Origin of the sequence: Leuconostoc citreum (assembly GCF_004354555.1) — a bacterium.
GTDB classification, from domain to species: Bacteria; Bacillota; Bacilli; order Lactobacillales; family Lactobacillaceae; genus Leuconostoc; species Leuconostoc citreum.
Window position 1 is genome coordinate 115,344 of the sequence record NZ_PUFH01000002.1, and the last position, 114,657, is coordinate 230,000.

Below are 114,657 nucleotides of genomic sequence, written 5' to 3' on the forward strand. Positions count from 1 at the left end.
GGAACATCTCAACTCGCACAGAACGCACCGAAACTTGCAGCAGGCAGCCAACAATTAGCTAGTGGCGCGCAAGAATTAGCTCGCAAATTACAAGAAGTAAGCGACGGGATTACGACAGGTCAGACTAATGGGGCGGCACAAATTAAGCAATTAGAGGCTGGTTTAGCAACTTTAACGCAACAAGTCAATAACATCCAATTGCCGGAGAATGCAATTGATAGTAACGGGCTGACACAGGCTGGTACTGCGTTGCAAGACGGACTGACAGGCGCTGGCGTTGATGCACAGAAAATAGCTAAATTAATGAAAGAGCCCAGTTTTCAAACTTTCTTAAAACAACAACCAAAGATTGCGCAAGATTTTGGTGTTACGGTACAAAGTTTACAAGGCAATCTTGCCAAAAGTGGTCAAGCAGCACAAGCATTGCAGACTAATTTAACTCAGTTGCAAGCATTAATACCGCAGTTAGACGCGTTTAAAAAACAATTACCACAGCTTAAAGCTGGCATGTCAGCTGCTCAAGCTGGTAATCAGCAAGCCATTACCAAGTTAAATGGGAGCTTAACGCAAGTGAGCCAGTTGCTTTCTCAGCAATTTGTACCCGCAGCTAACCAATTGGCCAGTGGCGCCGAACAATTAAACAACGGGCAACAGCAGGTTAGCTCAGCTTCAGCGCAACTCAATAATGGCGCAAACAAGCTAGCTGATGGAAATGCACAGTTGGCAAACGGTGTGAATCAACTTAATGGTGGCTTAGGTCAGTTAGTAGCTAAAAATGGCGAATTAAATGCTGGTGCAGGTCAGCTTAATCAGGGCGCACAGCAACTCACAACAGGGACTCAACAAGCTGTGTCAGCACTCGGACAGGCGCAAAATGGAACACAAACATTGGCGCAAAAACTTGCTGATGGTGCCATTAAATTAGACAAAGTGCATAACGATAAGGCTAATGTTAGTGCACTGACACAGCCAGTTAAAAGTAACCAAACGAACCTTTCTGAAGTAGACAATAATGGTACAGGTATGACGCCATATATGATGTCTGTTGGTCTGTTCGTTGGCATGATTACATTCAGTGCAATTTATGATTTCGTGACGGTTGCTAAACGACCAAAAAATGGTTTTGCTTGGTGGGCAGATAAGCAAACTGTGAATATGCCGGTATGGATTGCGCAAGCCATTATTATTACAACCCTATTGTTACTCGTTGACGGGTTACAACCTAAAAATGTTGGGATGCTATATCTCACAGCCTTGATTGTAGCCTTTGCCTTCAATCAACTTGTCTTACTATTTAGTATTATGTTTGGTAAGTTAGGATCTGGCCTAATGATTATTGCGTTAGTACTGCAGCTCAGTGCAAGTGCTGGTTCTTATCCAATAGAACTATCAAATAATTTTTTCCAAACGATTCATCCTTGGGTACCGATGACGTATTCAGTGCATGCATTCCGTGAAGTGATTTCTATTGGTGGTAGTGTCACAAATGACTTGATTATCCTACTTATTGTTGGTATTGTATCTATGGTATTGACTTGGGGCGTTTACCAGTGGAAGTTAAAGCATAACCCACTATTTTGGGGTGGTGAGGAATTAGTAACTGACTAGAGTTGGAGAAAATTATGAAAATGTCAAATGCTGTTGAGCAAAGTTTAGTTGTATTGGTCATGCTGGCATTACAAAAAGATGAATTACCTATTAAAAGTTACTTATTAAGTAACCGTTTAGAGGTATCAGAGTCTTATTTAAAAAAAACAATGCGTAAGTTAGTGGTTGCAGGTATTGTACAGGCCATTGCTAGTAAAGAAGGCGGTTTTAAACTAGCCCGTTCGATTGCTGATATTACGTTACTAGATGTGTATGAGGCTATTGAAGGTGATGGCAGTTTTATACATTCCACACAACTTGCAGACCGTATTTTTTTGAATCAAGCTTCTAATAAGCCAGTTGAAGATGTACAACAAGCGTTGGAAGTCGCAGTTGATGATGTGTTAACAGTTTTTAATGATGCGGAAGCTGACTTTAAGAAACGACTACAAAATTATACAATCGCTAAATTGTTACAGCATATTAATGTTGATGAATTTGGTAAAATTGACTGGCGACAAGACATGGTGAAATAACGGCGTATGCGCCGTTATTTTTTTTGAGTTTCAATGTAACTGGTTAGTTGGAAGACGGTGTAACCGCTTTCAAAATGTGTTATGATAGGCCATATGTTAGTTTGGAGGTCATTATAATATGTCATACATGCCAGGAAATCTTACGAGTGACGCTTTTAAACACGAAATTGTCCAGCATGAGTCCTTACATTTGCCAGTACAATGGCTTATTCATGAAAGTGATCGCCTACAACAAGACGTACCAAAGCATTGGCATGAAGAGCTAGAGTTAAGTTTGACTGTCAATGGTCATATTGATCAGTTTACAGTCGATGGACGACCTTATCACACCAAAACGGGAGATGTGTTGGTCATTAACTCAGGCAGTGTGCATAGCGTCCCGATACAAAAACCAGGAACAGAAGCTTTTACTTTATTTTTTAATCCTGATTTTTTACGCGCGGCTTTACCTCAGGCTTCTGAGATTGTTTTTGCTACGCACCCAAATGATGTCAGTGCTGTTGAGAGTACCGAGTTAGTCGATTATTTATATGCAATGCATTATACTGTCCGCCATGATCCGATGAATTATTTGAGAATTACGCGGTTAGCATACGATATTTTAGATGAGCTGGTGATGCATTTTTCCAATCGTGAATTTGGGATTAACCCACATCTTATTCAGACTGTTGATGAACGACTGTATAAAATCTTATTTTATATCAAGGCACACATTTATAATGGGTTAACGGTAGCAGCGGTAGCCGAACATTTCGATATTTCGACAAGTTATTTATCTCGCTACTTTAAAATCAAGTTGCAAATGTCACCATTGGCTTATTTGCAGGCTGTGCGTTTAAATAAAGCTTACCAATATTTGATGAACACGAATAAATCAATGAGTTGGATTTCTGATACCACTGGTTTTGGTGATGTTAAATCTTTTGAACGACTTTTTAAGAAAAAGTATGGCACCTCACCTAAGAGTTATCGTCAGCAGTTCAGAAAGTGACTTAAAAACAGTAATAATTGTGCTATAAATTTAAAAGAAAGCGCTTACAATAATTGTGTTGAAGCGTTTTTTTAATTTAATTATGGAGGAATAGCACATGAGTTCATCTGTTCAGAATTCGTTTTTATTCAAAATATCGATTTTATCGATATCTTTGGTTTTGACGGTCACAACCGCTGTATCAACTGCTTTACCAGCTATGATTGCAACTTTCAAGCAATATCCATCAACTCAGGTAGAGATGTTAACGACACTACCGACCATTTCTTTATTGCTGACAGTTTTAGCCAGTTCGTGGATTATTAAGCGACTTGGTGCGAGACGGACTACGTTAATCGGGTTGATAATTGCGCTATTAGCAGGTTTAGTCCCCGTATTCATTAACGATTACGTGATTGTCTTTATTTCCCGTCTACTACTAGGTGTTGGTGTTGGCTTATTTAACAACTTGGCTTATAGTCTAATCATGGCTGTCTATGAAGGCGAAGAAAGACAAACGATGTTGGGCTTTCAGTCCGCTGTGGGGACAGTTGGCAATGCGTTAGCATCTTTTGTAGTTGGCCTACTAATTAGTAGTGGCTGGCAAGTTGCCTTTAATGTCAATTGGTTGTTTGTGATTCCGCTTGTCTTATTTGGCTTGTTTGCTACAAAAATTGACCAATTTACGAATCCGGTGGTGACTGAGACAGGTGATACGGCACCAATTAAAGCAAAAGAAACCACAAATATGGCAGTTGTTGGTTATGTGCTACTTATTGCAACTTTCTTTGCTTTTTACTTTGGACTATTACTGAAATTAGCAGGTTTTCTAGTGGAACAGCACTTGGGAACGGCTGCAGTTGCAGCAACGCAATTAAGCGTCATGTCTTTAATTGGTCTATTACCCAGTCTATTATATGGGCAAATCTATAAACATCTACGCCGCTTGACTATTCCAATTGGTTTAATCATAACAGGACTCGGTATCGGTATCATCGCTACTGCGGGTACACTTACTATGACCTGGATAGGCATTGTTATATCTGGTTTTGGCTTACCAATTGTGATGCCAGCTATTTTTGGTAAAGTCGCTGAAGTACAACCAGAAGGTTCTTCTAATCTATCGTCTGCTTTGATGCTGGTTGGCATAAATGTGGCAGTTTTTCTGTCACCGCAGGTGTTGGCAGTGACGACACAGATAATTGGCCAGACGAGCAATAAAGCGACTATGTTAGTATCAACCGTCATGTTGTTTGTCTTGGGCGCAATCCAATTGGTAATGGCTACAACTAAGAAACAGCCAATAAAGAATAGGAGCGAAATGAAATCATGATAACGTTTAAAGCAATTAAAGATAATGGTAGTGGGAATATTATCAAGCTGGTCCCTAATGAAAAACATGGTGGTGTTTTAGATCCGCGTGCGCGGGAGGAATTATTAGCTTCGCAACATGGTAATTCAACATCGGAAGAGACTAGCGATATACCAGATATTGCAACCCTACGTGATATGATGGGATGGCCGAATGCAAAAGATATTGCGACGCATGATCTAACGATAACTAATACAGCAACGGATTACGGCGTTCAATTACGCACGTACGTTAAGACAGCCTTGCTAGACAAACAATTACCAGTTATTTTCTTTTATCATGGTGGTGGTTTCTTTGGGGGTTCATTAGACAATGTTGATATGCCGGCGCGTGCACTAGCTGATTTAGCTGATGTTTTGGTTGTGTCGGTTGATTGGGCTTTGGCACCCGAACATCCCTATCCGGAAGGATTTATTGAGGCTTATCAAACGATAATTTGGGTCTTAAATCAAAGTGGCTGGTCAATTGATAAACATAAAGTTACGGTATTGGGTGATTCAGCAGGGGGCGGGTTTGTCTACGGTTTGGGCTTGCTAGACCGCGCATTTGGTGTTAATGCGATTACTAAATTGGTCGCTTTTTATCCAGTAACCTATCAGGCACACGATACGCATTTTGAAAAATGGTTTAGTGACACAACACGTTATCCTGTAGCAGATGATGACCGTGAATTATTATTACCTTATCTGACTGGATTTTTTGGTGGTGAGGGGTTGATTGATCAGCTATATATTCAAGAAAACGATGCGAATAGTATCTATCTTTCACCTTTCCTAGCCAACGATAGGCAACTAGCAGAACTACCTGAATCGTTAACAATTATTGGCGAGTATGATCCATTACGTTTTCAAGGAGAAGCTTTTGTTGAAAAGGTACGTTTAAGTGGTGGACAGGCAAATTATGTACGCTACAATGGCATGACCCATGCCTTTATGGATAAAGTTGGTGATTTTCCGCAAGCCGATGATGCGTTGCGTGAAGCAGCTAGCTTTGCTGCTAAATAAGGAGGCGCAAAATGAATCGTAATTATCTAGCAATTGACATAGGCGGTACAAATTTAAAATATGGCATAATCGATCGGGCAGGTCGTTTAATTGAAAAGCATAGTGTTACGACAGAAGCAACGGACCGTGAGGTTTTTTTAGCACAACTGAGTGCCATTGTTACGCAGTATAGGGATCAAATCAAGGGTGTTGGCATTAGTGTACCAGGGACAGTCAAACATCCGGATGATACGATTTATGGTGGTGGGGCACTCCGCTTTTTAGACCAAGTGAATTTAGCAACAGTATTAAATTTACCTGTGCCAGTGAGTGTTGAAAATGATGGGAAAGCTGCCGCTTTAGCGGAACTGTGGTTAGGGCATTTAAAAGGTGTTGAAAATGGCGCAGCGGTTGTTTTAGGAACAGGTGTTGGTGGGGGATTAATTTTCAATCGGCAACTCTATTCGGGAACACATTTTCAAGCAGGAGAATTGAGCTTTTTGTTTGATACGCGTAATCTTGGTGATATTCATCATTCGATTGGTTGGCGTGGTAGCGCTGTGCACATGATTGAGCGCGTAGCCTCGGCACTTAACTTGGCAGATCAGCACGATGGATATGCTGTTTTTGAAGCAATTAACAAGCGAGATAAAATTGCTTGGCTGCTATTTGAAAATTATGCTAAAGAGATAGCGCACTTGATTTATAATTTGCAGACTATTATTGACGTTGATCGCATTGTTATTGGTGGCGGGATAAGTGCCCAAAAAATAGTCACGGAGACAATACAAAGCGCTTATGATGAAATGTTTCATAGTAATGAGATGGTCGCAGCTGTTCTAACACCAGCAGAGATAAGGGCAAGCAAGTTTGCCAATGATGCCAATTTATATGGTGCGATTTATCATCTATTGTTGAAGATCAATGCAGAAGTATAGGTTCATGAAATGACCAAAGATATGATAAAAACTGACCTTTTTTACTAAAGAAAACGCTTACAATTGTATTATTAAATAAAGGAGTCGATATGATGACGAAAAAAGGTTTACAATTACCGTCAGATTTTTTGTGGGGTGGCGCTATTGCTGCACATCAGGCAGAAGGCTATTGGGATGCTGATGGTAAAGGTGTTTCGATTGCTGACGTATTAACGGCAGGATCACATGAAAAGCCTCGTGAGATTACTGATGGCGTCTTACCAGACAAAAACTATCCAAATCATCATGGTATCTATTTCTATAAAACATATAAGGAAGACTTGGCTTTGATGGCGGAAATGGGCTTCAAAGCATTTAGAACTTCTATTGCTTGGACACGTATTTTTCCAAACGGTGATGATGCTGAACCTAATGAGGCAGGTTTAAAATTTTATGATGATATGTTTGATACCATGCATGAATTAGGTATCGAGCCAGTTATCACGCTAAATCATTTTGAAATGCCTTATCATCTAGTTACCGCATATGGTGGTTGGCAAAATCGACAGGTGATTGACTTTTTTGAAAAGTATGCGCGTGTGGTGTTTGAACGTTATCGCAACAAAGTAACTTATTGGATTACGCATAACGAAATTTCGAACCAAGCGAATCAAGCAGAAATAAATGGCTTTTCTGATTTTCTGGTTTGGACCAATTCTGGTTTGAAATTTGATGCAGAGACAACAGTCTCAGAACGTCAAGCAGCGATGTACCAGGCCGCACATAATGAGTTGGTGGCTAGCGCACGTGCTGTTCGCATAGGTCATGAGATTAATCCTGATTTTCAGATTGGGGCGATGCTGAATGTTGGCAGCTTGTATCCAGCTTCCACAAAGCCGGCTGATCAGCTGGCAGTGCAAAAAGCGCGGCAACAGCGTGACTGGTTCAGTGATGTTCACATCCGTGGCGCTTATCCAAACGAAATGGAAAAGCTTTTTGAACGTACGGGTTGGCGATCAGATGTTACGGATCAAGATTTTATTGATTTGGCCTCTGGTACGGTAGATTATTTGAGTATTTCATATTATGCTTCTTCTGTGATTCGTGCCAAGCAGGATGATGACTCGGAATTGGACGAGGCAGCGAACTGGGAAACGGTGCCAAATACCAATATTAAAGCCAGTGATTGGGGTTGGTCAATTGATCCACAGGGGTTACGCTATACCTTAAATGAATTGAATGATTTGTATCCCGACCTTCCCATCATGATTGTTGAAAATGGATTTGGTGCCTACGATGAACTGGTTGAGGCAAATGGTCAGCCTACGGTTAATGATGATTATCGTATCGCTTACTTGGCAGCCCATATTGCCGAGGTTGAAAAGGCAATTGTTCATGATGGTATTCCAGTTATTGGCTATCTGTCATGGGGACCGATTGACATTGTGTCGGCTGGTACTGGTGAAATGAAGAAGCGCTATGGTTACGTATATGTTGACTTAGATGATTTTGGTGAAGGTAGCGCTAAGCGATACAAAAAAGCGAGTTTCAAGTGGTATCAAGAGTTGATTGCCAGCGGTGGAACGAGACTGTAGATGAATAGGTTATCAACTATATAAATATATTGCAAGCGCTTACATTATTGTGTATAATGAAGACACAGAAATGGATTGTTACCGTAAAAACGGGCAAAACCAGATAATGTTGCTATCATCTTTGTGAGGTGATTGTGTCGTTATTTGGTTTTTTGTTTGAGTTGAGGCAGAGTGACTATGCTAGTTAAGAAAATTTTTAATAATAATGTTTTGCTGGCAGAAGATGGTGATCAGGAAATTGTTGTCATTGGTCGGGGTGTCGGTTTTCAGCAGAAAATTGGCCAAGTGGTTGCGCAACAGAAAATTGAAAAATGTTATTACCCAAAAGACCAAAGGTGGACCACATTATTTAATGAGTTAACATCAGCGATAGCATTTGAATATATTGAGATTGCTTCACATATTATCGCTACTGCTGAAGCACGGCTAGATACTGATTTTGATGATTATCTGTTAATCGGATTGGCCGATCATATCCAATTCGCTGTTGCGCGTCAACTGAAAGCATTGCCCATCAAAAATGAACTCTTATGGGAAACAAAACATTTTTATCCAGAAGAATATATGATTGGTGAAGAAGCTGTTGCATACATTGCGGCACAACTAAATGTGACTTTAGCCGATGATGAAGTTGGTTTTATTGCCTTAAAGTTCATTGAAAAACGTGCTGGACCGGAAATCAGTGAGCGTGCAACTAGCTTGACAAAGTTAATTGAAGGGGTGTTAACCATTGTGCGGCATGAACTATCGCCAAAAATTGATTACTCCGCACTCAATTATCAACGCTTAGTGGTGCATCTCAGGTTCTTGCTGGATCGCTTACTATCAGATGAGTATGAGAATAATGCCGATAACCCTTTTGATCAGGTCATGATGCAGCATTTTGAACAGCGTTACACGAAAGCATATCGCTGTGCCGAAGATATTATTCGTTATATTGAACATGAGACCCATCGTGGGGCACAGACCAGTGAACGTATTTATCTCACCATGCACTTGCAACGATTATTGGAACATATGAATTAATTATGGGATTGTTACTATAAATTTAGGCAAAACCCAAAAGTTAGTCACTGAGGTGATAACTTTTGGGTTTTTATTTTTTGAAAAGAGGTCGAACCATGAATTACGAAACATTGGCAAAAGATATTTTAGGTCTTGTTGGTGGGAAAGCAAATATTAACGAGGCCTGGCATTGCGCTACACGCTTACGGTTTAAGTTAAAAGATGAGAACAAAGCACAAACAGCAGAGATTGAAGCGCTACCTGGTGTGGTGACCGTTGTGAAATCTGCTGGACAATATCAAGTGGTTATTGGCAATTCGGTAGCGAAAGTGTTTGAACCATTGGCAGCCGCAGCGGGACTAGAACACTTAGATAACCAAACTCATGCTCCTAGTGACAAGCCTAAAGAAAATATCGTTAATCGCTTTATCAGCTTTATTTCAAGCGTTTTCACGCCTTTCTTAGGTGCAATGGCTGGTACCGGTGTATTGAAAGGGCTATTAGCACTACTAGTGGCTATAGGTTGGCTAGATAAAACAAGTGGTACTTATCAAATTTGGTATGCTGCAGGCGATGCCTTCTTCTTTTTCTTACCTATTTGGTTGGCATTTACAGCTGCCAAGCAACTGAAAGTGAATCAATACGTTGCTGGTGCCCTGGCTGGTGCGTTACTTTATCCTAGTCTAGCAACAGTACTAACTGGGACAAAACCACTAGACTTTTTAGGTATTCGTGTCATTGGCACAACGTACAGTTCAAGTGTTATTCCAATTTTATTAGCTGTGTGGCTATTGTCGTATTTGCAACCAGCACTGGATCGGGCATTTCATGAATCGATTCGTAATATTCTAACACCATTGGTCAGTTTGCTAATCATGGTACCCTTAACACTATTGGTGGTTGGGCCATTAGGCACAAGTGTCGGCACAGTGTTATCATCAGGAGTTGAAAGTATTTACAATGTTGCGCCTTATGTAGCTGGTGCTGTGATGGGAGCCATGTGGCAAGTTTTTGTTATCTTTGGTGTGCATTGGACGTTTGTACCTGTGATGACAAATAATATTGGTCAATTAGGTCATGACTACATGCTACCAATGTTAAGTGTCGCTGTGTTATCACAAGCTGGTGCAACGCTTGGTGTTTTCTTAAAGACAAAAGATAAGAAAATGAAGGCATTAGCCGGGTCTGCGGTTCTAACTGGTATTTTAGGTATTACTGAGCCAGCTATTTACGGTGTGACATTGAAGCTTAAAAAGCCGTTCATTTTTGCTACAATCGCTGGCGGTATTGGTGGCGCTATTGCTGGCGGTGGTGGTGCACAGGCCAGTGCCTTTACACTCCCAAGCCTGTTAGCTTTACCAACATATTTAGGAAAAGGATTCATGAGTGTTGTAGTTGGTATCATCGTTGCCTTTGTACTGGCGGCAGTGCTAACGTATTGGTTTGGTGTACCCAGTGCATCATTAGAAAAAACAACACAAAAAGTTTCATCAGTCGAAGAAGAAGTTATGGCACCAGTAAGTGGCACAATTGTACCACTATCAACTGTGAAAGATGAAGTATTTGCTAGTGGTGCGATGGGCAGAGGTATTGCCATCGTGCCAGAAGCTGACACACTGGTATCACCAATTAAGGGTAAGGTTGTAGCAGTTTATCCAAGTAAACACGCGATTGGCTTAATTTCAGATGATGGCTTAGAAATCTTATTGCACGTCGGTATTGACACGGTTCAACTCAATGGTGAGCACTTTGAACAATTTGTGAAACAAGACCAACAAGTTGACGTGGGCGATAAGTTATTAGTGTTTGATCGTGAAGCCATTCAATCGGCTGGTTATGATATCACCGTTATGATGATTATTACGAATGCTGAAAATTATAATATACGGGAAACCGAGGACACAGCAACAAATGGTAACTGGTTACTTGCTGTGGCGCCACAATAAAAATAAGTTTGAGATAAAAAATGATGTGATATCATTTTTTTATTAGTTGTAAATTATATCGTATGCGATATAATTATAAACAACACATTAAAAAAGGAAATAGTATGGCAAAAGAGCAACATCTGTATGACGAATTATGTTTATCATTTTATAATACGAATCGTTATTTTCACCGTTTGTATGATCGCATATTGGATAAATATGATTTATCTTACCTACAATATATGAGTTTATTATTGATTCATCAGCAAGGGCAATTAAAATTGATGGATATCGGCCTCGCACTAGATTTATCGAGCAATACACTGACGCCAGTCATTGAAAAGTTAGTTCGTAAAGATTGGTTGGTTAAGCAATCCAATGTTGCAGATAAGCGTATCAAAATGCTGGCTATGACGGAACATAAAGTAGCTTTGTTTAACAAGATATTGAGCGACGTCGAAATCATGCGACATGAATTGTTGTCACTTAGCGGCCGACCGTTGGCAGAAGTACTTCATGAAAATCAACAATTAAATGATATGTTAAAGCGTATGTTAGCTGAAAAGGAAGAGAAATGATGTATGATATTATTTTTATTGGTAGTGGCCACGCTGCTTGGCATGGCGCACAAACTTTAGCACGCGCTGGTAAAAAAGTTGCGCTGATTGAGGAAAATAAGGTTGCTGGCACATGCACAAATTTTGGTTGTAACGCTAAAATATTGTTAGATGGCCCAGCTGAAATGATTCATCATTTGCATCACTATCATGGTGTTGGTATTAATGAGACACCAGATATTATTTGGCCAGAACTGATGGCTTACAAGCATCAAGTGATCGACCCCTTGTCAGACGGCTTAGCGCGCATGTTATCTGTCGATGGTATTGATATCATTGCTGGCCATGCGCAGTTTGTTGACACACAGACGATTTCAGTGGGCCAGACGACCTACACGGCAGCTCAGTTTGTTATTGCAACCGGCCAAAAACCAGCCAAACTACCGATTCCGGGTGCTGAATTAACGCACGATAGTACGGATTTCTTGGATTTGCCTGACATGCCCAAGTCGATGGTATTCATTGGTGCTGGTTATATTGCAATGGAATTTGCATCAATTGCACATGCTGCAGGAAGTCAAGTGACGTTAATTGAATATGGGGGTAGTGCACTCAATGGTTTTGATAAGCTATATGCTGAGACAGTTGTCGCAGATATGCGAGCCAAAGGCATCACATTTGCTTTTAATCAGGCCGTTTCTGAAGTCAAAGCACTGGATGATGGGCAATATGTTATCGAAACAAGTCAGGGAACGCGTTTCCAAGCAGACTATGTCATGGATACAACTGGCCGCACAGCCAATATTGATCAGCTAGGCTTAGACAGCATTGGTGTCGCATATGACCGTCAAGGCGTCTTGGTTAATGACCATTTGCAAACAACTGTACCTAACATCTATGCTAGTGGGGATGTGATTTCTAAGTCAATTGCGCGTCTAACGCCAACAGCAACTTTTGAATCACATTACATTGCTAAAGTGCTCCTAGGGGAAAAAGCGCCTATTCGATACCCTGTTGTGCCAACGATTGCCTTTACGTTACCTCGTGTTGCCCAAGTTGGTGTGACATCTCAAGAGGCTACAATGCGTGATGATTTGCAAGTCATCGAAATTCCTTATGGGCAAATGATGCGTTTCCAAACGTTAAACGATAGTCAAGCAGCGCTGAAGATTGTTGTCAATACTGAGAAAAAACTCGTTGGTGCCGCAATGATTGGGGATTTTTCCCCAGAAATTGTGAATGCTTTAGTACCAGTTATTAACAAGCAATATACACGTGATGATATTCAATCACAAATTTTTGCTTTTCCAGCACATACTGGTGTTGTGTTACCAATGATTGCAAACTATTTAGATTAAATGGAGAATAATGATGAAAGCAGCTATTATTAATGCTTACGGTGGCAGTGAACAACTTGTTGTCGCTGAGCAAGCAATACCTCATATTCAGCAAGACGAAGTGCTGGTTGAAAATATGGCTACCAGTATTAACCCCATTGACTATAAAGCGCGCCAAGGTTTGATGCAGGGGATGTTTCAATGGCAGTTCCCTGTGACTTTAGGATGGGATATTGCTGGCAGAATTGTGGCCGTTGGCCAGGATGTGACGAATTTTAAGGTTGGCGATGCTGTTTTTGCTCGACCAGATATTGATCCGACTGGTCGAAATGGGTCATACGCGGAATACACCGTGGTGAAAGCCGACAAATTAGCCTTTAAACCAGAAAATATTACTTTTAAGCAAGCCGCTGCAGTACCATTAGCAGCCCTAACAGCGCTACAAATGTTGGAAAAACTACAAGTTAAAGCAGGGCACAAGGTGTTAATACAAGCTGGCGCTGGTGGCGTTGGTATTTATGCCATTCAACTCGCCAAGTTAATGGGAGCTTATGTAGCAACAACAGCGAGTCAAGCTAATCACGATTTTGTTGCGTCACTGGGGGCAGATCAAGTGATTGATTACCACGCATACCAAATACAGGATGTTTTGTCTGATTACGATGCTGTATTTGATATGGTTGGGGACATCGATAATGGTATTCATATTTTAAAAGATGGCGGCCATTTGGTGACAATTTCTGCGCAGTTAACGGCTCAACAACAGCAGACACCTAACAAAACAATTACAACCGGTTGGTTGGATACTAATGGTAAAGATTTAACCACACTCGCTGATTATATTACAAAAAATCAATTACAAATTGTGGTCGATAGTATTTATCCGCTAACAACAGAAGGTATGCGTGCAGCTCATCAGCGTAGCGAAACACATCATGCGCGTGGTAAGATTGTGGTAGAAATAAAGAAAGAGACAGTATAAAATGATCGTACAAATTATTACCGGGTTAGTTGCTATTGAAGCAATCATTATCATGATGATAGAAATGTTTGGCTCAGTTGCACAGCAAGCTAAGTCGTTTGAATTAGAACCAGCTGTTTTAAAAATGCCAGAAGTGAAGGTGTTATTAGCTAATCAGGGAATATACAATGGTTTATTCGGAGCACTCATATTGGTGACCATGTTTTTCATTCATGGTCCGCAACAAGTGCTGATGTTACAATTTGAAATGCTCTATATCTTAATTGCAGCGATATATGGCAGCATAACATCAGCTCGGAAAATTCTTGTGGTACAAGGATTACCGGCGTTGGTTGCTTTAATTGCCTTATACTTCTTAAATTAAAAAAGCCCACTCTTAATTGAGTAGGCTTTTTTAGTTAAGCGACTGAGACAAAGTAACCTTGGTCATCGAAAATGTATGTTCGATTATTAACGATGATATGAGCTGATTTAGTTTGTACGCCTGTTATTTCATCAAAATGTTGTAGCTTATTATTAACAACTTTAAATCCTTTGACGAGTTGATAATTACTATCCGTTAAATACCATTGGCCTTGATAGGCAAAGTAGTCATTAAATACTGCCGAACCATCAGTGGCATTCATATAATAACTCACGTTCGTGATAGGATCAGTCACAAATTGACCTTTCACTTGCCGACCATTAGCTTGGAAATATTTCAAATTACCATTAATGTTTACCAAACCAGTGTCTGCTGGACCTTGAGTACTTAAATGTAACCATTGGCCATCTAGTGTTTGATAGTATTGATTGGTCAACATGTTGCCCGTATTGTCAAAGACAAAAATCTTGTCACCAATTTGTTGCATACCTGTCGTTATAGCGCCAGTTAGTGGGTTAGTATATAATACGTGATTTTGTATCGTAATAAAATCACCCTTACTTTGATGACCATCGGCGTAGAAATAATTTTGAACACCATTGATTGTTTGCAAACCAGTCAAGGCAATGCCATCATTACCCAAATAGAACCACTGACCTTGACTATTTTGTGCAAATCTTTGTGTCGCCACGTTGCCGTTACCAGCTTCTAAGTAGAAAACGTTACCATCAGTGTCTGATACAAATTGCCCTTTGACCTGTGTGCCGTTCTTGTAGAAGTATTGCTTATGACCATCGATTTCAGTGAAGCCAGAAGTGACCATTGTGCCATCATTCTGGAAGTAATAGGCGGTGCCGGTTTGGTCAGTAATGTATTGATTAAATACTTGACGCCCTTTTTGGTCAAAATAAATCGTTGAACCGTCAGCATTCTGCAAGAAAGATTGAACGAGTTCAATACCGTTTGGTAGGAAGAAATAGTGATGGTTATTAATATTCTGGAAGCCAGTAACGAGATGGCCGGTGCTATCAAAGTAATAATAATTGCCATTATCATCTTGTATAAAGGTGTTTCGAGCTAGATAGCCACTCAATGTGTAGTAGACCATACCAATGTTATCGCGGACAAATCCTGTTTCAGATAAGTCATCTGTTAATTGTTTTGGCAAGAAGTCACGATTATTATTGTTTGATGTAACCTTATAGTATTGATCGGTACCACTGTCTTTTAAGACATAGCCAGCCCCTTTGCCTTGAATATTTGAGCCATTAAAGTATTTACCAGACCATTCTGTTATTTTCTGACTAGGATCCATAGGTAGCCCTGTAGAAATTTGTTTTGTTTCGAAAAGTGCTGGATATTTTTTCTGGATATCAGATAAGAAGGCACCGCCATACTGTGCTTGGTATTTACCACCACCACGACTTTGTATGACATATAACGACTGATCAATATCTGAGTTAGTGTCTTTATCACCATAAGAGTTTGTTCGTGTGACAGTCGCTAATTCTTGACCCGGTAAATTATAAATTTGATCGGGTACCCAGTCAGCGATTGCTTGGATGCCATTTGCGTGCAGAGCCTTGATGGCATCGCGTAACTGGTCAACTGTGCCATATTTTGTTGGTGTACCGTAGCCCAAATCATAACGATCTGTAAAGGCATAACCATTTTGGATAATTGAATCTAAGAAACTGGTATCGGTGCTTGAACGATATTGTGGTGCCAACTGGAAACTTGTGATACCCCAATCTTTGAATAACTGACCATTTTTTGCAATGACAGCATTTGTATAGTCTTCAGTGTTTGTGGCAAAAGCTTGGAAATTTGAAAAACCTTCGTAAATAACCTGAGAATCTAAAGCAGCATTTGAGTGGAAGGTTTTGCCATCATGATGGGCTGTGTCGTCAGACAAAGTACGCGCGTCTTGATGGCTGTCAGCCCCAACAGGCACCCAAACAGCTAAGAAGCCAGAGACTTGCGGGTTACGGACACCATAGATTTCAGTATTATCAAAGATTAAATCGCCCTGATCATTGGTGTACTTTACTGGGGCGTTGTCATTATCATAATAAGACAAATTGTCAGCAGTTGTCCCTAATAATAATCTGAATGCTTGATTTTTGTGAGCGGCACCCATGTGTAATGTCACCGTGTCGCCTGATTTTAAGGCCAGATTTTCTTTATTACTGACAATCACACCAATACCTTGTGTTCGTGTGTCTGCATTACCGCTATCTGTCACACTCATGGCACCTTTACCATAACGAACATTTGTCAGGATATCGTTTTGATCAACAGCTATTGACTGACCACCAGCAACATATTTGATACGTGACTTTAGCAAGCCGTTGATGGCATCAAAATAAGGGGACTTATTTGCCATATATTGACCATCATCGGTGTATAAATCACCATAATAAACGCGCGGTACTGTATCTTTATTAGTTAACAGCATCGCATAGGCGCTAGGCATGTTGTATTGTGTATATTTCTTATCCGCCTGTTTTTCATCGTTATTATAAACTTTAAAGGCTTCGGCTAGCTGGTCTGCTGTTGGTGCCAAACTATTTTTTACGTCGGGATGTAACTCAGAAATAATTTGAGCAATGACTGTTTGTACTTCACTATCGTGTGCGCGAACAAAGCTGTAATTTGGAATGGCAGTGTTTTCGGTACTATCGTGATTGCGATTGACGAGGTAATAGTCCATGAAGCGTTGCATGGTACCACGCATACGCATATCTTTAGTCAACGACCAGATTAACTGGGTATGCATGTAATCATCCATTGTGAGTTGATTATTACCAAAATCCTTCACGTATTCAGGGTCGTTATGGCTCCAATCTTCAAGAATTGAAAGATGTTGATTTGCTGTTGCGTCATTTTTATCAACACCATAAGCAGCTTTGAAATAATCTGCTGCAATCTGTAGTAAATCAGCGTCAACATTATCGACAGCATCGACACGTATCCCATCAAAATTAGCAGCAGAATCGTTTGCTGTGATGCTACCAAAATTCATCAAATAGTGTAACCAATTTAACTGCTCAGCTTGCACAACAGGATTAGAGTTGTCTACATCATTAGCGAGTAAGAGTTCAAAACCACCCTTAGATTGATCAATTGTATATTTTGGCACACCTGTCTGGTTTGTTGGTGTGCGATTTAATAGTCTGAAATTAGAGTTAGTATCTGGTGTCAATGGACTGTTGACGAAAGTCAAAGCGCCGTTTTGTAAATGATCATTTTTGGGATCTTCACTCGACATGTTCCATTGTGGCTGTGTACGAATGAAATCATCAATGGCTGTTTTAAGCCATGCTGTACTATTAGCCACACCGATTTTTGTTTCAATTGCTTGTTGGACTGTTGTACAAGCAATATTCAACATGGCTTGACTGTCTTTTAGCGAGAACATCTGACGATTGTCAATGAGTCCCATTTGAGACATGTAGTTTAGGTAATTTACTTGTGTTTGCTTGCTAGGCCACCAAACTGACACAATGGGCCGGAAGTCATTAGCTGTTGTTGCTTCCCAGTGTTGACCATTTCTTAAAACATCTTTAGGGCGATACCATGAAGAAGCAGTCAAATAACCATTAAAATTGTCGAAATCAGCGCTATCGGTGCTGTGAACGGCATTATGTGCTGTATAGTCTGTTGTTTGAGAAGTTAAACCTTCTTTGATTTGTGAGTCGGTTGTTGATACCTCTTGTCCTGATTCTTGATCAAAATAGCGTACTTGACCGTCAATGACACCGGTAAATCCTTTTTTTAGTTGTCCCAAACTATCGAAGTAATAATTGTGCCCATTAATGGCCTTTAGACCAATAGTTGCTTGTCCTTTATCGTCAAAATAATAAGTTTTGCCATCTGGCGCTGTATAGAAATCAGCAAAAACTTGTTCACCGTTGTCATTGAAGGCTAATGTTTGTGAGCCAATTTGTTGTATCCCGGTTACTGCGTTACCGGAGTTAGAATCGAGATAGTATGTTTTACTGTTATCAGTAACGAATTGGCCTTTTGCCTGCACGCCATTGTTGTCAAAATACTGCTTGTGGTTGTCAACAGTAGTCAACCCCTTAGCAAGTGTGTTATCACTGGTTACATAGTACCATTTACCATCTTTTTCCAGATAACCAGTTTTTTGATTAGCTGTTGGCGTAACAGTCGGCAACTGCTTGGTGAGATTATCTATCGAATCCTTGTTAGTGTTGTTTGCCGTTTCAGCTTGCTTTTGCGTATCAGTCGTTGTGTCTGATGCTTTTACTTTTTCTGCTTGGTTGGCATTTGCGGCGATTTGTTGTGTTGTTTGGTTATTTTTGACAGGTGTCGTTTGTTGGTCAACGACAGTATCGTGTTGATTGGTTGTATTCGAATTATTGGAGACAGTAACTGACTTATCTGTCACTGTGTTTGTGCTATCTGCATTAACATTTTGTGAAGTAGCGGTCATAGACAGCATCATTGTCGATAAAATGAGTCCCCCAATAACCCAACTCTTACCAGACTTGTAAAGCTTTTTTCGTACATTTCTCTCTTTAATCAAAACATTCTCTCCTCCATTTGTGATTATTCTTTGAAACAAATGAATTATAAGCTATAAAATTACGAACGTATATCATTTCACAAACGATTAACAATTCTTTAACATATAAAATAAACAATATTTATAAAGTGATAAAATAATGGGGGGCTATTTTTTTTAGTTAATAAGAGTCCTATATCATGGGGTTCTTATTAATATGTTTTATGTAATTTATATGATAGAATGTGTAGTGTTAGTGTCGTTTTTTACTGCAATGTGTGGATTTTGGGAGGACCTATGTGGACGGTAATAATTAGTACCTTGATATTATCGACAATGGTTATTGGCTTAGGCATCAAACTATTGACAATTTTAAATTTTCTGGAGAAACCTAATACGATTGTTTGGCAATTGATTACGGTTGTGGTGTTTTTGCCATCAATATATAGCTTATTATCTGTCTCTAAACTAGTATTTGGTAATATCTACTTATATTATTTACTCACTATTTTGGTGTTTTATTATATCAGTCCAGCCATTGGTCGTCTATATTTTGTCTTAACACCTATTGTCATCATACTGTATTTGGATATGATTCTAAAAACGCCGGTACCTATTGAAATACCTTTGTTAGTGTTTGCCAGTGGCTTTTTAAATTATGGTGCGACGTGGCTGATTAGTTTTATTAAAAAGCCACCACTTATTAAAGTGAGTTTAGCTGCGGTGGTAATGTTAGCCCTAGAAAGGTTGTTTGGTTATTTTTTACCGGCATATGGCTTGCATACGACACAAGGTATAATCATTGCTACCATGTCAGCAATTGTTTTTATAATTGCAGTTGATCGTTTTAATCGCTCATTGATTGCGCGCAAGGCAGATGTTGATGACTTGAAGTTACAGGCAAATAAGGATGAATTAACGCAATTTTATAACTTATATCATTTAAATAAAGATTTTAGTTCTCATCAGCTGAATCGACAAACGTTAGCAATTGCAGTGATTGATTTAGATTATTTCAAAATAGTGAATGATCAATATGGTCATAGTATGGGGAACCAAGTTTTGGTGACTTTTTCTCAACATCTACATCAATGTTTAAAGCTTGAGATAGGGGAAGATAATTTTGAGCTGTATCGGTATGGTGGCGAAGAGTTTGTCGTAACAATTAAGACATTGAAAGAGAAGAGCATGGTAGCGCTCTTTGATATGTTGCAGACTTCAATCAGCAATGTTGATATTGCATCACTTGATCAAAAACTTAGTTTTTCGGCCGGGATTGCTTACTTGGCAAATCATGATTTCGATCCAGTTAAAACCTTTGATATTGCGGATAAATTACTATATGTTGCGAAAACTTCTGGTCGAGAACAAACACGGATTGAAGTCGAAAATATCTTATAATGGTTGGACAATTGATAGGGAATTAAAATTCATCGTATAAATAATGGCTAGTTGGTATATAATCTAAAAGTATTCAATAATTGAAAAATAGATGTATTTTAGCAATAATACATGTTTCACTTATTTGTCATTTGGTGGTTGGATGTTTTAAAGCAACGTAAAGCGCATACGCGCGAAGACAAATAGTACATGCAGCACACAATAACCTTCCCAATTGAAAGGCGATGCGTTTTATGGAAAATAAACTTTATTTTACGACACAACCCGTTGTGGTGCTAGATGATTATCGCCAGTTTAAAGTTGGATTTTATGAGCTTTTATTGCGTGATAGCACGACGAACCGTTTCCCAGGACAGGCTTTTTTTGATGCGATTTCTGAAGAAGATGGTAACGAAGAGTTCTTAGATTTTTCAGAGCAACAAATCAGAGTTGTAATGCAGCAGCATGATAACAGTGATATATCAATTAATCTCGAGACGATCCAACTAGGATACGAGAGAACTTATCGCTTTTTGGAAGATGTGAAAGATATTGCCAATCACGTCATACTAGAAATTACGGAGCGTGAGTATAGTGGTCAGGATCATGCGCTGATACAGTTTATTCGTTATGCTAAGCGGCAAGGATTCCGTATTTTATTGGATGATGTTGATACGCATAAGCATATTAACAGTTGCGTCATGAGCCGCTTAGGTATTGATGGGGTTAAATTTTCACATCAAATGGTCCAGCAGTTGCCATTCCAAGAAGTTAAACAGCGACTAGAACAGTTTCAAGAAGAGCATCAAGATGATGATGTAGTGATGATTGTTGAGGGTGTGAATGATCAACGACAATTAGAAAAATTATTTGATGTTGGCATTAGCTATCAACAAGGCTTCTTTTTTAGCCCACCAAACAATTTGGGCAGATAATCAATTAAGAAATGAGGCATCTCAAGGATGAGATTCAATTTATTACGAGAGAATGAAGAGAGACCAAATTGGCAACAACCAGAAAATATTGTCCTGGCGTTATCGACAATTTTTTTAGGGGTTATTGTAGGTTTTAGTTCATTGTTACTGTCATTGTTGTTAGAAGTAGTAGAACATTTTTTTCTTCATTATGAAGAAACAGCAAAAATACCAGCACCGATTAATACGTTACCAATAGATCGCTTAATTTCTGTGGTAATCGGGGGTGTTATTGCGGCTCTGATTTGGTGGGGGTTAAGAACAAAAACAGTCCCAACTGTTAGTATCAAAAAAGCTTTGTCCGGTGAACGAATGCCTTTTTGGCAGACAACCTTACATGTCATGACACAAATTTTTTATGTTGGGACTGGGGGATCAATTGGTCGTGAATTAGCGCCGCGAGAAGCGGGCGCACTTTTAGCACAAAAGTGGGAAAATCTGTTAGAAAAATGGCATTTCCCGAAACTTTCAGCAGATGATCGCCGACTTTTAATGACTGCTGCTGCTGGTGCAGGTTTTGCCGGTATATACATTTCACCCATTACGGGGATGTTTTTCTCTGTTGAGGTGTTGTTAAAAAAAATGACATTGCGTACTGTTGGTGTGAGTTTAACCATGTCAACCATTGCAATGCTAATTGGTTCACTTGTTAAAGGTTTTCAGCCGTATTATATATTACATGATATGACGTTTACCCTAACTAGTTTTATTTTTATTTTGATTTTAGCGCCCTTGACTGGTTTAGCCGGTGGTTTTTTCCGTCGTTTTTTTCAGTGGGCTGAAAAAAATCAGACTAAATCAAAAAGTATTTTGTGGCAGTTACCAGCCATAGCGCTCATGACTGGCTTGGTTGCCTATTTTTTTCCTGAAATCATGGGAAATGGCCGATCGTTGGCGCAATTCGCAATTAATAGTCAACAAATGCATCTGGTTGTGGTACTTGTGTGTGGCGCATTATTGAAAGTAATCATTACTGTGTTAACTATTCGAGCTGGTGCTGCTGGGGGTACGTTAACACCATCAATTGCAGTAGGCAGTGCCTTGGGTGCTGTGTTAGTACTACTTCTCAGTTTTTTTTTACCGGGTGTTTCGGTGGGACAAGGCGCTATTTTAGGCGCAGGTACGTTATTGGCAGCTTCTCAGCAAGCGCCTTTTATGGCAATGTTCATGTTAATTGAGATTACCCATTTAAATTATTCAGCATTATTGCCTTTGGCTTTGGGAATTATCATATCAAGCGCAGTGTCTAGGAAAGTGCTGTCTAAATCATGACGCAACTGGGTGAAAGATTGATATAACAATATCTATACTTATCTTTAAACGTAATAGCAACTAATCTGTGCGCACAGTTTAGTTGCTAATTGCGTTTTTTTGATTATTTATTGCTAGTTTTTTGAGATTGAATAGCTGATAATAAAGATAACAAAAGGAAATGAGAGGTGAGATGATGACGATTCTATTGCCGACACAATTAAAAAGAATGCGCACAGAACGTGGTTTATCACAAGAGGATATTGCTAATCAACTATTTGTCTCTCGGCAAGCAATTTCTAGATGGGAATCCGGTGATGCCACACCGGATTTAACAAATTTAGTGAAATTAGCTGAGATTTTAGAGACATCATTAGATTCTTTGGTACTTGGTACGGTTCAACAAGAAGAGACAGCAGTTGATGTAGATAAAATCGACAAACACGAGTTTATGTTTGACCCAAGAACTGGTAAATATATACGGCGACGTATGAATTTCTGGCAATTTTTGGCGAGTTATTGGTGGATTTTCTTGATTTTGGGTGGTTTTCTAAGTAGTTTACTATTGGATATGTTAAAACTATTGAAATAAAAAAGAAGTGATAGTCAAAGACTACACTTCTTTTTTATAGGTTTGCTTCAAGCGTGATTATATTATTTTCAGAGTCTTTGATTTTAAAGGCAACTTTTTGTCCAAAACGTTGTGCTGGCGTACCAATAATATCAACAAAATTATTACGTAAATGTTTACGTAATTCATCTGCATGATCACGCACAAGTAATTCAAGGTTGGCAGTGGGTTCACCGACCACAAAGATAATATCCTCGCCGTCCAACATTAAATGACGACCACTTTGATGACCAGATTGTGGTAAATCAAAAACATCACGCCAAAAGCGATAGGCACGATTGATATCAGTTGCTGGAATTGTTTTAATGTTTAATTTACGTGGTTTCATAATACTTATAAGTATAGCGGAATCGTGTTAATTTTCAACTGATGTTAAATAACAAAGGATCCATTACCACAGACATATAATTTATGGTAAACTTAAACTTATGGCATTATTAGAAGTAAGTGGCCTTTCAATGGCCTACGCAGAAAAAACTTTATACGAAGACGCAGCCTTCGAATTACAACAGAATGAACATATGGGCATTGTTGGACAAAATGGGGCGGGTAAGTCAACACTTATCAAAATCATTACAGGCCAAGAACTACCATTGTCTGGTAAGATTGAATGGCAAAAGGGTCTGAAAATTGGTTATTTGGATCAATATGCAGAAATACCAGATGGGATGAATTTGGTAGCTTTTTTGCATACTGCTTACCAAGACTTATATGACAAGCAGGATCGCATCACTGCGCTTTACAATGAGTACGCTGAATCCATGAATGACAAATTGTTGACGCGTGCAGGTCGTATGCAAGAAGAACTCGACGCCGCAGGATTTTATGATGTTGATACGCAGATTGAACGCGTTATTTCTGGTCTTGGGTTGGAGGCCATTGGTCGGGACCGAGAACTCGAGCAAATGTCTGGCGGACAACGTGCAAAAGTGATTTTGGCTAAGTTGTTATTAGAAAACGATGATGTCATCATTCTTGATGAGCCAACCAACTATCTGGATGTGGCACATATTACCTGGCTGGAAGATTTCTTGCAGACATATGAAGGCGCTGCTTTAATTATCTCGCACGATTTTGACTTTCTGGATAAAGTAACTAACGCAATTATTGATTTGTCCTTTGGAAAAATCACCAAGTACCGTGGCTCATTTAAAAAGGCGATGCGCCAAAAAGAGGAGCGCGCAGAGCAACAATTACGCCAGTATGAAAAACAGCAGGGTGAAATTGAAAAGGCGCAGAAGTTTATTGCTAAAAACAAAGCGCGTGCGTCAACGTCCAAACAAGCTAAGTCACGAGAAAAGATGTTGGCACGAATGGATAAAATCGATCCACCATCAGAGACGTTGCAAGCGAAGTTTAATTTTCCTTATGTCAATTCGCAATCAGCTAATGCATTAACCGTTAGTGATCTATCTGTTGGTTATGTGACACCTGTTCTAGAGCCGGTTACCTTCTCCATTACGACCGGCCAAAAAATTGTTTTCAAGGGTTTCAATGGTGCTGGTAAATCAACATTAATTAAATCCATTTTGGGTGTTATTCCAGCATTACATGGTGAAGCAGAGTTTTCACCATCTGCTATTGTTAACTACTTTGATCAAGATTTAGAATGGGATAACGATGCTAAAACGCCACTGCAAGAGATGCAAGATCGCTTCCCAACTTTAGAACCCAAAGCACTGCGTACACGTCTTGCTGCGGCTGGTATTAATGCAGAAAATGCACAAAAACCATTACAACAACTATCTGGTGGTGAACAAACAAAGGTTAAATTGGCAATTATGGAGATGAAACCAAGTAACTTCTTAATTCTTGATGAACCAACAAACCACTTAGACGAAGGAACAAAAAACGCCTTGCGCTCAGCTATTGATAAATTTCCGGGAAATGTTATTATTGTTTCCCACGAAGTCAGCTTTACTAAAGGCTTTGGTGATCGCGAATTAAACGTCGCTGCGTTATCCTTTAAGAACGAAACGGATTAAGATAAGTAAGTATATCCATCAGCAATGGTTAATTGGTGGTGCAGTTATAATAAAAGGTTGGGAAAGGCTACTAATAAAGCAGTTCTCGGCCTTTTTATTACGAGCAGTTAGAATCTGTCTATCAGGGAACCGGAATTGTGAGATAGTGTGGCATTTTTTATGAAGATTAGAATTATTGGTCCAGTTGGGAGTGGTAAAACCACCTTTGCCAATGCATTAAGTAAGCAAACAGGCATCCCTGTTACTGCGTTGGATACGTTAAATTGGCATCGAATGGTAACTGGGGATGTTCATAAAACGCCAGCTGAAAGACAAACAGAATTAAATCATGTCGTACGCCAAAACCATTGGATTATTGAAGGCACTCAATACCGTCATGGGCAAGCCGTGTTTGGCGCAGCTGATATTATTTATGTCTTGGATGTGCCATTGTGGCTGAATATTTTTCGGCTTATTACGCGTTGGCTAGATACCCGCATGAATCATGGTCCCAGACAATACCAACAGATATGGCCTTATGTCAAGTGGCTCAAACAGTGGTATCGATACGATAAATTGGCTGTTTTGGCATTGTTAACCCCTTACCGTGATAAAGTGAAGATAGTAAAAGCATTTGACAAAATAAAAACATTAGAATAAAATAAAAACAATGAGAAAATCATAGAGGTTGCCATAGACATGAGTCGCACGTGGAGTATTGATAGATACAATGAAACGTGTCAAAGGGAATATGGCCGAAGCGCTGATACTATCATATCAGTTAGCTGGGGTACTAGTTAATAGCTATTACACTGTCGCATATGCGGGGTGCTATGACGGAAACGAGTTTTTAGTGTAATCCGTGACTGCTATCCCCCAGCAGAAGCGGATTTTTATTTTATGAGAAAAGAGTGTGAATCATGGTAGAGGCGATTACGCGTCCGACGCAAATTGAAATATCTCAAAAAGCTTTAAAAAACAATGTCGCTGTTGTCAAACGTGTTTCGGGTGCAGAAAAAATTTTCTTAGCCGTTAAATCAAATGCCTATGGGTTAGGTTTAATTCCAACAGCTAAAGCAGCAGTTGCTGGTGGTGTGTATGGTTTAGCTGTTGCAATTATTGACGAAGCACTAGCACTGCGCCACGAACGCATCACTGCACCAATACTAATTTTGGGTATTTCACCCGCCGAATATGCTGAACTAATGGCAGTGCAACATATTATGGCAACTGTTGTCTCACTTGATTGGTTACAAGAAGCAGCACAGTATCTCACCGGTGAACAGCGATTACATGTTTCCTTAGGTGTCGATACAGGGATGGGGAGAATTGGTTTTAGAGACCGACAATCATTGTCTGAGGCAATTGACTATGTGCAGGCTCATCGAGATATATTTGATTATGTGGGACTGGCCACACATTTTGCCGAATCAGATTCGGCTGATACAGACTATTTTAATATGCAACTTCAGCGTTGGCATAAGTTGACAGATGGTTTACCAGAACCAGAATATTATCACGTCGCCAACTCTGGTGCAGCAATGTATCATGCTAATGAAGTACCACATGAAGTTATTCGTGTTGGAACCGTACTGTATGGTGTCGAACCATCAAGAGGTGAATTGTGGGATGGCCGAGAACTGGCGCCAGTGATGGCGTTGCGTAGTGAAATGAACTTTGTGAAAGAATTACCAGCCGGCGAAGGTATTAGTTATTCACACAAGTACACCACCTCTGAAAATGAATGGATTGGGACTGTCCCAATTGGCTATGGTGATGGCTGGTTACGCAAAATGACTGGTTTTCATGTCATTGTTGATGGGCAATATGCGCCGATTGTTGGGCAAGTTGCAATGGATCAATTGATGATTCGTTTACCACATGAGTATCCAGTTGGTACAAAAGTAACATTAATTGGAAAAGATGGTGGGTTAGAAAACACAATTGAAGATGTCGCACAGCATGCAGATCTGGCACCGTGGGAAATCATGACCGGAATGCAAGATCGGTTACATCGTATTTTAGTAGACTAGATGAGAGAAACACAACCTGGGAGGGAATGGTAAGATGGTAGCGCGTGAGTATAATGTAGCAATATTAGGGGCAACAGGGGCTGTTGGGACACGCTTAATTGCCCAGCTGGCAGAATCAAAGGTACCGGTTAAGCATTTGAAATTATTAGCTTCACCTCGGTCGGCTGGTAAGAAATTACTGTTCAAGGGCGAAGCATTAACCGTGGAAGCCACAACGCCAGAAAGTTTTAATGATGTTGATTTAGTTTTAGCTTCAGGTGGTGGTGCAGTATCACATCAATTTGCACCAGAAGCAGTTAAGCGTGGTGCAGTTGTGGTTGATAATTCAAGTTACTGGCGTATGCATGATGATGTGCCCTTAGTGGTGCCAGAAGTTAATGAGGCAGCACTGAACAATCATCACGGAATTATTGCTAATCCAAACTGTTCGACGACTCAAATGGTTGTTGCTTTGGAACCTATTCGTCGTGCTTATGGCTTACGCCGTGTCATCGTATCAACCTATCAGGCGGCTTCTGGTGCCGGACAATCGGCTTTGGAAGAACTTAAAACACAAACAGATGCCTATAATCGTGGTGAAGAGATGGTTGCAAACATTTTACCGGTTAAAGGTGCGGCAAAGCATTATCCATTAGCATATAATCTTTTGCCACAAATTGATGTTTTTGAAGCAGATGGCTATACTCATGAAGAATGGAAGATGATTCATGAAACAAAAAAGATTATGTTTGGGGATAAGAATTCCAAAGCTGTCAAAGTGACTGGAACAGCTGTACGTGTACCAGTGCCAATTGGTCACGGTGAGACGGTCTACTTTGAAACTGATGATCATGCTGGTGCAACAACTGAAGGTATTCAAAAGGCGATTAGTCAAGCTGCCGGCGTCGTGTTAGAAGATGACCCAAAATCGCAACTTTATCCACAACCAATTCATGCTGAAGGTAAGCGTGAAACCTTTGTTGGCCGTGTAAGGCCAGATTTAGAAAGTGATGATGCTTTTCATATGTGGGTTGTTTCAGATAATTTATTAAAAGGTGCTGCTTGGAATACAGTCCAAATTGCAGAACGATTAGTTGCTTTGGACCTAGTCCGTGTGCCTAAAAATGCAATAAACAGATTTGAAACGCTTTAAAATGATACAATAGCCCTATGGAAGCCATCGTTTATTTTATTTTTATCGTATTATTAATTGGTGGATTATACTACCAAATTAGAGAAAACCCCGCAACGATGACAGTCGGCACGTACGGGGTTTTTATTGTTCTGTTCTTAAGTCTAGGCGTTTTGTACTTCGGTCAATTCGATCGTTTGGTGTGGTATCGATTTGGTAGTTGTGTAGGGGCCCTTGCGGTTATTTTTGGTCTTTTATTATTATTCAGCATGAGTTGGTATAGTTGGAAAAAATCGCGTGACTATCTGACTTTTATGGCTGCTAGTATTTATACGGTAGCGCTCATCGTCACGAGTTATTGGCAGGTCATGAGATGGACGTTAGCCTGGTTATTATTTTATTTTGTTTGGCAATTTATGCGTTTTTTGATCAGTAGTTTAGTCTACAGTGTTGTGACAAAAGCACCAAAGCAAGGGCCGATAGTTGTTTTAGGTGGCGGTTTGGTTGACGGTTATAAGATTGGAAAGATTGTTGATGCAAGAATTCGTGCGGCGGTAACTGATGCAAAATTGATGTCGATATATCCAATAATAATTTTTTCCGGCGGACAGGGTGAAGATGAGTTGGTGAGCGAAGCAAAAGCGATGCGCGATTGGGCTGTTTTAACCTACCAAGTACCTATCTCAAAAACACGTTTAGAAGATAAGTCACGTAACACATATCAAAATATCAAATACAGTAATCAGCTATTGAAAAATCAAGCGTTCACCTTTTATACCAGTGATTATCACGTTTTCCGGGCAGTATTGCTTGCGCAAAAACAAAATGTACAAGCACAAGGTCGCGGTGGTGATGTGGTATGGCGTTACCGAATGACAGCATTTCTACGAGAATTTGCAGGGGTAATGAGCCTTAACAAGTGGCGTCACCTTTGTTTGGCTAGCGCATGGATTTTGATAGCTTGGCTCATTAATTATTTATGATATTGGGGTGGGTCAGATTAACAAACGATTTTTGATGTTAAAAAACTCACATTGTAATGTCATGTTTTCTACCATACTCTTGGTCTAAATGCCTTAAAACGGGTATAATGAGAGTTAGAGCAAGAATAGGATAGATATGCTGTAAAACTGGTCGTAGCGTTTTGGTGTGCTATCTTTTTGTTGTTAAACCGTGTGCTGCTAATGGCGCACCGACGAGAATAAGGAGAATCTACTCATGTCAATGATTGAATTCAAGAATGTCGAAAAGTACTACGGTAATTTTCACGCATTAAAAAACATCAATTTAAAAATTGATGAAGGTGAGACGGTTGTTTTAATTGGACCATCTGGATCTGGAAAATCAACACTGATTCGCACGGTGAATGGCTTAGAAGAAATTCAAGAAGGGCAATTACTGGTTAATGGTTTTGACTTACACGATCCCAAGACTGATATGAATCGTATCCGTAAAAATGTTGGCATGGTTTTTCAGCATTTTAATTTATACAATAATAAATCAACGATTGAGAATGTCATGTTAGCACCACGTTTGGTCTTGAAGCGTGATGAGGCTGAAAATAAGCGTGAAGCAATGGCGCTACTTGAAAAAGTTGGTTTAGCAGATAAAGCTGCCAATATGCCTTCTGAACTATCTGGTGGTCAAAAGCAACGTGCAGCAATTGCACGCTCACTAGCTATGAAGCCTAAAGCGTTATTGTTTGATGAACCAACGTCAGCGTTGGATCCTGAAATGATAGGTGATGTTTTAGACGTCATGCGAGATATTGCTAAAGACTCTTCGATGACAATGCTTGTCGTGACTCACGAAATGAGCTTTGCTAAGGCAGTTGCCGACCGTGTTATCTTCATGGCAGATGGGGAAATTTTGGAGGATAGTTCAACTAAAGAATTCTTTGAAAATCCTAAGGAAGAACGTGCAAAGCAATTCTTGAGTCAAGTTGCTGATCATTAAAAGTAGAGGAGGGGACGTTTAGTGTTCATCTAAACGTGTAACTTATTATGGAAAAAGCTAAAAAAAGACAATTTGGTATTATCGCAACAATTGTTTTAGCTGCCGTTATTGTCCTCGGTTTAATGTGGGCAACAGCCACAGCTAAGCAAAACGAAGCGCATCAAGATACGTTAGCTCGTGTTGAAAAACTTGGTCGTATTGTATGGGGTGTTAAAGCTGATACAAAGTTATTTGGTCTAATGAACACCAAGACAGGCAAACCAGAAGGCTTTGATATTGATATTGCGAAAGCATTAACAGTACAAATATCTAAGCAAACCGGCGTGCCAATGTCTGCAGAATTCGTACCGGTGTCTGCCTCGTCGAAAATGCAATTGATTAAGAACACCAATATTGATGGTTCTGTGTCAACAATGACAATTACACCTGAGCGTGAGAAAATCATTGATTTTACGAACCAATATTTCGATGCGGGACAATCAATTCTGGTTAAAAAAGATTCTGGCATCAATTCTGTTAAGGATATGAATGATAGCAAATATACAATCATTGTCGTGGTCGGCACAACAGCCGCAACAGAAATTGCCAAGTTTGCGCCAAAAGCTAAGGTGTTAGCTGTTCAGGATTATGCGACTGGCATGCAGGCGCTCAAGAGTGGACAAGGACAAGCGATGTCAACAGATAATGCGATTTTATACGGGTTCGCAACAGAAAACCCTGACTACCATATAGCTGGTGGCACATTCACGCATGGACCTTATGGTATTGCTTTTGATAACAATCAAAAGCCGATGATTCGCGAAGCAAACAAGGCATTAGCCAAAATTAAGGAAAATGGTGTCTATAATCAACTCGTTAAAAAATGGTTCAGTGATGTGCCAGGGCTTGATTGGCACAGTTTGGAGGCGAAGTAATGGCATTATTACAAAATAATTTTCCAACATTTATGCAAGGGTTCGGATACACATTACTATCTAGCTTAATTGCCTTGGTCGGATCTATGATTTTAGGCACAGCTTTTGCCATTATGCAAATTGTGCCTAAAAAGTGGGTGCGCAAGGTAGGGAATGTCTATGTGCAAGTATTTCGTAATATTCCGTTGTTGATTATTACATTTTTCTTCTTTCTTGTCGTATCAAAATACGTTAAAATGAGCGGCTTTATGTCGGGAACAATTGCATTGATGCTTTATACATCTGCGTTCATTGCCGAGACAGTTCGTGCAGGCATTTTATCAATTGACGGTGGGCAAATGGAAGGCGCCCGTGCAAATGGTTTGTCTTTTGCGCAAGCTATGCAGTACATTATTTTGCCACAAGCGTTCCGAGTGGCTTTACCATCACTAGGCAACCAATTTATTAATTTAGTCAAAAATTCATCGATACTAGCTTTCGTAGGTGGTCTGGATTTAATGTATCAAGGTAATATGATTGCCGCTAATACATTTGAAACTTTTAGTACTTATATCATTGTTGGTATTTTATACTTAATTATTACACTACCACTAAGCTATTACATGCAACATCTTGAGCGTAAGCTCAAGCACGCGGCGTAAGGAGGAATTATGGTTACATTAGGAATTTTTAGCGCCTTCACACCACAGAATGTCATGTACTTGTTAGGTGGACTTGGAATTACTGTTGGTGTGTCGATTATATCTGTTATTTTAAGTTTAATTTTCGGGTCTGTTGTTGGTATCATCCAATTTGAGCGATTGCCTTATTTCTCTAAATTCGTTGGGACGATTAACAATGTTATTCGAAACTTGCCGTTGCTACTAATTATTTTCTTTGTCTACTTTGCTTTACCAAAAATAGGTATTCACTTACCAATCTTTTGGGCAACTGTTGTGGCTATGAGTACTTTTGAATCTGCCATGTTAGCTGAAATTGTTCGTGGTGGACTAGAGTCAATTGATATTGGCCAGTTTGAAGGTGCCCGTGCTAACGGATTAAGTAATATGCAAACAATGATTTATATTATTCTGCCACAAGCCTACAAAAAGATGATTCCACCAATCATTTCACAACTCATTTCACTGGTGAAAGATACAAGTTTGGCAATGGGAATCGTGCTGGCTGAGATGACATATCGTAGTCAAATTATCTATGCACAAAATTCAACCTACATTATTCCTGTATTAGTGGCAATCACGCTAGTCTACTTTGTCTTGAATTATGGTTTGTCGCTAATTGCCAGATGGGCTGATCATAAGTTAGCATAAAGTGGTATTTAGTCCGTAATAATGGACTAAATATTATGTTAATAATCTAATAAAAACGTGTTAAATACTTATTATTTCAAAAAAATAACAAATAATTAGTTGTATATGAGAATTACACATGGTATACTAATATCTGTTAATCAAGAAGCTTAAAATAACACAATTATATCTCGGGAGGATATATGCTATGGAAACATGGAAAAAGGTAGCCATTGGTGCAGCAGCAGTAGTCGTTGTCGGTGCCGGTACACGTGCTGCAGGCCTCTGGGGCGGTTCAGCAAATGGTGGCAAAAATTTGTCATTCCAATTGCCAACACCAATTCAGACATTGGATATTTCTAAGAATACTGACACTTATTCAGGTACAATTATTGGTAACTCAGGTGCTAACTTGATGCGTGTTGATTCAAAAGGGAAGCCACAACTAGAATTGGCCAAATCTGTTAAAGCATCGAAAGATGGTATGACATATACAGTTGTTTTGAAAGATGGATTGAAGTGGTCTGACGGTTCAAAGTTGACAGCTCAAGACATTGTCTATACGTGGCAGCGTATTGTTAATCCAAAGACAGCTTCTCAATATGCCTATTTGGCTTCTGGTGTAAAGAATGCTGATCAAATTTCTGCCGGTAAAGCAGCTGTTAATACATTAGGTGTTACTGCAAAAGGTAATACAATCACGTTCCAATTAGAGCGACCATTACCACAATTTGAGTATTTGTTAACATTTACTAACTTCATGCCACAAAAAGAGAGTTATGTTGATAAGCAAGGCAAGAAGTATGCTACTAATTCTGATACAACACTCTATTCTGGCCCATATAAAGTACAAGGTTGGAATGGTACGAACAACACATTCAAAATGGTGAAAAATGATAATTATTGGGATGCCAAGAATGTTAAAACAAAAGAAATTGATGTTCAAGTCGTTCAAAAGCCTGATACTGCTGTGCAATTATATAAGCAGGGCAAAATTGACCGTGTTTCAATAGCAAATACACCGGAATTATATAAGGCAAATAAAAATAATAAAGATGCTGTAAAGGCGCCAGAGGCAACAACGGCATTCTTAGAATATAATCAAACAGGAAAAAACAAATTCCTGTCTAATGCTAAGATTCGTGAAGCCTTGAATCTGGCTACTAACCGAAAAGAATTAACAGATCAAGTGACATCTGGTATTTCTACACCGGCAAGTGGGCTAGTACCGGAAGACTTAGCTAAAACTTCTTCTGGTGGAGATTTAGCTAAATATGTTGCACCAGGTTATACTTTCGACGCTAAGAAAGCAGCCGATTTGTTTAAAGAAGGTTTACAAGAGTTGGGCGAAAAGAGTGCTAGTTTGACAATTACTTCTGATGCTGACAGTCCAGCAGCAAAATCAACATTAGACTATCTTCAAGGTTCTTGGGAGAAAGCATTGCCAGGTTTGAAAATAAACGAAAAACTGGTACCATTCCAACAGCGTATCAAAGATTCTCAAACACAAAATTTTGATGTTGTAGTAACGCTTTGGGGTGGTGATTATCCTGAAGGTTCAACTTACTATGATTTGTTCAAGGATGGTGCTTCATATAATAATGGCCAGTTCAAGAACGATACTTACACAAGTGCTGTAAAGAAGGCCGAAACAACTGATGTTCTTGACCAATCAGCACGTGATAAGGACTACAAAGCCGCTGAAGCCGCTTTGTTTAAGGATAGCAACATTAACCCGCTGTATTTCCGCTCAGGATACTCATTGCAGAATCCTAAGGTTACAGGGATGGTTATTAATACGACTGGTTTGAATCAAGACTGGAAGTTGGCAGTGAAGAAGTAAACACTGTTATAATTAATTATATTGAATGGATAAATAAGGATTGACGTCAGTTAATTCTTATTTTGTTAATTATAGGAAGTCATATTATGTGGAAATACATTTTAAAAAGACTAGTGTTGATGATTTTCACACTGTTTTTAGTTATTACAGCGACGTTCTTCTTAATGCAAATTATGCCAGGAACACCGTTTAACAACCCCAAATTGACACCCGAAGCATTGGCACAGTTGAAAACCACTTATGGGTTAGACTTACCACTTTGGCAACAATATTTGAATTATCTTGTTGGTGCAGCTCATGGTGATTTTGGCATTTCATTCCAATATCAAAACCAACCTGTTAGCATGCTAATTGGCCAGCGGTTACCTGTATCTGCTCAGTTAGGGGCACAAGCCTTGGTTGTAGGTGTTATTGTTGGTTTGTTTATGGGTGCTATTTCTGCTCGTAATAAGAACAACAAAATTGATGGCGTATCTGGTATTTTATCAACGCTGGGGATTTCTGTACCAAGTTTTATTTTGGGTATTATTCTTGTGTATTTGTTTGGCTTTAAGTGGCCATTGTTCCCAGTTTCTGGCTGGGGTACATTCTCGCAGACAATATTACCAACATTAGCTTTAGCTGCCAGCCCAGCGGCAGTGACAACGAGATTTGTTCGTTCGGAAATGATTGAGTCGCTCGGTTCAGACTATGTACAATTAGCCAAGGCTAAAGGGCTAAGTGATAAAGAAATTGTTAATAAACACGCTTATCGCAACTCAATGATTCCTGTTTTGACTTTGATTGGACCGATGGCAGCGGCTTTGCTAACTGGTTCAACATTGATTGAACAAATTTTTTCCATCCCAGGTATTGGTCAGCAATTTGTGCTGTCAATTCCGTCAAAGGATTTTCCGGTAATTATGGGAACAACGATTGTCTATGCTGCAATGTTAATGGTAATGATTCTGATTACAGATATTTTAACAGCAATTGTTGATCCACGTGTTCGTTTGCAATAAGGAGGCTTATGATGGCAGCAAATACTGAAGATTTTGTCATCGTTGGCGCACAAAGCTCTGATGCCAACGAACATATCGCAAAGCCGGCTCTGTCGTTTTGGCAAGATGCTTGGCGTAGACTAAAGCTTAACAAGCTAGCGGTCATTTCAATGTGGTTTTTAATTTTTATTATGGCGTTTGCAGTGGTATCTAATATTTTAGTACCGCAAAAAGCGGCTAATTCATTTAACTCTGATAAAGTTGGCGTTTATAAGAACTTACCACCAAATTCAGGATTACCTATTCCAGGTTGGGATGGGAAAATCAAGGCACCAGGAGACAATTCAGCAACTGATGTCTACGCCTCACAAGGCGTACCAGACGGCAAGAAATTTATTTTGGGTACGGATAACATTGGTCGATCAGTTGCAAAACGTGTGATTGTTGGCCTGCGCATTTCATTGTTAGTTGCGATTGTCGCTACGCTGATTGACTTATTAATTGGCGTTGCTTATGGCGTCTTTTCCGGTTGGAAAGGTGGTTGGATTGATAATGTCATGCAACGTATTATCGAAATTCTATCATCTATCCCAAACTTGATTATTGTCACAATGCTTGGGTTACTACTTGGCAGTGGTGTCCTGTCTATTATTTTAGCGATTGCTATGACTGGCTGGCTAAGTATGGCGCGACAGGTTCGTAACATGACATTATCATTGAAGGAACGTGACTATGTGTTAGCCGCAAAATCACTGGGTGAAAGTTCAACAAAAATTGCTATTAAACACCTTATTCCGAATATGGCTGGGACAATTATTGTTCAAGTCATGATGACTGTGCCGAATGCTATTATGTTTGAAGCTGTGTTGTCTGCCATTAACTTGGGGGTTAAGCCACCAACGGCCTCATTGGGTTCATTGATTGCTGATGCGCAAGCAATGTTACAATTCTATCCTTATCAAATATTAATTCCTGCCGTCATGTTGGTTTTGATTTCGCTAGCGTTCATTCTATTAGGTGATGGGCTACGCGATGCATTTGACCCACGTGCGAGTGAAGATTAAGAGGTGTGCAAATATGTTAAATAATCCAATTTTAAAAGTTGAAAATTTGCACGTTAACTTCAATACCTATGCTGGTACAGTGCAAGCGATTCGGGATGTCTCTTTTGATTTAAATAAAGGCGAGACGTTGGCGATTGTTGGTGAATCCGGTTCGGGCAAATCAGTCACAACAAAAACACTTATGGGCTTAAATGCTAAAAACGCTGCTATTCCTGATAATTCACGTTTGTTGTTTAAAGATCGTAATTTGTTGGACTTAACGGAAAATGAGTGGCAATCAGTTCGTGGTAATGAGATTGCAATGATTTTTCAGGACCCTATGACAAGTCTAGATCCAACGATGAAAATTGGCATGCAAATTGCTGAGCCGTTAATTAAACATCGTCAGATGAAAAAAGAAGATGCTTTAGCGCGTGCGCTGGAACTGATGAAAGGTGTTGGGATTCCCAATGCTGAAGAGCATATTAACGATTATCCACATCAATGGTCTGGTGGCATGCGTCAGCGTGCTGTTGTGGCCATTGCCTTAGCAGCAGACCCTGAAATTTTAATTGCTGATGAACCAACAACAGCGCTTGATGTAACAATCCAAGCACAAATTTTAAATTTGATGAAACAGCTGCAAGAAGAAACTGCCAGTTCAATTATTTTTATCACCCATGATTTGGGTGTTGTTGCTGGTATGGCCGACCGTGTTGCGGTGATGTATGCCGGCAAAATTGTTGAGTATGGCACGGTTGATGAAATATTTTTTAATCCACAGCATCCTTATACATGGGGATTGTTAAATTCAATGCCGACAACAGATACAGAAGTTGGGTCATTGGAAGCTATTCCTGGGACACCGCCAGATTTATTAGAGCCACCAAAAGGTGATGCTTTTGCCTCGCGTAACGTTTATGCATTAGCGATTGATTCAAAAGAAGAACCACCATTCTTTAAGGTGAGTGACACGCATTATGCGGCGACTTGGTTACTTGATGAAAGAGCACCTAAAGTCACACCGCCTGAAAAAATCCAAAAACGTTGGGCACATTGGCAAGAAATTCAAGGACAGGAGGCTTAATTATGACTGAAGGAACACCAAAAAAGTTAGTTGAGCTGAAAGATTTACAATTATATTTTAATAAGGGTAAGTCTAACGAAGTTCGTGCGATTGACCATGTTAGTTTTGACATTTATGAAGGCGAAGTGTTTGGTTTAGTTGGCGAATCTGGTTCTGGAAAGACAACAATTGGCCGGACAATACTTAAGTTGTACGAACCCACAGCTGGTGATATTTTGTTTGAAGGCAAAGATGTTACGCACCTTAAAGGCAGGCGACTATCTGAGTTTCGTAAAAATGCACAAATGATTTTTCAGGATCCCCAAGCCAGTCTAAACGGTCGAATGAAGGTGCGAGATATCATAGCAGAGGGTATTGATATCAATAAATTAGCTGAGTCAAAAGCTGATCGCAATCAAAAAGTGCAACAGTTACTTGACCTTGTCGGGTTGAATAAAGATCATGCGACGCGTTATCCACACGAGTTTTCTGGTGGGCAACGTCAACGTATTGGTATTGCACGTGCTTTGGCTGTTGATCCAAAGTTTATTATTGCAGATGAGCCTATTTCGGCACTTGATGTATCTATTCAGGCGCAGGTTGTTAATTTGATGAAAGAATTACAGCAACGACACTCACTGACGTATTTGTTTATCGCGCATGATTTGTCGATGGTGAAATATATTTCTGACCGTATTGGTGTAATGCATTGGGGTAAATTATTAGAGATTGGTTCTGCTGATGCTGTCTATAATCACCCACTACATCCTTATACAAAGAGTCTGTTATCTGCCATCCCCGTACCTGATCCAGAAGTGGAAAAGGCACGACAGCATGTCGACTATGATACGAGTGTTGAAACTGATGGTAAGAAAAGAGACATGATTGAAGTTAATCCAGGTCATTTTGTTTTGGCAACACCAGAAGAAGCTGCTACCTACAAAGCGGCGCAGCGATGATTGAAAAAGCTATAACATCCTTTTAAACGGTAAAGTTATGGCTTTTTATGGTGCAGTGGATTTGTGATAAATGCGTTAACAACGTGTATGATTATAATTAACTATTAAATAAAGGTGGTAAAGTATGGTGAAGTTGCAAGATGATTTTTATGAAGCAGTAAACGGGGAATGGGAAAAACAAGCTGTTATTCCCAATGATAAGCCACGTACGGGCGGCTTTAGTGATCTATCCGATGATATTGAAAAATGGTTGGTGTCGACAACAAAAAAATGGCAGCAAGGCAAGGCATTACCAGAATCACCGATATTAAAGCAATTTATTGCCTATCACCACCTCGCGACAGATTTTGTTACACGTGATGCATTAGGTGTAGCGCCGGTTAAAAAATTATTAGAGCAATATCAGCGATATACGTCCTTTTCAGATTTTGCCGAGCATATTGTGACTTTAGAACAACAAGGCTTACCAAATGCGTTACCTTTTGCGGTTGAACCTGATTTTAAAGATGCACGTACGAATGTTTTATGGGCCGGCGCTTTTGATTTAGTGTTGCCTGATACAACCTATTATGAAGCTGGCCATGAGCAAGGCCAAGCGCTTTTAAAGCAATTTCGTGAGGCGCAGGAAGCATTATTACCCAAGTTTGGTTTCTCAGAGGATGAAGTGCAGGACTTGATCACACGCTATTTAGCGTTAGATGCCAAGGCGGCGGCTGTTGTGCTTAGCCAAGAAGCTGGTCACGAATACGCGAAATTATACCACCCTTATAAATGGTCTGAATTCACAGCACTTGCACCTGAATTGCCATTAGATGAAATTATCATTGCCTTAGTCGGTCAAAAGCCAGATAAAATTATTGTTCCTGAAGAGCGTTTTTGGGCTGCGGCACCACAATTTTACTCGGAGGCAGCTTGGCCATTGTTGCAAGCTTATCTCATTGTGACTGTTGCAAACCAGTTTACAGCTTATTTGTCAGATGAGGTACGGGTGCTTGGTGGTCAGTATCAGCGTGCTCTGACGGGTCTGCCTGAAGCGATGGTTGCGGAAAAAGCCGCTTTTTACTTGGCGGCGCAGCCATTTAATCAAGCGATTGGCTATTATTACGCGCAACAACAGTTTTCTCCTGAAGCTAAAGCGGATGTCGAGGCGAAAGTGGCCACGATGATTAATGTCTTCAAACAGCGTTTGGAAACAAATGACTGGCTTAATGAGACAACAAAGAAAAAAGCAGTTATCAAGTTAGATACTATTGTGCCACACATTGGCTATCCAGAGCAGTTGCCTGCACGTTTAGCAAAGAAAATTGTCGACCCCGACGCTACGCTATTTGAGACAGCACTAAAGTTTAGACAAATAGAAGTAGCGTATCAGTGGTCTAAGTGGCAGCAACCGGTCGATCGTAGTGAATGGCATATGCCTGCGCACTTAGTGAATGCTTATTATGATCCGCAGCAGAATCAAATCGTCTTTCCAGCGGCTATTCTTCAAGCGCCATTTTATGATCTCTCGCAATCATCTTCAGCCAATTATGGTGGTATTGGTGCAGTGATTGCACATGAGATATCACACGCGTTTGATACTAATGGTGCAGCATTTGATGAGTTCGGTAGTCTTAATAACTGGTGGACTGATGCGGATTTTAAGGCGTTTAAACAACGAACAGATCAAGTCGTGGCACAATTTGATGGTTTAGAATCGTATGGTGCCAAGGTTAATGGTAAGCTGACTGTGTCGGAAAATGTGGCTGATTTAGGTGGCTTAGCCGCTGCATTAGCTGCTGCTAAATTAGATGATGACTTTTCAGCGCGTGCCTTCTTTGAAAGTTGGGCAACCATCTGGCGTATGAAAGCACGACCAGAATATATGCAATTATTGGCGGCATCTGACCCACATGGGCCGGCAAAATTAAGAGTTAATGTCCAAGTTAAGAATTTTGATGAGTTCTTTAACACGTTTGGCGTAATAGCTACAGATAAGATGTGGTTAGACCCATCATTGCGTGTGCAAATTTGGTAATGATAATAAACGCCTCACAACAAATACGCTGTGAGGCGTTTGATTTTGACATACAAAAATACGACGTTAGGTGCCAAATTCTGATACAATAGTGTGTATTGATTTTCTGGGAGTAATCACGTCTTATGCATGAAAAAGCAGTTGTTTTATTTATTCAGATTTTGTTAGTCGTAGTAATGATATTAATGGTTGTTATCGTTGCCCGTACGTATCTTATGCGTAAAAAACCAATATTTGAACGTTTCGGTTTAGGAATGCTTATTGGTTTTTTCACTGACTTTGGTGACACGCTAGGGATTGGCTCATTTGCCACCACAACAGCCGCATTTCGTGCGACGCATTTTGTCCAAGATGATCGGCAATTACCGGGCACACTAAATGCGATGCATGCCTTTCCCGTGATGGTAGAAGCTTTATTCTTTATTACTGCGGTCAAGGTGGAATTAACCACGTTAATTCCAATGACAACAGCTGCTGTTATAGGCGCTTACGTTGGAACGCACGTGACAAAAAATTGGCATGCACCGACTGTGCAGCGGGTGATGGCAGGGGCACTATTTATAGCCGTTGTGATTATGATTATTCGTATGATTACGACACCAGGTTCAAGCAATGCCATGAGCGTTCACGGGCTACATGGGTGGTGGTTGATCTTAGGCATTGTGTTTAATTTAGGCATTGGTGTTTTGATGACTATGGGGCTAGGTAACTATGCACCAGAATTGATTTTTTTCTCGTTGATGGGTGTTAATCCGGCGATTGCTTTTCCAGTCATGATGTTAGATGCTGCTTTAATTATGCCAACCACTGCTTGGAATGTCATTAAAATGGATCGTATATCTTGGCGCGGCTTTGCTGGTGTGGCAATTGGTGGCGTTCTTGGTGTCTTGGTTGCAGCTAAATTCTTTACTAGTCTAGATACAGATTTACTCAAAAAATTAATTATTATTGTGTCACTTTGGACAGTCTTTGGGTTATTACGTGATTCTTTCAAAAAAAATTGGAAAAAAGCCCATTAAAAGGGTTGCCAAGGTCTCAAAAATTTGGTATTATAATATAGTTGTTTGAGATATGGGAGTGTAGCGAAGTCTGGCTAAACGCGACGGACTGTAACTCCGTTCCTTCGGGTTCGTAGGTTCGAATCCTACCGCTCCCATAGCCGATTTAATAGTTAACGGCTAAAAAGATTAACTATTGCCCCTTCGCCAAGTGGTAAGGCATCGGTTTTTGGTACCGACATGCGCTGGTTCGAATCCAGCAGGGGCAATCAAAAAAAGCAGTCACATTGTGACTGCTTTTTTCTAACTATTTTTTTGTTCTGGCGCGTGTAATACGAGACCATGTTCCGGCGTGCGTGCGTTAATGACAATATCTTCGACTTTGAAGATATGTGCCAGTTCTTCTGGTGTAAAGCAATTTTTCTTTTCGGCAATTTGTCGTAAAGACTTGCCTGTTCGAAGCGATTCTTTGGCCATTTTTGCTGCCAATTGGTAGCCAACGATTGGTGCCATAGCTGTGGCAAAGCTGACTGATAAATCAATGTCCTGTGCTAATCTATTTTTGTTGCTAGTAATACCATCAATGGCATTAATTCGTAAGGTCGCCATGGCGGCTGTTAAATGTTCGATGCCGGTGAAAAGTGATTTGAACACAATGGGTTCAAATGCATTTAACTCAAGTTGTCCGGCCTCAGCTGCAGCCGTGACTGTTGCATCAAAGCCGAAGTATTCAAAGGCAACTTGATTGACGACTTCAGGAATCACGGGATTGACTTTGCCAGGCATAATCGAGGAACCTGCTTGCTTTGCAGGTAAGTTAATTTCTAAAAGGCCAGATCTTGGCCCAGAGCTCAACAACCGTAAATCATTTGCTATCTTAGAAAGGTTAACTGCTAAAGTTTTTAAAGCCCCTGAGAGTGCCACAAAACTATCTAAGTTTTGTGTGGCATCAAATAAGTCATGCGCTTGCTTTAAGGGGAGTTTAGTAATTCCTGCTAAATTTGGCACAATATGTACTTGGTAATGATAGCTGACATTAATGCCAGAGCCAATAGCTGAACCGCCCATATTCAAATAATAAAGACTATCACGCGCAGATTGAATACGCAGACTGTCGCGCAATAACGGTTTTAACCAAGCATGGAAACTGTTACCTAATGTCATTGGGACGGCATCCTGTAATTGTGTCCGGCCCATTTTGTAAGTCGTAGAAAATTCATCGGCCTTATTGCCCAAGGCATCAATGAGTTGGGTTAATTCATTTAAGAGTGGCGCTAATAAGCGGATAAGTGCAATTTTCCCTGCACTTGGGTAAGTGTCATTGGTGCTTTGTCCCATGTTCACATGGTCATTTGGATGAATGAATTGATAATCACCACGTTGACGACCAACTTTTTCAAGGGCTAAGTTAGCAATGACTTCATTAACGTTCATGTTAGTAGAGGTACCAGCGCCACCTTGAATATCACTGATGGGGAACATGGTTGTGTCAATAGGCTGATTGAGTAATATTTTAGTGGCACTGACAATGTGTTTGGCCACCGAACGGTTGAGATTACCAGACGTTGCATTTGTTTGTGCGGCAGCTTGTTTGATTTCAATGAAAGCACGAATAAGTTCAGGATGCGTTGACGCTTTAGAAATAGGAAAATTATTTAAAGCCCTTTGGGTATGGATACCATAATAGGTGGTTTGCGGGATATTGAGTTGTCCCAGGGAATCTGATTCAATGCGCATGGTTATCTCCTTAATAACATATCTATACGCATATTTTAGCGCTAATTAAATGTAGACCAATTAAACATGTTATCTATTATGACATGATAAAAAGCTATTATATAAGGTTTAGTTGTTAAAATAGCTAATCATACCAAAAAAGCAATGAAACATAGTTCATTGCTTCGTATTATTTAACATCAATTACTTTTGCTGTTTGTGAATCTGTGCCAATAATGACACGGTTAACGACATCAGTGAACAGGCCATGCTCGACAACACCGACCATCTTGATGAGTTCATCCCCCAAATCACGAGGATTATCAATCATTGGTAAATGTAAATCAATTAAAAAATTAGCTGAATCAGTTCTTACAGGATTACCGTTTTGGTCTAAACGCCATGTTGGGTGAAAACCATCTGCTTGAAAACGCTTAAACAGTTGGTTAGCGCCATATGGGATTACTTCAACAGGTAGATATTGGTTCAGTTTAGTGACACGTTTTGTTTCATCAACAACCCAAATATTTTGTCGTGAGTTGAAGGCGACGATTTTTTCCCATAATAATGCAGCGCCACCGCCCTTAATGGCTGAAAAGTCATCGGCAATTTGATCAGCACCATCAATAGTTAAATCGATTTTATCAATATCATCGACATTGTACATGGGAATTCCCAGTTGTGCTGCATTGCGGCGTGTTTTTTCAGAAGTCGCTACGCCAACAATGTTAAGTTGTTCTTGCGCGACACGTTCACCAAGTGCTTCGATGACATGGGCAATGGTTGAGCCAGACCCAATCCCGACAACCATGCCATTTTGAACAAATTCAGCGGCGCGACGACCAGCAATAATTTTTTGTAACGCTTGGCTCATGGTTTGTACTCAATCTCCTGATACTTATCCGGGTTTCTATAAAAAGCTTGACGAGCATATGAGCAAACGGGGTGTACTGTCATATGCTTTTCACGTGCCTCATCAACGACAGCATCTACTAGTTGTGCTGCCACGCCTTGACCACGTAGTGACGGATCAACAATTGTTGAATTGATGGCATAGGTTTGGCCATCGTTAATTGTTGTATAGCTAATTTCGGCTAAGGTTTTGTCGTTCTCTTTTAAAAAGTAACGACCGGGTTCATGTTGGAATTTCATCACTTTCTCCATTCTGCATATCATGTAAGACTACAACAATAGGTTACTTTATTATACCGCAGGCATAGCTATATTTGATATGCTATCAGGGTTAAAATAATATGGCAATTCATTTGGACGGTAATTTGATATAAATTTCATAGCGAATTACCGTATAATAGTAGAAAGATAATTGAAATGGAGGAAGCACATGATTTGTCATAAGACATCGTGTGTTAAATAATTATGCGCGGATTTGAAATTGTATCAACTAAGAATCAGGATGACTTGAATTTACCAAAAAGAAGCACAGAAGCAGCAGCTGGCTATGACTTTGAGGCATCTGAAGATGTGGTTATTCCAAGTGCTCTAAGTAATCCATTCTTTAAAGGACTAAATATTTTATCACTTGGCAAGCTTAAAAATATACGAGATAATGAAGACTTACAGGGGATGCTTAAACCAGTATTGGTACCGACGGGCATCAAAGCCTATATGGCAGAAGGCGAATACTTACAACTGGTTTCGCGTTCTAGTGGCCCAATTAAGAAGCGGATTATGATGCCAAATGCTGTAGGGATTGTTGATGCTGATTATTATAATAATCCTTCTAATGAAGGTGAAATTTTCTTTCAATTTATTAATTTTGGGGTGAAAGATGTTGTGATTAAAAAGGGTGAACGTATCGGCCAAGGTATTTTCTTACCATATCTATTAGCCGATGGGGATGATACAACAGAGAAAGCACAGAGACAGGGTGGCTTTGGGTCGACAGGCCAAAATTAGTTGTGCAACAGTTTAAAGGAGACCGATTATCGCTAAAGTAAAAACACAATTTATTTGTTCTAACTGCGGCTATGTTTCAGCACGTTATCTCGGGCGCTGTAGCAATTGTGGCGAATGGGGTACGCTTGTCGAAGAAAAGGTCTTACCAGAAACAACAGACCGTAAGAGCAGAGTGAGCTTGGATGGTCGGACTGCCAAAGTCGAAAAAATTAATGAAGTCACTTCAGAAGAAACGCCGCGAGTAGCGACAAACCTCAAAGAATTAAATCGTGTCTTAGGGGGTGGTGTGGTACCGGGCTCTATGGTGCTAATTGGTGGTGACCCTGGTATTGGTAAGTCGACCTTGCTATTGCAAGTATCTGGTCAATTAGCTCATGAGGGACGTGTCTTGTATGTTACAGGTGAAGAATCTGCCACTCAGGTGAAGTTACGTGCTGACCGCTTAGGTGTCGGGAATGATGAATTTTATCTTTATCCTGAGACAGACATGACAGCCATTAAGAAGCAAATTGATGATTTACAACCTGATTTTGTTGTGATTGATTCCGTTCAAACAATGCAGGAGCCCGATGTAACTTCTGCTATAGGATCAGTTTCACAAATTAGAGAAGTAACTGCTGACTTATTACAAATTGCCAAGACAAATAATATATCTGTTTTCATTGTTGGACATGTCACCAAGGATGGGGCAATTGCTGGACCAAAAATTTTAGAGCATATGGTTGATACGGTGCTTTATTTTGAAGGAGATAGTAACTATAAATATCGTATTTTACGTGCTGTTAAAAACCGTTTTGGTGCCACCAATGAATTAGGAATCTTTGAAATGCGTGATGGTGGACTAATTGAAGTTGCTAATCCGTCAGAAATATTTTTAGAGGAGCGTCTTGCTGGTGCAACTGGGTCAGCTATTGTTGTGGCGCTTGAAGGCTCACGACCAATTTTAGTCGAGTTGCAAGCATTAGTGACGCCAACTGTTTTTGGTAATGCTCAACGAACAGCATCGGGATTGGACCGCAATCGCGTGTCGTTAATTATGGCAGTGCTCGAAAAACGCGCCAACTTGTTATTACAAAATCAAGATGCATACCTGAAAGCGGCCGGCGGGGTTAAATTAGATGAACCGGCGATTGATTTAGCTATTGCTGTGGCCTTGGCGAGTTCATATCATGATAAAGAATCACGACCTAGTGATGTCTTTGTAGGTGAAATTGGATTGACTGGGGAAGTGCGTAGTGTGGCTGATATTGAAGGACGCTTGAAAGAAGCGCGCAAACTTGGTTTTAAAAGAGCAATTGTGCCAAAAAATAACCTCAATGGTATTGAATTACCAGCAGGAATTCAAGTCATTGGCGTTGCCACATTAAGTGAAGCCTTGGCGTTAGCGTTAGATTAATCTCTTGCTAAAGTGTTTCACGTGAAACAACCAATATCGTTGTACAAATAGCTTGAATATACGTCATTACTGCTCATGATGTACTTAAATGAAGTACACGTAGAAGGGATCGACATAAATTTGACCGTTTGAATTGGCAGGCCAGTCTGCGTTGGAAATTATGCGCTGTAATGTTGTACAATAGAGTAGATAAATAGCGGGTTTTACCCGTATAACTGAGGAGGAATGTGTTTGTATGATTTTTTATACAAACACCTATAACACATCACATGACAGAAGATATTCGTGTTCGCTACGCACCATCACCAACTGGCCATTTACATATTGGTAATGCGCGTACAGCTATTTTTAACTGGCTTTTTGCTCGCCATTATAATGGTAAATTTATTATTCGTATTGAAGATACAGATTCAGCCCGTAATATTGCTGATGGCGAAAAATCTCAGTTAGAAAACTTAGCTTGGCTCGGTTTAGACTGGGATGAATCACCGGAAAAGCCAGGTGAATATGGACCTTATCGCCAATCTGAGCGTAATGAGCAGGGTATTTACCAACCGTTTATTGATAAGTTGTTGACTGAAGGGTTGGCATATAAATCTTATAAAACGTCGGAACAACTAGCTTCTGAACGTGAAGCTCAGCAAGCAGCCAAGCAAGCCCCGCATTATGTTTACGAATATGAAGGTTTAACACGTGAAGAACGTGAGGCAAAGTATGCCGAATTTGAAGCAAAGGGTCTAAAGCCAGTGGTTCGTTTCCGTGTGCCAGAAGAAAAGACTTACGCTTGGGATGATATTGTTAAAGGACACATTGAAATTGGTGCCAAAGAAGTTGGAGGCGATTGGGTCATTCAAAAAGCCGATGGCATGCCAACATACAATTTTGCAGTTGTAGTTGATGACCACATGATGAAGATTTCGCATGTGTTGCGTGGTGATGATCACGTGTCTAACACCCCCAAGCAAATGATGATATTTGAAGCGCTTGGTTGGGATATACCACAATTTGGTCATATGGCGCTGATTATCAATGGTGAGACAGGTAAAAAGTTATCAAAACGTGACGAAAACGTCTTGCAATTCGTTGAACAATACAAAGCATTAGGTTATCAACCACAAGCAATGGTCAATTTTATTGGTTTACTAGGTTGGTCACCAAAGGGTGAAGACGAAATTTTCTCACTAGAAGAATTTAAGCAAATGTTTGACGAAACCCGCCTGTCAAAGGCAAATGCGAAGTTTGATCAAAAGAAGTTGGAATGGATTAATAACCAGTGGATGCGCCGTGATTTAGAAGAAATTATGCCACAATTAATTCAAGAATTAGTGACTGCTAATCTTGTTAGTCCTGCTGATGCAACAGCTAAGGCAGATTGGTTAGCTCAGGTGATTAAGGTGGCTGGTGTTGAAGGCATTTCTTATACGCGTGAAATAGTTGACCTAGTACGTCAGCCTTTCTTTGAATTAGGTGATATTACTGATGAGATGGTGGCTTACTTAACCTCCGAAGAAGGTCGTCGCGTGTTTGATGCATGGGAATCAGCTTACATCGCACTACCTGATGATGCGACAGCAGAAGATTACCTGAATGCGATTCGTGGTATTCAAAATCAGCTCGAAATTAAAGGCCGTAATCTCTGGAATCCTATTCGTATTGCGACAACACATGAAGTTCAGGGACCAAATCTTCCTGAAATGCTAGTTGTTTTAGATAAGGCAACCGTATTACAAACAATGGCTGATGTTAAATCAAATTATCTGAATTAAATGAGAGCATGGACGATGCATAGCATTAGTTCATGCTTTTTTAGAACAGGAAGTAACACTTATGATCGTTTTTAGACTAAAATATAGTTATTGACACGTTGCAATCAATTATATTAATTTAGAAAGTGTGACACAATGTATGCTGTAGAAATGATTAATTATGGTGACTTGGATGTTTTGACGGATACACAAACAGCACAAAGACCAGAAATTAAATCAAAACAGGTTCTTGTACAACAACACGCCACAGCAATTGATCCTTATGACGTTAAGTTTCGTCAAGGGTTGATGGGGACAGATAAACCAACGCCATTAATTCCAGGCTCAAGTGTTTCCGGTCAAGTCATTGCTGTTGGAGATGAGGTGGAAAACTTTAGCATAGGTGACCGCGTGGCAGCTTCGACGCATTTAAAGTCTTATGCACAGTATGTTGCTGTTAGTCAATCTTTGCTGGCTAAAATACCGGATAATGTCAGTTATGAAACTGCTGCGGCAACAGTTTTAGGCGCGCAAACGGGTTATCAGATGGTGACAGTAGATTTAGATATTCAGCCAGGTGAGTCTGTCTTAATTCATGGTGGGGCAGGGTCAGTTGGATCAGCTGCAATACAAGCTGCACGACTTCGAGGCGCACAAACGATATACACTACTGCCAGTAGCACAGCGACAGCATATTTGCAGGCGATAGATAATCAAGTGCAAGTCATTGATTATCGCACCACTGCCCTGACACAGGCTTTACCCGAGGGGGTTGATGTCATCTTAGACACAATTGGTGGCGATACATTACAGCAATCGTTAAATGTACTCAAACCACAGGGCAGATTAGTATCACTTGTCGAAGATGCAACTGATCAACGGGTACAACACAGTTACCTGCAATCGAATGGGCAGCGTTTAGAAACACTGCTGGGCCTTGTTTCAGTTGGCAAAATTTCAATCAAAATTGCCCAAGTTGCACCTTTTGATGCCGAAAACATGAAACAATTCCAGACATTAAAACATGTTTTAGGTAAATTAGTGTTAACTTTTGATTAAACACGTGCATTAGCATGTGTTTTTTTAGTCTGATTGATCACATAATAAATTGTGAAATTGTGTGTTTTTTGATAAAAAAACTTTACATCTGTCCTTAAAACAGGTACAATTTACTTGTAAAATAGTTCACAAAAAGAAGGAGTATATCGATATTATGAAAGCAGCAGTCGTACGTGAAAACCCAGATGGTTACGTTGATTTAATTGATAATTGGGAACCAAAAGCTTTGTCATTTGGTGAAGCCCTAGTTGATATGGAATATGTTGGTCTTTGCCATACAGACTTGCACGTAGCCGGTGCCGATTTTGGGAATCCTAATAAAATTGGACAACGAAACGGTGCGTTCCGCCGTGTAATCGGACATGAAGGTGTTGGTCGTGTGTCAAAGTTAGCAGAAGGTGCTGGTGATTACTTGAAGATCGGTGATCGTGTATCTATTGCTTGGTTTTATGATGCTTGTGGCGTTTGTGATTATTGTGTAACGGGAAATGAGACATTTTGTCGTAAAGTTCGGAATTCAGGCTACACGGTTGATGGTGCTATGTCACAACAGGCAGTGGTTAATGCTAAGTATGCTGTTAAAGTGCCTGAAGGCTTGGATCCACTTGAAGCTACGTCGATTACCTGTGCTGGTGTGACAATGTATAAGTCACTTAAAGTCGGTGAAACAAAACCAGGTCAGTGGGTATCTGTTCATGGTGCCGGTGGTTTAGGTAACTTAGCTGTTCAGTATGCGCACAACGTGTTTGGCGCACATGTGGCTGTTATTGATGGTAATGATGATAAGCTTGCTGCAGCAAAAGAGAATGGTGCTGAAGTCCTAATCAACCGTAAAAGGGTTGAAGATGTGGCTGCTGAAGTACAAAAAGCAACCGGTGGTGTCCATACTGCACAAGTGACCGCAGTTAACGCAGCTGCATTTAATCAAGCAGTTGACTCACTACGCCCTATGGGTAAGTTAGTTGCTGTGGCCTTGCCACAAGGTGACATGGCTTTGAATATTGCTAAGACCGTCTTAGATGGTATTGAAGTTCGTGGGTCATTAGTAGGCACACGCGCTGATTTGAAAGAAGCTTTCCAGTTTGGTGCAGAAGGCAAAGTTAAGCCAATTGTTGAGAAAGTTAACTTTGCAGACATGAACGAAATCATTGATGAGATGAAAGCTGGTAAAATTACCGGACGTAAAGTCTTTGATTTCACAACACTTTAAGCAATGTTTAAAAATTCAGTCCACTGTTCGGACTGAATTTTTTTATCATTTGAAATATGGTGGTTCGTGAATCATTGTGTTAGAATTGGGTAACAAATGGATGGAGGAATGTATGCTTATTGGTTAGCCTAAGGCGATATAATCAGCATATGGGTGAATAATGTCTTATTTTACACAACAACTTTTTAATGGGCAGCGTGATCGTATTTTGCGTGTAGTTGATATGGCTAGTGATGAACAAGCGACAGCAGGCTTTATTCACATTTTTGACGAGCGACGCGTCTTTGATTTTGACTATGCCAGTGAATTAACAAATGGTAAAATCACGCAAGCTGAATTTGATGAAGAGGGTGAAGCTAATAATACTTTTAGTGTGAACTTTATGCCGATAGCTAGCGACGAAGATGAAGTGCCAAGTGAGCTTTTTGAAGCGTGGGCTGGTCTTATTGGGCGAGACTATGCATTAATGCCACATGTGCACATTAATATGTATCAGCAAGCACTCAAACCAGAAATTGAACAAATTGATAAGCCGATTTTTGAAGAAAGATTAATTGAATTAGTGAGTCGCATATTGGGTTCATCCGTTATTGGTTTTGAACAAAAATCTTTGACAATGTTTCCGAGCTTCTTAGTACAAGAACAACAAGAGATTAATCAACCACAAGGTCCTTCTACGCAAATTATTTTGCCAGATTAATAAAATAATAAATGCATTGACAAAGTGTGAGAAGTGTCTTAAAATCTAGTCATGTTAATAAATCGATGAAACGAAGAGTAAGTATGTAGCATCAGTAAAGCGAGTCGGGCGGGTGAAAGCCGATTTGATGAGACATATTGAAAATGAACGTGAATGAGGCGAATAGTGAAAGCTGTTGGCACGGTTAGTCCCGTTATCAACCTTAAGGATTGCATACTGTTAGACAATGTGCGATTAAATTTGGGTGGTACCACGTTTTTGCGTCCCTGTTAGTCATGCGCTAGATGACTAACAGGGACCTTTTTTGTTTTCAATATCGGTCATGTAGGGCCTAGTCGTTTATTTTGTGTGGTAGCGTAACAGAACAGTTAATTAGAAAGCGAGGCGTAAAAGCATGCATAATCAGAAAAAGAATCAGGGATTTTCAGTGAAATCAGTCGTTGCAACTGGTATAGGGGCTGCGGTGTTTTTTGTTTTAATGAAGTTTATAGCCATCCCAACCGGTGTGCCCAATACGACAATCAATGTTGCTGAGGGCTGGTTAGCATTGATTGCGGGGTTGTTTGGTCCCGTAGTAGGCTTGTTGGTTGGTTTAATTGGACATACATTAAATGATGCCGTGACCTATGGGGCACCGTGGTGGTCTTGGGTGATTGCAGATGGCGTCTTTGGCTTATTGTTAGGCTTTGGTAAAAAGTATTTAGCATTAGAATATGGCGAGTTGACAACCAAAAAATTGGTGCAATTTAATGTTTGGCAGGCAGTTTCAAATGTCTTGGTCTGGGTGATTATCGCACCGCTTGGCGATATTATAATCTATAAAGAAGCGGCACAGAAAGTATTCCTACAAGGTGCAGTAACTGCGGTTGTGAACACTATATCCGTAGCAATCATCGGATCATTATTATTGGTCGCTTATGTCAAGTCACGACCAAAGAAGAGCAGTCTACGTAGTGAATAAAACATCAAACAAGCGCAATAGCTTGTGTACATACTAAACAATAAAGGATACATTATGGCAACGCCGCTTATCGATTTTCAGCATGTCACATTTAAATATCATGCACAAGCCGAACCCACGTTACACGATATTAATTTTCAGATTTTTCCTGGTGAGAAAGTATTAATTGCTGGTGCTTCGGGCTCAGGTAAAACAACCTTATTACGACTATTAAATGGTTTGATACCCGAAGCCTATGCTGGGGATGTGACTGGCACACTAAAACTCCGCGGTCGAGATATTCTATCACAGTCGCTCTTCGAGTTATCTTTACAGGCTGGCACAGTACTACAGGATTCGGATGCCCAGTTCGTTGGTTTAACTGTGGCAGAAGATATTGCTTTTGCTCTAGAAAATGATGATCAACCAGTATCAAAAATTAAGGCTAAAGTAGCAAAATGGGCGCAACGTTTTGGCTTGAGTGAACGGTTAGAATTAGCGCCACAAATGTTGTCTGGTGGTCAAAAACAACGAACTGCTATGGCGGGTGTTTTAGTTGATGATGGGCGATTATTATTGTTTGATGAACCGTTAGCTAGTTTAGATCCTGCAGCAGGTAATGCTGCTATGGATATGATTAATCGTTTACAAGCTGAGCGTGATTTAACAGTTGTGATTATTGAACATCGTATTGAAGAAGTGTTGCGTGCAGATGTCGATCGGATCATTGTGATGTCTGATGGTCATATCGTAGCCGACGATACGCCAACTGCCATTATTCAGGCCGGTATATTGCCAGAAAACGGGCTTGACGAGCCGCTGTTTGTACAGTTATTACGTCGTTCGGGTATCGAAGTAGCAAAACTAGACCACGTAGCAGATGTTCAATTAGTCTCCGTTGATGACCAAAAACATGCTATTGAACAACTGAAAGTGCCTGTGAAACGGCAGCCAGTCTTACCTGAAAAGTTAGTCGTTCAGAATTTGAATTTTGGTTACGATACGCACGAAGCCTTATTTGAGGGGCTAAATACTAGCATTCGTCAAGGCGAAATACTGAGTATTGTTGGCAAAAATGGATCGGGGAAAACAACGCTTTCGCACCTGCTAACGGGCTTTTTAATGCCTGATTCGGGGGATATTTTGTTAGATGGGCAATCAGTTTTGCAGCAATCAATCAAAGAGCGCGCAGATCACATTGGCTATGTCTTACAAAACCCCAATCATATGATTACGAAAGCAACAGTTTATGATGAAGTTGCCAGTGGCTTGATTTTAAGACATGTCTCATCTGTTGAAATAGAAACACGTGTCCGTGAAGTACTCAGTTTAGTTGATTTAGACGGCATGCGTCACTGGCCGATTGCCGCACTGAGTTTTGGCCAGAAAAAACGTTTGACAATTGCGGCAGTGCTTGTGTTGCAACCAGAAATTTTAATTTTAGATGAACCGACAGCCGGTCAAGATGCCACACACACGGGTGAACTACTAAAGTTTTTGACAAAAATCAATCAGCAATCACAGACAACTATCATCATTATTACCCACGACATGCATTTGTTAGCAAACTTTGTAACTCGGACGTTAGTGATTGTTGACGGGCAGTTATTGGCTGATACGACACCAGCTGAATTGCTTGCTAATGAAGCACTTGTTAAAGCGGCCAGTTTACGTACGACGAGTATTTATCAACTCGCAACACGATTGCAAATTGATCACCCAGAGATGTTGAATGCCGCGATTGTATATGAAAATGCTACAGGAGAACGATGAATAATTTATTTGGTTATAAAAAAAGAGATACTTGGCTCAACCAAACAACTGGGACAGCAAAATTAATTGGTTTTCTGGCGTTAACAACGATGGGCATGTTGTCCTATGATACGCGTTTTTTACTATTTTTAAGTATCATGGCAGTTATTTTAATGCAAACAGCACATATTAAATATCACGAATATGCTTTGATGCTTAAACTGGTACTTTTTTTTGCAGTGATTAACCTTGTGATGGTAACCGTTTTGGCACCGCAATATGGTGTGTCATTATATGGGACACGTCATGTCTTGTTTGGTAACGGTTATTGGACGATAACACAAGAGCAATTGTTCTATGAGTTTAATTTATTACTTAAATATTTCTTTTCATTGCCCTTGGCCATTGTCTTATTATTTACGACTAATCCCAGTGAATTTGCAGCCGGATTGAATAAAATAGGCGTGCCTTATAAAGTTTCTTATGCTTTTGCAATCACTTTACGTTATATTCCCGATGTGCAAAGTGATTATCGTACTATTAGTTTAGCTCAGCAGGCGAGAGGCTATGAAATATCTACTAAGGCACCCTTATTAGCACGCTCAAAGGGCGCAGTGCAAATCATCTTACCACTTGTTTTTACAAGCCTTAATCGGATTGAAACGATTAGTCAAGCTATGGAATTGCGTCGGTTTGGACGTGAAAGTAAAAGATCTTGGTACCAAGAACAATCACTATCTAAAAGAGATGGCGCCATCATTTTTGGGTCTGGTATCGTCATTATAATCGGTGTTTGGTTACTAGTGGTCAATCATGGGCGCATATATAATCCATTTAAATAACAGAGAGGCTAAGTAATGTGATGCTGACTACGAACAAATGGCAACTAACAGCACAGAAATATCAAGATAAATTATTAGTGGATTTATTGCAGTTTTTAGCAATACCGTCTGTCTTAGATCCGCAAACAGCTACTTTTCAAAGGCCTTTTGGCATTGGGATTGATACGGCGTTACAATTTTTAGTTGATATAGCAACGCGTGATGGCTTTAAGGTAGAACGTGTTGCAGACAACATGGTTGTGACAGTTGATTACGGACCAGATGATGTGCCAGAGACTGTGGGCGTTTTATCTCATGTTGATGTTGTTCCCGGTAATGCAGCAGCATGGCGGGTTACGATGCCTTTTAGTCCTAAAATTGTTGATGATCGTCTTTATGGCCGCGGGGTATATGATATGAAGGCAGATTTAATTGCGAGCTATTATGCCTTAAAGCAGTTAAAGGATCAGGGCTTTGTACCCAAAAGAAAAATTCGCTTAATTTTCGGTAGTGATGAAGAATCTGATTGGCGCGACATGCAAGCCTATTTAAAAGATTTTGGTGAGCCAACACTTGGTTTTTCACCTGATGGAACCTTTCCTGTAGTCCCAGGTGAAAAAGGAGTCCAGACAATTACCATGCGTTTCGTAGGCGATACTTTTGATTATCGCGAATTTGAATTACTGGCTTTTCAAGCGGGAACGCGTGACAATGTTGTTCCCGGCAAAGCCACGGCAATTGTTAAATTGTCAGATAATCAGGATATTAATTTGTTTTTAAAACAATACGAGCAATACTTGACCGCAGAACCATTAATTAGTGGTATTGGTCAATATGATGACGGTGAAATTCATCTGACTTTGTATGGCAAATCAGTACATGGTGCTTATCCTGAAGACGGATTGAATGCAGGCACTTATTTAGCGCATTTTCTAAGTCATTACGCCTTCCAACACCAAGCACAAGCTTTACTCCACCAATTAGGCGATGTGTATCATCGTGATGTCTTTGCAGCAAACATCGGTTTAGCTTACCATGATCAAATTATGGGCGATTTAACGATGAATGTAGGGCAAACAGTTTATCGTCAGGGGCAGGAAGGCTACATTAGAATTCAATTTAGGTATCCAGTTGGCATGAGCGAAACGACAATTCTAACTCAAATTCAACGTCATGTCGGTCCGTTAAAAGCTAAAATTTTTAAAGAAGTACAATTTGGTAGTCAACCACATATGGTCGATTTAAATGATGTCATTGTGACTAAATTACAAAATATATACGCGCAACAGACAAACACAGATAAAACGTATAAAATATCAAATGGTGGTTCATATGCCCGTTTATTAAAACGTGGCGTAGCCTTTGGGGGGCAATTTCCCAACTTGCCAGTGATGAGTCATCAGCCAGATGAATATGTATTGCTGTCTAATATTTCTCGCGCGCAAGCTATTTTTGCACAAGCCTTATATGAGCTAGCAGAAACAACAACTTGACAAAGCGAACAAACGTTCCTATAATTTGAGATAATTAAGCAAATAATGACATTGAGAGAAAACGCATGCAGTTACCTGAATTTAGACAAGCCCTAGAAGACAAACTAAGCGCACAAAGTGTGGCACGCGTTCTGGCCTCAGCGTATGATTTCCAAGTAGCACAAAATAATAATAGAACACCACGGGCACGCTATGGTACTGTGAAAATGACAAAAGAAGCAGATGCCATGTGGGAAACAGTGGTTAGCAACATTTTAGCGGGGATGTCGGCCAACAGTGATCGTGATATTTTACAACGATTGGCTGATGATGAATTTATTGCAATGGTTGAAGAGGGGCTAGAGGAAATTAATTTTACGACAGAATTTTAGTTTTTTCTTTCGGAGGAACGTATAATATAGTGACCGGCTGGAAAATTCTGATAAGTACTTGAAATTTACCCTTGTTTTGTAGTATCATTAATAATTGTGAATGCACAAAAGTGCAAACACTCCTTGCAGCCAAGGCTGCCAGAGACCAAAAGGAGGAAATAAAACATGGCTACATCATACGAAATGACTTACATCGTTCGCCCTGATATGGAAGCGGATGCAAAGAAAGCGCTTGTAGAGCGTTTTGATGGTATCTTGACTAACAACGGCGCAACAATTACTAAGTCTGCTGATTGGGCAACACGTCGTTTTGCATACGAAATTGCTGGTTACCGCGAAGGCGTATACCACGTCATCAATTTCACTGCTGAAGACGATGCTGCAATCAACGAATTTGATCGTTTGGCAAAGATTTCACAAGATATCTTACGTCATATGATTGTTAAGCGCGACGCAGAATAATTCTGAAATTCCACTGGTGAAGGAGCTTTAATATGATTAATCGAGTAGTATTGATTGGGCGATTGACCCGGGATGTGGAATTACGCTATACGCAATCGGGTACAGCGGTCGGCACGTTTAGCTTGGCGGTAAATCGCCAGTTCACTAATCAATCTGGTGAACGTGAAGCTGACTTTATTAACGCCGTTATCTGGCGAAAAGCAGCGGAAAATTTTGCAAATTTCACTGGTAAGGGCGCTTTAGTCGCTGTCGAGGGTCGTTTGCAGACAAGAAATTATGAAAATAATCAAGGCCAGCGTGTATACGTTACCGAGGTTGTTGTCGATAATTTCTCATTACTTGAATCACGTGCTGAAAGCGATAAGCGTCGTGCCCAAAATGGTACGTCAGCAACAACACCTTCAAATGATAATCATTTTGGTGGTAGTGAAAGTAATAATAACTTTAATGCTGTTGATCCTTTTGCTGGTGCAAATCAAAACACCCAAAAATCAACTGCAACAAGTGAAGCACCTAACCCATTTGCGGCTAGTGGCAAAACAGAAATTGATATATCAGATGATGATTTACCATTTTAAAAATATTTAAATTATTAGGAAAGGAGCTTCAATCATGTCAGAACAAAACTCACGTCCACAAAACTCAGAACGTCCACAACGTTCACGTCGTCCACAAGGCGGCCCACGTCGTCGCCGTAAGGTCGACTACATTGCAGCCAATCATATTGAATTTATTGACTACAAGAACACAGAATTGTTGGAACGCTTTATTTCAGAACGCGGTAAGATTTTGCCACGTCGTGTAACAGGTACATCAGCTAAGAACCAACGCAAGGTAACAACAGCTATCAAGCGTGCGCGTATCATGGCTTTGTTGCCATTCGTTACAGAAGACTAATTAATATTATTCTGCTTTAGAAAGCTCAGGTATTTAACCTGGGCTTTTTTGTTTATTTTGAAAAAAGCGAACTGTGGTAAAATAGGGTATATGATTTTTTTGACAAAAAATAGTCAAAAAGTAAACATGGGGAATATTGAGGTTACTTGTGAAAAAGCTGTTTAATTTTAAAACATTACCAATATTTTTTCAAAGTACAAAATTAGGGACTGTAGCATTATTACTGTTGTTAGTCAGCCTATTGAGTGCTTTTTTTGCGGTACTTGTCAATTGGGTTTTTGGATTGATTTGGTTGATTGTTGTAATTATTGGTTTGATTTATTCTGGTCAGGCGCTGAAAGAGGTTAGTGAGAATGCACAGGAATACCTTTCAGGATTAGGCTATCGCATTTCTCGTAGTGAACAAGAAGCTTTGATTCGGATGCCTATTGGTATTATATTGCTAAATGATACTGAAAAAATAGATTGGATTAATCCTTACATGCAAGGTTATATTGGTAAGCGTGATGTTTTAGGATTATCGCTATCCGATTTAGATGGCAATCTCGCTGCTGATGTCAAAAACTACTCTGATGCAAAAGAAACGAATACAATTACATGGCAAGATAAACAGTTCTCGCTTTATGTACAGCAAAATTTGCGCGTCATTTATATGATGGATATTAGTGAGTATGCTGCTATTGCCACAGAATATGATAATCATCAATTATTTAGTGGTTTAATTTCTGTTGATAACTATGAAGAAGTTACAGAAGGCATGAGTGAATCAGAAACTTCTACACTTCGAACTTATGTCACAGGCGCATTATCTGATTGGGCAACCACGCATCATATTTATTTAAGAAGGCTAAATACAGTTCATTATGTCATGTTTGGCTATAAAACTGCGTTACAAGAAGCAGAAAAAGATAAGTTTTCAGTACTAAAAGCAATCCGAGAGGCCACAGCACAACAAAATTCACCGGTGACGTTATCCATGGGTGTTGCTTATGGTGAGCAGGATATTATTCAACTAGCTAAAATGGCACAAACCAACTTAGATTTAGCATTAGGTCGTGGTGGTGACCAGGTTGTTGTCAAGTCTAATCAATCAGCTGCTCGCTTTTATGGTGGTGCAACAAACCCAATGGAAAAGCGGACACGTGTCCGCGCACGTATGATTTCACAAACTGTCGCTGAATTAATGGAACAATCTGATAACATTATGATTGTTGGCCATGCAACACCAGATTTAGATGCTATTGGTGCCGGATTAGGTATCTGGCGTATGGCACAAACTAAAAATAAGCCAGCATTCGTTATTATTGACCAAAAAACGGTATATAGTGATATTAAATTATTATTGGCAGAAATTAGAAAAAATACACCTGACATTGTCGCACCAGGTTCCAATATTAATGATTCGATTGTTGATGAAACACGTGCCTTAAAGCTAGTGCGTGAGAACACATTGCTGATATTAATTGACCATGCACAATCGGCAATTACTAGTGCACCACATTTGCTCGATAGGTTAGCCAACCGAGTGGTAGTGATTGATCACCACCGTTTAGCAGAACAAGGGTTGGACCAAAAACCTTTGTTGACTTATGTTGAGCCCTATGCATCGTCAACCTCTGAGTTAGTTGTAGAAATGTTACAGTATCAAGATCAGAGCCATGCGCCGATTACAAAATTAGAAGCGACCGCTATGCTTGGTGGCATTCAAATTGACACGAAAAACTTTACCTTGCGAACTGGTTCACGTACATTTGATGCGGCAAGTTATCTTAGAGCCAATGGAGCAGATAGTAATTTGATTCAATCGTTTATGAAAGAAAACCTAACTGATTTTAAATCACGTACGCATCTCATTAATTTGGCAGTGGTGGATTCAGGTAATGCTATTGTGACAGGAGAAAGTAATCAAACCTATTCGGGTTTGATTACAGCACAAGCAGCAGATGAATTATTACAAATCAGCAGTGTAGAAGCTTCTTATGTTGTGACAAAGCGTGCGGATGGTCGTGTCGGTATTTCGGCGCGTTCAACAGGACAACGCAATGTGCAACGTATTATGGAAGCAATGGGTGGTGGGGGCCACTTATCCAATGCGGCAACACAAATTTCAGGTGAGACACCAGAAGCAGTGACAAAGCAGTTAAAAGAAGTCTTACAAGCAGCCATTGAAGCACAGTAATTGGGGAATACGCTGTCAGCTAGTGCATACAAATAGAAGGAGATTCAAGATGAAAGTTGTATTTTTAGAAGATGTTAAAGGTCGTGGCAAAAAAGGTGAAATTAAAGAAGTACCGGATGGTTACGCCAACAATTTTTTGATTAAAAATAAAAAAGCCGAACCAGCAACAGGTAAAAATTTAGGTGCTGTTAAAGGGCGTCAAAAAGCAGAGGAAAAGGCAGCAGCTGAAGCCTTAGCCGAAGCCGAACAACTAAAGGCTAAAATGGCAGATGAAAAATTTGTTGTAGAAGTTAAGGGGAAGTCCGGTGCCGACGGACGTTTGTTTGGTGCTATTTCAACTAAGCAAATTGTTGCCGCATTAGCAGCACAAAAACAAATTAAGCTGGATAAGCGCAAATTATTGTTGAATCAACCCATACATGCATTGGGATATACGAATGTTCCAGTTAAGTTGCATCGTGATGTTGTAGCCAATTTGCGTGTACACGTCAGCGAGGGATAATATGGACAATCCGGGATCATACGAGTATCGGCAAGTACCACAAGATGTGGATGCGGAACGTGCGGTGCTCGGGGCCATTTTTTTCGATGTGAGATCAGATAGTGCCATGGTAGAAGCTCAGGCGATTTTGGAACCTGCGGACTTTTATCGTCAAGCGCATCAAACAATTTTCAAAGCGATGCAGCAGTTAGTCGATGAACAGCGCCCTATTGATATGTTGACGTTGCAAGACAAGCTTAATAGCATGCAACAACTTGAAAATGTTGGTGGCATGACATATTTGGCCGAAATATCTGAGTCATCGGCGTCTTCAGCCAATTTAAAGCATTATGCAAATATTGTCCGCGAAAAATCCGTTTTACGTCGTATTATTGAAACATTAACACGTAGCATGTCTTTGGCATATGATGCTGCTGAACCGAGTGAAGATATCTTAGATATACTTAACCGTAATTTAGATACATTGGCGGAAAATCGTGGTGACGAAGATTTTCAAAAAATTAAAGATGTCTTGCGTGAATTTCAAGAGAACTTAGATAACGCTGTTGAAAACGACAATGATATTGTTGGGTTAGCCACAGGGTATCCGGAGTTAGATAATTTGACGCACGGCTTTCGAGAAGATCAAATGGTTGTTTTAGGGGCTCGACCAGCAGTCGGAAAGACTGCATTTGTGTTAAATATTGCAAAGAACGTTGCTAAAGCAGAACAAGTGCCTGTGGTTGTTTTCAGTTTGGAAATGGGTGCAGTTGACCTAGTGACACGATTGGTTGCGGCCGAAGGGGCAATTGATTCGGCTCACCTAACGACTGGGCAAATGTCCCAAGATGATTGGCAATCACTAACATTAGCCATGCAATCCTTGGCTAACATGCAAATTTACATGGATGATACACCAGGTATTAAAATTAATCAAATTAGTGCCAAACTACGTAAGTTAGAAAAAGACTTGCTCAATGATATGACGCAAGAAGACAGAATTAACAATCCTCACCCAATTGGTATGGTCATTATTGATTATCTGGGTTTGATTGAATCGAATAACACAGAAAGCAGACAGCAAGCTGTGTCGGAAATATCACGTGCCATTAAGAAATTAGCGAAGGAATTGCATACGCCAATTTTAGCCTTAGCACAGCTTAGCCGAGGCGTTGAACAACGGACTGATAAGCGGCCAGTGTTATCAGATTTGCGAGAATCTGGTTCGATTGAACAGGATGCAGATATTGTTGCCTTTTTATATCGTGATGATTATTATCGTAACGATGGGACAGATGAAGACGGTAGTGGGGATCAGCGTAATGATGATGAGGCTGTTCCAATTGAAATCATTTTGGAAAAGAATCGTGCTGGTGCGCGAGGCACTGCAACGCTGATGTTTAATAAACCAACATTCAAATTTAGTCCGATGGCGCCGTTGTTTCGCGACGATCCAAATGCTGGACCAAATGGTAACCCAGGGTGGTAAAAAAGGACGACCATATATTGGCCGTCCCTTTTTTTTATTATTTTATTTATCCAGCAAGTCAGCAAATGTGGCACCGACTAGTGTTGCGATATCTTTTGGTTTAACTTTATCAGAACGGCCAAGTTCACCAGCGCTGACCAGAAAATAAGGGGCAGTTTCAGCAGTACTATCGATAAAAATGGGGAAATGTTTATTTTGCCAAATACCCACTGGGTTATTAGCGCCATGAACGTATCCGGTAGTTTTTTGCAGTTCTTTCAAAGACAACATGGTAACTTTCTTATTGTCAGAAACGTGTGCTAATTTTTTCATGGCGAGGTGTTGTGTAATGGGAATAATTGCTACCACTGGACCAGTCTTATCACCAGTAGCCGCTAACGTTTTATAGATGTCTGCGTGTTTGACATTGAATTTTTCTAATAGAGCATCCCGTTGGGCTTCAGTTTTGTCTAGAATATTAAATTCAAAGCCTTCGTATGCCACATCGTGCTTATCCATAATCTGCTCAGGTAATGTTTTTTTGATTTTCTTTTTTGCCATAATAATGACAGTTTACCACAAATTGGCACAACCAAAAAGTAGCGCGGTCCAACCAATTCATGATATACTATTTGGCATGATGTCAGAAGCTATATATGTAACCGTGCAAGCGGACTTAAAACAAAAAATATATAATGGTGATTTTCCTAATCTAAAGTTACCAGACGAACGTTCTTTGGCCGAAAATTATCATGTCTCACGCTCATCAATTAAGCGTGCCTTGAATGTTCTTGTACAACAAGGGGTTATTTTTAAAAAGCGTGGCAGTGGCACTTTCGTCAATCCGCTCTATCTTAAAAATAATGCTTTATTTCAACATGAAGGCTCTAATTTAGGTGTCTCTGATTCGTTTCGGGTCGATGGGAAAGCACCAAGTATCGAATTATTAGATTTTCGTGTTATTCCAGCAACACCCGAACAGCAACAAGCGTTATTTTTGAGTGAAGGTGACTTTGTTTATGAAATCAAACGTTTGCGACGATTAGAGGGGGTGCCGTTTATGATTGAAAGGGGCTATGTCCCGATTAATGTATTACCGGGCTTAAATCGAGAGATTGTTTCAGGTTCGGTTTATGAGTATGTCGAAAATACTAAAAACCGAACGGTAACCAAATCCTTTATGACAATCATGGCTGAACCTTCAAACCCAGAAGACCAACAATTATTGGAACTGTCAGATCGTGAACCAGTTGGGATTATGGAAGGTATATTTTTCATGGATGACGGGACACCGTTGGAATTTTCCAGTATGCGACTACACTATAAATATTTAAGATATAACGCCTTTGTTAGTATTGATTCCGAATAAAAAACTTAACTATTTTTATTGTATTGGACCGTACCAATTATGTTACTGCGCCAACCAAAATAAAAAACAAAATCAACCAATAATGTTTTTATCTTGAATAAATCCTTAAAATCGGTTATACTTGAGAAGTAAATAACGGAGAAAGATTCGTGGTTTACGATTCTCTCAAAAAATAAGGAGTACTTAATCTCATGGCAGATTTCGATTCAAAAGAGTACTTGGAACTCGTTGATAAGTGGTGGCGTGCAACTAACTATTTGTCAGCAGGGATGATCTTCTTGAAGAGCAACCCATTGTTCTCAGTTACTAACACACCAATCCAAGCCGAAGACGTTAAAGTTAAGCCTATCGGTCACTGGGGAACTATTTCAGGTCAAACATTCTTGTATGCACACGCAAACCGTTTGATTAACAAGTATGACTTGAACATGTTCTACATCGGTGGACCAGGACACGGTGGCCAAGTAATGGTTACTAATGCCTACTTGGATGGCGAATATACTGAAGATTACCCAGAAATCACTCAAGATTTGGAAGGTATGAGCCGCTTGTTCAAGCGTTTCTCATTCCCTGGCGGAATCGGATCACACATGACAGCACAAACACCAGGTTCATTACATGAAGGTGGTGAATTGGGTTATTCATTGTCACACGCCTTTGGTGCTGTTTTGGACAATCCTGATCAAATTGCTTTTGCTGTTGTTGGTGATGGTGAAGCCGAAACAGGCCCATCAATGACATCATGGCACTCAACAAAGTTCTTGAATGCTAAGAATGATGGTGCTGTTTTGCCAATCTTGGATTTGAACGGATTTAAGATTTCTAACCCAACAATCTTCTCACGTATGAGTGATGAAGAAATCACAAAGTTCTTTGAAGGTTTGGGTTACTCACCTCGCTTTATCGAAAATGATGACATCCATGACTATGCAGCTTATCACGAATTGGCTGCTAAGGTTTTGGATCAAGCTATTGAAGATATTCAAGCTATCCAAAAGGATGCGCGTGAAAACGGTAAGTACGAAGATGGTACAATCCCAGCATGGCCTGTAATTATTGCACGCTTGCCAAAGGGTTGGGGTGGACCAACACATGATGAAGATGGTAACCCTATCGAAAATTCATTCCGTGCTCACCAAGTGCCATTGCCTTTGGCACAAAATAAGTTAGAAACATTGTCACAATTCGAAGACTGGATGAATTCATACAAGCCAGAAGAATTGTTCAATGCTGATGGTTCATTAAAAGATGAATTGAAAGCTATTGCACCTAAGGGTGACAAGCGTATGTCAGCTAACCCAATCGCTAACGGCGGACGTCGTCGTGGTGAAGAAGCGACTGATTTGACATTGCCAGATTGGCGTCAATTCACAAATGACATTACAAATGAGAATCGTGGACACGAGTTGCCAAAGGTTACTCAAAACATGGATATGACAACACTTTCAAACTACTTGGAAGAAGTTGCTAAGTTGAACCCAACATCATTCCGTGTCTTTGGACCTGATGAAACAATGTCAAACCGTTTGTGGAGTCTCTTTAACACAACTAACCGTCAATGGATGGAAGAAGTTAAGGAACCAAATGATCAATATGTTGGCCCAGAAGGTCGTATCATTGACTCGCAATTGTCAGAGCACCAAGCTGAAGGTTGGCTTGAAGGCTATACATTGACTGGCCGCGTTGGTATCTTTGCTTCATACGAGTCATTCTTGCGTGTTGTGGATACAATGGTTACACAACACTTCAAGTGGTTGCGTCACGCCTCAGAACAAGCATGGCGTAATGATTATCCATCATTGAACTTGATTGCAACGTCAACTGCGTTCCAACAAGATCACAATGGTTACACACACCAAGATCCAGGTATGTTGACTCATTTGGCTGAAAAGAAGTCTAACTTCATTCGTGAATACTTGCCTGCAGATGGTAACTCATTGTTGGCTGTTCAAGATCGTGCGTTCTCAGAACGTCACAAGGTTAACTTGATTATTGCTTCTAAGCAACCACGTCAACAATGGTTTACTGCTGATGAAGCTGATGAATTAGCTAATGAAGGTTTGAAGATTATTGATTGGGCTTCTACTGCACCATCTGGTGATGTTGATATTACATTCGCATCATCTGGTACAGAACCAACAATCGAGACACTTGCTGCCTTGTGGTTGATTAACCAAGCCTTCCCAGAAGTAAAGTTCCGTTATGTTAACGTTGTTGAATTACTTCGTTTGCAAAAGAAGTCAGAATCTCACATGAATGATGAACGTGAATTATCTGACGCAGAATTCAACAAGTTCTTCCAAGCTGATAAGCCTGTTATCTTTGGTTTCCACGCTTACGAAGATTTGATTGAATCATTCTTCTTCGAACGTAAGTTCAAGGGTGATGTTTATGTTCATGGTTACCGTGAAGATGGTGACATCACAACAACTTATGACATGCGTGTTTACTCAAAGTTGGATCGTTTCCACCAAGCTAAGGAAGCTGCCGAAATTTTGTCAGCTAATGGCACAATTGATCAAGCAGCTGCTGATACATTTATCGAAAAGATGGATGCTACTTTGGCAAAGCATTTCGAAGTTACTCGTAACGAAGGTCGCGATATCGAAGAATTTACTGATTGGAATTGGTCAGCTTTGAAGTGATTAACCATGTTAATCACGATTAAGTCAACTCTTTAAATCATTAAATCATTAAGCGAATCAGATATATTCTGGTTCGCTTTTTTTTTAACTTATCTGTACAATAATAGTTAATGATACGGAAAGAATGAAGAGGTTTGTGCAATGATGTTACCAAAAAAAGACGGCCATACACATACACCGTTTTCACATCAAAATTCTGATGAAGTTTTTGATGCTTATATTGAGCGTGCAATGACGTTAGGATTTGAAACCTATACAATTACCGAGCATGCACCGTTATTATCGGGACTGTCATTGCCAGGTGATTATGCCGTTGTCACTGATGAAGACATTGTTCAGGTTAAACGTGAAACGGCACGTTTAATAAAAAAATATAAGCAACAGATTACAATCACAAAGGGATTTGAAGTTGATTATTTAGCTAATAATGAAGTGAATATGCGTCGCTTTTTGCGTGATAATCAAACATGGCTCGATGAAATTGTGCTTGCTGTTCATTTTATACCAGATGACGTAGGCGAATTGCGTCCAATTGACTATACAGCGGAATATGTGTCAGCACATTTCTCAAACCTGTTGGCTGATCCCCAAAAATTTTACCAACGTTATTTCCAAACTGTCGCGCAAAGTGTTGAAGCAGTAATTGGTCTTGATGTGCCTGTTAGAATTGGACATTTAGGTTTAGTAAAAAAGTTTCAAAAGGTACTCAATCTGCCAGACTATTCAGATGAAATTTACCGCCAAATTGGAGATATTTTACAAATGATACAGGCAAGAGACTACCAATTAGAATTTAATGCAGCTGGTTTAAGTGAACCGGAAAATGGTGAGGCTTACCCGGATAATGATATTATCACTGCTGCTCAGGATATGGGGATACCGATAATTTACGGTTCAGATGCACATCGTGTGCATGATATCGGTAGGCATTTTGACCTACTTAATGAGGTGCTGAAATGATGAAAAACCAAGCACTGAAGGCTGTTTTTTTTGACTTTGATGGTACGATTGCAAACACAGAGAAGCTCTCTGTGTTAGCCACGCAACAAGCATTTGAATCGGTTGGTTTACCTATACCAGTGGCTCAAGATATTATCAATTATCAAGGTGTGCCTATTGAAACCTCTTTTCCAAAATTATCAGAACGACAACTTAGTGAAGAAAAACTAAAAAAACTATTCCAGCTATTTCGTCAGGCTTACCAAAATAATGAATCTGAAAAAAATATTAAAGCCTATTCAGGAATCCCAGAATTATTACAACAATTGGTGCAACAAGGCATAGCTCTCTTTATTATGACTAGTAAAAAGTCAGCTGTTGCAAAGCGGAATTTAAAGTTGATATCTTGTGATCAGTATTTTACTGATATTTATGGTTCTGATCGTGTGGTTGCCTTTAAACCAAATCCTGAAGGCTTATTACAGGCTTTATCAGAGCACCAGTTGCTTGCCAATCAAGCCGTTATGATTGGTGATGCTACTTTTGATATTGACGCTGGTCATGCGGCACACATGAAAACTATCGCTGTGACATGGGGTTCACATCATCTCGCAACGTTAGAAGCAGCACAACCAGATAGTATTGTCACGACGCGAGAAGCATTAGCTGACGTTTTATTGCCAGCACATGGTTGATGAGCGTGCTGATAAACTAGATGAGCTATGGGATGTCTACACAGCCGATAAACAAAAGACGGGGCGCTCACATCGACGTGACGAGCAACTCAATGTTGGGGAGTATCATTTAGTGACCAATGGCATTATTTTTAATCTTGCTGGACAGGTTTTATTGCAGCAAAGGTCATTTCATAAGATGAGTCGACCAGGTCTATGGACAGCTGAAATTGGGGGTTCAGCTTTAGTCGGGGAAACGAGTCAGCAGGCCCTAGTGAGAGAGTTGTCAGAAGAAATGAATATTTGTGTACCAGCTCACCAGTTACGATTCCTATTGACGCGTCGATTAAGCAGTTGGATTGAAGATTGGTACGCTATAAAAATAGATAGCGAGACAATGCCTATCCGACTACAAGCAGCGGAAGTTATTGCTGCTGATTGGTTGTCATTGGCAGATGCTCTTCAAGTCATGCAAAACAATCATCAGCTAACGGAAGCCAATTTAATTTCTAAGGCGGCGACGTTACTGTTTTAAAAAAGTATCATTTTTAAAATCATACAACTTTTGTATGCTTTTTATTTTGGAGGTCTTATGTCAGATTTTTTCAAGTTAGATCGTAATATTCAGTTGCGTATTTTGATGATGTTTATAACGGTTGCAATTGGGTCATCCGTTGGACCAAATATGACAATTTATTATGTCGAATATATGGGTGCTCTGGTCACGGGATTTTTGTTAGTATCAGTGCAAGTCGCTGGTTTTATAGCAGGTCTTTATGGTGGTCATTTGTCCGACTCATGGGGGCGTAAGCGTGTGATGTTAACAGGAATTGCTTTAATGGTGGTTGGGTACGTTGTTGCGGCAGTGATGAATTCACCATACTATGTCAATCCCTATGTGACATTTATTGGTTTTTTACTAGCATCAGTTGGTCTTAGTTTTGCATCGCCAGCAGAAGAAGCCATGATGATTGATGTGTCAACAGTTCAAAATCGTAAATTTATTTACGCAATGATTTACTGGGTTATCAATTTATCAATCATGATCGGTGCATCATTAGGTGGTTGGTTCTTTAAGACAGCACGTTTTGAATTACTCATTGGAACAGCATTAGGCGCGCTAATTAGTTTGTTAATTGTTTTATTTTGGATTACAGAAACACTGCCAGTTGAACGACGACAAAAACAAGGACGGTCCGTTTGGGCCGTGATTAAAAATTATCGTATTGTCTTGTTGGACAGACGTTATGTAAAATTTATGGTTGCCGGCATAGGTATTGCAGTTATCTTTTCTTCGCCAGATTACTATTTGGCAGCACACCTGGCGCAATCTTTTCATACCACATCAATGTTTGGGGTGCAGATATTTGGGCAACGTATGTTGTCAGTTATCACCATTACCAACACATTGATGATTGTCTTACTCATGGGCTTCATGACGAAGTTATTTGCTAGATGGTCGGATTTGAAGTCGAGTTTAGTTGGCACAGCGATACAAGGCATTGGTTTTGCTATCACATTTTTACTCACGGATTTTTGGCCATTGTTAGTACTAGCTATTATTTTAACAATTGGCGAAATGATTGTGACACCAGCCAGTCAATCACTGCGCGCTGAAATGATGAATCAAGAAAAAATAGGCGTTTACAGTGGATTTAGTTCGGCCATCCGTCCAATCGGATTTATCTTGTCGTCTGGTATAGTTAGTGCTTCAGTACTGATTGGTAATGTTGGTGCGGCCTTGTTACTGTTGCTTGTGACTTTAACTAGTATGCTATTTACGGGTTTAGCTGTACAAATGTTGCGAGAAAAGCGCACACGATAGTTATTATAAATCGTGGCGTATTTTTGCTATAATAGAGTCAATTATTTAAATTAACATGGCAACACAATGCGTGAACGTGTTGTCATCATTTAAATTGAAAGGGAACTAATAATCTGCACTTTCATGAGCAGCTTATGAAATATATGGGACATGTCAGAAATTAAAATCGTTTCAATTGATATTGACGGGACACTGTTAAATGACCAACGTGAAGTGACGCCAGAAGTCAAACAAGCAATTAAACATGCGTTAGCACAAGATGTCAAGATTGTGATTACGACAGGAAGACCATTACCAGGCGTCAAAGGTATTTTAGCAGAATTAGGTATTGCTGGTGACAACCAATACGTTATAACTTATAATGGTGGGTTAGTTCAGACCGCCGATGGCAAGAAGACGTTATTCAGGCAGCCTTTGTCTGTGGCCGAATTTAAGAAAATCAATGACTTTATGGTTTCCAAAGATACGTATGTGCAAGTTGAAACACATGATGCTGCTTACACAACACACCATAAAATTCACCCTTGGGCTAGTTTTGAGAATAGTTTGGTTAATTTGCCACTATTTGTTTTGGATTCGGAGGCTGAATTGGAAAAAGTCGAGTTTATTAAGGCGATTGCCAACGATGAAGAATCTAAACTCGATCTTGTGCAAGCGGCTGTTCCCGATGACATTAGTCAGAATGTCAATGTTATTCGATCAACAGCTAATAATTTAGAATTCATTGATCGCCAAGCGTCAAAGGGTAATGCGCTTCTTGCGTTAGCAAAAAAGTTAGCAGTCAAGCCATCGGAGACGATGGCGATTGGTGATCAAGCAAATGATTATAGCATGATTGAACAGGCTGGTATTGGGGTTGCCATGGGTAATGCAATTCCTGATATTAAGCAAATAGCTGATTTTGAAACAGCGACAAACAACGCGTCGGGAGTGGCGAAGGCAATTGAGCATTTCGTGCTACAATGACGGTAGCGTAAAAAATAAACAACGGAGGTTGTCAAAATGAACGTTTTAATTAACGGTGAAGAAACAGCGCTAGTTGGGGAACCGCTAGCAGTCGGAGAGGCATTGCCTCACTTTAAGTTAGAAGACAAGAACGGCGAAAAGGTTAAAACAGTTGATTTATTAGGTCAAGTAACGTTGATTTCTGTTGTGCCTGATTTGAATACGGGAACATGTTCACTTCAGACACGCCATTTTAATCAAACAGTTGATCAGTTTAAAAATGTACAATTTATTACTATCTCAACTAATTCTGTGGCGGAGCAGCGTGATTGGTGTGCGGCTGAAGGTGTTAAAAATATGCGTATGTTGTCAGATGAACAAGAGTCATTTGGCTATGCAACAAAGCTTTATTTGCCAGCTAATGCTTGGGATACAAGAGCGGTTTATATCATAGATGCACAAGGTATTGTTCGATATGCGCAAATTGTATCTGAAGTGTCACAAGAGCCGGACTATGATAATGTTTTGGCAGCCTTAAATGAACTAACCAAATAGTGTTTTCAGCAAAGAGCCTTATCTCATATGATATATTGTAAGGTTCTTTTATTGTGTTGAGATAGAGACCTTGTGGCTTTTAACAAGCTTTTTTGTTAAAATGAGTATGAACGTGAAATTTACATAAAACATTTGGAGCCAGACATGCCAGAACCTAAATTGAAACTTTTTTCTTTAAGCTCAAATGAACCATTAGCGCAAAAGATTGCCGATGCCGTTGGTGTCCCATTGAGTGAAATATCTGTCAAACGTTTTGCTGACGGTGAAGTACAGATTAACATTGAGGAAAGCATTCGTGGGGATAACGTCTTTGTTATTCAATCCACTTCGTCACCAGTTAATGATAATCTCATGGAATTATTAATTATGGTTGATGCCTTGCGTCGTGCATCGGCGAATCAGATCAATGTTGTTTTACCTTATTATGGTTATGCACGTCAAGATCGTAAGGCACGTTCTAGAGAACCAATTACAGCTAAGTTAGTTGCCAATATGTTGGAACGTGCTGGAGCAACACGCGTATTAGCGTTAGATTTACACGCGGCCCAAATTCAAGGTTTCTTTGATATTCCGATGGATCATTTACAAGGTGCACCACTGCTTGCAGATTATTTAATTGAGTCAGGTATTGCTGACAAAAAGCAAGCTGTAGTGGTATCGCCAGATCATGGTGGTATGACACGTGCACGTAATTTAAATAATATGCTAGAACTGGAAGCACCAGTAGCAGTCATTGATAAGCGCCGTCCAAAGCCAAACGTTGCTGAAATCGGTAGCATTGTAGGTGATGTTGCTGGTAAGACTGCTATTATGATTGATGATATGATTGACACGGCTGGCACAATCACGCAAGGAGCCGAGTTGATTATGGCGCATGGTGCCAAAGAGGTTTACGTGGTGGCTTCCCACGCAGTTTTCTCAGGTCCTGCTGTTGAACGTTTGCAGAATTCTGTATTCACTAAAGTTATTTTGACAGATTCAATTAATTTACCTGATGACAAGAAATTTGATAAGTTAGAGATTGTATCGGTTGGTGAACTTATTGGTGAAGCAATTCGCCGTATTAGTAATAACGAAGCGATTTCATCCTTATTTAAGACACGTTTTCATCGGCGAACACATTAAAATATAAATGTTAATTTTTAAAGGTCGATTTGGTCGGCTTTTTTTGTGCAAAATATTACAGTCTAGTGAAAAAATGATATACTTAGAGATAGACAAATAGTAGAATCATGTGAGGAGAACGTCCATGAGTAAAATTTTGGTTGTGGATGACGAGAAGCCAATCTCGGATATCATCAAGTTTAATTTAACAAAAGAAGGCTACGATGTAATTACAGCCGCCGATGGTCAAGAAGCTTTAGCACTTTTTAACGATGAAAAACCTGATCTTGTGTTACTGGATCAGATGTTACCAGAGATTGATGGTGTTGAAGTCTTGAGACAAATTCGTTCTAAATCAGAAACACCAGTAATCATGGTAACTGCAAAAGACTCTGAAATTGATAAAGTTTTAGGCTTAGAAATGGGTGCTGATGATTACGTTACAAAACCTTTTTCTAATCGTGAGTTAGTGGCGCGTGTTAAGGCTAATTTGCGTAGCCGTAAGGCCGTTTCCCAACATAGTGAAGAGGCAACTGTTCATAATGAAGACATTGCGCTGGGTGATTTAACTATCCATCCGCAAGCTTATATGGTGTCTAAGGCAGGCCAAGATATTGAATTAACTCATCGTGAGTTTGAATTACTCTATTACTTAGCACAACATATTGGGCAAGTCATGACCCGTGAGCATCTTTTACAGCAAGTCTGGGGCTATGATTATTTTGGCGATGTGCGAACTGTTGATGTTACGGTTCGTCGTCTACGTGAAAAAATAGAAGACAATCCTAGTCATCCAAATTGGTTGGCTACACGTCGTGGTGTTGGTTACTATCTAAGGCCCGACGCTGAATAAAAAAGCAAAAGCTAGCCTGTGAAAGATAGAACGGTTTGCTAAAGTCACCATCAAAAAGGTTTTAAGTCAATACCAAGGAGACAGACGCCATGCGTCAGCAACTATGAATAGTACGACTAATTTTTTTAAATCCATACGCTTTCGTATAGCACTTGTTTTTGTGTTGTTAATGATTATCGCACTCGAACTTTTGGGTGCGTTTTTTGTACGTCAAATAGAGCGCCAAAACCTAACAACTTTTCAACAGCAAATTGCCTTGCCAAAGTATGTTACTGATCAAATCACCACAGCTTTAAAGAAAAAAGACAGTAATGAAGGTAACCACGAGATCCAAGATATTCTGTCTAGTTTGAACAATACCAACTTACAAGAAGCGCAAGTGATTGATAAAACGGGGACGATACGTGGGACTTTATCCGTTTCAGGACAGCAGACCATTGGTCAGAAAACAACTGATTTAAATGCCCAAAAAGCGATTGCAGGCGAACAGTCCTTTTTGAAATCGCGTACAGTTAATGAAAATAACGAACGTAAAGAATTATTAACAACGACATTAGGGTCCAATAACGGACGAGGAAAAGACATTGTTGGTGTGCTTGTTGTTAAAGCAAGTTTAGCACCAGTCTATAAAAACATTGATAGTGTCATGCGCTTATTTGTGATTGCTGGTATTCTGGCGCTAATGGTCAGTATTGCATTAGCACTGTTCTTAGCACGAACATTAACGCGACCGATTGAGCAGATTGATGAACAAACAACCAAAATTGCTAATGGCGACTATTCAATGGTTAATCATATTTATGGTTCTGATGAACTTGGTCATTTAGCACAGTCGGTTAATGAGTTGTCAACACGTGTCGAAGAATCAACGGAGACAGTGAATGCAGAGCGTAACCGATTGGATTCTGTTTTGACACACATGGCTGATGGTGTTTTAGCAGCTAATCGGCGTGGCGAAGTAACAATTATTAACCAAGCTGCGGCAGATTTTGTTGGTGTTGATCGTGACGCAGCCATTGGCCAGAACGTCATTGAACTTTTGCAGTTAAAGGGCAAAAGAACGCTACGTGATATGCTAGAGAACTTAGATGATTTTCGTGTTGATTTATCTGATGATAGTAAAGATTTGTTGGTGCAAGCTTATGTATCGCTGATTAAGCGTCAATCTGGGTTTATATCTGGCTTAGTAGTTGTTTTGCACAATATCACCGAACAACAACGTATTGATGCTGAACGGCGCATGTTTGTGTCCAATGTCTCGCATGAGTTACGAACACCACTCACATCAGTTAGATCGTATGTGGATGCCCTTGCCGAAGGGGCAATTAATGACCCTGAAATGGCACATAATTTTCTGGGTGTGGTTCAAAATGAAACACAGCGCATGATTCGCATGATTAACGATTTATTAGAGTTGTCACGTTTAGACCAAGGAACCATGGCAGTTAAACTTGAAGTGATCAATCTCAATAGTTTATTTAACTTTGTTTTGAATCGTTTTGACATGATTATCGAAAATGATGCCAAGAATACAGAAACACCAAATAAAAATTACAGTATACAACGTGAATTTACTAGTGAGGATGTTTGGGTTGAAGTAGATCCTGATAAATTTACACAGGTATTAGATAATATCATGAATAACGCTGTTAAATATTCACCTGATGGTGGCGTTATCACAGCACGGTTAATTAAGACTAAAACGCGTGCTATTTTGAGTATTTCGGACCAAGGTTTGGGGATTCCTAAAAAAGATTTAAATAATATTTTTAACCGATTTTTCCGTGTGGATAAATCGCGTTCACGCGCACAAGGTGGGACTGGATTGGGCTTGGCTATTTCTAAAGAAGTTGTTGAAAAGTTTAATGGTCGTATTTGGGTTGATTCAGTTGAAAATCAGGGTTCTACTTTCTATATTTCGCTAGCCTATGTCGATGACGCCGAACTACAGGAGGCTGATTGGGATGCGGAATAAAAATCGCTTTTTTCAGAGTATCACGTTGGACTTTTCACTTGTTATTGCTATTATCATTTCAGTCGTGTTGACAGGCTTTATTTTTATTTCATTTGGCAAAAATGAACCATTAAAAAGTGTCAATGAACAGCAAGCGGAACAGCAATCACAAGTGTTTCGGCCAACACAATATATTGTTACTAAAGCTAATGGCAATCAATATATTGCCTTAACGCCTGCTAACACCCAAGTCAAAACGATTGAAGATGCTATTACAAAAGCTAAATTTTCAGGTGCCGAAACGAAGAAAAGCACAACACATGCTATTCAAACAATATTATCTCAAAAGAAATCGCAAATTTTAAGGTATCCAGACGTTGTGCCAGTAACTTACTTTAATACAAGATATGGTAAAACAATTAACAGTGGGAAACCCTTTAACTTTAATTATTTTGTTTTAGCCTTAGATCAGTCGAATAAGGGGTATTTTATTAACACGAATGCAAATGAAGTAACGACTGTTAATATTAGCCAATTAAATACACCTGATGTCTGGCAAATGGCAGCTAAGTTACCAACTGATGTCGGGGTTGAGTTTCATAAGTATCAAGGTCGTGTGATGTTGTCTTATCCGAAACAATTTAAATTACCGGTTTATTCTTACTTAGTTAATCAACGTGACCCGAAAACTTATGTTTCAGCTTTACTGGGAACACTCAACCAACTGTCGGTTACCCAAGAAGGCAGCAAGACAGTTTATACGAATAAGCTGAATAATCAGAAAATAACATATGATCCGTCTTGGGAAACTGTCACATTTGAAGATAAAAATCCTAAAAACAAATTGCCACAACAATACGTTAATCGTCTAAACCTAGCATTTTCTCAGATTAATTTGCTTCAGCTTAATTTAATGGATACGCGTTTTTATGAAAGTCAAGCTGGGGGTCAGAAAATTACCTTTAGAACCTATGTTAAGGGTTTCCCGGTGTATTTTCAGTCTCAGAGTGGGGCCATTCATATTGAGCTATCCAAAAATGGTGATCAAAAAAGTACTTATTCACTCAATGAAATCGGGGTACCCGTTCCTAGTAATCAGGCAGATGTCCAATTGCCAAGTACGGAAACAATATTAAAGCAATTACATGATGCTGGTGTGAAGTCGTCTGATTATGATTTCATTACACCCGGCTATGAATGGTTAATTAATCAAGATAGTCAGGCAGCTGTGAATATGGTGCCCACATGGATGATAGAAACACCGACTGGCTGGCAAAGTGTCTCAGCATATTTGTCAAAAAAGCATGTTAATGCACAACAAGATTAATAAGGAGGAAATATGCAATTCAAACGAATTAAAATATTAATGTTAGTTTTATTTGTTTTATTGGATATTTTTCTGTTTAATTGGTGGCGTGCCGGGCAGACAACTAACGAGCAGGTGGCTGATGCCAATGCTGATATTATTGCTGAAATGAAGAAACAAAACATTGTGTTACCAACATTTAGCCGTTCAGTACAATATAATAGCTATATTGCTGTTCAAAAAGCGCATAAAAATGAGATTGGGAAACTACCAAGCACGCTGACATGGGATAAAAATGGTGGTAATTGGGATGAACTGATTGCTCGTTTCAAACCTGATGATGAGATACATCGCGATGATTACGAGGCCATCACTAAACAAATTAAAGCAGTGGCTGATGATTCTGGCTATCATTATAACGCTATACTCAGTGCAGCACAGCCTGACGAAACTATAATTTATTCTCAACGAATCAATGATTTACCCGTTATGAATAGTGCTGGGACAATGACATTTCGATATGGGAAAGACGGGAAGCCAGATACTGTCATAAAACGGCAACTCACTAATATTCAGGATTTGCGTGATGATCGGGCCACATTGACTGAAGAAGATGCGATTGTTTCATTATACCGGTATAATGAAATTGATCGTGGTGATCGCTTATCAACTGGATATTTAGGTTACGACAAGACGTTATCTGTTAATGGGTATGATATTTATTTGCCTGTTTGGGTATTTGAGGTGAAACGGCAAAATCGTCATGCTATTTTGAAGATTAATGCGTTCACAGGTGACAATTTGTCTGAATGAACTTTAATATAATGTTAATTTGGCCAAAGTATAATGATTTTAAAGTAAAGAGTGGGTGACTAGTATGACACAACAATCCTTAGCAAAAATTGTATTAACTGGTGCGATAGCTGGTGTTATTGGTGGTGGTGCAATTTTGTACGGCCAGCGCGAATTATCTGATATCCAGACGAAAACGCAAAAAGTAAATACAAAAGCAGAGAAGACTGCAGCTATACCAACTAACGCTACGGCAACAACTGCGTACAACAAGATTTCAGATGCGGTTGTTTCTGTGTTGAATTTTTCACAAACAGGAAAAAATTCATTTTCCGAATCTTCGGAAGGATCCGGCGTTATTTATAAAAAGGCCAATGATGCTGCCTATATTGTTACAAATAATCACGTGATACACGGCGCAGCAAAAATACAGGTAATGTTGCATGATGGTAAAAAAGTTGAAGCGACGTTGGTTGGTAAAGATGCCATGACTGATTTGGCGGTACTCAAAATTGATCCTGCTAATGTCACAACCACAGCTGCCTTTGGTGATTCTAGTCAAATTCAAGTGGGGCAAAAGGTCTTAGCAATCGGGTCACCGCTGGGATCCCAGTATGCTTCATCAGTAACAGAAGGCATCATTTCGGCGAAGAAAAGATTAGTTGATGCTAGTTCTGAGAACGGCCAAAATTATGGTGGCTCTACAGTTATTCAAACAGATGCGGCTATTAACCCAGGAAATTCGGGTGGTCCTTTAGTTAATTTTGCTGGCCAGGTTGTCGGTATCAACTCGATGAAACTATCATCTTCAGCCTCAGGTACGAGCGTTGAAGGCATGGGGTTTGCTATTCCTTCTGATCAAGTGGTTGATATTGTCAACAAATTAGTGAAAGATGGCAAGGTTACGCGACCAGCTATTGGCATTGGCTTAGTTGAACTTTCTGCCGTAACAGTTGATGATCAGAAGTCATTGCTCAAAATACCTGATGCTGTTACTGGCGGTGTTGTGGTGATGAGTACCACGCCTAATGGCCCAGCTGATCGTGCGGGTCTAAAGAAATATGATGTTATCACAGCTATTGATGGTAAAAAAGTATCTGGGCAGGCTGACTTGAGAGAAGAACTTTATAAACACAATCTAAACGATACAATTGATATCACATTCTATCATCAAAATGATAAAAAGACAGTTAAAGTGAAACTAACACAAAAACTTGAAAGCTAACGTTACGCGTTAGCTTTTTCTTTACCTTTAGTTGACAAAAGAAATGAAGTATGTATTTTCTGAAAATGTTGAAAACTGTGCTGAAAATGTTGATAAATCGGTTAAAAAGTCGATAAAATGTGAATAACTCATATTACTGTGTGGATAAAAGGCTAAAAATTATAAATTTTTCTAAAATTCAGGCTACGTTATACAAAAGAAGTATTTTTTGTTTAAAAAATCTTGACAATCATGTCTGCCGATAGATTATACGGTTTTTTTGTTAAAGTGATAATGAAATGAGAATTTATTGTCTGTTACGGTATAAATACCTAACGATTTCTGATTGACGTAAAGGTATTGTCAAGGGAACAAATGTGCTTATCCACAGTTGTGGATAAAAAAGTGGAAAACTGTGGATAACTATCTTTTTTGAGGCAACTGTTTTATCAAATCGCATACATATAGCGTTGATAACGTTATCCACACTTTTAGTAAAAAAACGGTGCGCTTGTGGATAAAAAATTATGCGAACAGCGGGGTAATTGATATAATTGGCTTATGTCACCTTTTTGATGTTGTTGTTCGTGTGGACATCTTTAGAATCAGGGTCTGATACAAATGTTTGCTTAACTATTAAATTACTTAAGAAAATGAAAAATGCGGAGAAATTATGAATATTAAATTAATTACAGTAGGTAAATTAAAAGAGCACTATTTAAAAGATGGGATTGCAGAATATAGTAAAAGGATAGCCAGATTTGCTAAAGTTGAATTGATTGAAGTGCCTGACGAAAAGACGCCAGAGCATGCTAGTCAAGCACAAAATCAACAAATTATGGCTAAAGAAGGGGAACGTATTGCGGATAAAATTGGATCACGTGACTACGTTATTGTATTAGCAATTGAGGGCAAACAGTTACCGTCAGAGACATTTTCTAAAAAAATGTCGGATATCACACTGTCTGGTTATTCAACCATTACATTTATCATTGGGGGTTCGCTTGGTTTGGATGAACGTATTAAGCAGCGAGCAGACATGGCGATTAGCTTTGGACTGTTGACCTTGCCACACCAACTAATGCGTTTAGTGCTGATTGAACAAATTTATCGCGCTTTTATGATTCAACAAGGCTCGCCTTATCATAAATAATGACCTAAAATAAAAAAGCAAACGTTAGTTTGCTTTTTTAAATCGTTGTTTTTTGTTTTAACAGTGTTGTCATAGCAGCAGCAATAATCATCAATACACTTGCAAACAAAAAAGTAACTTGAATGCCTTGTAGTTGATTTAATGTCGTATGGGTTGGATATGCTTTGCCCGCATAGACAACGACTTGTGTCATGACAGTGACTAGTGCAGCTGTTCCAAAAGAAGCTGCCAGTTGCCGAACAGTAGTAAACATAGCAGAACCATCAGGCATCAGCGATAATGGCAAAGCATTGAATGCCTCAGTCTGAATAGGCATCAAAACGATGACCAAGCCTAATTGTCTAATTAATTGACTCACTACGACTAACCAGATTGGTGTGTTTAAAGTGACCATAGACAAACTAAACGTACCTACAGTAGTGAGTAAGATACCTGTGAGTGTGAGGTAGCGTGGACCATATTTATCATATAGACGACCGCTGAGAGGCGATAAAAGGGCGGTAATTAGTGCGCCCGGCAGTAATATTAAACCAGAAATTAATGCTGAATAGTGACGTACATTTTGAATATACAATGGTAACATCAGTGCGCCGCCGTACATGGCAATCATTAAGACAACATTAATAAGCATAGCAACAACGAACTGCCTATACGTTAGAACAGCCATGTTGAGTAGTGGCGTTTTATTTGTTATTTGACGCCAGATAAACAAAGCTGTGACAATTAAGCCGATAACTACAAATCCCCATACAGTGAAATCTGACCAAGCAGTTGCACCAGCATTTGAAAAACCGTAAAGTAAACTACCCAAACCAATACTTGATAGTACTACGCCAAGAAAATCAAATTTGAGCCGCTTAGTGTTGCCAATATTTTTTAGAAGGTAGAAAGCTAATATAAAGTCTGCAATAATAAAAGGGGCGACAATTAAAAATAGAAAACGCCAAGATAGTTGCGTGATAATCAGACCCGACAATGTTGGTCCAATGGCCGGCGCAAAGTTAAGTGCTAAGCCAATCATCCCCATGGCTTGACCACGTTTATCTGATTCATAGAGGTTCATAACCACGACATTCATTAGCGGACCAAACACACCGGCACCGATGGCTTGTACCATTCTACCAGTGACTAACACAGCAAAACTATTAGCAAATCCAGCAATTAGCGTGCCTAACGCAAATAAACCAACGGCAGTTAAATATAGTTTTCTAGTGGTGAGTCTTTGGATTAAAAAAGCGGTGAGCGGCACCATCACACCATTAACTAGCATATAACCATTTGTTACCCATTGCCCTTGGCTTGGACCAATGTGAAATTCGGTCATGATATTAGGTAAAGCCACATTCATTAGTGTTTGGTTGAGAAAGCCTAGAAATGTGCCGATAACAAGAATAATGAGGATAGAACGTTGTTTTTTTGAAATATTCAATAGCATACCTGCCTTTCATTGATAGTATAGTGATATGAAAATAAACAAAAAAACCAGTAAAATACTGGTTTTCAACGGTAAAAGATAAAAATTACTTTGTTGCAGGTAATTCTTCTGACTTACCTTTTGCCCATTGTTGCAACTTTGCGATAGCAGTTTGACGTTGCTTCTTGGCTGAGTTGTGTCCGACCTTACGAGCACGGGCGAATGAATTAAGCGGCTTCTTTAATGCCATGATGGGTACTCCTTTTTAAAATGTTTTACATACAAGATATTATTATACGGTATAAAACTGGAAAAATCAAGACTCTCATTGATTTGCGGTGATAAAAATTCACAAAGATAAGGTACAATAGATATATGGAATTATGGTCTGAAGAAACAATTAGAGATTTTCGTCACACGTTATTAACTTGGTATGATCAAGAAGGCCGTGCTAACTTGCCTTGGCGCTTAAATCATGAACCTTACCGTGTTTTGGTATCAGAGATTATGTTGCAGCAAACACAGGTTGATACGGTCTTACCTTATTATGAACGATTTATGCAACATCTACCGACTGTACAGGATTTAGCGCGTGCCCCGGAAGAACAAGTGTTAAAGCTGTGGGAGGGCTTAGGATACTATTCTAGAGCACGCAATTTGCAGAAAGCAGCCCGTTTTGTTGTTGATGAGTTACATGGTAATTGGCCGGAAAGTGCAGATGATTTACAGGAGCTACCTGGTGTGGGTCCGTATACCTCAGCTGCCATTGCCTCGATTAGTTTTAATGAAGTGGTACCAGCCGTTGATGGTAATGCTTACCGTGTTTTTAGTCGGTTATTAAAAATTGACGCAGACATTGCGCAAACAAAATCACGTAAAATATTTTATGATGCGATTCTACCTATTGTTGACCCCCAACGGCCTGGCGACTTTAATCAAGCAATCATGGATTTGGGTTCTAGCTATATGACAGCTAAGAATCCAGATAGTATCAATTCACCTGTACGTCAGTTTAATGCCGCATATCGAGATGGCGTCGAATTAGACTTTCCGGTTAAAACAAAAAAGCAAAAACCGGTAAAACAGTTATTTATGGCTACTATTTCTGAAAAAGATGGCGAATTATTATTCGAGAAACGACCTGAAAAAGGGCTATTATCAGGTTTTTGGACTTTTCCCTTAACTGAAATTACTAGTATTGACGACATCAAAGGGCAACAGCTCAATATTAAGCCAATTGTCCACGTCTTTACGCATCGCCGATGGGAAATCTGGTTGGTGAAACAGGATGTCACAGCGACACCAACACCAACACAACAATATTTGTCATCAACACAGTGGCAGGCGCTTTCTCTACCAACTGTACAACACAAACTACTTGCCGCTTTGGAGGAATTACGCTAATGTTTCCTAATACTAAACTCAAACATCTTTTTTTCTGGACCATTGAACTACTTGCGCTCTCGATTTTAGTTTACCTATTATTGGGGTTTGACTTTTTGATGCGTCCCATTAAAGTATTTATTTCAACAGTCTTTGTACCACTAGTTGTGGCAGGCTTTTTGTACTATGTCCTGAAACCACTTTTAACTCTGATTAAGCGTATTCAAATTCGTGGCAAAAAAATACCACACCAATTAGCGGTAGTGGTAACATTCATTTTCTTCTTATCGGTTATTGCTGGTGCGTTGGTGGTCTTAGTACCCACGTTGATTCGTGAAATTACAAATTTGGCTGATTCCTTACCAAGTTTTGCACAAGATATGCAACAATTTGCAACTAAAACCATGAATAGTCACTGGTTTGAGAATCTTAATTTATCAATTAATGTGTCTGAAGTTAAAAATGCTGTTGGCAAGTATGCCGCATCTTTTCTGACCATTACAGCAGGTACCTTGGGCACTGTTGTAACAACAGTGACGTCGTTTACAATCAACTTAATTACCATTCCGGTCGTTTTGTTTTACATGCTTAGTGATAGTGAACGTTTTGTGCCAGCGATTAAAAAAATGTTTCCGGCACGTCATGCCGAAAAAATATCAGAATTAATGGCAAAAATGGATCGCACCATCGAAAAATATATTTCTGGTCAAGCGATTGAAATGGGCTTTGTTGGTTTATCAATGACGATTGGTTATTTCATTATTGGGCAGCCCTATGCTTGGTTGTTAGGGGTTATTGCAGGGATTACAAATATTGTGCCTTATATTGGCCCATGGATTGGTGTCGTACCATCTTTGATCGTCGCAAGTACACAGTCATGGAAACAAGTTATTTTTGTTTTGATTGTGATGACCGTAGTGCAGCAATTAGATGGTAACTTCATTTATCCGAATGTAATTGGTAAATCATTAGCTATTCATCCGCTAACGATTGTATTTTTATTAATGGTTGCGGGTAATTTGTGGGGCATTGTTGGTATGATATTAATCGTGCCAGTGTACGCGGTACTCAGGGTTATTGTGAAGTTTGGTTTTGAGTTGTTTTCTCTGACAAAAAGTAAGTAAAGTGTTAGTATAGAACTGTCTAAAAAGTTGAAAAGAGAAAATAGGACAGTGAAAACATTTGATTTTGAAAAATATATTGCGGTACTTCAAAAGGCTAAAGGGCAAACAATACCATGGGGTGCAACCGAATATCCCACTTACCCAACTATAATCCTGTCCTTAGCACAAGATTATTATCAATCCGCGGAGTATGATAGGAATTTTGACCGTTCGTTACATCAACATCATTATTATTCAGGATTACCAGAGTCAGAGATAACTGAAATCATAAAAAATTCAGATGATTATCGCCTGATAAGCGCCATTATGTCAGCCATCATTCGTGGTGAAAAATATACACCTGGTATGTGGCAAGCATTAATTGAAAATGGTATCATGTTGGATTTACTGGTTCATGCGTATCGTTTAAAACAAAATTGAAATAAACTCTTGACGAATGCTTTATTTTCAAGTAAACTAATATAGTTGTGTTAGCAATAGCATGCGGGTGTGGCGGAACTGGCAGACGCGCTGGATTTAGGTTCCAGTGCCGCAAGGCGTGCAGGTTCGATTCCTGTCACCCGTATAAGAGAATTGTGTATTCTCTGGGGTATCTGGTATGGTATAGGCATACTTGAGTACTTGGAGTTGCCGACTTAGCTCAGTTGGTAGAGCATCTCACTAGTAATGAGGGGGTCAACGGTTCGAATCCGCTAGTCGGCATAATCAAAAAGCACTAATCTTAGATTAGTGCTTTTTATTTTGTAGTCTAGTGTGCTTTACAATATTATGAAGGTTTCTATGTTATCAGCTAAATGAAAGCAGCGACAAGTAACCATTAAAAAAACCAAACTGTATGACAGTTTGGTTTTTTTGTTAATCACGACGTGTTAACTTGACAACGCCTTCCCAACGCGCAGTTTGTGGAAACATGTCAATACTTTGAATGTAATCAACCTTGTATGCTTTGGTTAAATCAACTAAATCGCGTGCCAGCGTTGATGCGTTACATGAAATATAAACAAATTTCTCTGGTTTTGTCCGAATAATTTCACGTCGTAACGCGGTATCTAAGCCAGTACGCGGTGGATCAACCACCAACGCGTCAGCTAACCAACCTTCGGCTTGCCATTTTGGAAATAGTACTTCAGCAGTGCCAACTTCATACTTAGCATTTGAGATATGATTAATTTTAGCATTGATATTAGCGTCGTCAACAGCTTCAGGAATAATTTCCATGCCACGGACTTCGCCAGCTTTATCAGCAAGGCTGAGACCAATTGTACCAACACCAGCATATGCATCGACGAGCTTATCGGCATGTGTTAAATTAAGTGCCGACAGTGCCTCATTATAGACAACGGTCATTTGGGTGTGGTTTAATTGCATGAATGCACGCGGTGATAGTTGGAATGTCTTACCCATCACCGTTTCTTCAATATAATCTTTGCCCCATAACTTAATAGTCTCTTCACCCCAGACAAGGCTCGTACGACCGGGGTTGAAGTTTTGGAAAATACCATTAACTTCTGGTAATGCTTGGTTAATTGCTGCAATAAGTGCGACATCACCAGGGAAACCATCGGTATTTGTGACGAATGTTAATTGTACGTCACCTGTGGTGTGTGACACACGGGCGACAATTGTTTTAACTGTACCACGATTCTTATCTTCATTATAAATAGATACTGACAATTTATCTAATAGATCACGTACGGTGCGTAACACTTTCATTGTCGCTGGTGATTGTGTATGGACAATGGGTAAATCAACTAGTTCATGACTACCACGCTTGTACATGCCAACACTAAGTACATCATCAATTTTGCGAACGGGGAACTGCGCCTTATTGCGATATTCATAAGGGTTAGCCATGCCAATCGTGTCACGTAGGTCATACTCTGACCAGCCTTTTGGTTGGAATTTTTCTAGTGATTGCGCAATAACATCTTTTTTAAAGGCTAATTGCGCAGAGTAAGTCATGTGCTCAAGTTCAAAACCACCAACTTCATCAGCGAATGTATCTAATGATTTCACACGATTGGGTGATTTTTCACGAATTTTCAAGACCTTGGCGGCAATATATTTTGGCTGGACGTCTGTTACTTTGACAACAGCGACTTCATCGGGTAAAACGCCGGGAACAAAGACAATCTTACGCTTAAAGTAACCAATGCCCTCACCGTTAATGCCCAAACGTTTGATTGTTAATGGAAAATTCTGTCCAATACGAACAGCAACGCCATCAGTTGAAGCGCGCTGCTGACCATGTTGTTTACGTGGATCAAAATGCTTGCCATAATAAGTCTTTTGGCCTGGTTGAGATTTTGATTTAGATGGATAAGCTTTTTTTTGTTTTTTATTTTCTGTCATATTTTGTGTGCTAATCAAAAGCACAATCCTTTCTGCATTGCAATGCCATGTTGACGTTGTTATCTAACTAGTATAACAGCTATGTGAATTTAAAATAGTTTACAAATGTGAGTGTTTTACACTTGTGTTATAACACTGATGTGATATAATTATTGTTGTAAAGGAGATGTGGAAAAATGACAAGAAGCATAAACTTTATCAACCGCAGTCACGTTCGTGTCCGCGGACAAACATTAAGTTGGAGTAAACGATGATGAGATTTGATATTAAGGCGTATTTGGATGATAATTCGCTAACAATTTATAGAGTAGCGAAAGATTCTGGTTACGGCTATACAACGATTCACAAGTCGTTTAACAAGACGCAATCGGATGCAACGAGTTTAAATGTGAGAGACTTAGATGCCTTAGCAAAAGCGCAGCACAAAGCAATGTGGGAGGTTCTTCGTGATCTCGAACGATTGTATTTTGACTCCGATCAGCACAAGTAATCAGTTATGTTTATCATATTTTAGGGGATGAGTGATAGCTGATGAGCACATGTAAAAAGGGGATTTTAACAAATGGCGAATAATAACTTTTTTAACGATCCATTTGGATCAGATATGAATGACATTTTTAACAACATGATGGGCAACATGAATGGCTATAATAGTGAAAACAGACGTTATCTTATCAACGGTCAAGAAGTCACACCCGAGCAATTTGCCCAGTATCGTCAGAATGGTCAGTTACCACAAGGTGGTCAACAAGGGCAAGTTTCTGGGAATGGTCGAATGACTGCCCAACAACCAGGTCAACCTAAGCAAGAAGGTATGTTGGCAAAGCTAGGACGTAATTTGACTCAGGAAGCACGCGATGGTTTGCTTGACCCAGTCATTGGTCGTAACAAAGAAATTCAAGAAACGGCAGAAATATTGGGCCGCCGTACAAAGAATAATCCTGTTTTGGTTGGAGATGCTGGTGTTGGAAAAACAGCCGTTGTTGAAGGCTTAGCCCAGGCAATTGTTAATGGTGATGTGCCAGCAGCGATTAAAGACAAGGAAATTTATTCAATTGATATTTCAAGTTTAGAGGCTGGTACGCAATTTCGAGGTGCCTTTGAAGAAAATATTCAAAATTTGATGAAAGAAGTTAAGGCAGCTGGAAACGTTATCTTATTCTTCGATGAAATTCATCAAATTCTAGGTGCCGGCTCAACAGGTGGTGAAGATGGTGGTAAAGGATTAGCAGATATTATCAAACCAGCATTGAGCCGTGGTGAAATTTCATTAATTGGTGCAACGACGCAAGACGAGTATCGTAATACCATCATGAAGAATGCAGCATTGGCACGCCGCTTCAATGAAGTAACCGTTAATGCGCCATCTGCAAAAGACACGCTAGAGATTTTGAAGGGAATTGCTGCTTTATATGAGAAGCATCATCATGTATCACTCCCTGAAGAAGTCTTAAAGGCGGCTGTAGATTATTCTGTACAATATATTCCACAACGTTCATTACCAGATAAGGCAATTGACCTGTTAGACATGACAGCCGCACATTTAAGTGCTAAGAATCCTGTGACTGACAAGGTCAGTCTGGAAAAAGCATTAAGTGAAGCCAAAGCAAAGCAAGACAAGGCTGTAGCAGACGAGGACTTTGAAGCAGCCTTAAACCAAAAGAATCGTATTGCAGAGTTGGAAAAGAAAATTGCTGGCGCTGATGAAGCCACAAAGGTTGTGGCAACAACAAATGATGTGGCGGAATCCGTTGAACGCTTGACTGGTATTCCTGTATCGCAAATGGGCGCTTCTGATATTGAGCGCTTAAAGACAATCGGTCAGCGTTTAGCTGGTAAAGTTATCGGTCAAGATGAAGCGGTCAACATGGTTGCACGTGCTATTCGTCGAAACCGTGCTGGATTTGATGAAGGCAATCGTCCAATTGGTAGTTTCTTATTTGTGGGACCAACAGGTGTTGGAAAGACAGAGTTAGCTAAGCAGTTAGCATTAGATATGTTTGGTTCGAAAGAAAATATTATCCGATTGGACATGTCAGAATATTCTGATTTAACAGCTGTTTCTAAGTTAATTGGTACAACAGCAGGTTACATTGGTTATGATGATAATAGCAACACACTGACAGAAAAAGTTCGTCGTAACCCATATTCAATCGTGTTATTAGATGAAATTGAAAAAGCTAATCCGCAGGTATTGACTTTGCTATTACAAGTGATGGACGATGGCCGTTTGACTGATGGTCAAGGAAATGTTGTCAACTTTAAGAACACAGTCATTATCGCAACATCAAATGCCGGTTTTTCAGACAAGCGTGAAGGTGATTTGATGTCGCGTTTGGCACCTTACTTCCGTCTTGAATTCTTAAATCGTTTTAACGGTGTCATTGAGTTCTCAGCTTTGACTAAAGATGATTTGAAGCAAATTGTTGATTTGATGTTGGATGATGTAAATCAAACGTTAGCCAAAAAGGAATTGACATTGCAGGTCTCAGAAGCAGTTAAAAATCATTTGATTGAAGCTGGTTATGATGAAGCGATGGGCGCACGACCATTACGCCGTGTTATCGAACAACAAATTCGTGATCAAGTAACTGACTTCTACCTCGATAATCCTGGTGAGAAGCATTTGAGTGCCGATCTAGTTGATGGTAAAGTAGTTATTTCGGCAGTGATTGATAAGTAATTAATTAAGCAGTATATGTGGCTGATAGACAGTTTGTCTATCAGTTTTTTTGTGTTAAATCTTAAAAATCCGCATGTTATAATGGATGAATTACGATTAAAGGGTACGATGATGATTATTCAACATGCAATACTACATATTTTGGATACCAATACTGGCAGTTTAATTGCGTCACAAGGTGAAATGGCTCTAGATGGCGCCGGAGTTCAAGACTATATTGAACAAATAGTGAAAAAAATTTATGCAGGGGATGTCAAAAAAGGCACCTTAACGGCGCAGGACTATCTTGCAACAATGTTAGATAACGCCGATTTTTCAGATATGACAACGCAATTGGCCAGCAAAATGTTTGATATTATGTCTGGTCAAGATGCGATACGGCCGGGAGATATATTAAGTTTTTTGGCAACAACAGATGATGGTCCTTTATTTGGTTTGATTAAATTAAATTTCTCACCCCGCTATGCTCATGTTGTGGCATATCAAGATAACCAAATGATCAATAATTTGGTATTAAATCAGGCGGTCTTACCAGCAGCGACGCAGACAGTTGATGAAGCAATTTTAGTTGATTTAACAACACAACAATACCATTTATTGGAGAAAAAATACCTTATTGATGGTCATCGTGTCGCTTACTTTTCTGAGAAGTTCTTAGCCATTCAGCCTGAGACATCTGTAAAAGAAAATATGCAGACGATTAAGCGTACTGTTAAAAATATTGCTGACAAATATGATGATTTACCAGCGCATGAAGTATTAGCCAAAACACAGGAAGTGATTTATGATGCCTTAGAATCGGGACAATTAGACACAAATACTATTGCGGAAAAAGTGTTTTCAGACAATTTGACTGCTAAAATGCAATATCAAGAAAAAATAGCGGCACAAGTAATCGATAAAACGATTGCCATTGAAAATAAAGAAAAGTATCAGAAAAAGTATCGCACACAAAAATTTAAGCTAGATTCCGGTATCGAAATTTCTATTCCTATATCAGTTTATCAAGATCCGTCAAAGGTCGAATTTGTGAACAACGTTAATGGGACAATGTCCTTAGTGATTAAAGATATTGAAAGTGTTTTCAATAAGTTTACGGTCTAGTTAGCTTAGATCAGAAAAATTTAAGATGTTACTGTTATAATGGACGTAACGAATTCAGGAAAGGAAGTGCACATTGTGAATGTGCACGATAAAAAAATGCCATATCAAGATTCTTATGTTGCCAAAATTCGGACTTACGTTGGACATGACTTTGAATTAGTTATGCCAACAACTGATGTTGTCATTGAAAATAGCCAAGGTGAGTTACTCATGATTTATAATCGTGATTTTGATGGTTGGGCGTTTCCCGGTGGCTATGTCGAACCAGAAATGGCTTGGCAAGCAAATGCAGCTCGTGAAGTGTTAGAAGAAGCAGGCATTCATGCAAAGCCTGAACAACTTAACTTGATTGGCGCCATCTCAGGAAAAAATTTTGTCGCACATTATCCTAACGGGGATGTCGCTAAGCTGTATACGAATATCTTTCATTTAACGCATTGGGAGACAGGAGAGGCAGCTATTGATGATACAGAGATTGATGCCAAACAATGGATGTCACTCAAAACAATTGAACATAAGCATCTAACGTTTTCTGGACAGGCAGTTTATCGTTTATACCGTCAGTATCAAGCGACGAAACAAGTGCAAATGTTAACGCTTGATTCTGATTTGCAAAGATTTTTAGACGCGCAGAACGGTCAAATTGTTGGGGTTAGTGATTATGAAGCAGCCCGCGACGAATTGGCTCATGGTTTAAAACAAACACACTGGATGTGGTTTGTTTTCCCACAGTTGCGCGGATTAGGTAACAGCGAACGTGCAATTTTTTATGGCCTTGACGGTGTCAAAGAAGCACATGAATATCTGGCGCACCCACAACTCAATGAACGACTAGCAGCATTAATAAAAGTGACGTTAGCATTGCCGAAGAGTGATCCAGTCGCTTTATTTGGACAAGTTGATGCGCAAAAGTTTCAAGCCAGTTTAACGTTGTTTAACTATATTTCGCCTGATGCTAGCTTGTTCCAATCGGCTTTAGACAAGTATTTTAATGGCCAGCAACATGTAGCAACACTTGAATTATTAACAAAATAAAAAGCAACGTGTGTTTGATAAGCCACGTTGCTTTTTTAAGCGCCTGTATAATCTGGTGCTAATTTGTTTACTGGTGGTGTGAATTCGCGCATTGCTTCTGCTAAATGGACAAAATGTGTCACTAAGCGATGATTCGGTGCTTTGGTGCCATGCTTCTCAGCCAAGTCAGCAATCCAACCATTGATATAGTCAACTTCTGTGGGGCGCCCCTTGACAAAATCTTGATACATAGAAGGGAAATGTAGAGGGTTAGCAACATTAGAAACGTAATCAACTTGTGCAACCATTTCATCACGTGTCTCAATGAGTTTAATGCCAGCCGCTTCGGCTGCATCATAAGCTTCGTTAATGAGTGGTCGGGCAATGCCTTCTAAAAAGCCATCATAAGCCATCAATTGACCCATACGTGATTGAAACATTGTGGCAATAGAATTCTCGACAGCGTTAAAAAAAACTTTTGTTAGCAATGTTCCCATGAAATTTTCAGTATAACTGGGATTTAAATGGGCCGCCTGAAAATCAACTAAAAGGTTATCCATGACCTGTGAAGGTTGTTCAGTCAGATTAGCGTAGACAGATGATCCGGCACTTTCAGCCCCCATAAAGTCCACATCGCCAAAATCATTGAGTACGGTGGCAATCATTGCTGTACCGCCAATGATGTGTTCGTCGTCAAAGTATTTTTGTAATTTTTCAATATGGCCCATACCATTCATAGCACCCAGTGCTGTTTGGCCAGCTTTAAATTTAGGTGACAAACGTTCTAATGTCTCTTGTAACTGCATTTGTTTCATGAAAAATATCCATACATCCGGCTCACCAGTGTAATCTTCTGGTGAGAAAATATTAATTTTAATTTGATGCCGTTCTTGGTGATCACGCGATTTCCAGACCTGATTATCTTGTGCGCGAATTTTATCTAAACTTGCCTGAGTCGGCTCAATAAAGTCGACAGCGACACCAGCGTTTTCTTGAAGGAGAATACCATACCGCAACCCCATCGCACCTGCGCCAACTACTGCATATTTCATAGTATGAATCTCCTTAACTTTTAATGATATTATTCTAATCTTTATCACATTTTAAGTCAAGGGTTAGTCCAAACCTTGAGGCTATGAAGTTGGTTAATTTTCACGTATAATAATACTTATAGTGCATTTTGCACGTTTCAAATAAAGGAAGTTCATATGTCTAAAGAAATATATTTAACAGGCGATCGTCCAACAGGAAAGTTACATATTGGGCATTACATCGGTTCATTAAAAAATCGTGTTATCATGCAAGATTCTGGTGCATATGACCCTTTTGTCATGATTGCTGATACCCAAGCTTTCACAGACAATGCTAGAAATCCTGAAAAAATTCGACAATCATTGACAGAGGTGGCATTAGACTATTTAGCGGTCGGCATAGACCCGGCAAAAACAACAATTTTTGTTCAGTCACAAATCAAGGGGTTATTTGAATTAACAGAATATTTTATGAACTTGGTTTCGGTTGCACGGTTGCAGCGTAACCCAACGGTTAAGTCCGAAATTGCCCAAAAAGGTTTTGGTGAAAGTATTCCTGCCGGCTTTTTGACTTATCCCGTTTCACAGGCTGCTGATATCACAATCTTCCGTGCGACTAAGGTGCCAGTCGGTGATGACCAAGAGCCAATGATTGAACAGACTCGTGAGCTAGTACGTGCTTTTAACAATGCTTATAATACTGATGTTCTTGTCGAACCAGTCGGTGTATTTCCACCCAAAGGGCAAGGGCGATTACCAGGTATAGATGGTAATGCTAAAATGTCTAAATCATTAGGAAATGGGATTTATATTTCTGACGATGCCGACACATTGGTAAAGAAAGTGAAAGCCATGTACACAGATCCGCGCCATATCAATATTGCTGATCCAGGCCACGTGGCAGGCAATGTTGTCTTTACTTATCTTGATATTTTCGATCCAGATAAGCAACGCGTTCAAGATTTAAAAGATCACTATACAGCTGGTGGTTTAGGCGACATGAAACTTAAAAAGCACTTGATTGATGTTATGGAAGCAGAAATGGGACCGATTCGCGCGCGCCGTGAAGTATTTGCAAAAGACATACCAGCAGTTTTGTCGATGTTGGCAGAAGGGTCAGAACGTGCCAATGCTGTGGCAGAAAAGACTATGAAAGATGTTCGTCACGCCATGGGTGTTGATTATTTTAACTAAAAAGCCACTTGATTTAGCAAGTGGCTTTTTTATTGTGTTGTTTTTGGGGTGGTTGTTTCATTAGCGTTATTATCTCCGGCTGGTCTTAAGGATGTAGCTATACCAGATAGGTTTGCTGGTACTTCGCCACCATATGGTAAGCCTGTCTTGGCTGCTTGTAGACCCAGTGCCTTTCTTGCTAAATCAGTGACACGTTGTTTTTCATGTTGCGGAATGACTTCATAAGAAACATTATTACCTTCTGCATCAGGATAACTCTCACCAACACCTTGCATGTGTTCTGTGACAATGTTATTTTTAGCTTTGATATATTTGCTAGCCATAGTTGTCATATCACCGAAGGTCAGATCAGTACGTACGTTTTTAGAAATGGTTGACATGAATTTATCATTCAACAGATTAGAAATATTCGCTGATTTCTTAATTAAACCTTCTAGGACTAAACGTTGACGTTGTTGACGACCATAATCACCATTAGGATCGTCATAACGCATTCTTGAAAAGGCAAGAGCAGCATCGCCATCCATAGTTGCTCGTGAGGCTGACCAAGTCTTACCATTGTCATCAGAGTGTTCAAATTTAGTGCTGTCTTTATGGAAACGATAAAGATTGGGCCCATAATCATGGGCAGTTTCTTGGCTGTATGTAAAATCAATCGGGGACTTAACCGAAATGCCACCAACCTGGTTAACCATATTTGATAAACCGCCCATGTTGACTAAGGCATAATAATCAATTGGAATATTCAAAAAAGATTCGACAGTTTTAATGGACGTTGCGGTGGCGCCATAGGCGTACGCGGCATTCAATTTTTGAGGAAAAGTATTTTCATAACCGACAATCGATACCATGGCATCGCGTGCCAATGAAATAAGGGTTGTTTTCTCTGTTTTAGGGTTAATAAGCAACAACATCATCGAGTCGGTGCGCCCACGATAGGTACGTCCCAATTCACCTGTATCTGTGCCATAGAGCAAAATCGAAATAGGACGGCCACTTTTAATAACATCTGAGACATCACGTGATTTTTTTAAACCAGCACCAGCATATGATTTATCAAGTGCACCTTTGGTGTTATGGATGGCTTGCCAAGCAAACAGACCAATAACGAGGACAATAACGGTAATAACTGCAAAAATAATGTTACGTAGCCTATGACTAGGGGCAGAATAACGCTTAGAACGTGAATCATTTTTGGGATCCATGATTTTCTCCTGGTAGTTAATTTTGGCCAATAAACATGGCAAGCATGAGGATGAAAAGAACAATTGTGGTGATTGTAACATATTGCCAATCTTTTATTGTATAAAAGGCATAAATAGAGGCTAACACGCGTAAGATAGGCGTTAAAATCAATAACAACAAGCCAAACATCATGATGGCGCCGGGTTTGAGTTGCACAGCAGCAACAATTAATGTATTGAATTGCTGTGGCCAATGATTACCTGATAGGCCGGTTTGTGCATTTGATAAGAGATAATATACAAAGCCAACCAGCATAATACTAACTGATATGACGACACCAATACGCAGGGTGACGCCAATTTGACGCTCAATATTTTTTTCTTTTTGTTTATCAAACATTGCTGTACTCCTTAATACAATGTTATGTTACAGGCCTTTAATAATAACTGGATACCAGCTAAACCAACAACCGGAATAAACAATTGGCGTAAGTGTCGTGTGGAGACATGGGGCATCATTCTTGCGCCAATGGTTGCGCCAACAATAATGCCTAGTGCTATTGGGACAGCAATATCAGCTCGGATAGTACCGTTGAAAAAGTAAACCAAGGCACTAGCAGAGGCAGTGACACCCATCATTAAATTAGAAGTCGCACTGGAAGGCTTGAGTGGCATTTTCATGACAGAATCCATGGCAAAAACTTTAAACATACCAGAACCAATGCCTAACAAGCCAGACGCTAGGCCGGCCCACAACATAATCAGTGACCCCAAAAAAACATTTTCAACATGATAATCAATTTGCTTGCCGAGCGCTTTATCATAATAAGAAGCATTGAGTTGTAACTTGTGTGCCAGTTGGTTTGGCTTAGCCACCGTCTCAGATACTTGCTTGCCATATAATTTGCGCCACATACGAAAAGCCTGATACATTAGTAGGATACCAAAGAAAAAATTCAACCAAATTGGCGCAAAAAAGCCGGCAAAAATAGCACCCAGCAAGGCGCCGACAGTTGTAAATATTTCCAGAAACATGGCTGTGCGGATATTGAGTAAATCATCCTTTAAATAAGCAATAGATGCGCCAGAAGAGGTTGCAATGACTGCGACAATACTAGCACCGATTGCATAATGAATGGGTAGATTAAAACCAATGACTAAAATTGGTGTGACAACAATCCCACCGCCTAGTCCGAGTAAGGCACCCAAAATTCCGGCAAAAACGCCAACAGATAACATGATGATAATCGCTATAGATAAAGACACCTTTATGATACCGTCACTTAATTATTTTTTATTGTGTACATTGTATATAATGGTACAATTACTGTGATAAATAAACAAGAGAGTTAATGAAATGTTAATCCAGCCAGACAGATTAAGAAAATTATTGATTGTTGTTTTTAGTGTGTTGTTCTTAGTGTTAGCTATACAAGTCCGCTTTGACATGTTGTTCGTCCACGTATTAGATAATGGTGGCACATTAGTGATACAAAATTTGTTACCACATGCCTTGGCAATTTGGGTAGCTTTGGGTGGCCTTTTTGCCCATTATTGGGTCATTGTCCTATTGAGCATAGGGTTAGCGTTATTTTTCAAGGCTATTAACTATCAAATTGCGATGTGGTGGTTTCTCATCACACAGTTTGCTGTGTTGCTATTAACAGGCGTATTATCACTTATACTCCAAGTCTATTGGTCAAATGGTTTAAAAATTGGGCCGATGATGCCGGATTTATTACTTGTTTGGTGGCTACAATTTTTGGCTGTGATTGTGGCTATCATTTTACCCAGAGTGTGCCAACACCAAAGAACACGTGTCATTATCACAACAGTTACTGTTGTGATCTGGTTACTGATCTTGTTAGCACGTATGAAGTTTGCTGACATGCCACTGTCAAGTGGTATGGGTGCTTTATTCTTTGGTTATTTTTGGTGGCAATTGAGTGAACAACAATATCGTAAACGAGCCCAGCATTGGCGTTCTGTGTTGAAAATTGACACACAAATCTAAAGATGATATGATATTCAAGTTATCAAAGAGGTTGCAACCAACATGATTAGCGCAAATGAGTTCGCCAAGAACTGTGACTTTGCGTCAAAGGGGCGGTTGCCGAAATATCATTTAAGGCAGAATGATATTGGGCTAACAACTAATACTTGTTAGACTGTCACAGTAATGTGGTGTGCTTTGAAAAGTTACGATACAATGACTTTTTAAACCTCTTTCTATATAAGAAAGGGGCTTTTTATTTGCCCCGACAGGGAGATTTTTATGGCAGAACATAATGGTGAAATTAAACGTAATCTGAAGACGCGTCATGTGTCAATGATTGCGTTAGGTGGTTCAATAGGGACAGGGTTGTTCGTTGCTTCTGGGGCAACCGTGGCACAGGCTGGGCCATTCGGTGCGATTGTTGCTTATCTAGCAATTGGTGTAATGGTTTATTTTTTAATGACAAGTTTGGGAGAAATGGCAACATATTCACCTACATCAGGGTCATTTTCAGATTACGCAGGAAAATACGTTGATCCAGCATTGGGATTTGCTATGGGATGGAATTATTGGTTCAACTGGGCGATTACGCTAGCAGTTGATATTGTGGCGGTTGGTCTAGTATCGAAATTTTGGTTTCCGCATACACCGGCATGGATATTTTCTGCAGTCGCATTAATTCTTATCTTTTTAATCAATTTATTCTCTGTGGGTGCTTTTGGTGAAGCTGAGTTTTGGTTATCAATGATTAAGGTGATTACAATTATTGCCTTTCTGATTGTTGGTGTAGCAACTATTTTTGGTGTGATTCACTCAGATGTTAATGTGATGAAAAATCTTTCTGTTGGTAACCATGGTTTTGTTGGCGGACCACAGGCTGTATTATCAGTGTTTGTAGTGGCAGGTTTTTCCTTTCAAGGTACGGAGTTAATCGGGATTACGGCTGGTGAGGCACAAGATCCTGATAAGTCAGTTCCCAAGGCGATTAATCAAGTATTTTGGCGTATTTTGCTATTTTATATTTTAGCAATTTTTGTTATTTCAGCATTAGTTTATTATCAAGATCCGCGCTTACTCAGCTCATCAACGGAAAATGTGGCTGTGTCGCCTTTCACGATTGTCTTTAAAAATGCCGGAATTGCCTTTGCCGCTAGTTTAATGAATGCGGTTATTTTGACATCGATTGTCTCTTCAGCTAACTCGGGCTCATATGCCTCAACACGAATGTTGTACGCTATGGCACGTAAGGGGGAGGCACCTAAGATTTTTGCCAAAGTTTCGACACGTGGTGTACCGGTGTTTGCCTTGCTATTGACGACAGTTATCGGATTATTAGCGTTTATTTCAAATACAAAAGGTGGTTCTGTTGCCTACACATGGTTGGTAAATGCTTCTGGGTTAACTGGCTTCATTGCTTGGGTTGGCATCGCCATTTCACATTATCGTTTCCGTAGGGCTTATGTGGCCCAAGGAAAAGATTTAAAAGCTTTGAAATATAAAGCGAAGTGGTTCCCGTTTGGCCCACTATTTGCGCTTGTGATTTCAATCGGGGTGATTATCGGTCAAGATCCAGGTAGTTTTACGCATTTGAATTGGGAAAAAATAGCTGTTACTTATCTCTCTGTACCGCTATTTGTCATTTTGTACTTTGGTTACAAAATAAGATATAAAACAAAAATGATTAAATTAGAGGCGGTTGATTTAAAACAACATCGCTAATGTCTTAAAGCCAGTATATGACTGGTTTTTTTATTGCTTTATTTTGTCAAGCGATGTTGTATTAGAATTTCAGTCATACGACTGCTATAATGGAACCACGAATAAATCAGTCGATAAGGTATCTGCCAATCAGGAGGACAAAATGGGACCTTTATTTATGTTATGTATCAACTTACTAGCGACGTATTTTGTTTTTTGGACGATTCGGCCGATTAACTTTGCTAAATTCATGCCCTACACACCAAAACAAGCGACTTTTTTAAAGGTTTTATTGTCAATTGCTATTGGTTATTTGGTAGCTAGTTTCTTTATTGCTATGACAAATTGGGTTGTTGCTTTGCCAAGTTCACTATTGGGAAAATAACAAAAAAGGGAACAAATTATGGTATAATTGACTAGATTATGTAGATAATTTGGTACATTTGTGCCCCTTTATAAAAATAAAAATGCTGGAGAATAAACATGGCAAAAGATATTGGCATTGACTTGGGAACAGCCAATGTTCTCATTTATGTAGAAGGTAAGGGCATCGTTTTGAATGAACCTTCTGTTGTTGCAGTAGATGATAAAACAGATCGTGTGTTGGCCGTTGGCTCGGAAGCTTATCGAATGGTTGGGCGTACACCGGGCAACATACGCGCCGTGCGTCCTTTGAAAGACGGTGTGATTTCTGATTTTGATGTTACTGAAGCAATGCTAACCTACTTCGTTGACAAATTAAATGTTAAGGGCTTCATGTCTAAGCCTAACATTATGATTTGCGCACCAACAAATATTACTGAAATCGAACGAAAAGCAATTATTCAAGCTGCTGAAAAAGCTGGGGGCGCTAAAGTCTACTTAGAATACGAACCAAAGGTTGCGGCTGTCGGTGCAGGATTAGATATTTTCAAACCAATCGGATCGATGGTAATTGATATGGGTGGTGGTACATCAGATATCGCCGTCCTCTCACTTGGCGATATTGTTGTGTCTGAGTCAATTCGTATTGCCGGTGACAAGATGAATTTTGATATTGTTGGTTACTTAAAGCGCCGTCACAATTTAATTGTCGGAGAGCGTACGGCTGAAACTATTAAAATTCAGATTGGTTCAGCGTTGCCTGTCGATGAACCTTTGACAATGGAAGTCCGCGGTCGTGATAATTTTGAAGGTATGCCAAAAACTATTACGATTAACTCAAACGAAGTCGAAGAGGCATTACACGATACGCTACAACAAATTGTCCGTGCTGCACACTCTGTCTTAGCAAAGTTGCCACCTGAATTAGCAGCTGACATTATTGATCGCGGTATCATGTTAACTGGTGGTGGCGCACTTTTGCACGGCATGGATCAATTGCTTTCTGATGCGCTAGAGGTGCCTGTCGTTGTCTCTGATTCACCACTTGATAATGTTGCTAAGGGTGCCGGGGCATTATTAGAACATATGAAATCAAGCCATAAGGGATTATAAAATGCGAAAAAAAAATCAAAATTTTAATGTTGAGCTAATCGATAACGATGGTCAGACACAAGTATTGATTGACAATAAACAAATTGGGTATGTTATAGCAAGTGACCGTGGCTTCTCAGGTTATTTTGGTAAGCAAGCTGTTATTAATCAAGCAAAAACACAAGATGAAGCAATACAAGCTGTTTTATCCAGTTTTAATCTCTATCAGTAAAATAGTTAAAAAAGCCCTTATCATCTTTTGTGATAAGGGCTTGTACATAGGTGAGGGGACATCAATATGCAAAATATACCATCACGCCAAATCAGTAACCGAACGTCAGGTTCAGAACTTGATTGGGGTATTATTTTATCGTTACTGCTACTCATGATTATTGGTTTGAGTTCAATTTTCCAAGCGTCGTTACACGCACAGTATGGCACAATGCAGTTAGCACTGCGTACCACAATTGTACAAGGCGCCTTCTGGATTATTGGTGCGATTATTATCGCTTTTTTGTTGCGATTTGATGCATCACAGTTATGGCGATTAGCACCAATCGCTTATGGTCTGGGTATATTTCTATTAATTGCTGTGCTTATTTTCTATGATCGTTCAATGGCAGCTTCTACAGGTGCCAAATCATGGTTTGTCTTTGGCCCTGTGTCTTTTCAGCCGACTGAAGTGGTTAAACCTGCTTTCATTTTAATGCTTAGTCGTGTTGTGGTACAACATAATCGCCTGTATGAACACCATAATGTTAAATCTGATGCAATCTTGTTAGGTAAGATGGCGTTATGTTTTCTACCAATCGCTGTGCTTATTTTATTACAGCCTGATTTGGGAACGTTACTAGTTTTTATTGCTATTTTAGGTGGTGTTGCTTTAGTTTCGGGCGTAACTTGGCGGATTTTAGCTCCTGTAATAGCGTTAGCATCGACGATAGGCGCGACACTTTTGGCACTCGTTCTTTCACCCACAGGAAAAGTTATTTTGGATGCCCTTGGCTTCAAGTTATACCAATTTGATCGTATTCAGACATGGTTGCATCCCGATCAAGACACTTCTTCAAAGGGTTATCAAACATATCAAAGCTTGAAAGCAATTGGTTCGGGACAGTTAACGGGGCAGGGTTTTGGCCATCTCAAAGTTTATGTGCCAGTCAGAGAGTCCGATATGATATTTTCGGTTATTGGTGAAAGTTTTGGTTTCGTTGGTGGCACGTTGTTAATTGTATTATACTTTGCCTTAATCTATCGGTTAATTAGAGCAACATTTAGGGCACAAAATGCGTTTTATGCCTATATTGCAACAGGCGTTGTCATGATGGTTGTCTTTCACGTTTTTGAAAACATCGGTATGAGTATTGGTTTGTTACCGTTAACGGGTATTCCACTACCATTTATTTCACAAGGTGGTTCTTCTCTTTTGGGTAATATGATTGGTGTCGGGCTGATTTTAACCATTGGTTACCAACAGCAAAACACAACCTTTACGGAATCGACAGGTTTTTCAGTTTAATGGATAAATTAGAAAATTTACGCACACAATTTATAGCCATACAGCAAAAGACACGTGTAGGTGATATATTTCAGTCAATCGGCGAGGTGCTTAGCGACACTTTAACTCAAGTTAAAGTTCAGCCAAAAACGCCAGTTCAGTTACCAGAAAATGGTGACGATGCATTGGCAAAAATGAAAGCCTACAGTCAACGCTTAGATAATCACAGAAGTGGTGATGGTTTAGATATGGTTTCAGATGCAGATTTGCATTTAGCAGCAGCACAATTAGCGAATCCATTGCCAAAGTATCGTGATACTGGTGCGTTCTTTTTTCTAAGTGATGTGATACAAAATGACTTATTATCTGATGAGCAAATGCGGTGGCTGACATCGTACTTGATTAGTGATGATGTGCTATTTTCACACATTTTCGAACCAAATAATGCGGCAATTTATCAACGCTCTTTTAGTATCTTAGTGTTGTCATTATTACTTTTTACACAAAGAACCAAGTCAGCTTTTATGGCGCCACAGCAGTTGGCAATTGTCATTAACCAAATTGCTTTGTACGTTGCAATAGAACGTGATACGCGTGGCTTTATTGGCACGAATGGTTGGGCACACGCCTTTACTCACATAGGCAATGCAGTTGCTGAGATACTCATGATGCCACAGTTACTGCGAGCAGACAAGCTATTTTTACTAGCAAGTATGCTGGCTGGTTATCGTGAATTGCAGCAGCCTCTCAATATGGGTGAAACAGAGAGACTGGTTGAAGTGACCATGTATAGCGCTAATGCGCACCCTTTGTACCATGATTATATTTTATTAACACTTAAATTATGGCGCAAAGATCTGGTTACCCGTCAGCCACCACAAAATGAGGGTCGGTGGCATCAAATGTACAATCGCGCGCGCTTCTTTAATACCATTATTTTACGAGGCAAGGATAATGTGCCTGAAAAAATATTTAACTATGTTTCCGAGACACGAGACTTTCTGACATAATAGGGTATTTCTTGATTAATATTACTTTGTTTTGATATAATAAAATTTGGAGTGAAAGAAAATGACAAAAAAACATGTTGCTTTAATATTCGGTGGAAATTCTTCAGAACACGATGTTTCTAAACGTTCAGCACAAAACTTTTATGATGCTATTTTAGCGACAGGCAAATATCGTATAACGGTTTTTGCTATTGCCCAAAATGGTTATGTGCTTGATCCAGAAAGATCAAAGCGCATTTTGGCTTTGGAAGATGAAAGGCCAATTGTTGCAGACTATATGACGACAGTTGATCAGCAAGACCCATTAAGCCGTATCAATGCTTTGCGTGCGGCTGGTGATTTTGATATTTTCTTCCCTGTTGTTCATGGTAACTTAGGCGAAGATGGCACATTACAAGGGTTGTTCAAGTTGCTCAACAAGCCATATGTTGGGGCACCTTTGCGCGGTCATGCCGTTAGTTTTGATAAAGTATTAACCAAAGAATTATTAACTGTTAATAATATTCGCAATACAAAATACATTGTGGTTGATGAAAAGACAGCAAAAACATTAACTTGGGCGCAAGTTGTGAAAGACCTTGGTGACGTTGTCTTTGTTAAAGCGGCTAATCAAGGCTCATCCGTTGGCGTATCACGTGCTAAAACGGCAGATGAGTTTGAGGCTGCATTAACGGACTCATTCCAGTACGATTATAAAGTATTGATTGAAGCGGCTGTCAAGGGGCCACGTGAACTTGAAGTTGGTGTGATTGGGAACGAAGCCCCTATTGTGTCTGAAATAGGTGCCCATCATGTACCAAATCAAGGCGATGGCGATGCATGGTACGATTACAATAATAAATTCGTTGATAATTCAAGTGTGCAGTTTGAAATTCCAGCTAATCTGCCAGATGCTGTTACTGCTGAAGTAAAAGATATGGCTTTAAAAGCTTATAAAGTACTCGATTTAAGAGGTGAAGCACGTATGGACTTCTTATTAGATGAGAATAATGTACCATATCTTGGCGAACCAAACACCTTACCTGGTTTTACAAACATGTCACTATTTAAGCGCCTGTGGGATTATTCAGATATAGATAATGTTGAGTTAGTCGATAAATTGATTGATTATGGCTTTGCTGAATTTGAAAAGAATGCACAATTAAGTTATGAATTTGTTAGTCTAGGTGAAGAAAAAATAGGGAAGTTTAACTAATGGTAAAAAACAATAGAAACGATAGTTTTGATGGTAAGGCAATTCGCGCGGCGCGAAAGAAAATGCATTTATCGCAAGTAGAGTTAGCAGAAGGCATTACAACACAAGCCACCATTTCTCTTGTTGAAAATCAAAATCGTGTACCAAACGCTGATGTTTTATTGGCGATACTCGATCGTTTAAATTTAGATATTTCTGAATTTGTTTCGGGTGACTTTTTAACACAAAAAGCCAAAGAATTACTTGGCAAAGTTGTGTTAGAAATGAAACATGATGCCTTGTCCGAGTTTGCTGAGTTTGAAAAAGCTTTAAGTCAAAATGCACCAACGCTACAAGCTTATTATATTTTAAAAGCTGCAGATGCTTGTCACAATAAAAAAGACTTTGCTGAAGTCGTACACTATGCTGACCTGGCAGTTGATACCAGAACACCATCATTAGGTGATTTTTATACATTCTATGCTTACCGTCAAATGGGCACCAACTATTACTTGCAAGGTGATATTGAAGCAGCGAAGGAAAAATTTGAGTGCGCATTTGAACTAGAACCTAATTTGTTGACTGCGGGTGATATGGAATTCCATGGTGCATTACAAGGCCGGCAATATTATGCTGAATTTTTGATTGCACAGAATGAATTGGATAAGGCAGCTGATTTGTTGACTGAGGGGTTAGAAATTTTACGTAAGCGGGTTGATCTATTCTGGGTGCCTGACTTGAGTGAATTATTAGCACAAGTTGAAGAAAAGCGTGGTAATCACGAAGCTGCACAAAAACAGATTCATTATGCTCATGTTGCTGCCTATTTGTCAAATTGCCAAAAAGCAGAAGCACGTTTAGCTCAGTTGGATACAATTAAGTTCTAAAAAAAGGTCTCACATTGTGTGAGACCTTTTTTTTAGAGCTTAATTAATCAAAATTAACCACGTACGACTAGTACGTCAACTTTTGCTGTACGCGTGACAAATTCTGTTACTGATCCAATAACAAGACGCTCAACAGCGTTCAAACCAGTTGCACCGATAACGATGATATCAGCACTAACTTCATTTGGGACTTCTTTAGCGATTAGTGTTTTAGGTGAGCCATACTCAATGAGATAGTCCACATTCTTGACACCCGCATCAAGCGCTTGCTGCTTGTACTTTTCAAGACTCTTACGTGTTTCATCTGATACAGCTTCAACCATAGTATCATCAAAGCTAGCCACATTTTGAAATGCGCGTGTATCAATGACATTTAAGATTGACAAAACACCGCTTTCACCGGCGTCGTTGGCTAACTCAATGGCACGTACAAGTGCAGCTTCTGATTCTTTTGAACCATCCATTGGTACTAAAATCTTGTTGTAGTTTGCTGTCATGATCGTTCTCCTTAAGTCTGTTTATACACTAAGTATAACGCTTACATTGAAAAAATAATAGTCTTTTTCAATTTTTGCAATCATTCTTTCAAAAAAAGCGCTCACATGATGTGAACGCACGGGTTAAACCCGGAATACTCTTGATACCGTTAATCGCTACGCAGATTTTCCTCGAATTTATCGAGGTGGATGGTTCATCAAGATTGTCAGATTACCAAATGAGAAGGCAGATCTTCTAAGTCAAGAATTCCCAACCGAAATATAAAGGTTGTAAGGAAAAAGCTGATAATGTAGCAATGCGTATATCTGAGTAATTCATAATATATTATAACGCAAAAATTCGGGTATCACTAGTCTTGACAAAATGAAAAGCAGCAGTGTGTCAGGAGTCTAATCCGTCACGCTGAGATTTTTTTAATGTTTGATAAACGTCGCTGAACGCTTTTTCAATTTTTGAATTACCTTTAGGACTAAAATACTGTGTCTGGCTAATTTTTTCTGGTAAATATTGTTGTGGAACCCAATCATTGTCAAAATCATGAGGATAGATATAACCTTTGCCATGACCGAGTTCAGCGGCACCTTTGTAATGTGAATCCCTAAGATGATCTGGCACATCACCTGTTTTACCGGATTGGATGTCGCTAAGTGCCTTATCAATGGCTAAATAAGCAGCGTTGGATTTAGGTGATAACGCTAATTCTATAATGGCATTGGCTAAGGGAATGCGTGCTTCTGGCAAGCCAAGTGATTGAGCAGATTGGATAGCTGTGACAGCATGTTGCACAGCAGTGGGGTTGGCCAAACCAATATCTTCATAAGCGATAACAGTTAATCGCCGAGTTAAGATAGGTAAATCACCAGACTCTATGATACGTGCAGCGTAGTGCAATGCAGCATCTGTATCAGATCCCCGAATTGATTTTTGCAAAGCAGATATCACGTCATAATGCGCATCACCATCTTTATCAGCAAACATCGCCTTTCGCTGAACAGTTTCTTCAATGACTGGTAACGTAATGTGAATTGTCTTATCTTTTGCTGTTGGTGTGGATAAAACAGCCAATTCTAAACCATTGAGTGCACTACGCAAATCACCATTTGTTGCTTGTGCCAAATGATTCATTGCGTCATCTGTTAGCGTCACTTTATATTTGCCTAAACCATGTGTGTCATCTTTTAATGCACGATGGACTGCACTTTTAATGTCATCTTCAGTTAAAGGCGTCACTTGGAAAATTTGTGTTCGTGAGCGTATTGCTGGCGTGACGTTGATATAAGGATTTTCAGTAGTTGCACCAATTAAAATAATGGCGCCTGATTCCAGATGTGGTAATAAAAAATCTTGTTTTACTTTGTTTAAACGATGAATTTCATCTAGTAACAAGACAACAGTACCAGACATTTTAGCCTCTTCAGCAACAATCTGTAAGTCTTTTTGACTATCTGTTGCGGCATTTAGCACACGAAAAGCATATTTAGATGAACCGGCGATTGCTGAAGCAATTGATGTTTTTCCTGTTCCTGGGGGGCCGTATAAAATCATTGAACTTAAGCGTTTAGCAGCCACCATACGCCAAATGATTTTACCAGAGCCAACAAGATGCTGTTGGCCAACAATGTCTTCAATTTTATTTGGGCGCATACGATAAGCAAGTGGTTGCTGCATAGTCATTTTTCATATTGAGTAAACAAGTTGAAGTCTATGATTGACATGCTTCAAGATAGTTTCTCAAATGCCTTTCTTTAGTGAACTAGTCTAGATAAATAGTATTGACGTTGACAGCTGTATCCGCTGCCAGTAAAACGGCAATCGGGTCGGTTACTTGATTTTTAACAGTAACATCAGATAACACAGTAAATGGATGATGTGTTTTGGTTGCTAAACTGACAAATGTTGGAAAATTATCAGTGGTGAGGGTTTGGTCAATTAAGACTTTTCCGGTTGAATGTTTGGTTAATATCTTTTCAAATTGAGACTGGATAGTTTTATCGGTTAGCTGAGATACTTTTATTGCTGCAATGACACGTTCACGAAAAGTACCCAAGTATCGACGTTGTTCGTCGGGGTTGATTTTAGGCTGACCACCTAATTGTTCTTGTTGCAGGCGTTCATTGATATCCATAGATTTTTATTCTCCGATACGTTGTAGTACTTCTATTATACGTTATGATTAAATAACATGACAAACAAAAAACGCCACCCAAAGGTGACGTTTCAACCAGAATCAGATTAAGTATATTAACCCAAACGGTTGTAGTATTCGACGATCAAAGCTTCGTTAAGGTCGGCATCTAATTCTTCACGTTCAGGTAAGCGAACGAGTGATCCTTCAAGCTTTTCAGCATCAAATGATACGAATTGTGGACGTGCAACAACTGATTCAACAGCAGCTTGGATAGGTACAATGTTTTTTGACTTATCGCGTACTGAAACAACTTGACCAGGGGTAACGTTGTATGATGGAATATCAACACGCTTACCATCGACCATGATGTGACCATGGTTAACCAACTGACGTGCTTGTTGACGTGTTGTTGCAAAACCAAGTCGATAAACAAGTGAATCCAAACGTTGCTCCAACAAGATCATAAAGTTAGTACCGTGAGTACCTTTACGAATCTTACCCGCCTTGTTAAACAAAGCGTGGAATTGACGTTCTGTCAAACCGTAAGTAAAACGCAACTTTTGCTTTTCGCGCAACTGCATACCATATTCAGAAATCTTAGCGCGGCGTCCGGCACCGTGATCGCCAGGCGCGTATGCGCGACGTGACAATTCTTTACCAGTACCTGACAATGAAACACCCAAGCGACGTGAAATGCGCCACTTTGGACCTGTATAACGTGACATGTATATGTCCTCCAAAATGTATTTTGTCGTACATTTGAGGGTAAGTACCAGATGCGTGCAGCGCCTAACTTGACGTTTCTCAGAACCAGTAGCTATGGCCTTACTAACGATTTGGGGCGTTGTTGACGCGCTTCTTTACTTACTGCTACTCAATTAACAACTTCTTTTAATAATAACAGAAACTAGACAGCATAGCAAGTTATTAAGAAAAGTGTAAACGAGTTGAGATTTGGCAAAAAAGACAGTCTGTTACTGTATAACCAAGGCACAGCGTGTTAGAATTGGGTTATCAATAAAAATGGGATAAAAACACATGAATTTAACTATATTAGCTATTATTTTAGGTATCGTTATTATTGCTTACATAGCAATTTTTGCGATGCAACGAACTACAATTAAAAAAGTCAATGTTTTCAAGCTCAGAAAAGAACAGCTAGCGTCTTTGAAGGTACGCGAGGAGTTAGTTGAAGGGCGGAAGTTATCATTAACTGGACAGTCCTTAAAAGAGTATCAGAATCTTGAAAGACAGTTTAACGACGTTAAAAACAATAAGTTCTTAAAAATTGATCAACAGGCTAATTTAGTATTATTTGAAGCACGGGGTATTAATTTTATTAAAACGCGTCATGAATTGGCACGTTTGGAGGCGATGGTCAACGAAACGGAACAAACAATCAGTGATGTCCGAAAAGGGTTAACCGAGCTCAAAAAAATTAATGAAGCGCATCGTGAAGCAATCAATGATTTAAAGAAAAAATATGACGACTTGCGCAAACGATTATTAGCTGAAAACTTCAAATTTGGGCCAGCAAACGCAGGGTTAGATAAGTTTTTGTCACAACTAGAAGCCGACTATGATGAATTCACACGTTTAACTGAAGATGGGGATCACGCAACAGCATCCGATATATACGAACAGCTAGCCATGGAAACCACACAAATGGAAAACATGATGGCAGACATCCCAGACCTGTTTGATAAAGTAGATAGGGTCTACGTTGAGCAACTCAATGAATTGTCACAGGGGCATTCTGATTTAGTTGCGCAAGGTTACGTTTTTCCAAACGATACAATTAATCAGGAGCTTAATGCTATTGATGACCAACGTCAGCAAGTATTAAAGTTGCTCAGTGAATTAAAGTTAAAAGAAGTTTCAGAACAAAATGGTTATATCGAAAGACGAATTGAGACACTCTACGATATGATGGAAACTGAAATGACGGCGCGTCAGCAAGTAACTAAACACGCGGACCAACTATCATCAGATTTGTTGCGGTTACGTGAGCAAAATAGTACATTGGCGATTGAATTAGATCGCTTAGGCCAAAGTTTCCAATTCAACAATAGAGAAATTGAAATGCGCCGGACGCTTTTAGAACAAATTAATGCGGCTGAAGAACAAGTTAACCATAATGATGATTTGCTCGAATCTTCAGAAATGTCCTTTAGTGAATTACAGGCTAAGCAAGAAAAGTTACTGGCACATGTTTCTGAAATAGAGGCACAACAAATAGAGATTTGGGATAAAATTTCTGGACTTGAAAAAGCGCAGCGTTCTGCAAGACAATTTGGTGGACAATACCAACAAGATATTGAAAACATCAAGCATGCTGTTGAACGTATGAACTTACCCGGACTACCTGCCAGTTATTTGGAGTATTTCTTTGCAGTATCGAATGAGCTGGAGAGATTAGCCAAATCACTACAAGCGACATTGGTTAACATGGACGAAGTTCAAAGACAGCTTAATATTGTTTCAGCAGACATCGATACCTTGAAAGAAAAAACTGATAAAATTGTTGATCAAGCTAATTTAACTGAGCAGTTACTTCAATATGCTAATCGTTATCGCGCTACTAATGAGCGGGTGGCAGCTGCGAGTGAGCAGGCGCGCATGTTTTACGAGCGTGATTATAACTTTGATAAGGCGATGGATGTTTTGGGACCGGCACTTGATAGTGTGGAACCTGGTGTCTACGAAAAGTTAGTAGATGCCTATATGCGTCGTAAAACGCCACTATTATAAATAAACTGAGTTTGATATATATTAAAAGGCCACCCGATTTAAGTCAGGTGGCCTTTTAATATGCATTCATGATAGTTTTGAATGGCGCATACCATATATGAAGTACCATGCAACGCCGATAAGTACCCAGATACTAAATAGTTCTAAAGTATCGATTGGTAACTTAGTAATGAGATATAGACTAATTATCCCAGCGATGAATGGGATAACAGGATAACCAGGTACTTTAAAACCGTCATGAGCCAAATCTTGACGTCGGCGTAGAATCAGTACGCCAAAGTTAATGAATGTGAAAGCCAGTAATGTACCAGCATTAATCAGACTCGCTAGGGTATTTAAAGGAATTAGACCAGCAAATATAGCCTCAATCACAACTGCCACAAGCAAAGCGTTAACGGGTAGTCTTGAACTTTTTGAAATTTTACCAAGTGAACGTGGGAGCAAGCCGTCACGACCAAAGGAATAAGTTAGTCTGGAAGAAGCATATATCAAAGCGAGAATAGCCGTAAACATACCAACCAAAGCACCAACTGTAATCACAACAGCAAATTGCGTCTGATGAATAGCCTGTAGAGCAAAAGCAGCAGGGTCATCAACACCTAGTTGCTTATAGTTAACAATACCAGTTAACACGATTGAAAATAGGACATATAGTAAAGCAGAAATTAAAACTGTGCCAACAATGCCGCGTACCATTGTTTTTTGTGGGTTTTTCACTTCGGCAGCGTGTGCGGCAATTGTGTCGAAACCAAGGAAAGCAAAAATGATACTTGCAGTTGCTGACATAATACCATTTAAACCAAGTGGTCCAGTGTGAAATTCTTTCGGATAGAATGGGACATAGTTTGTATGCTTAATGAAAAATGAACCACCAATAATAAACAAACCAAGGATGGCTACTTTTAAAATGACGGCGCCATTTTCAATCTTCTTTGAAGCGTTAAGACCACGAGATAAAATCGCGGTAACAAGGAGAATGATCATAACCGCAAATAAATTCACGATGCCGCCTTCCATTGGGCCAGCCAGTAACGACTTTGGCATATGAACACCAAAGGTTAAGAGCAGGTTATTGAGATAGGCTGAAAAACCAGTAGCAATGGCAGAGACGGCTAAAAAGTATTCTAATATTAAGGACCAGCCAAGTAACCAGCCAATAATTTCACCGTAAATGACGCTACCATATGAGTAGGCTGATCCAGCAACTGGCATAGCTGAAGAAAATTCAGCAAATGACATGCCAGATAAGCCAGAGTATATAGCCGCAATAAGAAAAGCAATAGATACCGCTGGGCCGGCATGTTGAGCAGCTTCATGGCCGGGCAAAATAAATATTCCAGTCCCAATCACAGTCCCAACACCAAGGCCTATGAGATCACGTGTGGTTAATATTCGTGACATATGAGAATCGGCTTGCATATAATTATCAATAGATTCTCGTTTAAATGCTCTCGCAAAGATAGACATGATGTTTCTCCCATATTATTTTAATTTAAACATAACTATTATTTTAGCAATTTCATAGGCGAATGTCTAACTTTGCTCTTGCAGATACGTTACAATAGAAAAGATAAGGAATAAGATTATATGAAAGATAACAAAGTATTTGTCATCACTGGTGCGACAGGTGTTGGCAAAACCACAATTGCCCGCTATTTACAAGAAAATTATCGTATGCCTCGTGTGATTACACATACAACACGTCGACCAAGAGAACGTGAAGTGAATGGTATTGCCTACTACTTTGAAACGGATGATTCTTTTGAGAATAATCATTATTTAGAACGTGTGACCTATGCAGGGGCTAAATACGGTTCGTCGTATGAAGGACTAGACCGTGCATGGCAGAAAAGCCAATATATTACCATTGTCTTGGATACAGCTGGTGCAATTACTTATGCACAAGAATTGGGATCACGGGCGATTATTATTTTTGTGACGGTAACTAGTCCGTCTGTTTTGGTCGACCGCGTGCAAGTGCGAGGGGATGATCCACATGCTGTCAAACAACGTGTTGCCTCACCTGAATTTTTGAGAGATATGAAGTTGCCGCAGAATCTCAAGGGGAGAGCGTATGAATTAGTGAACGATGACTGGTCAAAGACAAAAACAAGACTAGATTTACTTGTGACAGATATAATGCATGGTCGTCGTTTGCCCAAAAAACAATTAGAATAAAAAGTTGACGTATTTTATAACTTGACATTTTGATTAAGAAAGATTATTATTATCTCATAATAAAATTAAGGTTTTTTAACAAATGACAAATAAAGCAACACAAATTAAAATGCGATTTTACTTTTGGTATTTCGGGTAGTAGCCGTTTACCAAAAGCATTTTGTTGTGGTATTCGGATAATCAACGGTTCGAATGCTAAAGTAAACACAGTTATTGGCTGGTGTAAACGCACATTCGGAATCGACCGAGTGTGCGTTTTTGTTAGAAATCATTAGCAGGATTTAGGAAGCAGAATTTAGGAGAAAAATATGCCCAAAGCAAAGCCATCATTATTAAGCTCATTTAATAACCGTTTAGATTTAGTAAAACCAAGTGCTATACGAGCATTTGATAATGAAGTCAGTGCGATTCCTGATATTTTGAAATTAACTTTAGGGGAGCCAGATTTTAATGTGCCTGAGCATATTAAGGCCGCCGCCATTCATTCGATAACAGCCAATGATTCACATTATTCAGCATCTAATGGGACAATCGCATTGAGAAAAGCCGCTGCCAATTTCTTGGCAGACCGTTATCAACTCGATTATCATGCAGAAAATGAAATTATTGTCACTGTCGGTGCAACTGAAGCGATATATACCGTGTTAACATCGCTACTCAACGTGGGTGATAAAGTCCTATTACCAACACCCATTTTTCCATTATATATACCCGTTACCATTGTCGGTGGTGGTGAACCTGTGTTTATTGATACATCAACGAATAACTTTGTTTTAAGTCCAGAAATGTTAACAGCAGCCATTGCAGAACATGGCGATAAAATCAAGGCAATTGTATTGAATTTCCCTTCTAATCCAACTGGTGTAACCTACACTGCAGATGAAATCAAAGCACTTGCTGACGTCTTACGAGACACTAACATTGTGGTTATTTCGGATGAAATATACTCTGAACTTACCTATGATGAAAAGCATGTATCAATGGCTCAATATCTTCCCGAACAGACAATTTTACTCAATGGTGTCTCAAAATCTCATGCGATGACCGGTTATCGTATTGGTTTCTTGGCAGGACCTGCTGAATTGGTGGCAAAATTGGGCTTGATTCATCAGTTCACGATTACAACGGCAACAAATTCTGCTATGGCTGCTGCGGCTGAAGCTTTAAGTACAGAAGCTGGTCGCCAAGATACATTAGATATGAAAAAAGCTTACCAAGCACGACGAGATTTTGTCTATCAAACAATGATATCGCTAGGTTTTGTAGTGCCAAAGCCAGCAGGTGCATTCTATATCTTTGCTAAAATTCCAGCCGGTTATCTGCAAGACGATGTTGCATTTGCCAGAGATTTAGCCCAGAAAGATAAGTTGGCAGTTGTACCTGGTTCTGCTTTTGGTCCTGGTGGTGAGGGCTATATTCGTATCAGTTATGCTGCATCAATGGCACAACTAAAAGAAGCTATGGCACGTTTATCAGCCTATATGGCACGGTGAATATATGACAAAAATTTTGATGACGAGTGTACGATCTGATGAAGAACCTAGTATTAAAACCTATGCTAAAGCGCACAATCTACAAATTGATATGGTACGCGAAGAATTTCATCCCGGACAGCATGATAATTTATCAGAGTACAATGGCTTAATTGTTCAGCAGACTGCTAATATTGGTGGTGATGAAGCATTCTACCAGTCATTAGTTCATCAAGGCTTAAAACAAATAACGACTCGTACTGCCGGTGTTGATATGATTCCGGTTACACTTGCTAAACGTGCTGGTTTAAAAATTACAAACGTGCCGAAATATTCACCTAGATCAGTTGCAGAGCTCGCCTTGACACAAATATTTCAATTACTGCGACGGACTTGGGCCTTTGAACAACGTATGAATCAGAATGATTTTCGCTGGGCTGGTTTGCAGGCGAGAGAGATTCACACCATTACTGTGGGTATTATAGGTGCTGGACGCATTGGTGGGACGTTAGCTAAGCTCCTACATTTACTTGGTGCTAAAGTGATTGCCTACGATGTCAAGCCACAAGAATGTTTAAAAAAGTATCTGACATACGTTTCTAAAGCAACATTATTGGCTCAAAGTGATGTCATTAGTGTGCATGTTGATTTAAATGATAGTACGGTTGGTTTACTCCAAGCGGTTGATTTTAATCAAATGAAAATAGGTAGCTTGTTTTTGAACATGTCACGTGGGGATGTGGTTAACACAGAGGCCCTCATTGCGGCGTTGCTTTCAGGTAAAATACCAGCGGCTGCCTTAGATACTGTAACTGGTGAGTCACTCGTTTTTAACCGTGATTTAAGGCAACAAGGCATTGATAACTCACAAATCAGACAATTAATGGCGATGCCAAACGTGTTACTCACACCACATATTGCTTTTTTTACAAATATTGCAGTAGACAATATGGTTAATACGGCGTTGGATGATGTTTTAGCGATTATATCAGGTCATCAGGCTGTTAACGAAATATAAGCAATCAGTAGCTTTACACTGGCGACACAATTTTAGAATGAAAAGGACAATGGACATAGGGTATGGCTCAAAGTGATCGCAAACGCGTTAAAAAATTTATTGTGGATGTCTTAAATGGCACGAGCTTAGGGATTGTTATTACCTTAATACCTAGTGCGCTAGTGAGTCAATTTTTGCTACTGTTCCCTACTAGTGTTGTGGCATTGAAAGTTGGTTTCATGACAACGCTGGTACAGAGTGCGTTACCAATTGTTTCAGGTTTTGCAGTTGGCCAAATTAGGAAAATGTCGGCAATTGATTCAGGGGCGATTGCCCTGGCTATGTTTGTGTCTTCTGGGGTGGTTATACAATCACAAAAAAGTATGGTGATTAGTGGTACTGGCGTTATTTTAAATATCATTCTAGTGGCTATTTTGGCGACTGGACTGGCGCAATTAACGCAAGTTACCTTTGGCCATCTTAAGATACTCATCCAGCCACTTTTTTTGGTCTTAGTAGCCGGTGGCATTGGGTTGTTTACGTTATCACCTTTGCGGCAAGTTCAAGTGTGGATAGGCACTGGCGTTGCTTATGCAACAGACTTTACACCCATTATTATGGGCGCTTTGCTAGGCGCCGCATTCGCCTTTCTAATTGTTTCACCATTATCTTCAGTCGGTATTGCGACTGCAATTGGATTAACAGGTGTCGGATCGGGTGCAGCAAATGCTGGTATTGTCGTTGCAAGTTTCACGTTAGCTGCAATGGGTGCTAGTGTTAATCCATTAGGTGGGACACTAGCGCATTTCATTGGGTCGCCTAAAATACAGATGGCTAATATGTTAACAAAGCCCAAACTTTTTCTGCCAACTACAATCGGGGCAGCAATAATGGGTGCAATAGCAACAATGTTTGATATTAAGGGGACGGCATTTTCAGCTGGCTTTGGTTTCTCTGGCCTCATTGGACCATTAACAGCCTATAACCTATCAAATAAAACAGTGGGCGCTATAATTGCTATTTTAGTGACTTTTATCATTTTTCCAATTACGATTGCTGTCATTTTGCGCTGGATTTTCATTGTTAAACTAAGATGGATTCAACCAGAAGACTTACGATTAACATTACAGTAACTACAAAAACGAAAATTATCAAAATAAAGACATGCCTCACAGGCAGAAAGCGAACGAGGCAAGGGGAAATCAAGAGGATAAGGAAGATAAAACGAAGAGTAAAAACAAAGTAAAGGAAGTAGTTGACGAGGGGGGAAAAGGTTGGTATATTAGTATATGTTCTTAAGAGCGAAAGAGAGCAACGGTGTGAGCGAGTGAAAAAGAACGCGAGCAAGTAGTTGACAAAGCGAGAAGAATAAAGTATAGTAATAAAGTTGTCAAAAAGCGAAAGCGATGCGAGCGAAAGTAAGCGACGAAATAA

At 39.7% G+C, this 114,657-nt stretch carries 105 protein-coding genes, 4 tRNA genes and 2 riboswitches (1 of these 111 cut by a window edge); of the genes, 91 read left to right on the forward strand and 18 right to left on the reverse strand.

The annotated features are described in order from the left end of the window. The 13 genes from C5L21_RS01080 to C5L21_RS01140 all read left to right on the forward strand — a co-directional run. On the forward strand, window positions 1-1,608 hold the 3' portion of the coding sequence (locus C5L21_RS01080) for a YhgE/Pip domain-containing protein (RefSeq protein ID WP_133285984.1). 765 nt of this gene lie to the left of the window's left edge; only the last 1,608 of its 2,373 coding nucleotides appear in the window; its start codon lies beyond the left edge, outside the window; its stop codon occupies window positions 1,606-1,608. Between the two features lie 14 nt (window positions 1,609-1,622). Continuing rightward, window positions 1,623-2,123: an RrF2 family transcriptional regulator gene (locus C5L21_RS01085; RefSeq protein ID WP_133285985.1), complete on the forward strand. Its 501-nt coding sequence runs from the start codon at window positions 1,623-1,625 to the stop codon at window positions 2,121-2,123. Window positions 2,124-2,241: 118 nt separating this feature from the next. Next, window positions 2,242-3,114: an AraC family transcriptional regulator gene (locus tag C5L21_RS01090; protein ID WP_004904580.1), complete on the forward strand. Its 873-nt coding sequence runs from the start codon at window positions 2,242-2,244 to the stop codon at window positions 3,112-3,114. A gap of 97 nt (window positions 3,115-3,211) precedes the next feature. Then, window positions 3,212-4,426, forward strand: coding sequence for an MFS transporter (locus C5L21_RS01095; RefSeq protein WP_004904579.1), 1,215 nt, complete (start codon window positions 3,212-3,214; stop codon window positions 4,424-4,426). Beyond that, window positions 4,423-5,469, forward strand: coding sequence for an alpha/beta hydrolase fold domain-containing protein (locus C5L21_RS01100; protein ID WP_004908572.1), 1,047 nt, complete (start codon window positions 4,423-4,425; stop codon window positions 5,467-5,469). The genes C5L21_RS01095 and C5L21_RS01100 overlap by 4 nt, the downstream gene beginning before the upstream one ends. A gap of 11 nt (window positions 5,470-5,480) precedes the next feature. Next, window positions 5,481-6,386, forward strand: a complete 906-nt coding sequence (locus C5L21_RS01105) for an ROK family protein (protein WP_085699393.1) — start codon at window positions 5,481-5,483, stop codon at window positions 6,384-6,386. A gap of 89 nt (window positions 6,387-6,475) precedes the next feature. After that, a complete protein-coding gene (locus C5L21_RS01110; protein ID WP_085699391.1) occupies window positions 6,476-7,960 on the forward strand; it encodes a 6-phospho-beta-glucosidase in 1,485 nt (494 codons plus the stop codon). Window positions 7,961-8,137: 177 nt separating this feature from the next. Then, window positions 8,138-8,986, forward strand: a complete 849-nt coding sequence (locus C5L21_RS01115) for a PRD domain-containing protein (RefSeq protein WP_004899646.1) — start codon at window positions 8,138-8,140, stop codon at window positions 8,984-8,986. 95 nt (window positions 8,987-9,081) lie between these two features. Then, window positions 9,082-10,911, forward strand: coding sequence for a beta-glucoside-specific PTS transporter subunit IIABC (locus C5L21_RS01120; RefSeq protein ID WP_004904565.1), 1,830 nt, complete (start codon window positions 9,082-9,084; stop codon window positions 10,909-10,911). Window positions 10,912-11,015: 104 nt separating this feature from the next. Beyond that, entirely contained in the window at window positions 11,016-11,471 is a 456-nt protein-coding gene (locus tag C5L21_RS01125; RefSeq protein WP_004908556.1) for a MarR family winged helix-turn-helix transcriptional regulator, read from the forward strand. After that, complete coding sequence (locus C5L21_RS01130) at window positions 11,468-12,808, forward strand: dihydrolipoyl dehydrogenase family protein (protein ID WP_085699385.1); 1,341 nt, start codon at window positions 11,468-11,470, stop codon at window positions 12,806-12,808. Before C5L21_RS01125 ends, C5L21_RS01130 begins: the two co-directional genes overlap by 4 nt. Window positions 12,809-12,821: 13 nt before the next feature. Continuing rightward, complete coding sequence (locus C5L21_RS01135; protein ID WP_170167805.1) at window positions 12,822-13,769, forward strand: NADP-dependent oxidoreductase; 948 nt, start codon at window positions 12,822-12,824, stop codon at window positions 13,767-13,769. A 1-nt stretch (window position 13,770) separates the two neighbouring features. Further along, window positions 13,771-14,133, forward strand: a complete 363-nt coding sequence (locus C5L21_RS01140; RefSeq protein WP_085699381.1) for a DUF1304 domain-containing protein — start codon at window positions 13,771-13,773, stop codon at window positions 14,131-14,133. A 34-nt stretch (window positions 14,134-14,167) separates the two neighbouring features. On the opposite strand, the gene C5L21_RS01145 is transcribed toward C5L21_RS01140, so the two are convergent. Then, a complete protein-coding gene (locus C5L21_RS01145; RefSeq protein WP_133285986.1) occupies window positions 14,168-18,685 on the reverse strand; it encodes a glycoside hydrolase family 70 protein in 4,518 nt (1,505 codons plus the stop codon). A gap of 276 nt (window positions 18,686-18,961) precedes the next feature. Here C5L21_RS01145 and C5L21_RS01150 point away from each other — a divergent pair, with 276 nt between their 5' ends. The 4 genes from C5L21_RS01150 (at window position 18,962) to C5L21_RS01165 (ending at window position 22,861) form a co-directional block, all read left to right on the forward strand. Then, on the forward strand, window positions 18,962-20,065 hold the full coding sequence (locus C5L21_RS01150) for a GGDEF domain-containing protein (protein ID WP_085699377.1): 1,104 nt from the start codon (window positions 18,962-18,964) through the stop codon (window positions 20,063-20,065). Between the two features lie 233 nt (window positions 20,066-20,298). Then, entirely contained in the window at window positions 20,299-20,979 is a 681-nt protein-coding gene (locus C5L21_RS01155) for an EAL domain-containing protein (RefSeq protein ID WP_085699375.1), read from the forward strand. 27 nt (window positions 20,980-21,006) lie between these two features. After that, on the forward strand, window positions 21,007-22,290 hold the full coding sequence (locus tag C5L21_RS01160) for a chloride channel protein (protein ID WP_085699373.1): 1,284 nt from the start codon (window positions 21,007-21,009) through the stop codon (window positions 22,288-22,290). Window positions 22,291-22,462: 172 nt separating this feature from the next. Then, window positions 22,463-22,861 carry a helix-turn-helix transcriptional regulator gene (locus tag C5L21_RS01165; RefSeq protein WP_004899628.1) on the forward strand — a complete coding sequence of 133 codons (399 nt, stop codon included), beginning with the start codon at window positions 22,463-22,465 and terminating at the stop codon, window positions 22,859-22,861. A 34-nt stretch (window positions 22,862-22,895) separates the two neighbouring features. Here C5L21_RS01165 and C5L21_RS01170 read toward each other — a convergent pair whose 3' ends face one another. Next, entirely contained in the window at window positions 22,896-23,228 is a 333-nt protein-coding gene (locus C5L21_RS01170) for a VOC family protein (protein WP_040189756.1), read from the reverse strand. Between the two features lie 100 nt (window positions 23,229-23,328). Between C5L21_RS01170 and C5L21_RS01175 the strand changes: the two genes are divergently transcribed. The 18 genes from C5L21_RS01175 to C5L21_RS01260 all read left to right on the forward strand — a co-directional run bounded on the left by C5L21_RS01175 (window position 23,329) and on the right by C5L21_RS01260 (window position 41,342). Beyond that, window positions 23,329-24,885 carry an ABC-F family ATP-binding cassette domain-containing protein gene (locus tag C5L21_RS01175; protein ID WP_004899624.1) on the forward strand — a complete coding sequence of 519 codons (1,557 nt, stop codon included), beginning with the start codon at window positions 23,329-23,331 and terminating at the stop codon, window positions 24,883-24,885. Between the two features lie 159 nt (window positions 24,886-25,044). After that, window positions 25,045-25,524, forward strand: coding sequence for an isopentenyl transferase family protein (locus C5L21_RS01180; protein ID WP_085699369.1), 480 nt, complete (start codon window positions 25,045-25,047; stop codon window positions 25,522-25,524). A 14-nt stretch (window positions 25,525-25,538) separates the two neighbouring features. Further along, a riboswitch (Lysine riboswitch) is annotated at window positions 25,539-25,706 on the forward strand. A 78-nt stretch (window positions 25,707-25,784) separates the two neighbouring features. After that, window positions 25,785-26,897, forward strand: coding sequence for an alanine racemase (gene alr / locus C5L21_RS01185; protein ID WP_004899619.1), 1,113 nt, complete (start codon window positions 25,785-25,787; stop codon window positions 26,895-26,897). Window positions 26,898-26,931: 34 nt separating this feature from the next. Continuing rightward, the gene (locus C5L21_RS01190) at window positions 26,932-28,029 is read left to right on the forward strand and encodes an aspartate-semialdehyde dehydrogenase (protein ID WP_085699367.1); all 1,098 of its coding nucleotides are present in this window, start codon (window positions 26,932-26,934) and stop codon (window positions 28,027-28,029) included. 17 nt (window positions 28,030-28,046) lie between these two features. Further along, window positions 28,047-28,991: a YdcF family protein gene (locus tag C5L21_RS01195; RefSeq protein WP_085699365.1), complete on the forward strand. Its 945-nt coding sequence runs from the start codon at window positions 28,047-28,049 to the stop codon at window positions 28,989-28,991. Window positions 28,992-29,226: 235 nt separating this feature from the next. After that, the gene (locus tag C5L21_RS01200; RefSeq protein WP_004899615.1) at window positions 29,227-29,964 is read left to right on the forward strand and encodes an amino acid ABC transporter ATP-binding protein; all 738 of its coding nucleotides are present in this window, start codon (window positions 29,227-29,229) and stop codon (window positions 29,962-29,964) included. 47 nt (window positions 29,965-30,011) lie between these two features. Further along, window positions 30,012-30,878 carry a transporter substrate-binding domain-containing protein gene (locus C5L21_RS01205; RefSeq protein WP_004899609.1) on the forward strand — a complete coding sequence of 289 codons (867 nt, stop codon included), beginning with the start codon at window positions 30,012-30,014 and terminating at the stop codon, window positions 30,876-30,878. Next, window positions 30,878-31,519 carry an amino acid ABC transporter permease gene (locus C5L21_RS01210; protein WP_004899607.1) on the forward strand — a complete coding sequence of 214 codons (642 nt, stop codon included), beginning with the start codon at window positions 30,878-30,880 and terminating at the stop codon, window positions 31,517-31,519. The genes C5L21_RS01205 and C5L21_RS01210 overlap by 1 nt, the downstream gene beginning before the upstream one ends. 9 nt (window positions 31,520-31,528) lie before the next feature. Further along, window positions 31,529-32,188, forward strand: coding sequence for an amino acid ABC transporter permease (locus tag C5L21_RS01215; RefSeq protein WP_004899606.1), 660 nt, complete (start codon window positions 31,529-31,531; stop codon window positions 32,186-32,188). Window positions 32,189-32,375: 187 nt separating this feature from the next. Continuing rightward, window positions 32,376-34,010: a peptide ABC transporter substrate-binding protein gene (locus C5L21_RS01220; protein ID WP_085699363.1), complete on the forward strand. Its 1,635-nt coding sequence runs from the start codon at window positions 32,376-32,378 to the stop codon at window positions 34,008-34,010. 86 nt (window positions 34,011-34,096) lie between these two features. After that, window positions 34,097-35,011, forward strand: a complete 915-nt coding sequence (locus C5L21_RS01225; RefSeq protein ID WP_085699361.1) for an ABC transporter permease — start codon at window positions 34,097-34,099, stop codon at window positions 35,009-35,011. Between the two features lie 11 nt (window positions 35,012-35,022). Further along, on the forward strand, window positions 35,023-36,054 hold the full coding sequence (locus C5L21_RS01230) for an ABC transporter permease (RefSeq protein ID WP_012305021.1): 1,032 nt from the start codon (window positions 35,023-35,025) through the stop codon (window positions 36,052-36,054). 13 nt (window positions 36,055-36,067) lie between these two features. After that, the gene (locus C5L21_RS01235) at window positions 36,068-37,120 is read left to right on the forward strand and encodes an ABC transporter ATP-binding protein (protein ID WP_004899600.1); all 1,053 of its coding nucleotides are present in this window, start codon (window positions 36,068-36,070) and stop codon (window positions 37,118-37,120) included. A 2-nt stretch (window positions 37,121-37,122) separates the two neighbouring features. Continuing rightward, window positions 37,123-38,058: an ABC transporter ATP-binding protein gene (locus C5L21_RS01240; RefSeq protein WP_085699359.1), complete on the forward strand. Its 936-nt coding sequence runs from the start codon at window positions 37,123-37,125 to the stop codon at window positions 38,056-38,058. Between the two features lie 124 nt (window positions 38,059-38,182). Next, the gene (locus tag C5L21_RS01245; protein ID WP_085699357.1) at window positions 38,183-40,075 is read left to right on the forward strand and encodes a M13-type metalloendopeptidase; all 1,893 of its coding nucleotides are present in this window, start codon (window positions 38,183-38,185) and stop codon (window positions 40,073-40,075) included. A gap of 125 nt (window positions 40,076-40,200) precedes the next feature. After that, window positions 40,201-41,094 (forward strand): sulfite exporter TauE/SafE family protein, encoded by an 894-nt coding sequence (locus tag C5L21_RS01250; RefSeq protein WP_085699356.1) that lies wholly within the window; start codon window positions 40,201-40,203, stop codon window positions 41,092-41,094. A 54-nt stretch (window positions 41,095-41,148) separates the two neighbouring features. Then, a tRNA-Tyr gene (locus tag C5L21_RS01255) sits at window positions 41,149-41,231 on the forward strand. Window positions 41,232-41,270: 39 nt separating this feature from the next. Continuing rightward, window positions 41,271-41,342: transfer RNA gene (locus C5L21_RS01260), tRNA-Gln, on the forward strand. A 34-nt stretch (window positions 41,343-41,376) separates the two neighbouring features. On the opposite strand, the gene C5L21_RS01265 is transcribed toward C5L21_RS01260, so the two are convergent. The 3 genes from C5L21_RS01265 to C5L21_RS01275 all read right to left on the reverse strand — a co-directional run bounded on the left by C5L21_RS01265 (window position 41,377) and on the right by C5L21_RS01275 (window position 43,941). After that, complete coding sequence (locus tag C5L21_RS01265) at window positions 41,377-42,810, reverse strand: aspartate ammonia-lyase (protein ID WP_004904519.1); 1,434 nt, start codon at window positions 42,808-42,810, stop codon at window positions 41,377-41,379. Window positions 42,811-42,979: 169 nt separating this feature from the next. Further along, window positions 42,980-43,663: a ribose-5-phosphate isomerase RpiA gene (gene rpiA / locus C5L21_RS01270; RefSeq protein ID WP_004899594.1), complete on the reverse strand. Its 684-nt coding sequence runs from the start codon at window positions 43,661-43,663 to the stop codon at window positions 42,980-42,982. Continuing rightward, window positions 43,660-43,941: a GNAT family N-acetyltransferase gene (locus C5L21_RS01275; protein ID WP_004904518.1), complete on the reverse strand. Its 282-nt coding sequence runs from the start codon at window positions 43,939-43,941 to the stop codon at window positions 43,660-43,662. The genes rpiA and C5L21_RS01275 overlap by 4 nt, the downstream gene beginning before the upstream one ends. A 225-nt stretch (window positions 43,942-44,166) precedes the next feature. Between C5L21_RS01275 and C5L21_RS01280 the strand changes: the two genes are divergently transcribed. The 17 genes from C5L21_RS01280 to dnaB all read left to right on the forward strand — a co-directional run bounded on the left by C5L21_RS01280 (window position 44,167) and on the right by dnaB (window position 61,701). After that, complete coding sequence (locus C5L21_RS01280) at window positions 44,167-44,706, forward strand: dCTP deaminase/dUTPase family protein (protein ID WP_004899592.1); 540 nt, start codon at window positions 44,167-44,169, stop codon at window positions 44,704-44,706. Window positions 44,707-44,734: 28 nt separating this feature from the next. Then, on the forward strand, window positions 44,735-46,102 hold the full coding sequence (gene radA / locus C5L21_RS01285) for a DNA repair protein RadA (RefSeq protein ID WP_080514229.1): 1,368 nt from the start codon (window positions 44,735-44,737) through the stop codon (window positions 46,100-46,102). 269 nt (window positions 46,103-46,371) lie between these two features. Further along, entirely contained in the window at window positions 46,372-47,868 is a 1,497-nt protein-coding gene (gene gltX, locus C5L21_RS01290; protein WP_004899587.1) for a glutamate--tRNA ligase, read from the forward strand. Window positions 47,869-48,003: 135 nt separating this feature from the next. Further along, complete coding sequence (locus tag C5L21_RS01295; protein ID WP_085699354.1) at window positions 48,004-48,906, forward strand: NADP-dependent oxidoreductase; 903 nt, start codon at window positions 48,004-48,006, stop codon at window positions 48,904-48,906. Window positions 48,907-49,060: 154 nt separating this feature from the next. Further along, on the forward strand, window positions 49,061-50,116 hold the full coding sequence (adhP, locus tag C5L21_RS01300; RefSeq protein WP_085699352.1) for an alcohol dehydrogenase AdhP: 1,056 nt from the start codon (window positions 49,061-49,063) through the stop codon (window positions 50,114-50,116). 160 nt (window positions 50,117-50,276) lie between these two features. Continuing rightward, window positions 50,277-50,816, forward strand: a complete 540-nt coding sequence (locus C5L21_RS01305) for a hypothetical protein (protein ID WP_004904508.1) — start codon at window positions 50,277-50,279, stop codon at window positions 50,814-50,816. A 394-nt stretch (window positions 50,817-51,210) separates the two neighbouring features. Continuing rightward, window positions 51,211-51,777 (forward strand): ECF-type riboflavin transporter substrate-binding protein, encoded by a 567-nt coding sequence (locus tag C5L21_RS01310; protein ID WP_004899578.1) that lies wholly within the window; start codon window positions 51,211-51,213, stop codon window positions 51,775-51,777. A gap of 54 nt (window positions 51,778-51,831) precedes the next feature. Then, entirely contained in the window at window positions 51,832-53,529 is a 1,698-nt protein-coding gene (locus tag C5L21_RS01315) for an ABC transporter ATP-binding protein (RefSeq protein WP_085699350.1), read from the forward strand. Further along, entirely contained in the window at window positions 53,526-54,350 is an 825-nt protein-coding gene (locus C5L21_RS01320; protein WP_085699348.1) for an energy-coupling factor transporter transmembrane component T family protein, read from the forward strand. The genes C5L21_RS01315 and C5L21_RS01320 overlap by 4 nt, the downstream gene beginning before the upstream one ends. 20 nt (window positions 54,351-54,370) lie before the next feature. Beyond that, window positions 54,371-55,822, forward strand: a complete 1,452-nt coding sequence (gene pepV / locus C5L21_RS01325) for a dipeptidase PepV (protein WP_004899573.1) — start codon at window positions 54,371-54,373, stop codon at window positions 55,820-55,822. Window positions 55,823-55,887: 65 nt separating this feature from the next. Beyond that, window positions 55,888-56,193: a hypothetical protein gene (locus C5L21_RS01330; protein WP_004899571.1), complete on the forward strand. Its 306-nt coding sequence runs from the start codon at window positions 55,888-55,890 to the stop codon at window positions 56,191-56,193. A 165-nt stretch (window positions 56,194-56,358) separates the two neighbouring features. Then, on the forward strand, window positions 56,359-56,655 hold the full coding sequence (gene rpsF / locus C5L21_RS01335; protein ID WP_004899569.1) for a 30S ribosomal protein S6: 297 nt from the start codon (window positions 56,359-56,361) through the stop codon (window positions 56,653-56,655). A 32-nt stretch (window positions 56,656-56,687) separates the two neighbouring features. Beyond that, on the forward strand, window positions 56,688-57,233 hold the full coding sequence (gene ssb / locus C5L21_RS01340; protein WP_004899568.1) for a single-stranded DNA-binding protein: 546 nt from the start codon (window positions 56,688-56,690) through the stop codon (window positions 57,231-57,233). 34 nt (window positions 57,234-57,267) lie between these two features. Continuing rightward, window positions 57,268-57,552, forward strand: coding sequence for a 30S ribosomal protein S18 (rpsR, locus tag C5L21_RS01345; RefSeq protein WP_004904499.1), 285 nt, complete (start codon window positions 57,268-57,270; stop codon window positions 57,550-57,552). A gap of 148 nt (window positions 57,553-57,700) precedes the next feature. Next, a complete protein-coding gene (locus C5L21_RS01350) occupies window positions 57,701-59,731 on the forward strand; it encodes a DHH family phosphoesterase (protein ID WP_085699346.1) in 2,031 nt (676 codons plus the stop codon). Between the two features lie 49 nt (window positions 59,732-59,780). Continuing rightward, window positions 59,781-60,233: a 50S ribosomal protein L9 gene (gene rplI, locus C5L21_RS01355; RefSeq protein WP_004899563.1), complete on the forward strand. Its 453-nt coding sequence runs from the start codon at window positions 59,781-59,783 to the stop codon at window positions 60,231-60,233. A gap of 1 nt (window position 60,234) precedes the next feature. Continuing rightward, entirely contained in the window at window positions 60,235-61,701 is a 1,467-nt protein-coding gene (gene dnaB, locus C5L21_RS01360; protein WP_004899562.1) for a replicative DNA helicase, read from the forward strand. A gap of 42 nt (window positions 61,702-61,743) precedes the next feature. Here dnaB and C5L21_RS01365 read toward each other — a convergent pair whose 3' ends face one another. Further along, entirely contained in the window at window positions 61,744-62,241 is a 498-nt protein-coding gene (locus C5L21_RS01365; RefSeq protein WP_133285987.1) for an aminoacyl-tRNA deacylase, read from the reverse strand. Between the two features lie 79 nt (window positions 62,242-62,320). On the opposite strand from C5L21_RS01365, the gene C5L21_RS01370 reads away from it, so the two are divergent. From C5L21_RS01370 to rlmH, 15 genes are all read left to right on the forward strand, one after another. Continuing rightward, on the forward strand, window positions 62,321-63,049 hold the full coding sequence (locus C5L21_RS01370; protein ID WP_036058318.1) for a GntR family transcriptional regulator: 729 nt from the start codon (window positions 62,321-62,323) through the stop codon (window positions 63,047-63,049). A 191-nt stretch (window positions 63,050-63,240) separates the two neighbouring features. Continuing rightward, a complete protein-coding gene (locus C5L21_RS01375; protein WP_004904494.1) occupies window positions 63,241-65,694 on the forward strand; it encodes a phosphoketolase family protein in 2,454 nt (817 codons plus the stop codon). A gap of 141 nt (window positions 65,695-65,835) precedes the next feature. Next, on the forward strand, window positions 65,836-66,654 hold the full coding sequence (hisJ, locus tag C5L21_RS01380; RefSeq protein WP_085699345.1) for a histidinol-phosphatase HisJ: 819 nt from the start codon (window positions 65,836-65,838) through the stop codon (window positions 66,652-66,654). Further along, entirely contained in the window at window positions 66,651-67,328 is a 678-nt protein-coding gene (locus C5L21_RS01385) for an HAD family hydrolase (protein ID WP_004908465.1), read from the forward strand. Before hisJ ends, C5L21_RS01385 begins: the two co-directional genes overlap by 4 nt. Beyond that, the gene (locus C5L21_RS01390; RefSeq protein ID WP_085699343.1) at window positions 67,321-67,842 is read left to right on the forward strand and encodes an NUDIX hydrolase; all 522 of its coding nucleotides are present in this window, start codon (window positions 67,321-67,323) and stop codon (window positions 67,840-67,842) included. Before C5L21_RS01385 ends, C5L21_RS01390 begins: the two co-directional genes overlap by 8 nt. A gap of 57 nt (window positions 67,843-67,899) precedes the next feature. Continuing rightward, complete coding sequence (locus tag C5L21_RS01395) at window positions 67,900-69,132, forward strand: MDR family MFS transporter (protein ID WP_085699341.1); 1,233 nt, start codon at window positions 67,900-67,902, stop codon at window positions 69,130-69,132. A gap of 150 nt (window positions 69,133-69,282) precedes the next feature. Beyond that, window positions 69,283-70,098: a Cof-type HAD-IIB family hydrolase gene (locus C5L21_RS01400; RefSeq protein ID WP_004899548.1), complete on the forward strand. Its 816-nt coding sequence runs from the start codon at window positions 69,283-69,285 to the stop codon at window positions 70,096-70,098. A gap of 36 nt (window positions 70,099-70,134) precedes the next feature. Further along, window positions 70,135-70,632 (forward strand): thiol peroxidase, encoded by a 498-nt coding sequence (locus tag C5L21_RS01405; RefSeq protein ID WP_004904476.1) that lies wholly within the window; start codon window positions 70,135-70,137, stop codon window positions 70,630-70,632. Between the two features lie 144 nt (window positions 70,633-70,776). Continuing rightward, the gene (locus C5L21_RS01410; RefSeq protein ID WP_004899545.1) at window positions 70,777-71,757 is read left to right on the forward strand and encodes a ribose-phosphate diphosphokinase; all 981 of its coding nucleotides are present in this window, start codon (window positions 70,777-70,779) and stop codon (window positions 71,755-71,757) included. A 124-nt stretch (window positions 71,758-71,881) separates the two neighbouring features. Next, a complete protein-coding gene (gene yycF, locus C5L21_RS01415; protein WP_004899544.1) occupies window positions 71,882-72,589 on the forward strand; it encodes a response regulator YycF in 708 nt (235 codons plus the stop codon). Window positions 72,590-72,692: 103 nt separating this feature from the next. After that, window positions 72,693-74,564 (forward strand): cell wall metabolism sensor histidine kinase WalK, encoded by a 1,872-nt coding sequence (gene walK / locus C5L21_RS01420; protein ID WP_004899542.1) that lies wholly within the window; start codon window positions 72,693-72,695, stop codon window positions 74,562-74,564. Beyond that, a complete protein-coding gene (locus C5L21_RS01425) occupies window positions 74,554-75,870 on the forward strand; it encodes a regulatory protein (protein ID WP_004904471.1) in 1,317 nt (438 codons plus the stop codon). Before walK ends, C5L21_RS01425 begins: the two co-directional genes overlap by 11 nt. A 12-nt stretch (window positions 75,871-75,882) precedes the next feature. Beyond that, complete coding sequence (gene yycI, locus C5L21_RS01430; protein WP_085699337.1) at window positions 75,883-76,662, forward strand: two-component system regulatory protein YycI; 780 nt, start codon at window positions 75,883-75,885, stop codon at window positions 76,660-76,662. 64 nt (window positions 76,663-76,726) lie between these two features. Further along, the gene (locus C5L21_RS01435; RefSeq protein WP_004899538.1) at window positions 76,727-77,866 is read left to right on the forward strand and encodes a S1C family serine protease; all 1,140 of its coding nucleotides are present in this window, start codon (window positions 76,727-76,729) and stop codon (window positions 77,864-77,866) included. A 652-nt stretch (window positions 77,867-78,518) separates the two neighbouring features. Continuing rightward, complete coding sequence (rlmH, locus tag C5L21_RS01440) at window positions 78,519-78,998, forward strand: 23S rRNA (pseudouridine(1915)-N(3))-methyltransferase RlmH (protein WP_004899536.1); 480 nt, start codon at window positions 78,519-78,521, stop codon at window positions 78,996-78,998. A gap of 37 nt (window positions 78,999-79,035) precedes the next feature. Here the strand turns inward: rlmH and C5L21_RS01445 are convergent, their stop codons facing one another. Continuing rightward, window positions 79,036-80,427: an MDR family MFS transporter gene (locus C5L21_RS01445; RefSeq protein WP_085699504.1), complete on the reverse strand. Its 1,392-nt coding sequence runs from the start codon at window positions 80,425-80,427 to the stop codon at window positions 79,036-79,038. Window positions 80,428-80,518: 91 nt separating this feature from the next. Then, the gene (locus C5L21_RS09410; protein WP_004899533.1) at window positions 80,519-80,662 is read right to left on the reverse strand and encodes a hypothetical protein; all 144 of its coding nucleotides are present in this window, start codon (window positions 80,660-80,662) and stop codon (window positions 80,519-80,521) included. A 125-nt stretch (window positions 80,663-80,787) separates the two neighbouring features. Here C5L21_RS09410 and mutY point away from each other — a divergent pair, with 125 nt between their 5' ends. The 5 genes from mutY to C5L21_RS01470 all read left to right on the forward strand — a co-directional run bounded on the left by mutY (window position 80,788) and on the right by C5L21_RS01470 (window position 83,621). After that, window positions 80,788-81,816, forward strand: a complete 1,029-nt coding sequence (gene mutY / locus C5L21_RS01450; protein WP_133285988.1) for an A/G-specific adenine glycosylase — start codon at window positions 80,788-80,790, stop codon at window positions 81,814-81,816. Further along, the gene (locus C5L21_RS01455) at window positions 81,816-82,919 is read left to right on the forward strand and encodes an AI-2E family transporter (RefSeq protein ID WP_004899530.1); all 1,104 of its coding nucleotides are present in this window, start codon (window positions 81,816-81,818) and stop codon (window positions 82,917-82,919) included. The genes mutY and C5L21_RS01455 overlap by 1 nt, the downstream gene beginning before the upstream one ends. A 48-nt stretch (window positions 82,920-82,967) precedes the next feature. After that, entirely contained in the window at window positions 82,968-83,339 is a 372-nt protein-coding gene (locus tag C5L21_RS01460; protein WP_024047568.1) for a DUF6508 domain-containing protein, read from the forward strand. A 63-nt stretch (window positions 83,340-83,402) separates the two neighbouring features. Continuing rightward, window positions 83,403-83,484: transfer RNA gene (locus C5L21_RS01465), tRNA-Leu, on the forward strand. Window positions 83,485-83,548: 64 nt separating this feature from the next. After that, window positions 83,549-83,621: transfer RNA gene (locus C5L21_RS01470), tRNA-Thr, on the forward strand. A gap of 153 nt (window positions 83,622-83,774) precedes the next feature. Here C5L21_RS01470 and rlmD read toward each other — a convergent pair. Next, on the reverse strand, window positions 83,775-85,271 hold the full coding sequence (gene rlmD, locus C5L21_RS01475) for a 23S rRNA (uracil(1939)-C(5))-methyltransferase RlmD (protein WP_133285989.1): 1,497 nt from the start codon (window positions 85,269-85,271) through the stop codon (window positions 83,775-83,777). A 253-nt stretch (window positions 85,272-85,524) separates the two neighbouring features. On the opposite strand from rlmD, the gene C5L21_RS01480 reads away from it, so the two are divergent. The 4 genes from C5L21_RS01480 to C5L21_RS01495 all read left to right on the forward strand — a co-directional run bounded on the left by C5L21_RS01480 (window position 85,525) and on the right by C5L21_RS01495 (window position 90,093). Further along, window positions 85,525-85,761 (forward strand): hypothetical protein, encoded by a 237-nt coding sequence (locus tag C5L21_RS01480; RefSeq protein WP_036058316.1) that lies wholly within the window; start codon window positions 85,525-85,527, stop codon window positions 85,759-85,761. 72 nt (window positions 85,762-85,833) lie between these two features. Next, entirely contained in the window at window positions 85,834-87,954 is a 2,121-nt protein-coding gene (locus C5L21_RS01485) for an AAA family ATPase (RefSeq protein WP_133285990.1), read from the forward strand. Between the two features lie 111 nt (window positions 87,955-88,065). Beyond that, complete coding sequence (locus C5L21_RS01490) at window positions 88,066-89,058, forward strand: nucleoid-associated protein (RefSeq protein ID WP_307726141.1); 993 nt, start codon at window positions 88,066-88,068, stop codon at window positions 89,056-89,058. 96 nt (window positions 89,059-89,154) lie between these two features. After that, entirely contained in the window at window positions 89,155-90,093 is a 939-nt protein-coding gene (locus tag C5L21_RS01495; RefSeq protein WP_170167806.1) for a DUF1810 family protein, read from the forward strand. Between the two features lie 35 nt (window positions 90,094-90,128). Here C5L21_RS01495 and C5L21_RS01500 read toward each other — a convergent pair whose 3' ends face one another. Beyond that, window positions 90,129-91,124: a ketopantoate reductase family protein gene (locus tag C5L21_RS01500; protein WP_004899516.1), complete on the reverse strand. Its 996-nt coding sequence runs from the start codon at window positions 91,122-91,124 to the stop codon at window positions 90,129-90,131. Between the two features lie 156 nt (window positions 91,125-91,280). On the opposite strand from C5L21_RS01500, the gene trpS reads away from it, so the two are divergent. Beyond that, on the forward strand, window positions 91,281-92,297 hold the full coding sequence (gene trpS, locus C5L21_RS01505; RefSeq protein WP_004905875.1) for a tryptophan--tRNA ligase: 1,017 nt from the start codon (window positions 91,281-91,283) through the stop codon (window positions 92,295-92,297). 29 nt (window positions 92,298-92,326) lie between these two features. On the opposite strand, the gene C5L21_RS01510 is transcribed toward trpS, so the two are convergent. The 3 genes from C5L21_RS01510 to C5L21_RS01520 are packed head-to-tail and all read right to left on the reverse strand — an operon-like array spanning window position 92,327 to window position 94,720. Next, window positions 92,327-93,502 carry an LCP family protein gene (locus tag C5L21_RS01510; protein ID WP_004905873.1) on the reverse strand — a complete coding sequence of 392 codons (1,176 nt, stop codon included), beginning with the start codon at window positions 93,500-93,502 and terminating at the stop codon, window positions 92,327-92,329. A gap of 16 nt (window positions 93,503-93,518) precedes the next feature. Next, window positions 93,519-93,881, reverse strand: a complete 363-nt coding sequence (locus C5L21_RS01515; protein WP_004905871.1) for a DUF1634 domain-containing protein — start codon at window positions 93,879-93,881, stop codon at window positions 93,519-93,521. 11 nt (window positions 93,882-93,892) lie between these two features. After that, window positions 93,893-94,720 (reverse strand): sulfite exporter TauE/SafE family protein, encoded by an 828-nt coding sequence (locus C5L21_RS01520; protein ID WP_371862928.1) that lies wholly within the window; start codon window positions 94,718-94,720, stop codon window positions 93,893-93,895. Between the two features lie 118 nt (window positions 94,721-94,838). Here C5L21_RS01520 and C5L21_RS01525 point away from each other — a divergent pair, with 118 nt between their 5' ends. From C5L21_RS01525 to C5L21_RS01565, 9 genes are all read left to right on the forward strand, one after another. Then, window positions 94,839-95,495 carry a phospholipid phosphatase gene (locus C5L21_RS01525; protein ID WP_085699325.1) on the forward strand — a complete coding sequence of 219 codons (657 nt, stop codon included), beginning with the start codon at window positions 94,839-94,841 and terminating at the stop codon, window positions 95,493-95,495. 17 nt (window positions 95,496-95,512) lie between these two features. After that, a riboswitch (Lysine riboswitch) is annotated at window positions 95,513-95,681 on the forward strand. A 75-nt stretch (window positions 95,682-95,756) separates the two neighbouring features. Beyond that, a complete protein-coding gene (locus C5L21_RS01530; protein ID WP_085699323.1) occupies window positions 95,757-97,196 on the forward strand; it encodes an amino acid permease in 1,440 nt (479 codons plus the stop codon). Window positions 97,197-97,338: 142 nt separating this feature from the next. Continuing rightward, window positions 97,339-97,560 (forward strand): DUF1146 family protein, encoded by a 222-nt coding sequence (locus C5L21_RS01535; RefSeq protein WP_004899507.1) that lies wholly within the window; start codon window positions 97,339-97,341, stop codon window positions 97,558-97,560. Window positions 97,561-97,658: 98 nt separating this feature from the next. Beyond that, on the forward strand, window positions 97,659-98,651 hold the full coding sequence (gene mreB, locus C5L21_RS01540) for a rod shape-determining protein (RefSeq protein ID WP_004899505.1): 993 nt from the start codon (window positions 97,659-97,661) through the stop codon (window positions 98,649-98,651). Between the two features lies 1 nt (window position 98,652). Next, the gene (locus C5L21_RS01545) at window positions 98,653-98,862 is read left to right on the forward strand and encodes a DUF2969 family protein (RefSeq protein WP_004899504.1); all 210 of its coding nucleotides are present in this window, start codon (window positions 98,653-98,655) and stop codon (window positions 98,860-98,862) included. A gap of 66 nt (window positions 98,863-98,928) precedes the next feature. Beyond that, a complete protein-coding gene (locus C5L21_RS01550) occupies window positions 98,929-100,149 on the forward strand; it encodes an FtsW/RodA/SpoVE family cell cycle protein (RefSeq protein ID WP_085699321.1) in 1,221 nt (406 codons plus the stop codon). Further along, complete coding sequence (locus tag C5L21_RS01555; RefSeq protein WP_133285991.1) at window positions 100,149-101,138, forward strand: DUF2785 domain-containing protein; 990 nt, start codon at window positions 100,149-100,151, stop codon at window positions 101,136-101,138. Before C5L21_RS01550 ends, C5L21_RS01555 begins: the two co-directional genes overlap by 1 nt. 61 nt (window positions 101,139-101,199) lie before the next feature. Further along, window positions 101,200-102,333: a D-alanine--D-alanine ligase family protein gene (locus tag C5L21_RS01560; protein WP_085699317.1), complete on the forward strand. Its 1,134-nt coding sequence runs from the start codon at window positions 101,200-101,202 to the stop codon at window positions 102,331-102,333. Further along, on the forward strand, window positions 102,333-103,199 hold the full coding sequence (locus tag C5L21_RS01565) for a helix-turn-helix domain-containing protein (protein ID WP_133285992.1): 867 nt from the start codon (window positions 102,333-102,335) through the stop codon (window positions 103,197-103,199). Before C5L21_RS01560 ends, C5L21_RS01565 begins: the two co-directional genes overlap by 1 nt. A gap of 53 nt (window positions 103,200-103,252) precedes the next feature. On the opposite strand, the gene C5L21_RS01570 is transcribed toward C5L21_RS01565, so the two are convergent. From C5L21_RS01570 to rpsD, 4 genes are all read right to left on the reverse strand, one after another. Further along, window positions 103,253-103,696 (reverse strand): universal stress protein, encoded by a 444-nt coding sequence (locus C5L21_RS01570; protein ID WP_004903778.1) that lies wholly within the window; start codon window positions 103,694-103,696, stop codon window positions 103,253-103,255. 382 nt (window positions 103,697-104,078) lie between these two features. Then, window positions 104,079-105,365 (reverse strand): replication-associated recombination protein A, encoded by a 1,287-nt coding sequence (locus C5L21_RS01580; protein WP_004909224.1) that lies wholly within the window; start codon window positions 105,363-105,365, stop codon window positions 104,079-104,081. Between the two features lie 85 nt (window positions 105,366-105,450). Next, window positions 105,451-105,822 (reverse strand): DUF1694 domain-containing protein, encoded by a 372-nt coding sequence (locus C5L21_RS01585; RefSeq protein ID WP_085699315.1) that lies wholly within the window; start codon window positions 105,820-105,822, stop codon window positions 105,451-105,453. A gap of 116 nt (window positions 105,823-105,938) precedes the next feature. After that, the gene (rpsD, locus tag C5L21_RS01590) at window positions 105,939-106,550 is read right to left on the reverse strand and encodes a 30S ribosomal protein S4 (RefSeq protein ID WP_004903771.1); all 612 of its coding nucleotides are present in this window, start codon (window positions 106,548-106,550) and stop codon (window positions 105,939-105,941) included. 313 nt (window positions 106,551-106,863) lie between these two features. Here rpsD and ezrA point away from each other — a divergent pair, with 313 nt between their 5' ends. Next, a complete protein-coding gene (gene ezrA / locus C5L21_RS01595; RefSeq protein WP_085699313.1) occupies window positions 106,864-108,576 on the forward strand; it encodes a septation ring formation regulator EzrA in 1,713 nt (570 codons plus the stop codon). Window positions 108,577-108,642: 66 nt separating this feature from the next. Here ezrA and C5L21_RS01600 read toward each other — a convergent pair whose 3' ends face one another. Continuing rightward, window positions 108,643-110,043 carry an APC family permease gene (locus C5L21_RS01600; protein ID WP_085699311.1) on the reverse strand — a complete coding sequence of 467 codons (1,401 nt, stop codon included), beginning with the start codon at window positions 110,041-110,043 and terminating at the stop codon, window positions 108,643-108,645. 120 nt (window positions 110,044-110,163) lie between these two features. Between C5L21_RS01600 and C5L21_RS01605 the strand changes: the two genes are divergently transcribed. The 4 genes from C5L21_RS01605 (at window position 110,164) to C5L21_RS01620 (ending at window position 114,356) form a co-directional block, all read left to right on the forward strand. Continuing rightward, on the forward strand, window positions 110,164-110,754 hold the full coding sequence (locus tag C5L21_RS01605) for a nucleoside/nucleotide kinase family protein (protein ID WP_004903765.1): 591 nt from the start codon (window positions 110,164-110,166) through the stop codon (window positions 110,752-110,754). 308 nt (window positions 110,755-111,062) lie between these two features. After that, window positions 111,063-112,247 (forward strand): aminotransferase class I/II-fold pyridoxal phosphate-dependent enzyme, encoded by a 1,185-nt coding sequence (locus C5L21_RS01610; RefSeq protein WP_004905851.1) that lies wholly within the window; start codon window positions 111,063-111,065, stop codon window positions 112,245-112,247. Between the two features lie 4 nt (window positions 112,248-112,251). Beyond that, window positions 112,252-113,244, forward strand: coding sequence for a D-2-hydroxyacid dehydrogenase (locus C5L21_RS01615; RefSeq protein ID WP_085699309.1), 993 nt, complete (start codon window positions 112,252-112,254; stop codon window positions 113,242-113,244). A 62-nt stretch (window positions 113,245-113,306) separates the two neighbouring features. After that, complete coding sequence (locus C5L21_RS01620) at window positions 113,307-114,356, forward strand: PTS sugar transporter subunit IIC (RefSeq protein WP_004905848.1); 1,050 nt, start codon at window positions 113,307-113,309, stop codon at window positions 114,354-114,356. The last annotated feature ends 301 nt before the right edge of the window (window positions 114,357-114,657 follow it).

Excerpts from the sequence above, each read along its gene's own strand:
- C5L21_RS01085 (WP_133285985.1), top strand. The coding sequence starts at position 1,623 with ATGAAAATGTCAAATGCTGTTGAGCAAAGTTTAGTTGTATTGGTCATG.
- C5L21_RS01090 (WP_004904580.1), top strand. The coding sequence starts at position 2,242 with ATGTCATACATGCCAGGAAATCTTACGAGTGACGCTTTTAAACACGAA.
- C5L21_RS01095 (WP_004904579.1), top strand. The coding sequence starts at position 3,212 with ATGAGTTCATCTGTTCAGAATTCGTTTTTATTCAAAATATCGATTTTA.
- C5L21_RS01100 (WP_004908572.1), top strand. The coding sequence starts at position 4,423 with ATGATAACGTTTAAAGCAATTAAAGATAATGGTAGTGGGAATATTATC.
- C5L21_RS01105 (WP_085699393.1), top strand. The coding sequence starts at position 5,481 with ATGAATCGTAATTATCTAGCAATTGACATAGGCGGTACAAATTTAAAA.
- C5L21_RS01110 (WP_085699391.1), top strand. The coding sequence starts at position 6,476 with ATGATGACGAAAAAAGGTTTACAATTACCGTCAGATTTTTTGTGGGGT.
- C5L21_RS01115 (WP_004899646.1), top strand. The coding sequence starts at position 8,138 with ATGCTAGTTAAGAAAATTTTTAATAATAATGTTTTGCTGGCAGAAGAT.
- C5L21_RS01120 (WP_004904565.1), top strand. The coding sequence starts at position 9,082 with ATGAATTACGAAACATTGGCAAAAGATATTTTAGGTCTTGTTGGTGGG.
- C5L21_RS01125 (WP_004908556.1), top strand. The coding sequence starts at position 11,016 with ATGGCAAAAGAGCAACATCTGTATGACGAATTATGTTTATCATTTTAT.
- C5L21_RS01130 (WP_085699385.1), top strand. The coding sequence starts at position 11,468 with ATGATGTATGATATTATTTTTATTGGTAGTGGCCACGCTGCTTGGCAT.
- C5L21_RS01135 (WP_170167805.1), top strand. The coding sequence starts at position 12,822 with ATGAAAGCAGCTATTATTAATGCTTACGGTGGCAGTGAACAACTTGTT.
- C5L21_RS01140 (WP_085699381.1), top strand. The coding sequence starts at position 13,771 with ATGATCGTACAAATTATTACCGGGTTAGTTGCTATTGAAGCAATCATT.
- C5L21_RS01150 (WP_085699377.1), top strand. The coding sequence starts at position 18,962 with ATGTGGACGGTAATAATTAGTACCTTGATATTATCGACAATGGTTATT.
- C5L21_RS01155 (WP_085699375.1), top strand. The coding sequence starts at position 20,299 with ATGGAAAATAAACTTTATTTTACGACACAACCCGTTGTGGTGCTAGAT.
- C5L21_RS01160 (WP_085699373.1), top strand. The coding sequence starts at position 21,007 with ATGAGATTCAATTTATTACGAGAGAATGAAGAGAGACCAAATTGGCAA.
- C5L21_RS01165 (WP_004899628.1), top strand. The coding sequence starts at position 22,463 with ATGATGACGATTCTATTGCCGACACAATTAAAAAGAATGCGCACAGAA.
- C5L21_RS01170 (WP_040189756.1), bottom strand. The coding sequence starts at position 23,228 with ATGAAACCACGTAAATTAAACATTAAAACAATTCCAGCAACTGATATC.
- C5L21_RS01175 (WP_004899624.1), top strand. The coding sequence starts at position 23,329 with ATGGCATTATTAGAAGTAAGTGGCCTTTCAATGGCCTACGCAGAAAAA.
- C5L21_RS01180 (WP_085699369.1), top strand. The coding sequence starts at position 25,045 with ATGAAGATTAGAATTATTGGTCCAGTTGGGAGTGGTAAAACCACCTTT.
- alr (WP_004899619.1), top strand. The coding sequence starts at position 25,785 with ATGGTAGAGGCGATTACGCGTCCGACGCAAATTGAAATATCTCAAAAA.
- C5L21_RS01190 (WP_085699367.1), top strand. The coding sequence starts at position 26,932 with ATGGTAGCGCGTGAGTATAATGTAGCAATATTAGGGGCAACAGGGGCT.
- C5L21_RS01195 (WP_085699365.1), top strand. The coding sequence starts at position 28,047 with ATGGAAGCCATCGTTTATTTTATTTTTATCGTATTATTAATTGGTGGA.
- C5L21_RS01200 (WP_004899615.1), top strand. The coding sequence starts at position 29,227 with ATGTCAATGATTGAATTCAAGAATGTCGAAAAGTACTACGGTAATTTT.
- C5L21_RS01205 (WP_004899609.1), top strand. The coding sequence starts at position 30,012 with ATGGAAAAAGCTAAAAAAAGACAATTTGGTATTATCGCAACAATTGTT.
- C5L21_RS01210 (WP_004899607.1), top strand. The coding sequence starts at position 30,878 with ATGGCATTATTACAAAATAATTTTCCAACATTTATGCAAGGGTTCGGA.
- C5L21_RS01215 (WP_004899606.1), top strand. The coding sequence starts at position 31,529 with ATGGTTACATTAGGAATTTTTAGCGCCTTCACACCACAGAATGTCATG.
- C5L21_RS01220 (WP_085699363.1), top strand. The coding sequence starts at position 32,376 with ATGGAAACATGGAAAAAGGTAGCCATTGGTGCAGCAGCAGTAGTCGTT.
- C5L21_RS01225 (WP_085699361.1), top strand. The coding sequence starts at position 34,097 with ATGTGGAAATACATTTTAAAAAGACTAGTGTTGATGATTTTCACACTG.
- C5L21_RS01230 (WP_012305021.1), top strand. The coding sequence starts at position 35,023 with ATGGCAGCAAATACTGAAGATTTTGTCATCGTTGGCGCACAAAGCTCT.
- C5L21_RS01235 (WP_004899600.1), top strand. The coding sequence starts at position 36,068 with ATGTTAAATAATCCAATTTTAAAAGTTGAAAATTTGCACGTTAACTTC.
- C5L21_RS01240 (WP_085699359.1), top strand. The coding sequence starts at position 37,123 with ATGACTGAAGGAACACCAAAAAAGTTAGTTGAGCTGAAAGATTTACAA.
- C5L21_RS01245 (WP_085699357.1), top strand. The coding sequence starts at position 38,183 with ATGGTGAAGTTGCAAGATGATTTTTATGAAGCAGTAAACGGGGAATGG.
- C5L21_RS01250 (WP_085699356.1), top strand. The coding sequence starts at position 40,201 with ATGCATGAAAAAGCAGTTGTTTTATTTATTCAGATTTTGTTAGTCGTA.
- C5L21_RS01265 (WP_004904519.1), bottom strand. The coding sequence starts at position 42,810 with ATGCGCATTGAATCAGATTCCCTGGGACAACTCAATATCCCGCAAACC.
- rpiA (WP_004899594.1), bottom strand. The coding sequence starts at position 43,663 with ATGAGCCAAGCGTTACAAAAAATTATTGCTGGTCGTCGCGCCGCTGAA.
- C5L21_RS01275 (WP_004904518.1), bottom strand. The coding sequence starts at position 43,941 with ATGAAATTCCAACATGAACCCGGTCGTTACTTTTTAAAAGAGAACGAC.
- C5L21_RS01280 (WP_004899592.1), top strand. The coding sequence starts at position 44,167 with ATGCGCGGATTTGAAATTGTATCAACTAAGAATCAGGATGACTTGAAT.
- gltX (WP_004899587.1), top strand. The coding sequence starts at position 46,372 with ATGACAGAAGATATTCGTGTTCGCTACGCACCATCACCAACTGGCCAT.
- C5L21_RS01295 (WP_085699354.1), top strand. The coding sequence starts at position 48,004 with ATGTATGCTGTAGAAATGATTAATTATGGTGACTTGGATGTTTTGACG.
- adhP (WP_085699352.1), top strand. The coding sequence starts at position 49,061 with ATGAAAGCAGCAGTCGTACGTGAAAACCCAGATGGTTACGTTGATTTA.
- C5L21_RS01305 (WP_004904508.1), top strand. The coding sequence starts at position 50,277 with ATGTCTTATTTTACACAACAACTTTTTAATGGGCAGCGTGATCGTATT.
- C5L21_RS01310 (WP_004899578.1), top strand. The coding sequence starts at position 51,211 with ATGCATAATCAGAAAAAGAATCAGGGATTTTCAGTGAAATCAGTCGTT.
- C5L21_RS01315 (WP_085699350.1), top strand. The coding sequence starts at position 51,832 with ATGGCAACGCCGCTTATCGATTTTCAGCATGTCACATTTAAATATCAT.
- C5L21_RS01320 (WP_085699348.1), top strand. The coding sequence starts at position 53,526 with ATGAATAATTTATTTGGTTATAAAAAAAGAGATACTTGGCTCAACCAA.
- pepV (WP_004899573.1), top strand. The coding sequence starts at position 54,371 with ATGCTGACTACGAACAAATGGCAACTAACAGCACAGAAATATCAAGAT.
- C5L21_RS01330 (WP_004899571.1), top strand. The coding sequence starts at position 55,888 with ATGCAGTTACCTGAATTTAGACAAGCCCTAGAAGACAAACTAAGCGCA.
- rpsF (WP_004899569.1), top strand. The coding sequence starts at position 56,359 with ATGGCTACATCATACGAAATGACTTACATCGTTCGCCCTGATATGGAA.
- ssb (WP_004899568.1), top strand. The coding sequence starts at position 56,688 with ATGATTAATCGAGTAGTATTGATTGGGCGATTGACCCGGGATGTGGAA.
- rpsR (WP_004904499.1), top strand. The coding sequence starts at position 57,268 with ATGTCAGAACAAAACTCACGTCCACAAAACTCAGAACGTCCACAACGT.
- rplI (WP_004899563.1), top strand. The coding sequence starts at position 59,781 with ATGAAAGTTGTATTTTTAGAAGATGTTAAAGGTCGTGGCAAAAAAGGT.
- dnaB (WP_004899562.1), top strand. The coding sequence starts at position 60,235 with ATGGACAATCCGGGATCATACGAGTATCGGCAAGTACCACAAGATGTG.
- C5L21_RS01365 (WP_133285987.1), bottom strand. The coding sequence starts at position 62,241 with ATGGCAAAAAAGAAAATCAAAAAAACATTACCTGAGCAGATTATGGAT.
- C5L21_RS01370 (WP_036058318.1), top strand. The coding sequence starts at position 62,321 with ATGTCAGAAGCTATATATGTAACCGTGCAAGCGGACTTAAAACAAAAA.
- C5L21_RS01375 (WP_004904494.1), top strand. The coding sequence starts at position 63,241 with ATGGCAGATTTCGATTCAAAAGAGTACTTGGAACTCGTTGATAAGTGG.
- hisJ (WP_085699345.1), top strand. The coding sequence starts at position 65,836 with ATGATGTTACCAAAAAAAGACGGCCATACACATACACCGTTTTCACAT.
- C5L21_RS01385 (WP_004908465.1), top strand. The coding sequence starts at position 66,651 with ATGATGAAAAACCAAGCACTGAAGGCTGTTTTTTTTGACTTTGATGGT.
- C5L21_RS01390 (WP_085699343.1), top strand. The coding sequence starts at position 67,321 with ATGGTTGATGAGCGTGCTGATAAACTAGATGAGCTATGGGATGTCTAC.
- C5L21_RS01395 (WP_085699341.1), top strand. The coding sequence starts at position 67,900 with ATGTCAGATTTTTTCAAGTTAGATCGTAATATTCAGTTGCGTATTTTG.
- C5L21_RS01400 (WP_004899548.1), top strand. The coding sequence starts at position 69,283 with ATGTCAGAAATTAAAATCGTTTCAATTGATATTGACGGGACACTGTTA.
- C5L21_RS01405 (WP_004904476.1), top strand. The coding sequence starts at position 70,135 with ATGAACGTTTTAATTAACGGTGAAGAAACAGCGCTAGTTGGGGAACCG.
- C5L21_RS01410 (WP_004899545.1), top strand. The coding sequence starts at position 70,777 with ATGCCAGAACCTAAATTGAAACTTTTTTCTTTAAGCTCAAATGAACCA.
- yycF (WP_004899544.1), top strand. The coding sequence starts at position 71,882 with ATGAGTAAAATTTTGGTTGTGGATGACGAGAAGCCAATCTCGGATATC.
- walK (WP_004899542.1), top strand. The coding sequence starts at position 72,693 with ATGAATAGTACGACTAATTTTTTTAAATCCATACGCTTTCGTATAGCA.
- C5L21_RS01425 (WP_004904471.1), top strand. The coding sequence starts at position 74,554 with ATGCGGAATAAAAATCGCTTTTTTCAGAGTATCACGTTGGACTTTTCA.
- yycI (WP_085699337.1), top strand. The coding sequence starts at position 75,883 with ATGCAATTCAAACGAATTAAAATATTAATGTTAGTTTTATTTGTTTTA.
- C5L21_RS01435 (WP_004899538.1), top strand. The coding sequence starts at position 76,727 with ATGACACAACAATCCTTAGCAAAAATTGTATTAACTGGTGCGATAGCT.
- rlmH (WP_004899536.1), top strand. The coding sequence starts at position 78,519 with ATGAATATTAAATTAATTACAGTAGGTAAATTAAAAGAGCACTATTTA.
- C5L21_RS09410 (WP_004899533.1), bottom strand. The coding sequence starts at position 80,662 with ATGGCATTAAAGAAGCCGCTTAATTCATTCGCCCGTGCTCGTAAGGTC.
- mutY (WP_133285988.1), top strand. The coding sequence starts at position 80,788 with ATGGAATTATGGTCTGAAGAAACAATTAGAGATTTTCGTCACACGTTA.
- C5L21_RS01455 (WP_004899530.1), top strand. The coding sequence starts at position 81,816 with ATGTTTCCTAATACTAAACTCAAACATCTTTTTTTCTGGACCATTGAA.
- rlmD (WP_133285989.1), bottom strand. The coding sequence starts at position 85,271 with ATGACAGAAAATAAAAAACAAAAAAAAGCTTATCCATCTAAATCAAAA.
- C5L21_RS01480 (WP_036058316.1), top strand. The coding sequence starts at position 85,525 with ATGAGATTTGATATTAAGGCGTATTTGGATGATAATTCGCTAACAATT.
- C5L21_RS01485 (WP_133285990.1), top strand. The coding sequence starts at position 85,834 with ATGGCGAATAATAACTTTTTTAACGATCCATTTGGATCAGATATGAAT.
- C5L21_RS01490 (WP_307726141.1), top strand. The coding sequence starts at position 88,066 with ATGATTATTCAACATGCAATACTACATATTTTGGATACCAATACTGGC.
- C5L21_RS01495 (WP_170167806.1), top strand. The coding sequence starts at position 89,155 with ATGCCATATCAAGATTCTTATGTTGCCAAAATTCGGACTTACGTTGGA.
- C5L21_RS01500 (WP_004899516.1), bottom strand. The coding sequence starts at position 91,124 with ATGAAATATGCAGTAGTTGGCGCAGGTGCGATGGGGTTGCGGTATGGT.
- trpS (WP_004905875.1), top strand. The coding sequence starts at position 91,281 with ATGTCTAAAGAAATATATTTAACAGGCGATCGTCCAACAGGAAAGTTA.
- C5L21_RS01510 (WP_004905873.1), bottom strand. The coding sequence starts at position 93,502 with ATGGATCCCAAAAATGATTCACGTTCTAAGCGTTATTCTGCCCCTAGT.
- C5L21_RS01515 (WP_004905871.1), bottom strand. The coding sequence starts at position 93,881 with ATGTTTGATAAACAAAAAGAAAAAAATATTGAGCGTCAAATTGGCGTC.
- C5L21_RS01520 (WP_371862928.1), bottom strand. The coding sequence starts at position 94,720 with ATGTTATCTGTTGGCGTTTTTGCCGGAATTTTGGGTGCCTTACTCGGA.
- C5L21_RS01525 (WP_085699325.1), top strand. The coding sequence starts at position 94,839 with ATGTTAATCCAGCCAGACAGATTAAGAAAATTATTGATTGTTGTTTTT.
- C5L21_RS01530 (WP_085699323.1), top strand. The coding sequence starts at position 95,757 with ATGGCAGAACATAATGGTGAAATTAAACGTAATCTGAAGACGCGTCAT.
- C5L21_RS01535 (WP_004899507.1), top strand. The coding sequence starts at position 97,339 with ATGGGACCTTTATTTATGTTATGTATCAACTTACTAGCGACGTATTTT.
- mreB (WP_004899505.1), top strand. The coding sequence starts at position 97,659 with ATGGCAAAAGATATTGGCATTGACTTGGGAACAGCCAATGTTCTCATT.
- C5L21_RS01545 (WP_004899504.1), top strand. The coding sequence starts at position 98,653 with ATGCGAAAAAAAAATCAAAATTTTAATGTTGAGCTAATCGATAACGAT.
- C5L21_RS01550 (WP_085699321.1), top strand. The coding sequence starts at position 98,929 with ATGCAAAATATACCATCACGCCAAATCAGTAACCGAACGTCAGGTTCA.
- C5L21_RS01555 (WP_133285991.1), top strand. The coding sequence starts at position 100,149 with ATGGATAAATTAGAAAATTTACGCACACAATTTATAGCCATACAGCAA.
- C5L21_RS01560 (WP_085699317.1), top strand. The coding sequence starts at position 101,200 with ATGACAAAAAAACATGTTGCTTTAATATTCGGTGGAAATTCTTCAGAA.
- C5L21_RS01565 (WP_133285992.1), top strand. The coding sequence starts at position 102,333 with ATGGTAAAAAACAATAGAAACGATAGTTTTGATGGTAAGGCAATTCGC.
- C5L21_RS01570 (WP_004903778.1), bottom strand. The coding sequence starts at position 103,696 with ATGACAGCAAACTACAACAAGATTTTAGTACCAATGGATGGTTCAAAA.
- C5L21_RS01580 (WP_004909224.1), bottom strand. The coding sequence starts at position 105,365 with ATGCAGCAACCACTTGCTTATCGTATGCGCCCAAATAAAATTGAAGAC.
- C5L21_RS01585 (WP_085699315.1), bottom strand. The coding sequence starts at position 105,822 with ATGGATATCAATGAACGCCTGCAACAAGAACAATTAGGTGGTCAGCCT.
- rpsD (WP_004903771.1), bottom strand. The coding sequence starts at position 106,550 with ATGTCACGTTATACAGGTCCAAAGTGGCGCATTTCACGTCGCTTGGGT.
- ezrA (WP_085699313.1), top strand. The coding sequence starts at position 106,864 with ATGAATTTAACTATATTAGCTATTATTTTAGGTATCGTTATTATTGCT.
- C5L21_RS01600 (WP_085699311.1), bottom strand. The coding sequence starts at position 110,043 with ATGTCTATCTTTGCGAGAGCATTTAAACGAGAATCTATTGATAATTAT.
- C5L21_RS01605 (WP_004903765.1), top strand. The coding sequence starts at position 110,164 with ATGAAAGATAACAAAGTATTTGTCATCACTGGTGCGACAGGTGTTGGC.
- C5L21_RS01610 (WP_004905851.1), top strand. The coding sequence starts at position 111,063 with ATGCCCAAAGCAAAGCCATCATTATTAAGCTCATTTAATAACCGTTTA.
- C5L21_RS01615 (WP_085699309.1), top strand. The coding sequence starts at position 112,252 with ATGACAAAAATTTTGATGACGAGTGTACGATCTGATGAAGAACCTAGT.
- C5L21_RS01620 (WP_004905848.1), top strand. The coding sequence starts at position 113,307 with ATGGCTCAAAGTGATCGCAAACGCGTTAAAAAATTTATTGTGGATGTC.